Source organism: Vreelandella arcis (assembly GCF_900103865.1).
Lineage (GTDB): Bacteria > Pseudomonadota > Gammaproteobacteria > Pseudomonadales > Halomonadaceae > Vreelandella > Vreelandella arcis.
Genome location: NZ_FNII01000004.1, coordinates 170,040 through 283,321, shown reverse-complemented (window position 1 = coordinate 283,321; position 113,282 = coordinate 170,040). Strand labels below are relative to the sequence as shown.

Annotated in this window: 117 protein-coding genes, 4 tRNA genes and 1 riboswitch (2 of these 122 cut by a window edge); of the genes, 87 read left to right on the top strand and 34 right to left on the bottom strand. The window is 56.4% G+C overall.

The features are described from left to right. The 24 genes from fliS to BLR97_RS06505 all read left to right on the top strand — a co-directional run. A protein-coding gene (gene fliS, locus BLR97_RS06620; RefSeq protein WP_089703774.1) for a flagellar export chaperone FliS crosses the window boundary here: on the top strand, positions 1–35 show its 3' end. It extends 382 nt beyond the left edge of the window; the window shows 35 of its 417 coding nt (coding positions 383–417); the start codon falls outside the window, past its left edge; it ends in the stop codon at positions 33–35. Positions 36–42: 7 nt separating this feature from the next. Continuing rightward, complete coding sequence (fliT, locus tag BLR97_RS06615) at positions 43–444, top strand: flagellar protein FliT (protein WP_089703772.1); 402 nt, start codon at positions 43–45, stop codon at positions 442–444. After that, positions 441–1,742 carry a flagellar hook-length control protein FliK gene (gene fliK, locus BLR97_RS06610; protein WP_089703768.1) on the top strand — a complete coding sequence of 434 codons (1,302 nt, stop codon included), beginning with the start codon at positions 441–443 and terminating at the stop codon, positions 1,740–1,742. Before fliT ends, fliK begins: the two co-directional genes overlap by 4 nt. Further along, positions 1,729–2,019 (top strand): EscU/YscU/HrcU family type III secretion system export apparatus switch protein, encoded by a 291-nt coding sequence (locus tag BLR97_RS06605; RefSeq protein WP_089703763.1) that lies wholly within the window; start codon positions 1,729–1,731, stop codon positions 2,017–2,019. Before fliK ends, BLR97_RS06605 begins: the two co-directional genes overlap by 14 nt. Before the next feature lie 104 nt (positions 2,020–2,123). Next, positions 2,124–2,456: a flagellar transcriptional regulator FlhD gene (gene flhD, locus BLR97_RS06600; RefSeq protein ID WP_089703760.1), complete on the top strand. Its 333-nt coding sequence runs from the start codon at positions 2,124–2,126 to the stop codon at positions 2,454–2,456. Next, positions 2,453–2,995 (top strand): flagellar transcriptional regulator FlhC, encoded by a 543-nt coding sequence (gene flhC, locus BLR97_RS06595; RefSeq protein ID WP_089703757.1) that lies wholly within the window; start codon positions 2,453–2,455, stop codon positions 2,993–2,995. The genes flhD and flhC overlap by 4 nt, the downstream gene beginning before the upstream one ends. A 67-nt stretch (positions 2,996–3,062) precedes the next feature. Then, positions 3,063–3,932, top strand: a complete 870-nt coding sequence (gene motA, locus BLR97_RS06590; protein ID WP_089703754.1) for a flagellar motor stator protein MotA — start codon at positions 3,063–3,065, stop codon at positions 3,930–3,932. Further along, complete coding sequence (motB, locus tag BLR97_RS06585; protein WP_089703751.1) at positions 3,929–4,900, top strand: flagellar motor protein MotB; 972 nt, start codon at positions 3,929–3,931, stop codon at positions 4,898–4,900. The genes motA and motB overlap by 4 nt, the downstream gene beginning before the upstream one ends. 46 nt (positions 4,901–4,946) lie before the next feature. After that, positions 4,947–7,049 (top strand): chemotaxis protein CheA, encoded by a 2,103-nt coding sequence (gene cheA, locus BLR97_RS06580; protein ID WP_089703747.1) that lies wholly within the window; start codon positions 4,947–4,949, stop codon positions 7,047–7,049. After that, positions 7,046–7,543 carry a chemotaxis protein CheW gene (gene cheW, locus BLR97_RS06575; RefSeq protein WP_089703744.1) on the top strand — a complete coding sequence of 166 codons (498 nt, stop codon included), beginning with the start codon at positions 7,046–7,048 and terminating at the stop codon, positions 7,541–7,543. Before cheA ends, cheW begins: the two co-directional genes overlap by 4 nt. Before the next feature lie 127 nt (positions 7,544–7,670). Continuing rightward, complete coding sequence (locus BLR97_RS06570) at positions 7,671–8,948, top strand: methyl-accepting chemotaxis protein (protein ID WP_089703741.1); 1,278 nt, start codon at positions 7,671–7,673, stop codon at positions 8,946–8,948. A 218-nt stretch (positions 8,949–9,166) separates the two neighbouring features. Further along, positions 9,167–10,036, top strand: coding sequence for a CheR family methyltransferase (locus tag BLR97_RS06565; protein ID WP_089703737.1), 870 nt, complete (start codon positions 9,167–9,169; stop codon positions 10,034–10,036). Between the two features lie 84 nt (positions 10,037–10,120). Then, the gene (locus BLR97_RS06560; RefSeq protein ID WP_089703734.1) at positions 10,121–11,182 is read left to right on the top strand and encodes a protein-glutamate methylesterase/protein-glutamine glutaminase; all 1,062 of its coding nucleotides are present in this window, start codon (positions 10,121–10,123) and stop codon (positions 11,180–11,182) included. A 303-nt stretch (positions 11,183–11,485) separates the two neighbouring features. Continuing rightward, complete coding sequence (gene cheY / locus BLR97_RS06555; protein ID WP_089703731.1) at positions 11,486–11,875, top strand: chemotaxis response regulator CheY; 390 nt, start codon at positions 11,486–11,488, stop codon at positions 11,873–11,875. A gap of 42 nt (positions 11,876–11,917) precedes the next feature. Continuing rightward, positions 11,918–12,613 carry a protein phosphatase CheZ gene (cheZ, locus tag BLR97_RS06550; RefSeq protein WP_089703729.1) on the top strand — a complete coding sequence of 232 codons (696 nt, stop codon included), beginning with the start codon at positions 11,918–11,920 and terminating at the stop codon, positions 12,611–12,613. Between the two features lie 107 nt (positions 12,614–12,720). Further along, a complete protein-coding gene (gene flhB / locus BLR97_RS06545; protein WP_089703725.1) occupies positions 12,721–13,887 on the top strand; it encodes a flagellar biosynthesis protein FlhB in 1,167 nt (388 codons plus the stop codon). Next, positions 13,884–15,965, top strand: coding sequence for a flagellar biosynthesis protein FlhA (flhA, locus tag BLR97_RS06540; protein WP_089703721.1), 2,082 nt, complete (start codon positions 13,884–13,886; stop codon positions 15,963–15,965). The genes flhB and flhA overlap by 4 nt, the downstream gene beginning before the upstream one ends. Positions 15,966–16,008: 43 nt before the next feature. Then, entirely contained in the window at positions 16,009–18,174 is a 2,166-nt protein-coding gene (gene flhF / locus BLR97_RS06535; RefSeq protein ID WP_089703718.1) for a flagellar biosynthesis GTPase FlhF, read from the top strand. Next, positions 18,171–18,728, top strand: coding sequence for a hypothetical protein (locus BLR97_RS06530; protein WP_089703715.1), 558 nt, complete (start codon positions 18,171–18,173; stop codon positions 18,726–18,728). Before flhF ends, BLR97_RS06530 begins: the two co-directional genes overlap by 4 nt. A 65-nt stretch (positions 18,729–18,793) precedes the next feature. Further along, on the top strand, positions 18,794–19,201 hold the full coding sequence (locus BLR97_RS06525) for a flagellar protein FlhE (protein WP_089703711.1): 408 nt from the start codon (positions 18,794–18,796) through the stop codon (positions 19,199–19,201). Between the two features lie 27 nt (positions 19,202–19,228). Further along, the gene (locus tag BLR97_RS06520) at positions 19,229–19,930 is read left to right on the top strand and encodes an RNA polymerase sigma factor FliA (RefSeq protein WP_089703707.1); all 702 of its coding nucleotides are present in this window, start codon (positions 19,229–19,231) and stop codon (positions 19,928–19,930) included. 81 nt (positions 19,931–20,011) lie between these two features. Beyond that, complete coding sequence (locus BLR97_RS06515) at positions 20,012–20,833, top strand: motility protein A (protein ID WP_089703704.1); 822 nt, start codon at positions 20,012–20,014, stop codon at positions 20,831–20,833. Position 20,834: 1 nt separating this feature from the next. Continuing rightward, entirely contained in the window at positions 20,835–21,515 is a 681-nt protein-coding gene (locus tag BLR97_RS06510; protein ID WP_089703701.1) for an OmpA/MotB family protein, read from the top strand. 17 nt (positions 21,516–21,532) lie between these two features. Beyond that, a complete protein-coding gene (locus tag BLR97_RS06505) occupies positions 21,533–23,548 on the top strand; it encodes a sensor domain-containing diguanylate cyclase (RefSeq protein ID WP_089703696.1) in 2,016 nt (671 codons plus the stop codon). A gap of 17 nt (positions 23,549–23,565) precedes the next feature. Here BLR97_RS06505 and BLR97_RS06500 read toward each other — a convergent pair whose 3' ends face one another. Continuing rightward, positions 23,566–24,129, bottom strand: a complete 564-nt coding sequence (locus tag BLR97_RS06500; protein WP_089703921.1) for a hypothetical protein — start codon at positions 24,127–24,129, stop codon at positions 23,566–23,568. 205 nt (positions 24,130–24,334) lie between these two features. On the opposite strand from BLR97_RS06500, the gene BLR97_RS06495 reads away from it, so the two are divergent. Both BLR97_RS06495 and BLR97_RS06490 read left to right on the top strand, forming a co-directional pair. Further along, positions 24,335–27,577: an LAGLIDADG family homing endonuclease gene (locus BLR97_RS06495; RefSeq protein ID WP_089703693.1), complete on the top strand. Its 3,243-nt coding sequence runs from the start codon at positions 24,335–24,337 to the stop codon at positions 27,575–27,577. A gap of 47 nt (positions 27,578–27,624) precedes the next feature. Beyond that, positions 27,625–28,407, top strand: coding sequence for a ribonucleoside-diphosphate reductase (locus BLR97_RS06490; protein WP_089703689.1), 783 nt, complete (start codon positions 27,625–27,627; stop codon positions 28,405–28,407). A gap of 146 nt (positions 28,408–28,553) precedes the next feature. On the opposite strand, the gene BLR97_RS06485 is transcribed toward BLR97_RS06490, so the two are convergent. Both BLR97_RS06485 and uvrA read right to left on the bottom strand, forming a co-directional pair. After that, a complete protein-coding gene (locus BLR97_RS06485) occupies positions 28,554–29,297 on the bottom strand; it encodes a Crp/Fnr family transcriptional regulator (RefSeq protein ID WP_089703686.1) in 744 nt (247 codons plus the stop codon). A 165-nt stretch (positions 29,298–29,462) separates the two neighbouring features. Beyond that, on the bottom strand, positions 29,463–32,306 hold the full coding sequence (uvrA, locus tag BLR97_RS06480) for an excinuclease ABC subunit UvrA (RefSeq protein WP_089703918.1): 2,844 nt from the start codon (positions 32,304–32,306) through the stop codon (positions 29,463–29,465). 195 nt (positions 32,307–32,501) lie between these two features. Here uvrA and BLR97_RS06475 point away from each other — a divergent pair, with 195 nt between their 5' ends. The 4 genes from BLR97_RS06475 (at position 32,502) to BLR97_RS06460 (ending at position 36,199) form a co-directional block, all read left to right on the top strand. Continuing rightward, entirely contained in the window at positions 32,502–33,881 is a 1,380-nt protein-coding gene (locus tag BLR97_RS06475) for an MFS transporter (protein ID WP_089703683.1), read from the top strand. 64 nt (positions 33,882–33,945) lie between these two features. Continuing rightward, positions 33,946–34,521, top strand: coding sequence for a single-stranded DNA-binding protein (ssb, locus tag BLR97_RS06470; RefSeq protein WP_089703679.1), 576 nt, complete (start codon positions 33,946–33,948; stop codon positions 34,519–34,521). Positions 34,522–34,565: 44 nt separating this feature from the next. Next, entirely contained in the window at positions 34,566–35,456 is an 891-nt protein-coding gene (locus tag BLR97_RS06465; RefSeq protein ID WP_089703677.1) for a sugar nucleotide-binding protein, read from the top strand. Then, positions 35,453–36,199: a lysophospholipid acyltransferase family protein gene (locus BLR97_RS06460; RefSeq protein ID WP_089703674.1), complete on the top strand. Its 747-nt coding sequence runs from the start codon at positions 35,453–35,455 to the stop codon at positions 36,197–36,199. Before BLR97_RS06465 ends, BLR97_RS06460 begins: the two co-directional genes overlap by 4 nt. A gap of 71 nt (positions 36,200–36,270) precedes the next feature. On the opposite strand, the gene fabB is transcribed toward BLR97_RS06460, so the two are convergent. Together fabB and fabA are read right to left on the bottom strand one after the other, a co-directional pair. Then, the gene (fabB, locus tag BLR97_RS06455) at positions 36,271–37,488 is read right to left on the bottom strand and encodes a beta-ketoacyl-ACP synthase I (RefSeq protein ID WP_089703671.1); all 1,218 of its coding nucleotides are present in this window, start codon (positions 37,486–37,488) and stop codon (positions 36,271–36,273) included. A 12-nt stretch (positions 37,489–37,500) separates the two neighbouring features. Continuing rightward, entirely contained in the window at positions 37,501–38,016 is a 516-nt protein-coding gene (fabA, locus tag BLR97_RS06450; RefSeq protein ID WP_089703668.1) for a 3-hydroxyacyl-[acyl-carrier-protein] dehydratase FabA, read from the bottom strand. A 355-nt stretch (positions 38,017–38,371) separates the two neighbouring features. Between fabA and BLR97_RS06445 the strand changes: the two genes are divergently transcribed. Further along, positions 38,372–40,219 (top strand): putative bifunctional diguanylate cyclase/phosphodiesterase, encoded by a 1,848-nt coding sequence (locus BLR97_RS06445; RefSeq protein ID WP_089703665.1) that lies wholly within the window; start codon positions 38,372–38,374, stop codon positions 40,217–40,219. Here the strand turns inward: BLR97_RS06445 and BLR97_RS06440 are convergent. The 9 genes from BLR97_RS06440 to BLR97_RS06400 form a co-directional block, all read right to left on the bottom strand. Beyond that, positions 40,216–40,749 carry a DUF2878 domain-containing protein gene (locus BLR97_RS06440; RefSeq protein ID WP_089703663.1) on the bottom strand — a complete coding sequence of 178 codons (534 nt, stop codon included), beginning with the start codon at positions 40,747–40,749 and terminating at the stop codon, positions 40,216–40,218. The two genes, BLR97_RS06445 and BLR97_RS06440, sit on opposite strands and share 4 nt — an antisense overlap. Beyond that, on the bottom strand, positions 40,749–42,017 hold the full coding sequence (locus BLR97_RS06435; RefSeq protein WP_089703659.1) for an SAM-dependent methyltransferase: 1,269 nt from the start codon (positions 42,015–42,017) through the stop codon (positions 40,749–40,751). Before BLR97_RS06435 ends, BLR97_RS06440 begins: the two co-directional genes overlap by 1 nt. After that, the gene (locus BLR97_RS06430; protein ID WP_089703656.1) at positions 42,014–42,778 is read right to left on the bottom strand and encodes a DUF1365 domain-containing protein; all 765 of its coding nucleotides are present in this window, start codon (positions 42,776–42,778) and stop codon (positions 42,014–42,016) included. The genes BLR97_RS06435 and BLR97_RS06430 overlap by 4 nt, the downstream gene beginning before the upstream one ends. Continuing rightward, positions 42,775–44,124 carry an NAD(P)/FAD-dependent oxidoreductase gene (locus BLR97_RS06425; RefSeq protein ID WP_089703651.1) on the bottom strand — a complete coding sequence of 450 codons (1,350 nt, stop codon included), beginning with the start codon at positions 44,122–44,124 and terminating at the stop codon, positions 42,775–42,777. Before BLR97_RS06425 ends, BLR97_RS06430 begins: the two co-directional genes overlap by 4 nt. Continuing rightward, on the bottom strand, positions 44,121–44,906 hold the full coding sequence (locus BLR97_RS06420) for an SDR family NAD(P)-dependent oxidoreductase (protein ID WP_089703648.1): 786 nt from the start codon (positions 44,904–44,906) through the stop codon (positions 44,121–44,123). Before BLR97_RS06420 ends, BLR97_RS06425 begins: the two co-directional genes overlap by 4 nt. Positions 44,907–44,932: 26 nt before the next feature. Beyond that, the gene (locus BLR97_RS06415) at positions 44,933–45,364 is read right to left on the bottom strand and encodes a nuclear transport factor 2 family protein (RefSeq protein ID WP_089703645.1); all 432 of its coding nucleotides are present in this window, start codon (positions 45,362–45,364) and stop codon (positions 44,933–44,935) included. A 44-nt stretch (positions 45,365–45,408) separates the two neighbouring features. After that, on the bottom strand, positions 45,409–46,821 hold the full coding sequence (gene phrB, locus BLR97_RS06410; protein ID WP_089703642.1) for a deoxyribodipyrimidine photo-lyase: 1,413 nt from the start codon (positions 46,819–46,821) through the stop codon (positions 45,409–45,411). Between the two features lie 65 nt (positions 46,822–46,886). Further along, a complete protein-coding gene (locus BLR97_RS06405) occupies positions 46,887–47,807 on the bottom strand; it encodes a MerR family transcriptional regulator (protein WP_170832989.1) in 921 nt (306 codons plus the stop codon). Positions 47,808–48,010: 203 nt separating this feature from the next. Continuing rightward, positions 48,011–49,075 carry an NAD(P)/FAD-dependent oxidoreductase gene (locus tag BLR97_RS06400; protein WP_089703637.1) on the bottom strand — a complete coding sequence of 355 codons (1,065 nt, stop codon included), beginning with the start codon at positions 49,073–49,075 and terminating at the stop codon, positions 48,011–48,013. A gap of 157 nt (positions 49,076–49,232) precedes the next feature. On the opposite strand from BLR97_RS06400, the gene BLR97_RS06395 reads away from it, so the two are divergent. After that, positions 49,233–50,153, top strand: coding sequence for a TIGR01777 family oxidoreductase (locus BLR97_RS06395; RefSeq protein ID WP_089703634.1), 921 nt, complete (start codon positions 49,233–49,235; stop codon positions 50,151–50,153). Here the strand turns inward: BLR97_RS06395 and rapA are convergent. Further along, the gene (rapA, locus tag BLR97_RS06390) at positions 50,150–53,095 is read right to left on the bottom strand and encodes an RNA polymerase-associated protein RapA (protein ID WP_089703631.1); all 2,946 of its coding nucleotides are present in this window, start codon (positions 53,093–53,095) and stop codon (positions 50,150–50,152) included. The two genes, BLR97_RS06395 and rapA, sit on opposite strands and share 4 nt — an antisense overlap. A 113-nt stretch (positions 53,096–53,208) precedes the next feature. Beyond that, on the bottom strand, positions 53,209–54,012 hold the full coding sequence (locus BLR97_RS06385; protein ID WP_089703915.1) for a redoxin family protein: 804 nt from the start codon (positions 54,010–54,012) through the stop codon (positions 53,209–53,211). Between the two features lie 65 nt (positions 54,013–54,077). Here BLR97_RS06385 and BLR97_RS06380 point away from each other — a divergent pair, with 65 nt between their 5' ends. Then, complete coding sequence (locus tag BLR97_RS06380; RefSeq protein ID WP_089703628.1) at positions 54,078–54,314, top strand: hypothetical protein; 237 nt, start codon at positions 54,078–54,080, stop codon at positions 54,312–54,314. Positions 54,315–54,418: 104 nt separating this feature from the next. Continuing rightward, positions 54,419–55,630, top strand: a complete 1,212-nt coding sequence (locus tag BLR97_RS06375) for an ABC transporter substrate-binding protein (protein WP_089703626.1) — start codon at positions 54,419–54,421, stop codon at positions 55,628–55,630. Positions 55,631–55,695: 65 nt separating this feature from the next. Here the strand turns inward: BLR97_RS06375 and BLR97_RS06370 are convergent, their stop codons facing one another. The 5 genes from BLR97_RS06370 to typA form a co-directional block, all read right to left on the bottom strand. Next, the gene (locus BLR97_RS06370; RefSeq protein WP_089703624.1) at positions 55,696–57,006 is read right to left on the bottom strand and encodes a branched-chain amino acid ABC transporter permease; all 1,311 of its coding nucleotides are present in this window, start codon (positions 57,004–57,006) and stop codon (positions 55,696–55,698) included. Beyond that, on the bottom strand, positions 57,006–58,007 hold the full coding sequence (locus BLR97_RS06365) for a branched-chain amino acid ABC transporter permease (RefSeq protein WP_089703622.1): 1,002 nt from the start codon (positions 58,005–58,007) through the stop codon (positions 57,006–57,008). Before BLR97_RS06365 ends, BLR97_RS06370 begins: the two co-directional genes overlap by 1 nt. A gap of 16 nt (positions 58,008–58,023) precedes the next feature. Next, complete coding sequence (locus BLR97_RS06360; RefSeq protein ID WP_089703620.1) at positions 58,024–58,728, bottom strand: ABC transporter ATP-binding protein; 705 nt, start codon at positions 58,726–58,728, stop codon at positions 58,024–58,026. Positions 58,729–58,798: 70 nt separating this feature from the next. Then, the gene (locus tag BLR97_RS06355; protein ID WP_089703618.1) at positions 58,799–59,569 is read right to left on the bottom strand and encodes an ABC transporter ATP-binding protein; all 771 of its coding nucleotides are present in this window, start codon (positions 59,567–59,569) and stop codon (positions 58,799–58,801) included. Positions 59,570–59,877: 308 nt separating this feature from the next. After that, the gene (gene typA / locus BLR97_RS06350) at positions 59,878–61,704 is read right to left on the bottom strand and encodes a translational GTPase TypA (RefSeq protein ID WP_089703615.1); all 1,827 of its coding nucleotides are present in this window, start codon (positions 61,702–61,704) and stop codon (positions 59,878–59,880) included. Between the two features lie 174 nt (positions 61,705–61,878). On the opposite strand from typA, the gene BLR97_RS06345 reads away from it, so the two are divergent. The 48 genes from BLR97_RS06345 to BLR97_RS06110 all read left to right on the top strand — a co-directional run bounded on the left by BLR97_RS06345 (position 61,879) and on the right by BLR97_RS06110 (position 97,485). Next, positions 61,879–62,865 carry a biotin--[acetyl-CoA-carboxylase] ligase gene (locus tag BLR97_RS06345; protein ID WP_089703613.1) on the top strand — a complete coding sequence of 329 codons (987 nt, stop codon included), beginning with the start codon at positions 61,879–61,881 and terminating at the stop codon, positions 62,863–62,865. After that, positions 62,862–63,701, top strand: a complete 840-nt coding sequence (locus tag BLR97_RS06340) for a type III pantothenate kinase (protein WP_089703611.1) — start codon at positions 62,862–62,864, stop codon at positions 63,699–63,701. The genes BLR97_RS06345 and BLR97_RS06340 overlap by 4 nt, the downstream gene beginning before the upstream one ends. 150 nt (positions 63,702–63,851) lie before the next feature. Further along, positions 63,852–63,935, top strand: a tRNA-Tyr gene (locus BLR97_RS06335). 105 nt (positions 63,936–64,040) lie between these two features. Beyond that, a tRNA-Gly gene (locus BLR97_RS06330) sits at positions 64,041–64,114 on the top strand. A 10-nt stretch (positions 64,115–64,124) separates the two neighbouring features. Beyond that, a tRNA-Thr gene (locus BLR97_RS06325) sits at positions 64,125–64,199 on the top strand. A gap of 157 nt (positions 64,200–64,356) precedes the next feature. Continuing rightward, positions 64,357–64,432: transfer RNA gene (locus BLR97_RS06320), tRNA-Trp, on the top strand. A gap of 72 nt (positions 64,433–64,504) precedes the next feature. Then, complete coding sequence (secE, locus tag BLR97_RS06315; RefSeq protein WP_089703609.1) at positions 64,505–64,888, top strand: preprotein translocase subunit SecE; 384 nt, start codon at positions 64,505–64,507, stop codon at positions 64,886–64,888. Positions 64,889–64,896: 8 nt separating this feature from the next. Next, positions 64,897–65,430, top strand: a complete 534-nt coding sequence (gene nusG, locus BLR97_RS06310) for a transcription termination/antitermination protein NusG (RefSeq protein ID WP_089703607.1) — start codon at positions 64,897–64,899, stop codon at positions 65,428–65,430. Between the two features lie 134 nt (positions 65,431–65,564). After that, positions 65,565–65,996 (top strand): 50S ribosomal protein L11, encoded by a 432-nt coding sequence (gene rplK / locus BLR97_RS06305; RefSeq protein ID WP_089703605.1) that lies wholly within the window; start codon positions 65,565–65,567, stop codon positions 65,994–65,996. Positions 65,997–65,998: 2 nt separating this feature from the next. Continuing rightward, positions 65,999–66,691, top strand: a complete 693-nt coding sequence (rplA, locus tag BLR97_RS06300; protein WP_089703603.1) for a 50S ribosomal protein L1 — start codon at positions 65,999–66,001, stop codon at positions 66,689–66,691. 276 nt (positions 66,692–66,967) lie between these two features. Next, positions 66,968–67,468, top strand: a complete 501-nt coding sequence (rplJ, locus tag BLR97_RS06295; RefSeq protein ID WP_089703912.1) for a 50S ribosomal protein L10 — start codon at positions 66,968–66,970, stop codon at positions 67,466–67,468. A gap of 109 nt (positions 67,469–67,577) precedes the next feature. After that, the gene (gene rplL, locus BLR97_RS06290; RefSeq protein WP_089703601.1) at positions 67,578–67,949 is read left to right on the top strand and encodes a 50S ribosomal protein L7/L12; all 372 of its coding nucleotides are present in this window, start codon (positions 67,578–67,580) and stop codon (positions 67,947–67,949) included. A 253-nt stretch (positions 67,950–68,202) separates the two neighbouring features. Further along, complete coding sequence (gene rpoB / locus BLR97_RS06285) at positions 68,203–72,279, top strand: DNA-directed RNA polymerase subunit beta (protein ID WP_089703599.1); 4,077 nt, start codon at positions 68,203–68,205, stop codon at positions 72,277–72,279. A 10-nt stretch (positions 72,280–72,289) separates the two neighbouring features. Next, positions 72,290–76,504 carry a DNA-directed RNA polymerase subunit beta' gene (gene rpoC / locus BLR97_RS06280; RefSeq protein ID WP_089703597.1) on the top strand — a complete coding sequence of 1,405 codons (4,215 nt, stop codon included), beginning with the start codon at positions 72,290–72,292 and terminating at the stop codon, positions 76,502–76,504. A 162-nt stretch (positions 76,505–76,666) separates the two neighbouring features. Then, complete coding sequence (gene rpsL / locus BLR97_RS06275; protein WP_009098973.1) at positions 76,667–77,041, top strand: 30S ribosomal protein S12; 375 nt, start codon at positions 76,667–76,669, stop codon at positions 77,039–77,041. 151 nt (positions 77,042–77,192) lie between these two features. Next, on the top strand, positions 77,193–77,663 hold the full coding sequence (gene rpsG, locus BLR97_RS06270; protein ID WP_027337504.1) for a 30S ribosomal protein S7: 471 nt from the start codon (positions 77,193–77,195) through the stop codon (positions 77,661–77,663). 181 nt (positions 77,664–77,844) lie between these two features. Further along, a complete protein-coding gene (fusA, locus tag BLR97_RS06265) occupies positions 77,845–79,968 on the top strand; it encodes an elongation factor G (RefSeq protein WP_089703595.1) in 2,124 nt (707 codons plus the stop codon). Between the two features lie 29 nt (positions 79,969–79,997). Further along, on the top strand, positions 79,998–81,191 hold the full coding sequence (gene tuf / locus BLR97_RS06260) for an elongation factor Tu (RefSeq protein WP_089703593.1): 1,194 nt from the start codon (positions 79,998–80,000) through the stop codon (positions 81,189–81,191). 160 nt (positions 81,192–81,351) lie between these two features. Further along, a complete protein-coding gene (gene rpsJ, locus BLR97_RS06255) occupies positions 81,352–81,663 on the top strand; it encodes a 30S ribosomal protein S10 (RefSeq protein WP_009098983.1) in 312 nt (103 codons plus the stop codon). Between the two features lie 149 nt (positions 81,664–81,812). Then, positions 81,813–82,451 (top strand): 50S ribosomal protein L3, encoded by a 639-nt coding sequence (gene rplC / locus BLR97_RS06250; protein WP_089703591.1) that lies wholly within the window; start codon positions 81,813–81,815, stop codon positions 82,449–82,451. Between the two features lie 15 nt (positions 82,452–82,466). Next, on the top strand, positions 82,467–83,072 hold the full coding sequence (rplD, locus tag BLR97_RS06245) for a 50S ribosomal protein L4 (RefSeq protein ID WP_089703589.1): 606 nt from the start codon (positions 82,467–82,469) through the stop codon (positions 83,070–83,072). Next, the gene (gene rplW, locus BLR97_RS06240; RefSeq protein ID WP_089703587.1) at positions 83,069–83,365 is read left to right on the top strand and encodes a 50S ribosomal protein L23; all 297 of its coding nucleotides are present in this window, start codon (positions 83,069–83,071) and stop codon (positions 83,363–83,365) included. Before rplD ends, rplW begins: the two co-directional genes overlap by 4 nt. Before the next feature lie 17 nt (positions 83,366–83,382). Then, on the top strand, positions 83,383–84,210 hold the full coding sequence (gene rplB, locus BLR97_RS06235; RefSeq protein ID WP_089703584.1) for a 50S ribosomal protein L2: 828 nt from the start codon (positions 83,383–83,385) through the stop codon (positions 84,208–84,210). A gap of 22 nt (positions 84,211–84,232) precedes the next feature. Continuing rightward, positions 84,233–84,508 carry a 30S ribosomal protein S19 gene (gene rpsS, locus BLR97_RS06230; RefSeq protein ID WP_027337511.1) on the top strand — a complete coding sequence of 92 codons (276 nt, stop codon included), beginning with the start codon at positions 84,233–84,235 and terminating at the stop codon, positions 84,506–84,508. 18 nt (positions 84,509–84,526) lie between these two features. After that, complete coding sequence (rplV, locus tag BLR97_RS06225) at positions 84,527–84,859, top strand: 50S ribosomal protein L22 (protein ID WP_009098995.1); 333 nt, start codon at positions 84,527–84,529, stop codon at positions 84,857–84,859. 10 nt (positions 84,860–84,869) lie between these two features. Then, positions 84,870–85,571 (top strand): 30S ribosomal protein S3, encoded by a 702-nt coding sequence (rpsC, locus tag BLR97_RS06220; RefSeq protein ID WP_089703581.1) that lies wholly within the window; start codon positions 84,870–84,872, stop codon positions 85,569–85,571. Positions 85,572–85,586: 15 nt separating this feature from the next. Beyond that, positions 85,587–86,000, top strand: coding sequence for a 50S ribosomal protein L16 (gene rplP, locus BLR97_RS06215; protein WP_089703579.1), 414 nt, complete (start codon positions 85,587–85,589; stop codon positions 85,998–86,000). Continuing rightward, positions 86,000–86,191, top strand: coding sequence for a 50S ribosomal protein L29 (rpmC, locus tag BLR97_RS06210; protein WP_066318563.1), 192 nt, complete (start codon positions 86,000–86,002; stop codon positions 86,189–86,191). Before rplP ends, rpmC begins: the two co-directional genes overlap by 1 nt. A gap of 1 nt (position 86,192) precedes the next feature. Beyond that, on the top strand, positions 86,193–86,453 hold the full coding sequence (rpsQ, locus tag BLR97_RS06205; RefSeq protein ID WP_089703577.1) for a 30S ribosomal protein S17: 261 nt from the start codon (positions 86,193–86,195) through the stop codon (positions 86,451–86,453). 50 nt (positions 86,454–86,503) lie between these two features. Next, positions 86,504–86,875, top strand: coding sequence for a 50S ribosomal protein L14 (gene rplN / locus BLR97_RS06200; protein WP_089703575.1), 372 nt, complete (start codon positions 86,504–86,506; stop codon positions 86,873–86,875). A gap of 14 nt (positions 86,876–86,889) precedes the next feature. Beyond that, positions 86,890–87,204, top strand: a complete 315-nt coding sequence (gene rplX, locus BLR97_RS06195; RefSeq protein ID WP_007111996.1) for a 50S ribosomal protein L24 — start codon at positions 86,890–86,892, stop codon at positions 87,202–87,204. A gap of 18 nt (positions 87,205–87,222) precedes the next feature. After that, positions 87,223–87,762 (top strand): 50S ribosomal protein L5, encoded by a 540-nt coding sequence (gene rplE, locus BLR97_RS06190; RefSeq protein ID WP_085917617.1) that lies wholly within the window; start codon positions 87,223–87,225, stop codon positions 87,760–87,762. A gap of 10 nt (positions 87,763–87,772) precedes the next feature. Further along, positions 87,773–88,078, top strand: coding sequence for a 30S ribosomal protein S14 (gene rpsN / locus BLR97_RS06185; RefSeq protein WP_089703573.1), 306 nt, complete (start codon positions 87,773–87,775; stop codon positions 88,076–88,078). Between the two features lie 32 nt (positions 88,079–88,110). Beyond that, complete coding sequence (gene rpsH / locus BLR97_RS06180) at positions 88,111–88,503, top strand: 30S ribosomal protein S8 (protein ID WP_089703572.1); 393 nt, start codon at positions 88,111–88,113, stop codon at positions 88,501–88,503. 9 nt (positions 88,504–88,512) lie between these two features. Beyond that, positions 88,513–89,043: a 50S ribosomal protein L6 gene (gene rplF, locus BLR97_RS06175; protein WP_089703570.1), complete on the top strand. Its 531-nt coding sequence runs from the start codon at positions 88,513–88,515 to the stop codon at positions 89,041–89,043. A 9-nt stretch (positions 89,044–89,052) separates the two neighbouring features. Further along, positions 89,053–89,403 carry a 50S ribosomal protein L18 gene (gene rplR / locus BLR97_RS06170; protein WP_089703568.1) on the top strand — a complete coding sequence of 117 codons (351 nt, stop codon included), beginning with the start codon at positions 89,053–89,055 and terminating at the stop codon, positions 89,401–89,403. Between the two features lie 12 nt (positions 89,404–89,415). Next, positions 89,416–89,916, top strand: a complete 501-nt coding sequence (rpsE, locus tag BLR97_RS06165; RefSeq protein ID WP_089703566.1) for a 30S ribosomal protein S5 — start codon at positions 89,416–89,418, stop codon at positions 89,914–89,916. 6 nt (positions 89,917–89,922) lie between these two features. Further along, positions 89,923–90,105, top strand: coding sequence for a 50S ribosomal protein L30 (gene rpmD / locus BLR97_RS06160; RefSeq protein WP_027337522.1), 183 nt, complete (start codon positions 89,923–89,925; stop codon positions 90,103–90,105). 3 nt (positions 90,106–90,108) lie between these two features. Further along, on the top strand, positions 90,109–90,543 hold the full coding sequence (gene rplO / locus BLR97_RS06155) for a 50S ribosomal protein L15 (RefSeq protein WP_089703564.1): 435 nt from the start codon (positions 90,109–90,111) through the stop codon (positions 90,541–90,543). Next, positions 90,544–91,875 carry a preprotein translocase subunit SecY gene (secY, locus tag BLR97_RS06150; protein ID WP_089703562.1) on the top strand — a complete coding sequence of 444 codons (1,332 nt, stop codon included), beginning with the start codon at positions 90,544–90,546 and terminating at the stop codon, positions 91,873–91,875. A gap of 27 nt (positions 91,876–91,902) precedes the next feature. Next, positions 91,903–92,016, top strand: coding sequence for a 50S ribosomal protein L36 (gene rpmJ, locus BLR97_RS06145; RefSeq protein WP_009099023.1), 114 nt, complete (start codon positions 91,903–91,905; stop codon positions 92,014–92,016). A gap of 123 nt (positions 92,017–92,139) precedes the next feature. Beyond that, positions 92,140–92,496 carry a 30S ribosomal protein S13 gene (gene rpsM, locus BLR97_RS06140; RefSeq protein WP_089703560.1) on the top strand — a complete coding sequence of 119 codons (357 nt, stop codon included), beginning with the start codon at positions 92,140–92,142 and terminating at the stop codon, positions 92,494–92,496. Between the two features lie 39 nt (positions 92,497–92,535). Continuing rightward, entirely contained in the window at positions 92,536–92,922 is a 387-nt protein-coding gene (gene rpsK / locus BLR97_RS06135; RefSeq protein ID WP_089703558.1) for a 30S ribosomal protein S11, read from the top strand. Positions 92,923–92,934: 12 nt separating this feature from the next. Continuing rightward, entirely contained in the window at positions 92,935–93,555 is a 621-nt protein-coding gene (rpsD, locus tag BLR97_RS06130) for a 30S ribosomal protein S4 (RefSeq protein ID WP_089703556.1), read from the top strand. Positions 93,556–93,658: 103 nt separating this feature from the next. After that, positions 93,659–94,654, top strand: a complete 996-nt coding sequence (locus BLR97_RS06125; RefSeq protein WP_089703554.1) for a DNA-directed RNA polymerase subunit alpha — start codon at positions 93,659–93,661, stop codon at positions 94,652–94,654. Positions 94,655–94,693: 39 nt separating this feature from the next. Next, positions 94,694–95,080, top strand: coding sequence for a 50S ribosomal protein L17 (gene rplQ, locus BLR97_RS06120; RefSeq protein ID WP_089703552.1), 387 nt, complete (start codon positions 94,694–94,696; stop codon positions 95,078–95,080). Positions 95,081–95,238: 158 nt separating this feature from the next. Next, positions 95,239–96,546: a D-alanyl-D-alanine carboxypeptidase family protein gene (locus BLR97_RS06115; RefSeq protein ID WP_089703550.1), complete on the top strand. Its 1,308-nt coding sequence runs from the start codon at positions 95,239–95,241 to the stop codon at positions 96,544–96,546. A 63-nt stretch (positions 96,547–96,609) separates the two neighbouring features. After that, positions 96,610–97,485 (top strand): DMT family transporter, encoded by an 876-nt coding sequence (locus BLR97_RS06110; RefSeq protein WP_089703548.1) that lies wholly within the window; start codon positions 96,610–96,612, stop codon positions 97,483–97,485. Between the two features lie 10 nt (positions 97,486–97,495). On the opposite strand, the gene thiE is transcribed toward BLR97_RS06110, so the two are convergent. The 4 genes from thiE to BLR97_RS06090 all read right to left on the bottom strand — a co-directional run bounded on the left by thiE (position 97,496) and on the right by BLR97_RS06090 (position 99,911). Then, positions 97,496–98,116 (bottom strand): thiamine phosphate synthase, encoded by a 621-nt coding sequence (thiE, locus tag BLR97_RS06105; RefSeq protein WP_089703546.1) that lies wholly within the window; start codon positions 98,114–98,116, stop codon positions 97,496–97,498. After that, the gene (gene thiM, locus BLR97_RS06100; protein WP_089703544.1) at positions 98,106–98,915 is read right to left on the bottom strand and encodes a hydroxyethylthiazole kinase; all 810 of its coding nucleotides are present in this window, start codon (positions 98,913–98,915) and stop codon (positions 98,106–98,108) included. The genes thiE and thiM overlap by 11 nt, the downstream gene beginning before the upstream one ends. 25 nt (positions 98,916–98,940) lie before the next feature. Continuing rightward, positions 98,941–99,037: riboswitch (TPP riboswitch) on the bottom strand. A 46-nt stretch (positions 99,038–99,083) separates the two neighbouring features. Next, on the bottom strand, positions 99,084–99,428 hold the full coding sequence (locus tag BLR97_RS06095) for a hypothetical protein (protein ID WP_089703542.1): 345 nt from the start codon (positions 99,426–99,428) through the stop codon (positions 99,084–99,086). 108 nt (positions 99,429–99,536) lie between these two features. Beyond that, entirely contained in the window at positions 99,537–99,911 is a 375-nt protein-coding gene (locus BLR97_RS06090) for a DUF2237 family protein (protein WP_089703540.1), read from the bottom strand. Between the two features lie 164 nt (positions 99,912–100,075). Here BLR97_RS06090 and gloA point away from each other — a divergent pair, with 164 nt between their 5' ends. Together gloA and BLR97_RS06080 are read left to right on the top strand one after the other, a co-directional pair. Beyond that, a complete protein-coding gene (gloA, locus tag BLR97_RS06085; protein ID WP_089703539.1) occupies positions 100,076–100,609 on the top strand; it encodes a lactoylglutathione lyase in 534 nt (177 codons plus the stop codon). A 1-nt stretch (position 100,610) separates the two neighbouring features. After that, positions 100,611–100,973, top strand: coding sequence for a DUF6164 family protein (locus tag BLR97_RS06080; protein WP_089703537.1), 363 nt, complete (start codon positions 100,611–100,613; stop codon positions 100,971–100,973). Here BLR97_RS06080 and BLR97_RS06075 read toward each other — a convergent pair. Both BLR97_RS06075 and ampC read right to left on the bottom strand, forming a co-directional pair. After that, positions 100,965–101,645, bottom strand: a complete 681-nt coding sequence (locus BLR97_RS06075) for a cupin domain-containing protein (RefSeq protein ID WP_089703535.1) — start codon at positions 101,643–101,645, stop codon at positions 100,965–100,967. The genes BLR97_RS06080 and BLR97_RS06075 overlap by 9 nt on opposite strands. Positions 101,646–101,847: 202 nt before the next feature. Further along, positions 101,848–103,020, bottom strand: a complete 1,173-nt coding sequence (gene ampC / locus BLR97_RS06070; RefSeq protein WP_089703533.1) for a class C beta-lactamase — start codon at positions 103,018–103,020, stop codon at positions 101,848–101,850. Between the two features lie 149 nt (positions 103,021–103,169). Between ampC and BLR97_RS06065 the strand changes: the two genes are divergently transcribed. Beyond that, positions 103,170–104,045 carry a LysR family transcriptional regulator gene (locus BLR97_RS06065; RefSeq protein ID WP_089703532.1) on the top strand — a complete coding sequence of 292 codons (876 nt, stop codon included), beginning with the start codon at positions 103,170–103,172 and terminating at the stop codon, positions 104,043–104,045. Between the two features lie 40 nt (positions 104,046–104,085). Here BLR97_RS06065 and BLR97_RS06060 read toward each other — a convergent pair whose 3' ends face one another. Genes BLR97_RS06060 through BLR97_RS19705 form a run of 4 tightly spaced genes read right to left on the bottom strand, consistent with a single transcriptional unit; the run spans position 104,086 to position 106,926 of the window. Continuing rightward, positions 104,086–105,135 carry a metal ABC transporter solute-binding protein, Zn/Mn family gene (locus BLR97_RS06060; protein ID WP_089703530.1) on the bottom strand — a complete coding sequence of 350 codons (1,050 nt, stop codon included), beginning with the start codon at positions 105,133–105,135 and terminating at the stop codon, positions 104,086–104,088. 39 nt (positions 105,136–105,174) lie between these two features. Next, positions 105,175–106,062: a metal ABC transporter permease gene (locus BLR97_RS06055; RefSeq protein WP_089703527.1), complete on the bottom strand. Its 888-nt coding sequence runs from the start codon at positions 106,060–106,062 to the stop codon at positions 105,175–105,177. Next, positions 106,046–106,780 (bottom strand): metal ABC transporter ATP-binding protein, encoded by a 735-nt coding sequence (locus tag BLR97_RS06050; protein ID WP_089703525.1) that lies wholly within the window; start codon positions 106,778–106,780, stop codon positions 106,046–106,048. The genes BLR97_RS06055 and BLR97_RS06050 overlap by 17 nt, the downstream gene beginning before the upstream one ends. Beyond that, the gene (locus BLR97_RS19705) at positions 106,777–106,926 is read right to left on the bottom strand and encodes a hypothetical protein (RefSeq protein ID WP_170832988.1); all 150 of its coding nucleotides are present in this window, start codon (positions 106,924–106,926) and stop codon (positions 106,777–106,779) included. The genes BLR97_RS06050 and BLR97_RS19705 overlap by 4 nt, the downstream gene beginning before the upstream one ends. Positions 106,927–107,238: 312 nt before the next feature. Here BLR97_RS19705 and BLR97_RS06045 point away from each other — a divergent pair, with 312 nt between their 5' ends. Continuing rightward, on the top strand, positions 107,239–110,205 hold the full coding sequence (locus BLR97_RS06045) for a KAP family NTPase (RefSeq protein WP_089703523.1): 2,967 nt from the start codon (positions 107,239–107,241) through the stop codon (positions 110,203–110,205). A gap of 312 nt (positions 110,206–110,517) precedes the next feature. On the opposite strand, the gene BLR97_RS06040 is transcribed toward BLR97_RS06045, so the two are convergent. Together BLR97_RS06040 and BLR97_RS06035 are read right to left on the bottom strand one after the other, a co-directional pair. Beyond that, positions 110,518–110,820 (bottom strand): hypothetical protein, encoded by a 303-nt coding sequence (locus BLR97_RS06040; RefSeq protein WP_089703521.1) that lies wholly within the window; start codon positions 110,818–110,820, stop codon positions 110,518–110,520. 60 nt (positions 110,821–110,880) lie between these two features. Continuing rightward, positions 110,881–111,813 carry an alpha/beta hydrolase gene (locus BLR97_RS06035; protein WP_089703519.1) on the bottom strand — a complete coding sequence of 311 codons (933 nt, stop codon included), beginning with the start codon at positions 111,811–111,813 and terminating at the stop codon, positions 110,881–110,883. 117 nt (positions 111,814–111,930) lie between these two features. Between BLR97_RS06035 and BLR97_RS06030 the strand changes: the two genes are divergently transcribed. Further along, positions 111,931–112,965 carry an acyltransferase family protein gene (locus tag BLR97_RS06030; protein ID WP_089703517.1) on the top strand — a complete coding sequence of 345 codons (1,035 nt, stop codon included), beginning with the start codon at positions 111,931–111,933 and terminating at the stop codon, positions 112,963–112,965. Here BLR97_RS06030 and BLR97_RS06025 read toward each other — a convergent pair. Beyond that, positions 112,962–113,282: the 3' portion of a glycosyltransferase family protein gene (locus BLR97_RS06025; RefSeq protein ID WP_089703515.1), read on the bottom strand. It continues 255 nt past the right edge of the window; the window shows 321 of its 576 coding nt (coding positions 256–576); the start codon falls outside the window, past its right edge; it ends in the stop codon at positions 112,962–112,964. The genes BLR97_RS06030 and BLR97_RS06025 overlap by 4 nt on opposite strands.

Sequence of the window (113,282 nt, the reverse complement as noted above, 5' to 3'; positions counted from 1 at the left end):
CGTGGCGTGAAATTGGCCAACAGCAAACTGCATGAGGCAATAATGTCGGCTTCCACCACGGTGCATGATAGTGCCCAACAGACGCTCATTGATACTTACACGGCGCTGCTCGATAGCGTCACGTATATGCATCAATTGGCCGATAATGAACAATGGGCAGAGTTGATTGATCAGCGCACTCACTACGTGCTGCTGGTGGAAAAGCTGCGCGAGTTGGATACCTCCGTGACGCTTGATTCCTCTGCGCAGCAACATAAAGCGGAGCTATTGGAAGCGATCCTAGAGCAAGATGTGGAAATTCGCCGACAGTTGATCGCTCGCCGTGACGAGTTAGGGCGGTTGATCAATGTGACTCAGCGGCAGCGCAGTTTACATCGTGCCTATGCGCCTCAGCAGTCAATAGGTGGCATAGGCGATGACGAACAGACATCGAGGTCGTCGTGAGCACCATTAATCCCTTGATCGATACCTTGCTCCACCAGGTGTTGGGGCGGCGAGGCGAGGTGTCGAATCAACGATTAATGGATCAACCGGTCAAGCCCGTTGCGCCGGGCGAAGGCCCTCGCGCCTTGATGGGTGATGCACGACTAGATGGGCGTGACACTGCTTCCACGACGCTGCGTGATCTTAGAGGTCTACCGCCCCAGTTAGACGGTGGACGTTTACCCGCTCAGCGAGGCGATGCACCAACATTGCCACCGGGCTCAACCCAAACGCATTTCAGTCCGGCGGCACGCAGCATAGCCGATGTACTGCTGCGCTTTCCTGCCCCGCCGACCGTCATGCGTGCCGAGGCCCCGCTAATGAATAATGCGGAACCAGCGTCTTCAACGCAATTGGCGAGCCGGCTTGAGGCCAGCGTGCGGGATAGCGGGCTCTTTTACGAGGCGCACCTTAAGCGCTGGTTTCAAGGTGACGCTAGCCGCCAGCAGTTGTTAAGAGAGCCGCAAATGCAGGCTGGGCCGCGGGCTTCGGTGCCCACGCCCTTGGTCTCTACTGCGTTAGGCGCGGGCGTTGTCCCGCAGGCGGGCAGCAGCGGGTTCGGGATGATGTCCTCAAGTATGATGCCAAGCGGCACCGCGCCACTGCTTGTAGCGTCGCCGACTAACGCGGCCATTTTACCGAATACACCGTTGGTTCCCGCTGGCAGTGAGGCGGCGGCCGCACGCGCGCCGGTGGCTAATGCACAACCGTTTACGCCGCCACCGCCGGCGGGTTCAGCGTTACTCAGTGCCGCTGAGGTTTCCGCGAATGCTAAAGAGGCGCAGCAGGCAAATATCGACTCGCGTCTGGCCCGCGACGCACTGGATATTATGCCTAACCGGCAGCCCCGTGAAGTGGTGCATGAAAGCCTACAAAGCCTGGTGCGTCAGCAGTTGGAGATGCTCGTCACGCCGACGATTCGGTGGGAAGGCGATGTATGGGCCGGGATTTTTATGGCGTTGGCGATTAATTTGCCGACCCGTGAGCAGTCGCAGGAAGGCGGTGATGAGCAATCTGCGGCTGAGGACAGCTGGCAGTCTGACATGCAGCTTGAGGTGCCGGGGTTTGGTGCGTTTAGTGTATCGCTGCGGCTCTACCAGGGTGTCTTGAACGTTGACTTAACCGCCAGTGATGCACAAGTGCATCAGCGTTTGGAAGCGGGTTTGCCTTCGCTAGAGGCGCGTTTGGAGGCGTTAGACTTGCGCAAAGTGCAGGTGCGAGCGCGTTACGTCGAGGAGGTGTCGGATGTCATCGGATGAGTCGCGACGTCAGGCCGTTGCGCTGGCCTATCAGGATCATGACCGAGCGCCACGGGTCGTTGCCAAAGGCTACGGCGAGCTTGCCGAACGGATCATGGCCGAAGCACAGCGCCAAGGTATTTATGTGCATGATGCGCCAGAGTTGGTGGCGCTATTGATGCAGCTGGATTTAGATGCGGAAATTCCAGCCAATCTTTATCAAATAATTGCTGAACTATTAGTCTGGGTATTTGAGTTGTCGGAGACTGGACTGCATAAGCGTGAAAGCGCTGAGTAGCCAATATATACGTTGTATGTAACCATGAGTTTGGGTCGTTACAAAATCATTCATGGCGCTAGTACAACGGTAATAAAAGCGCCCGTGTCGTTTGATAGGACACTATGAGTCAAACCAGCTTTCTCGATGAAATACAGGAAATCAATTTAGCGTACTTGCTTCTCGCACAGCGCTTATTGAGCGAAGACCGCGAAGCCGGCATGTTCCGTCTGAAAGTCGATGGCCAAATGGCGGATCTGCTTGTATCGCTTAATGCGCGACAGTTGACGAAACTAGCGCGGACTAACCAGTTGATCTGTCGATTTGGGCAGGCCAGCGCTGAGCGCTTGCAGCAGGTGACGGATAACCCTCGCGATCAGGGGCTTGCAGGCTTGCATGCCTCGTTGCTACTGGCGGGAGAGGGGTACGAATCGATGCCGCCGGAGGATAGCACGTGAGTCAAAAAAGCTTAGTAGACGAAATGCATCAGGTGCAGCTGGCTATTGAGCTGATCGAACTGGGGGCAAGGCTTCAAGTGCTTGAAACTGAGACGGAGCTCAGTCGTACTCGTTTAATCAAGTTATACAAAGAAGTAAGAGGGATGTCGCCGCCGAAAGGTATGCTGCCTTTTTCGACCGATTGGTTTATTACTTGGCTGCCGAATATTCACTCTTCCTTATTTTACAACATATACATCAGCTTAATTAAAGAGGCTGGCTGCGAGCGGATTGACGCCTTCGTAAAAGCCTATCGGCTATATGGCGAGCAAATTGAAGTAGAAGACGTGGAGCCGGTATTAGGCCTGACTCGAGCGTGGACATTGGTGCGTTTTTTTGAGAGCGACTTGCTTCAACTGTCGTCTTGTACCCGTTGCGGTGGGCGCTTTGTGGCCCATGCGCACAGCCCTATGCATGACTATGTATGCGGCATTTGCCAGCCCCCCTCGCGGGCAGGCAAGACACGGCAGATGTGTAAACCGGCATCCAGTACGACATAACATCAAGACGTAACGGCGCACTGTTGGTTCCGTTACAGACCATTGAAATAGTGAAGGAACATTGCTTGTGCTGATCCTCTTAGGTTACATCGTTTTATTGCTTTCGGTATTCGGTGGCTACGTGCTTGCGGGCGGCAGCATGGGCCCTTTGTATCAGCCTCTTGAGCTATTGATGATCGGGGGGGCCGGTGTAGGGGCGTTTCTGGCGTCTAACAATGGCAAAGCGATCAAAGCCACCTTCAAAATTATGCCGAAGCTAAAGCGTACCAAAAAGTACAATAAAGCGATGTACATGGAGTTAATGGCGCTGCAGTACAAACTGCTTTCAAAAATTCGTCGTGAAGGCATGTTGGGCATCGAGCGGGATATTGATAACCCTGAGGAAAGTCCGCTGTTCCAAGAGCACCCGACAATATTGGCTGATCCACATATCATGAATTTCCTCACCGACTATTTGCGCTTGATGGTCAGTGGTGGCATGGAGCCCATGGAAATCGACGAGTTGATGCTGCATGAAATTGAGGCGTTTGAGCAGGAAGCTCATATCCCCATTGATGCGATTGCTAAAGTCGGCGATGCAATGCCCGCCTTTGGTATCGTGGCGGCGGTGATGGGGGTTGTGAAAGCGTTGACCTATGCCGATGGCGGTCCGGAGGTCATGGGTCAAATGATTGCCACCGCCTTGGTGGGCACTTTTGTGGGTATTTTGTTGGGTTATGGCTTTGTCAGCCCCGTAGCCAGCTACATTGAGCGTCAGGCGAAAGAAGCTGAAAAAATGCTTCAGTGCATGCGAATTACTTTGTTGGCGAGCCTGCATGGCTATGCACCGCAGCTGGCCGTGGAATTTGGTCGTAAAGCACTCCACAGCACTGAGCGTCCCACCTTCAACGAGCTGGAAGACTACGTACGCGACGCCAAAAAAGCGGGTAGTGCATGAGTGCAGCGGGAGATAAGCGCCCGATAATTATTCGGCGCAAAAAAGTTGTGCAAGCGCACCACGGTGGCGCATGGAAAATTGCCCTGGCGGATTTTATGACTGCCTTGATGGCATTGTTTCTGGTGCTTTGGATACTCAGCGTTTCCAGCGAAGAACAGCGCAAAGGTGTGGCCGAATACTTCAGTACACCGCTGGTGACGGCCATTACCGGCGGCGATCGTTCGGGTAGCACTAGCGCGATTCCCGGTGGAGGACCTGATCCAACGCACAGCGATGGCGAACGCGCCCGCATTGATTTGATGCAAGCGACCCGTCCAAGTATGCAAGAGCGTCGCTTTTTTATGGACGTGCAAGAACGCATCGAGCGGGCCATTGAGCTCGACCCTGAGCTACGCCAGCTGCGTTCTCAACTGCGGTTTGACTTGACCCGCGAGGGTCTGCGCATCCAGGTGCTGGATACCGAGCAGCGCCCTATGTTCGAGTTGGGCAGCAATCAGGTGGCTCCCTACATGCGTAATTTGTTGCGTACTATTGCTCCACTACTCAATGAGTTACCCAACGACCTGAGTATTGGCGGGCACACGGACAGTGTTCCCTATGCCGGTGGGTATCGGGGATATAGCAACTGGGAGTTGTCGAACGACCGGGCTAACGCCTCCCGGCAAGAGCTGGTGGCGGGGGGGCTTGACCCCGATCAACTGTTGCGCGTTTCCGGTTATGCAGACCGGGCGCAACTTCCAGATACTGAACCTGACGATCCGATTAACCGGCGTATCGAGCTGATTATCTTGTTACCTGAAATTGCTGAGGCCATCCGCAACCCGGTGGTGATGGAAACAGATATTTCCACGGTGCTTTCAGAGTCAGCGGAAGAGGGCAGCGAGGACGCAGCACCCGCACAAAACCCCGAGCAATCAATAGACTCAGAACAACCAGACTTAGAACAAGAGGCGACGAACGCCGAATAACACGGCGTTCGTGATAATACTTTTACGTGAAGGTAGGGAACGGTGCATGGATATAGCAGATTTTTTTGACACCTTTTTTGAAGAGGCTGAAGAGCTGCTTGCGGATATGGAGCAGCACTTACTAGAGCTTGACGTTGACGATCCTGACAGCGAACAGCTCAACGCTATTTTTCGTGCTGCGCACTCGATCAAAGGGGGCGCAGGCACCTTCGGCTTCACCGTGCTTCAAAAGACAACGCACATCCTTGAAAACCTACTGGATTACGCGCGTAAAGGGGAGCTGGCGCTAAGGGCTGACCTCGTTGATACATTTTTAGAGGCCAAAGATATCATGCACGATCAACTCAATGCCTACCGCAGCGAGGAAGAGCCCGATCAAGAGACGTACGAGCGGATCTGCCAGACGTTGCAACAAATTGCCCTGGAAGAGATTGGTCAGTCGCTAGAAGCACCGGCGGAAACGACGCCTCTTGCCAGCACCACGGCTCCCGCTGACGACACGCCCGCTGAGCAAGAGCCGGCGGTCAATGAGTCCGCGGGCCAATTAAAGGTGGCGCTAATAGATGTAGACGAGAAAGACCGTGTCTTGCTCGTCGAAGAACTTGAGCAGCTAGGCGATATCCAATCCCAGTCGGGAGACGATAAACGCTACGAAGTCATACTCAGCGGCAGCGTAAGCGCCGACGATATTGAAGCGGTTATGTGCTTTATTATCGAGCCCAATCAAATCGATATTCAGCCGGTTGCCTCTGGTGAGGCAAAGGTGGAAGCGCCGGTAAACGACACGCCTGCATCGCCGCCGCCAGCGGAGCCAAACGCATCGGCACCGCCCGCAGAACCAAAAGCTCAGGCACCCGCTAAAGCGGCTGCCGACGAGGGCGCGGCTAAGGGCAAGGCGAAGAAACCCGCCGCTGAGTCGTCGTCCATTCGTGTGTCGGTGGATAAGGTCGACCAAATTATTAACCTGGTCGGCGAGCTGATCATTACCCAGTCGATGCTCGATCAAACGGTAAGCGATTTGGATGACCAGTCGGTAGGCAATAGCTCGCTGCAAAACGGCATGAGCCTGTTACAGCGTAATGCCCGTGATCTGCAGGAATCGGTGATGTCAATTCGCATGATTCCCATGGAGTTTGTGTTTAGCCGCTTTCCCCGCGTGGTGCGCGATACCGCCGGCAAGCTAGGTAAAGAAATCGAACTTGTCACCGAAGGCAAATCTACCGAGCTGGATAAAAGCTTGGTGGAGCGGATCACCGACCCGTTAACCCACTTAGTGCGCAACAGTCTCGATCATGGCATCGAAATGCCCGATGTCCGCGAGTCGATTGGCAAACCGCGCACCGGTAAGTTGACCCTCGCTGCGCGCCATCAGGGCGGTAATATCCTGATTGAGGTGCGAGATGATGGGGCTGGGCTTGATCGTGATCGTTTGCTCGCCAAAGCCAAGGAAAATGGCCTGAACGTCTCCGATACCATGTCGGACGAAGATGTCTTTCAGCTAATCTTTGCGCCAGGTTTCTCGACCGCGAATGAAGTCACCGATGTATCCGGGCGTGGCGTAGGTATGGATGTGGTGAAACGTAACATCCAGGGCATGGGCGGGCGCGTTGAGATCCAGTCCAAGAAAGGCGAGGGGACGATCACCAGTATCGTGCTGCCGCTGACGCTGGCGATTTTGGACGGTATGTCGATCAAAGTGGGCGGTGAAACCTTTATTTTACCGCTCTCCACGGTGTTGGAGTCATTGCAGCCTAATAAAGACGACATGTATGCCATGGCGGGTGACGACGTGGTGCTGAAGGTGCGCGATGAATACCTGCCTGTGGTCGCCATTCACGAAGTGCTGGACGTCGAAAACGCGATTACCGACCCGACGAAAAGCATTGCGGTGATTGTGCAAGGCGAAGGACGCCGCTACGCCATGTTGGTGGACGAACTGATTGGCCAGCAGCAGGTAGTGGTTAAAAACCTGGAAGATAATTACCGCAAAGTGCCCGGCATCTCGGCGGCGACAATTCTCGGCGACGGCAGTGTGGCGCTGATTTTAGATATTTCCGGCTTGCATCGGCTAAGTCGGGCAAAAAAAGAGGCTGGTAAACCAGCCAATACGCAAACAATGTCTTTTTATAAGGAGTCTGAACCGTCATGAACCAAGCAAAAAATGGGGCGGTCCTCGCGACTGAAGCGGATAATAGTGAGTTTCTGGTGTTCTCTCTGGGTGAAGAAGAGTACGCCATTGATATTTTAAAAGTTCAGGAAATACGTGGTTACGAAAACGTTACGCGTATCGCCAACGCGCCTGACTTTATTAAAGGGGTGACCAATTTGCGCGGCGTGATCGTACCGATCGTCGACCTGCGCATTAAATTCCACCTCGAAAATGTTGAGTACGGCGGCCAAACCGTGGTCATTGTCGTCAACGTGGCCGATCGTGTCGTGGGCATCGTGGTGGATGGCGTATCTGACGTCATGACGCTGACACCCGATCAAATTAAGCCAGCGCCTGAGTTTGGCGTCACTCTCTCCTCCGACTTTTTAAGCGGGTTGGGCAGCCTGGAAGATCGCATGCTGGTCATCGTGGATATCGACAAGCTACTTACCAGTGAAGAAATGGCCCTGGTAGAAGGCGCGAGCCAACAGTAAAACGGATTTTCTGCAGCACAGGGATACGTGCATGATTATTAGGTCAGCGCCCGGGCCGCAAGGGAATGTGGTGACGAGTCGCTGATAGTGAGGAGGTCGGTGAGTGGCGCAGGTAATACGACAAGTAATGAATAATATGACCGTCCGGCTGAGTTGGGGGCTGGTGCTGGTGACGTTTACGGCCATGGTGTTGTTGGCGTGTGGCATTGGCCTTTACGCGCTACACCACGGAGCAGATATCGTTTTAAACAGTAGCGATGCGGCGTCGCAGCAGCAGGCCTTCACCGCGTTTGCCGCGCAAATACGCTGGATATTATTGGGCGTTGTGTTGGTCACCATTGCCACTGTGGTCATCGTGGTGTGGGGCGTGACTACCAATGTGCTGCGTCCACTGGATAACTTAGTGGGCTATTTTGAGCGCATGGCAAAGGGCGATCTAAGCCAGCGCATTACCGCCCCGGGTAAAAACGAAATTGGCCGTCTTTATGTGGCCATGGCGCACATGCAAGAGTCGCTATCGCACACCGTAGGCGTTGTGCGCACTAGCGGGACATCGATTTTTGAGCGTTCGCATCAGATTGCCAGCGGTAATAATGATTTATCATCGCGCACTGAGCAGCAGGCCTCTTCATTGGAGGAAACCGCCTCCAGTATGGAGCAGCTTGCCTCGACGGTAGGCCATAATGCCGATAACGCCCGCCAGGCTAGCCAGCTAGCGGGAGATGCTACTCTGACCGCGCGTCGTAGCGGTGAGGAGGTCGGCGAGATCGTTAATACGATGCAGGACATCAGCGCCAGCTCTCATCAGGTCGCCGATATCATTACTCTCATCGACAATATCGCCTTCCAGACGAATATCCTGGCGCTCAATGCCTCGGTAGAGGCTGCGCGGGCCGGCGAGCATGGCAGAGGTTTTGCCGTCGTCGCGCAGGAAGTCCGCAGCCTGGCGAGCCGCAGTGCCAATGCGGCAAAGGATATTCGTTCCCTGATTGATGCCTCGCTGAGCAAGGTCGATGTAGGGACTAAGCGGGTTAATCAGGCGGGTCAAACGATGCAGGATCTCGTCGCGGCCGTGCAGCGGGTTAGCGATATTATGGATGAAATCGCCGCTGCCTCCGAAGAGCAGAGCAACGGCATTGGTCAGGTTAACCAGGCCGTTGCGCAAATGGATCAAGTGGTTCAGCAAAATGCTGAGTTGGTGCAACAAGCGTCGCACAGTGCGAACGAATTGGAAAGTGAAGCGGGACGTTTACGCGAGGCTGTCGAGCGCTTTCGAGTTGCTGAGCCCCCCGTAAGTCCGCGAACCACTGCTCCCGCGGCTACACCATTGCCCACCCCATCAAAGCGTTCCACCACGCGAGCGCCGGTTAGCGCTGAAACAGCTGACGAATGGGAGGCGTTTTAAGCGTTAAAGGAAACGCTAAAAACGTTCAAGTAGGCGACGTACGGGCCGATAACTACCCTGTCGGGTAATAATCCGCGAGAGGCGCTGCCGTTGAAGTAAGAACGGCATGCCGCTCAATGCCCGCTATCGGTTGTTTCTCAAGACTCACCGTGTCGCGCAACCATCCCGTTGGCTGAATAGTAAGCGGGTTAAGGCTTTGTAGAGGAGTGGGAAATATTTTGACCGAGCAACATGAAAAAGTCGATATCGGCCAGTGGACGTCCAGCAGCCAAATTGAGCGCGACCTGGAACTGACCAATGCTGACTTTACCCGTATCCGCGAGCTGATCTACCAGCGTGCGGGCATTGTGCTGGCCGAACACAAGCGTGAGATGGTCTACAGCCGATTGGCGAAGCGGCTACGCCACCACGGCCTAACTCGGTTTAGTGATTACCTCTCGCGTCTTGAGCGTCAGCCGGATGCCAAAGAGTGGGAAGCGTTTACTAATGCGCTGACAACTAACCTCACTGCGTTTTTTCGTGAGGCCCACCATTTTCCGTTATTGGCAGACCACCTTAAGAATAAGCAGGAACCCGTATCGGTATGGTGTTCGGCGGCATCCACCGGCGAAGAACCTTATTCGATCGCTATGACGCTGCTCGAAACGCTCGGCAGTCGGGCTTCGCAGGCCAAAGTGGTGGCCACGGATATTGATACCGATGCGTTGGACAAAGCGCGTAAGGGGATTTATCCCCAAGAGCAAGTACGGAAATTGGAGGACGCGCGCATAAAACGTTTTTTCCAGAAGGGCACCGGCAACCACCTCGGTTTGGCCAGAGTGCGCCCGGAAGTGACGTCGCTGGTTGAGTTTATGCCCATGAACCTGCTCGCGCCGCAGTGGCCGGTCAAAGGGCCTTTTGACGTTATTTTTTGCCGTAACATTATGATTTATTTCGATAAAGAAACCCAAGCTAAAATACTGAAGCGCTTTGCTCCCCTGCTTAAGCCCGATGGACTTTTATTTGCCGGTCATTCGGAGAATTTTTCTTACATCAGCGATGTGTTCAAGCTGCGTGGGCAAACGGTTTATAACCTGGCAAACCGATAAATTATTGAACTGCCTTGGCGCAGCCTAGCGGATGACCTAACAAGGATTCGCGCGGCAGATGGCTTGACGGAAAGGAGGCGTGCTTTGAGTGCAGCCAAAATAAAAGTGTTATGTGTTGACGACTCGGCGCTAATCCGCGATCTGTTGACAGAAATTATTAATTCTCAGCCCGACATGGAAGTGGTGGCGGTGGCCCCTGACCCCATTGCCGCTCGTGACCTGATTAAACAGCATAATCCAGATGTGTTGACCCTTGATGTGGAAATGCCGCGCATGGACGGGCTGGATTTTCTGGAGCGCTTAATGCGCCTGCGCCCGATGCCAGTGCTAATGGTGTCGTCGCTGACCCAAAGCGGCTCGGAAATAACGCTGCGCGCCCTGGAGCTAGGCGCGTTGGACTTCGTTGCCAAGCCCAGTTTGGGTATCCGTAGCGGAATGATGGACTATTCCAACGAAATTGCTGAAAAGCTGCGTGCCGCCGCACGTTCGCGGCCACGTCAGGCGCGGCATAAAAACACCCCGCCGCCTGCCGAGCTCAAAGCGCCCATGGTGTCGAGTGAAAAGCTGATTATTATCGGGGCCTCAACCGGCGGAACCGAAGCAATCCGCGCAGTCCTTGAGCCACTGCCGGCCAACGCGCCAGCGATTTTGATCACCCAGCACATGCCGGGCGGGTTTACCCGTTCGTTTGCTGAACGGTTGGATCGACTATGCCGTATAAGCGTTAAAGAAGCCACCGACGGCGAGCGTGTGTTGCCCGGCCATGCCTATATTGCGCCGGGTGACCGGCACCTTACCCTGGCGCGCAGCGGGGCCAACTATGTGGCACGCCTCAACGATGGGCCACCGGTCAATCGCCACCGTCCTTCGGTGGACGTACTGTTTCATTCGGCCGCCGATCAGGCCGGTAAAAATGCTATTGGCGTGATTCTCACCGGAATGGGTAAAGACGGTGCCGCCGGGCTGCTTGAAATGCGCCAGGCTGGGTCGGCAACCATTGCCCAGGATGAACAAAGTTGTGTGGTTTTCGGTATGCCGCGCGAGGCGATTGCCATGGGCGGTGCCGCCGATGTCACGGCACTAGATGAAATACCTGCACGCTTAATGTCACTGATTGCCTCGTCTGGACGAGCGCAGCGGGTATAGAGACAATAATGGTTAGCTTTGACTGTAATGGATCAAGTCACCCAACAAAATCAGGCTACCGCTGTGGCTTCCTCATTAGAAGAGCACAAGCTAACCGACTTGAAGGCGTCGTGGCGGTGTTTAAGCTGGTGGGTATGCAGGTGGCTCATCAGCAAACGTAGCAGACATACGCAAGGCCTAAAGCGGTGGCCGCGCCAGCCGCGTAGGCATCATCAAATACGCCCAAACGTTCATTGCCATCGCCCAGCGAGCATGACGATTGGGAAGAATTTTAACTAGCCCCGACAGACAAGAGGATGACCCATGGCAGATAAGAATATGAGCTTTTTGGTGGTGGATGATTTCCCCACCATGCGTCGTATTGTACGTAGTTTGTTAAAAGAACTTGGTTTTACCAACGTTGAAGAAGCAGAAGACGGGCAAGATGCGTTAAACAAGCTGCGTGCCGGCAACTTCGAGTTTGTGGTCTCCGACTGGAACATGCCCAATTTGGACGGTCTGGAGATGCTCAAAGAACTCCGTCAAGATGACGCCCTTAAAGAGCTACCAGTGTTGATGGTCACGGCGGAAGCCAAGAAAGAAAACATCATTGCGGCGGCCCAAGCGGGCGCTAATGGCTACGTTGTGAAGCCGTTTACCGCCGCCACTCTTGAAGAAAAGCTCAATAAAATCTTCGAGAAAATGGGTAAGTAACACGGCGCGGCCTGCGGGCCGGGATTACAAGGAGAGAACATCATGAGCCAGAATGAGCAGTCCGGTTCTACTCAACTGTCCGATGAGGCCGCCGAAGATCTGATCCATCGCGTCGGTAAGCTGACACGCATGTTGAGAGAAAACATGCGCGAGCTGGGGTTGGATAAGGAAATTGAAAAAGCGGCGGAAGCGATACCCGATGCGCGTGATCGGTTGCACTACGTAGCGACGATGACCGAGCAAGCAGCGGATCGTTCGCTCAACGCGATTGATCGAGCCCAGCCGCTGCAGGATCAGCTTAGCGACCAGGCCGAGGCGTTGGATAAGCGCTGGTCCGATTGGTTTGAAGCGCCCCAGGAGCTGGATGAGGCCAAGGCGTTGGTCAAAGAGACACGCGGCTACCTAGGAAGCGTGCCGGAGATGACGGCGGCGACCAACAAAGAGCTGATGGAAATCATGATGGCGCAGGACTTCCAGGACCTCACCGGTCAGGTCATCAAAAAGATGATGGACGTCATTCGCGAGATCGAACACCAGCTAGTTCAGGTGCTCATCGACAACGTTCCTGGTGCCCACGCACGAGAAACGATGCAACGCAAGGCCGAGGATCAGTGGAAAAACGAGAATGCACGGCGTAACGAAGACCTTTTGAATGGGCCTCAAGTGAAGGACAATGCACCAGATATCGTGACCGGGCAGGATCAGGTTGACGATCTACTGGACGAATTGGGCTTCTAACGCACTGTGTGAACGTTTAATCGGGCTACACGATGTTCCGCTCAGCCGTCCTTAGGGGCGGCTGTTCACGTGTTTAGCCGCGATAAATTACCTGGCCGGATGACCGTATGGCAGAAGACGATAGCGACCAGGAAAAGACCGAAGACGCCACGCCCAGGCGAATGGAAAAGGCGCGTGAGGAAGGTCAGGTTCCCAGGTCTCGGGAATTGACCACCTTTCTGGTGCTTTTGGGCGGCGTTATTGGCTTGTGGAGCATGGGAAAAATGCTCTACAACCAGCTGGGTATCGTCATGGAGCAGGCGTTTTTATTTGAGCGCCGCGAAGCCATGGAAAACATGCCAATGCTCACCAATGCATTGGATCTTGGTCAGCGCACACTGTTTGCCATGATGCCGCTATTTTTGCTCTTGGCGGTAATCGCATTGGTGGCCCCTGGGTTGTTGGGCGGATTTCTGATTTCTGGGAAATCGATGCAGCCCAAGTTATCCAAGTTAAACCCTGTTGCCGGGGTCAAGCGCATCCTCTCTTCGCAGGCGCTGATTGAGTTAGCCAAAGCGATTGCCAAGTCGCTGCTGGTCGGCGGGGTAGCGGGGACGTTTTTATATTTCAATATAGGCAAGCTCATGTCGCTGATGGTCCAACCCGTTCACCAAGCGTTGGCCAGCGCGCTAACCATGGCCGCGCAAGCGGCGGGACTGATGGTCTTGGCGCTGATCGTGGTGATTTTGATTGATGTACCGTTCCAGCTTTGGAGCAATGCCAAAAAGCTGCGCATGAGTCAGGAAGAAGTAAAGCGCGAACACAAAGAATCGGAAGGCGATCCGCAGGTTAAAGCGCGCATTCGTCAACAGCAGCAAGCCATGGCGCGGGGCCGTATGATGAGCAAAGTCCCCGACGCGGACGTCATCATCACCAACCCGACCCACTACGCCGTCGCGCTGACGTACCAAGAAGGGCAGATGGGTGCCCCGCGTCTGGTGGCAAAAGGCGCCGATGCGGTGGCCGAACGTATCCGTGAAATTGGCAACGAAGCGCAGGTGCCGCGATTAGAGGCAGCACCGCTTGCCCGCGCGCTGTATCATCACGTCGATCTGGACGCTGAAATTCCGGCCGATCTGTATACTGCCGTAGCGGAAGTCATGGCCTGGGCATATCGTTTGAAAAATGTAGCGCAACAAGGAGGCGAAGTGCCCCCTACCCCCGATAATCTGCCGGTTCCACCGGAAATGGAAACCCCCGGACGCGGCACCGGTGGCGATGAGGCTCATACATGAAAGGCTTTAGCCAACTGATGAGTAAGCAGACCTGGGTGAGCGACGTTAAGGTACAGTTGCTCGCCGGGCCGCTACTGATCCTGATGATTTTGGGCATGATGATCGTGCCCCTGCCCCCGTTTGCGCTGGATTTGTTGTTCACCTTCAATATCGCTATGGCCATCATGGTGTTGATGGTCAGCATGTTTGCGCAAAAGCCTCTCGACTTTGCGGCTTTCCCCGCCGTGCTGCTGTTTACCACACTGCTGCGGCTATCGCTGAACGTCGCCTCCACCCGCGTGGTATTGATGGAAGGTCACCAGGGTGGCGCATCCGCCGGTAAGGTCATTGAGGCCTTCGGCGCGTTTCTAGTAGGCGGTAATTTTGCGGTTGGCTTGGTGGTCTTTTTGATCCTCGTGATCATCAACTTCATGGTCATTACCAAAGGCGCCGGCCGGATTGCCGAAGTGGGTGCTCGCTTCACGCTGGATGCTATGCCCGGTAAGCAGATGGCAATTGACGCCGACCTCAACGCGGGGCTAATCGCCGAGGAGGATGCCAAAGCTCGGCGTGCCGAAATCGCCCAGGAAGCCGATTTTTACGGGTCGATGGATGGTGCCAGTAAGTTTGTGCGTGGCGACGCGGTGGCAGGCCTGGTGATTATGGTGGTCAATATCATTGGCGGCCTGATGATTGGCATGCTGCAACACGATATGAGCTTCGGCGACGCCGGTCGCACCTATATGCTACTGGCGATTGGCGATGGTTTGGTCGCGCAAATACCCGCATTGGTTATCTCAACGGCCGCTGGTGTGACGGTATCACGGGTAAATACCGACCAGGATGTGGGTCAGCAGATGATCAGCCAGCTGTTCGTCAACCCACAGGTGATGATCTTGGCGGCGATGGTTATGGGGCTGTTAGGCATCGTGCCGGGCATGCCCAACATGGTTTTCTTGCTGTTTACCCTGCTGCTCGCCGGGCTGGCCTGGTACATTATGCGCCGCCAAGAGCAGGCGCTAGTCAAAGAGGAAATTTCTGCGGCGCCCCCGCCGATGCAGGAGGCACCCGAAGCCAGTTGGGAAGACGTTCAATTGGTCGATACGCTGGGCCTTGAAGTAGGCCATCGCTTGATTCCGTTGGTCGATTCCCGGCAAAAAGGCGAGCTGCTTGGCCGGATTAAAAGCGTGCGTAAAAAATTCGCCCAGGAGGTGGGGTTTTTACCGCCGGTTGTGCATATCCGCGATAACCTGGAGCTGTCGCCCAACGATTATGTTCTGTCGATGAAAGGCGCTGAAATCGGGCGCGCCGAGGCTTATCCGGGCAAATGGCTGGCCATTGACCCCGGGCAGGTGTCAGGCGATCTGCAGGGTACGCCAACGCAAGACCCGGCGTTCGGTCTGCCGGCGGTGTGGATCGATGCAAGTCAGCGAGAACACGCGCAGGTCTATGGCTACACGGTGGTTGATGCCAGTACCGTGATCGCCACGCACCTCAACCACCTGCTGCATCGTCACTCGCCGGAAATGTTGGGCCGCCAAGAAGTCCAAAAACTGCTGGATAAACTGGGCAGCGAACAAAAATCGCTGGTCGAAGAAGTTATACCCAAGGCTATTTCGCTGACCGTCCTGCAGCGAATCCTGCAAAATCTGCTGGATGAGGACGTGTCGATCCGCGATATGCGGACGATCCTCGACACGCTGGCGGAATACGCTGCCCAACAGCAAGACGCCAATGAGCTTACCGCGTTGGTGCGTGTGGCCCTTGGTCGGGCGATTACCCAGCAGTGGTTTGCCGGTCAAGACACCTTAAACGTGATGGGCCTGGATGCTCAGCTAGAGCAAGTGCTGGTTCAGGCGATGAACGGCAACGGCGCAATGGAGCCAGGGCTTGCCGAAACGTTGATGACCCAGGCCCAGGAGGCATTGGATCGACACGAGAGGAGCGGCGAGCCCCCGGTACTGGTGGTGCAGCATTCTCTGCGCGCCGTGCTGTCACGATTCCTGCGTCGCCGTTTGCGAAATATGGCAGTCTTATCGCAAGCTGAAATTCCCGACGACCGTACGCTGCGGGTGACTACCGTGGTTGGAGGACGCTAGGCATGCTAGCGCTGCTGATTTACTTACGGGCCGAGGGTAATACATGAGTGTTAGACGTTTCGTAGGTGCCAATAGCCGCGATGTGATGCGCCAGGTGCGTGAAGCGCTGGGTGACGACGCCTTGATCGTGGCGAACCGCCGTACTGAAGGCGGTGTGGAAATTCTCGCCATGGCCGATGAAGCCGTTGACCATTTTGAGCCCTCCCCGCCGCCGAGCGAACCTGTTGCCGCGCCCAAAGACCCGCTTGAATCAATGAGTGAGCGCTTACTGCGCGAGATGCAGGACATGCGCTCATTGCTTGCCTCTCAGCAAACCGATCGCAGTGCAGTCTCTGCCTCGACCGCCAGTGGGGTCGAGTATTGGCGACAACTGCTCTGCGGCGTAGGTTTCAGCGCCGAATTAGCTGACGATGTATTAACGGGGCTGCCAGGTGCCTTGGCAGAGCAAACGGCCGAAAACGAGCAGGCGTTAGCATGGTTGCGCGAGCGGCTGATGTCGCGATTACCCGTGCTTCAGGACGAAGAGCAGTTTTTTGATCAAACCGGCATTGTCGCGCTTGTTGGCCCAACGGGCGTGGGCAAGACGACCACCACCGCCAAGCTGGCGGCCCGTTTTGTAATGCGCCATGGCACCCGCCCGGTCGCCCTGGTGACCACCGACAGCTTCCGTATCGGTGCCCATGAGCAACTGCGTATTTACGCGCGCTTACTCGATATCCCGATGTACGCCTTAGACGCCGAACAACCTATCGATGATTTGTTGAGTCGCCTTCAAGGAAAGCAGTGGGTGATCATCGATACCGTGGGGATGAGTCAGCGCGACCAGCGAGTGATTGAGCAGATCGCGCATTTGCAGGGCGGTCGTTCCAAGGTCAGATTGGTGCTGCTGCTCAACGCCGCTAGCCAACCTGAAACCTTAGAAGAAGTGGTGTTACGCTATCGCCAAGCTGCTCGAGCGGCGGGTGCCGAACTGGATGACTGCATCATCACCAAACAAGATGAAGCGGGGCGGCTCGCGCCGATTCTCGACATTATTATGCGCCATGGCATGCGCGTTTTGTTTGGTTCCTACGGCCAGCAAGTGCCCGAAGATATGGCGGTGGCCGACCCCGCCGCGCTGGTTGATCAGGCGCTCAATACCGATGCGGCTAAATCTGGCACTGCACCGGCATCGACCGCCCCCATTAGCATGCCCCGTTGGTCGCGGGATGTGCTTGGCCAGGGGCGTCGCCTTTCATCATTGTTTGCGCGGCTACGCGAGCGGATGGTCGGCTTCGAGCGCCTGGAGGGCGTGTGGGACATCGCCAATTTGCCCAGCGTGCTTCAGGATCAGCGTCTAGACGAGCTACTGACAGGTTACCCACCCCCCCAGCGGATGCTGGGTATGGCCTGGTCGCCACGCCGTAATGAGCGTGGCTGTGACTGGGCGATGCCGGATATAGGGCTCGACGCAGAGGGTGCGTGGATGGCGCTGCCCTGGCTTCAACATCGCCAAGCAGCGGGCTGGCAGCCGCGGATGGCGACCTTTAGCGAGCGCGATGATGTCGCCGTCCATTTGTTACCGGCACTGCCCGACAGTGAGGCACTGACCTGGTTAGAGCGCCAATACCTGACCTGGGTCAGCCTGGCCCCCCCGGCACTTAGGGTACACTTGCACGGCGAACGCTATGCGCTGCGTCAGTTATTTGCCGAAAGTACGCTCAACCATCGCGTCAACGTGCGTTTTCGCGGCCAGCCGATGGCGCTGTGGACGGCCTATGCCGAAGTCAGTGATCAAGACGGTCGCTCGTTGTTGGCGTGGTACGGCGAGGTGCGCGACCCGGAAAGTGCCAAGGTGGTCACTCGCCGTTACTGGCTCACACCGGCTAGGCTGGGCAATGAAGTGCTGAGCCTGTTAGTGACCCAGCTGCAAAGCGAAGGGCTGGCAGCGCTGACGCGACGCGCCTGGCAGCAGTTAAAAGACGCTGATAGCGGCGACGTAAGCCCTGAAGTGCGTCTGCTAATGGCTAGTGGTATTGCCGCCGTGGCGGGACATCTCGACTGCGCCGACGATGAAGCCGCGGTGGCGCTGCACAGCGATGTATTGAACCTGTTAGGTAGCCGTCGTCGCCGACGCGATACGGCGCTGCTTGATGCGTTGGTGTATGCCTTCATGGCTCGAGATGCGATCCGTCAATTGGGCAGCGTTAACCGTGAGGGCTTGGTATGAGTGGACAAGACCAGGCCGCCGGACTACGCAAGTGGGCCGACCTGCAGCGCCAGCAGCGGGGCGATGAAGCGCCACCCGAGGCGACGGAGCCGCCCCGTCCGATGGCCTATCGGGAGCCAATAGTGCCAAGCGCGGCGGCCATGACGCCGCCTGTTACCCCGCCTACGCCTAAAACGCCGCTAATGGTCATTGGCCTGCCCGACAGCGGGCCGGTTCAGGTGCGCAAGGTTAGCGCGCGTCTTGGTCAGTGGGCCGCGCTAGGGCGGGCTTGGGCCAAAGATCCAGCCGATTGGGATATCCGCGTTGTGATGCCGGACGATCCTGAGCTCGCTTCGCTCAGCCAGGCGCATTCTCGCTGGGCCCTCTGGGTAAGCAGCGATGCCGATGCGTTCGGGCGCATGTACCATGTGTTAAAACAGCTTCACCAGCATAATGGGCCGCAGCGGTTACTGGCGCTCCACGAACCACACTTGCCCAGGCAGGGTCTGCTGGAAAATTTGCGCCAAGCGGCCAACCGCTATTTTGGGATAGAGCTTCTGTTGCTGGCCCGCTGAGCGAGGCTAACGCTGGTAAAGCGTCTAATAAACGGGGCTAATTCGCTCATGAAAAGGAACGAACCATGCTAGGCTGTTGGCGTTATATGATTGGAGTTTTGGTACTAGCACTGGCCAGTAGCTCGCTTGCCCACGGGGCTTCCAGCAGTTGGGTCACGCACGTGCCAGGGTTGACGGTGGCCATGAGTGATCGCGCCAGCCGTAGTGAAGCAGTTAGTCCTCCGGCTGGCGCTGCCGTGCCCGGCGCGGTCATTGAGCGAATCCAGTGGCAGTATCAGCACGCCCCAGGGGCACAGATAAATGCATGGTTGTGTCATTCTGAGCGCTGCGTCCCGTTATCGGGCATGCGCGGCGAAACCCGCGCTTTGTCGGGAGCACGTGCAACGATGCCGCTGCACTTTCAATTTGCGCTACGGCCAGGGCAGCGGCCCGTCAGGGTTAAAGGACTGCAAATGATTATAAATTACCAGTGAAGGGTGGTTTAGCCGCGAGGCAAGAGGATGTACACAGCACAAGGCAGGATCAAACAAAGCGACCTGATGAAAGAGTACATGCCACTGGTAAGACGTCAGGCCTTGACGCTTCAAGTCAGGTTGCCGGCCAGCATTGAGCTGGACGACTTAATCCAGGCAGGCATGATGGGGCTATTGGAGGCTTTAGGGCGCTTTGATGCTACTCAGGGCGCCACGTTCGCGACGTTTGCCAGTCAGCGCATCCGCGGTGCCATGGTAGACGAACTGCGTACCCGCGATTGGCTACCCCGCAGCGTGCGTCGTTCAGCCAGGGCTGTCGACGAGACTGTCAGGCGGTTAGAGCAATCGTTAGGGCGCGCTCCTGAAGAATCGGAAATCGCGGCAGCATTGGATATGCCGCTCGATGACTACCAGCAGTTGCTACACGATACCAACAGTGGCCAGTTACTGCCCTTTGAAGAACTCGTCGCCGACGGATCCGAACCGCATAGCCGTGAGGCGGGTAGTTCGCCGTTCGACCATTTGCTCGACGCCCAGCAGCGGGCGACTCTGGTGGAGGCGATAGATGCACTGCCCGAACGTGAAAGGCTGCTGATGGCACTTTATTACCAAGAAGAGCTGAACTTAAAAGAAGTGGGTGCAGTGCTGGGAGTCACCGAGTCGCGGGTTTCTCAATTGCATAGCCAAGCGGTTAGCCGCCTGCGCGCCAAGCTGAACGACCCTACGTAGCGGCCACTACCCATGCGGCGGCATCACCCTGCCATCCACACGGTGTTTAATGCCGCGTATTAATGCTTTAAGGAGCACGATATGAATCCATCGACGCTGATCGGTATATTCGCCAGCATTTTACTGCTGGTAAGCGTCTTGTTTTTCACCGCTGAGTCGCCGGGTAGCTTTCTCAATTTACCTGGGCTTGCCATCGTGGTCACTGGCACGCTGGCGGCCACCTTCATTAGCTATCCGCTCAAAGAAGTGCTCCGCGTGGTGCGCCTGGTAGGGCTTGTCTTTCGCCGCGAAAACACCTACGTGCGTGATGACATACAAGAGCTGGTGGACATGTCGCGGCTTTGGTTTAAAGGCGATGTAAGGGCCGTCGAGGCGGCCCTAGAACATACCCGCAACCCTTTTTTGCGTACCGGCATTCAGTTGGTGATTGCCAACACGAAAGAAGACGAAATTTTCGACATGCTGCGCTGGCGCATCGCGCGACTAAAGGCGCGTGAGCACGCCGAAGCGCAAATTTTTCGCACCATGGCGACCTACGCACCAGCATTTGGCATGATTGGTACGCTCGTGGGCCTGGTCAATATGTTGGAGGTCATGGATTCGGGTAATCTGGACGTGATTGGTCCGCGTATGGCGGTGGCGCTACTGACGACGTTTTATGGCATTTTGCTGGCCAACCTTGTGTTCAAGCCCATTGCGGTGAAGCTGGAGCGGCGTACCGAAGAGCGCTTGATCACCATGAACATGGTGCTGGAAGGCATTTCGCTCATAACCAAGCGGCGGTTGCCGTCGTTTATCGAGGAAACGCTGAATTCCTTTGTCGCCGATTACCACGACGAAATCCGGGAGCCGGACGTCAAGAAGCCACGCGTCTCAGCAAGCGCTGCCGCCAAAGGTGGCTAGCATGCTAGATAGTCACACGCGTCAAACATTAGAGCCCTCGCCGGTGATAAGCGGTGACGACGAAGGCTGGTTAACCAGTTACCTGGATGTGCTGACGCTGCTGATTACTCTGTTCGTGCTGTTGCTTTCGCTGGCACCGCCGGGAGGCAACGACACCGGGGCCGAGGGCAGCATTGCGGAGATGACGCCTAACGCCATTGAAAGCATGCCCTTGGCGTCGTTGGCGGCCGGTATCCAACCGCGTAATGCGGGTCTACAGCCACGCTTTGACGGCCTCAGCATCCCCGGAGTGGATGTCTCCCAGGGGCAGGAAGGCGTTACGCTGCGTATTAACGACAGCCTGTTATTTGATAGCGGGCGGGCAGAGCTCACCGCCCAAGGCCGCGATCTTGTCGCCAGCCTGGTGGATGTTCTCAACGCCTTTGACGGACAGGTGTCGGTCGAAGGGCATACCGATAACGTACCCATTGCGACAGCGCGCTTTCCGTCTAATTGGGAGTTGTCCTCGGCGCGGGCCATTGCGGTGGTGCGTCACCTAGAGAGCCAAGGGCTCAATGTTTCTCGTATGCGGGCCGTCGGCTATGCCGATACCCAACCCATGGAGACTAACGCAACGCCGCAGGGGCGAGCAGCTAACCGGCGCGTTGAACTGCTGCTCCGGCAGCCGTTAAGGGGTGAATAGATTGATTGAGGCCCCACGTGTCAACCAACGTGACGTTACAACCGTTTGGTGCGTTACTAGTATTGGATGCCGAGTGTCGGGAGCTCCAGGCGTATAGTGATAATGCGTTTTCGCTACTCACCCCGGCGCTTAATCCAAGCGGCGTTGCTTCCCCTGCGTGTCTTCTCGGCAAACGGCTTAGCCAGCGGGTACGCCTCGAGCTGAATGGGCACCAGCGGTTGCCTGGGCCGCTGGCGTTCACTCGTCACTGTCAGGGAAAAAGCGAGCGCTTCCAACTGTTTGCCTACCGCCATGCGGAGCACGTGATTGTCGAGGTTGAGCCACTCAATCCGCTGGGCAAACGACGCTTGATCGGTACAGTGAATGAACGGTTAATGCGCCTTGCCGAAGCCACCCACCAAGAAGACTTGCTGGAAATGCTGGTGAATGCCATTCAGGCGCTGACCGGCCATGATCGCGTCTCGGTATGCCATTTTGATAGCGACTGGCATGGACTCGTTGTGGCTGAAGCCATGGGGGGTAGCTTAGCGCCGTTACTCGGCCAACGCTTTCCCGCCAGTGATTTTCCAATTTCCTTGCGACGTAGCTACGAACGCCAGTCGGTCAGGTTAATCCAGGACGTTGAGGCAATGCCCGTGCCCCTAAAAGAGGCTAGCGGAGGCTATCCCTCTGCTGACGCGGCGATCCGCGAAAGTCTTTTGCGAGCCCCGGCCTCTTCGCGCCAGCGCTACCTGCAACGGATGGGTGTGCGCGGTTCGTTGAGTATTGCTATGCACGGAGATACCGGGCTGTGGGGGATTGTGGTTTGCCACTCGGCGGCGGCCCACCCTGTGCCACCGGCGGTGCGCGATGCGGTTCGCACGCTGGTGCATATGGCGACCCAGCGGCTGCTATTGCTGCGTGCCCGTCAGGAAGCGCGTTATTTGCAACGAGTGCAGGATAGTTTGGGATTGGCTGAGGCCATGCGTGACGAGCCACGCGGCCCCCATGCCCTATTAGCAGCCCAGGCTGAGACCTGGCTGGCGCTATTTCGTGCCCATGGCGTGATGCTATGGCTGCCAGATGCAGTCCACAGCGTCGGCCATACGCCTGCGGTGGGGGCTATTCATCAGCTGGTTGAACGGCTGAATACCGCCCACCCCCACCGAGGCCCCTGGTGTACCCGCGAGGTCAGTCAGGATCCCTTGACTGCCCAGCTCGACATGCCCCAGCAGAGCGGCGTGTTGGCTATTCCGCTGCCGATGAGTCGCCACCAGCGGGCGTGGCTGATGTTTTTTCGCCCTGAACAGACAGAAACGCTGTATTGGGCCATGCAACCGACGTCGATGCTAACGCCAACCTTATCCGCCAGTGACAGCCGTTCAACAGCCTGGCAGGAAGAAGTGGTAGGCAAAAGCGAAGCCTGGCAGCGCGTTGAGCGATTGGCCGCGATGGACTTGGGCGAAGATTTAACGCTGGCCATCGCCGCTTATGAAATCAGCACACTAAATCAGCACTTAGAGCAAGAGCGTAAGGCCCTCGCCGACGCCAATCAGCGCCTGGAGCAACTGGCCCACTTTGATCCGCTGACCCAGGTGTGGAACCGCTATCGCATTGAGCAGGCCATAGCGGCTGAGCTCGTTGCGGCGAAGCGCTACGGGACTTGCTTTGCCTTACTCTTGTTTGATATCGACGACTTTAAACAAATCAACGATACCTACGGCCACACGTTGGGCGATGATGTATTGGTGAGCATGGCCCGCCGAATTGAGGCGTCGTTACGCGGCTGTGACCATCTGGGTCGTTGGGGTGGAGAAGAGTTTATTGTGCTGGCGACACACTCTGAGTTATCCGCAGCCGTAGGGCTTGCTGAACGGCTGCGTGAGCTAGTGACGATGCTGAATGTCGATGGGCTGGATAAAACAGTGACCATAAGCGTTGGAGTAGCGGTGTGGCAGCCAGAGGATAGCGCTAAGACGATGGTGACGCGGGCCGACAGCGCGATGTATCAAGCCAAGCATGGCGGGCGTAACCGCGTTGAGGTGGCCCGCTGAGCGGCTATCGGATTGGTTTAGGAAGCGCGCCGGCATAAGGTCTGCATGCGTGCCAAGGCAGGGGCTGCCCCGTCAAGGCTAAAGGTCATGTACCAAGGCGCTTGCTCACCCTGGTCAAAGCCCAAAAAAAGCTGTTCGCCTTGCCCCATGTCGGCGATCAGCTGGTCGATGTCGTTAAGATAGAAATGGGCATAAAAGCCGTTGTCAGCGCGTTCGGTAATAAATTCGGCGACGCTGTGAATGCGCTCGCGCTCATCGACGCGAAGTCGCGCAGGCACCAAGTTAACCGTCCGGCTCTCACCTTGAGAGGCGTCCAGCTCAACGCGCATTTCCAGCCAGGGAAGGTCGCACACCCCCTGGGTGGCGTTTACGCTTAAGGTGGCATCCGAATAGCTGTGTGTCTCGACCGCGCGGAAATGCCGCTCATCTCCCAGCGTTAGCGACATCGACTGCCAATGGTCGTGGGTTTGGGCATCTTCGACGTTAAACGAGACGGCATGCGCCGACGGCAGTGACAGTACCAGCGCCGCGCCGAGCGTTGAGGAAGCCAGTGCGGTGTAAAAGCGAGACGTTAACAGCATAAAAAAGCCCATGAACCAGAAAACCTTAGCCTATCGTCTGATGGCCGTAAGCAAAAGACTAACGCGCTGATTTTTCTATATATGGTAGAAATGTTCAAAAAACACGGCTGATGTAGTGCAAACTCAAGCCTATACTTCGTTGGATTGCCCCGTATAATCGCTATGTCTAAGCGCTATATTCACCGCCGTGAAGGAGTTTCGCCCCATGAGTACTGCTACCCAGGCTATGTATACCTCTAACGACGTCCCGCTGCAGGAGCCCTCGCGGGAAATTTGGGACGCCAAATACCGTCTTAAGGATCGCCATAGTCAGCCGGTGGATCAGGATCTGGGCGCGACATTTGAACGCGTGGCGAAAGCGCTGGCTGCCGTGGAGGGGGACAAAGCCGACGAATGGCTGCCTAAGTTTCGCTGGGCGCTCGAGCACGGGGCGATTCCCGCCGGCCGGATTCTATCCAACGCTGGTGCTGAAGCGTATAAGCCCGCGGTGAGCCTGATTAACTGCACCGTGTCACGCACGATTCGTGACTCGATGCGCGATATTCTCGACTCGGTGGTCGATGCGGGTATGACGCTGAAATCCGGGGCTGGTATCGGCTACGACTTCTCGACGCTGCGTCACAAAGGGGCGTTCGTCTTCGGCGCTGGCGCGGGCACTAACGGCCCGCTGGCGTTTATGGATATCTACGACAAGATGTGCTTCACCGTCGCCTCTGCCGGTGGCCGCCGTGGTGCCCAGATGGGCACCTTTGATGTGGGGCATCCGGATGTGCGCGAGTTTATTCAGGCCAAGCGCGAAGCGGGTCGCCTGCGTCAGTTTAACCTGTCACTGCTGATCACCGATGAGTTTATGGAAGCGGTCAAGAACAATACCGACTGGCCGCTGGCTTTTCCGCTGCACCCCGGCGAGAAAGAGGATGTCAAAGCAGAAGACTTGATCTATCGCGACTGGCCGGTGGTTGAAGAGGGCTACACGGTAGATGCCGAAGGCCGCGTTGCCTGCCGCATTGTTGAGGTAATCAAAGCGCGGGAACTGTGGGACACCATCATGTCCTCTACCTACGACTACGCCGAGCCGGGCTTTATCCTGATCGACCAAGTTAACCGCATGAACAATAACTGGTTCTGCGAGGATATCCGCGCCACCAACCCTTGTGTGACAGCGGATACTTGGATTCATACGTCGAAGGGGCCGCGTCAGGTTTCGCAGCTTATTGGCCAGCCTTTTACGGCAATCATTGATGGCCAAGCGCATCAAAGTGGCCCTGATGGCTTCTTTTTAACAGCAAAAAAGCCTGTGATTCGACTGCAAACGGCTGAAGGCTATACGCTTAAGCTGACCCATGACCATCGGGTGCGCCGTGTATCAGCTTTTACTAGGTATCGCACAGAAACCGAGTGGTGTGCCGCAGGCGACCTGCAGGCTGGCGATCGCGTGCTACTCAATGATCATCGCGATGCTCCCGAGTGGGGGGGTAAACTTAATGAAGCACAAGGGTATCTTTTGGGACTGCTCGTCGGCGATGGCACGCTCAAAGCTGATAAAGCGGTTTTATCTGTGTGGCCGCAAGCGGCCATTGCTAACGGTAACGACAGCCTTTTCGGGAAGGGTGTTGGTTCCATAATGGCGTTAGCAGAGGAGGCAGCAGAGAGCCTTCCCCATCGTACGGATTTCGCAGGTTGGCAGAAAGTAAATGACCGTGGCGAATACCGTCTTTCAACCGCGGCGCTGCGAAACCTCGCGTTAGAGATGGACATGCAGCCCGGCAACAAGGCGATTACACCTAAGCTGGAACAGGCATCGTCGAATGGTTACATTGGCTTCTTGCGTGGCTTTTTTGATGCAGATGGATCAGTTCAAGGTAGTCAAGAAAAAGGTGTAAGTGTTCGCTTGGCTCAGTCCGATCTTCCTCGTCTTGAGGCTGTTCAGCGCATGCTGCAGCGCTTAGGGGTTATGGCCACGCTATATCAAGACAGGCGAAGTGCAGCAAAGCGACACCTTCCTGATGGTAAGGGGGGGCACCGTGCATATGAGACCTTGTCTCAACATGAATTAATGATCAGTGGCGACAACCTTCGGCGCTTTGCAGATATTATTGGTTTTGGCGATCATGATAAGCGGGCTCGGTTGAATACATTGCTGAGCAGTTATCAACGTGAGTTGAATCGTGAACGCTTTGTCGCTCGGGTGGTAGGGCATAAAGAAGTAGGTATTGAAGAGGTTTACGATGTCCAGGTGCCTGGGATCAATACATTCGACGCCAATGGTTTTCATGCACACAACTGTGGCGAACAGCCGCTACCCCCGGAAGGCGCGTGCCTGCTAGGCTCGGTCAATCTCACCAAGTTTGTTATTGAGCCATTCAGCGACAAACCGCGTTTTGACTGGGAGCGCTATCGCCAGGTGGTGGCGATTTTCACCCGCATGCTCGACAACGTGGTTGAGATTGCCGGTTTACCGCTACCCCAGCAGCAGCGTGAAATCGAGGCCAAGCGCCGCCATGGGATGGGGTTCTTGGGGCTGGGGTCAACGCTCACCATGCTTAAAATTCCCTACGGCTCGCAGGCGTCGCAGGCCTTTACTGAAGAGGTCAGCCGCCACCTGGCCGTTGAAGGCTGGAAGCAAGCACTAGTGCTTTCCCAGGAAAAAGGCATGGCGCCGGTGTTGGAAGAAGAACACGTGATCACGCCCAAGATGATGCGTGAACGCCCGCAGCTGGCTAAAGACGGCTACGAAGTCGGCGATAAGGTGCCGGGGCGTATTCTGCACGCCCGCTACAGCCAATACATGGCCAAAGTCGCCGAGCTGGAACCCGAACTGGTGGCACAGCTGGCTGAACACGGTGCACGCTTTACCCACCATAGTTCTATCGCGCCGACCGGCACGATTTCGCTGTCGATGGGCAACAACGCCTCTAACGGCATTGAGCCGTCGTTCTCGCACCGTTATTTCCGCAATATCATCCAGTCGGGCAAGAAGACCAAAGAGCAGGTCGAAGTTGTTTCCTTCGAGCTGGCGGCCTATCGTCACTTTATTGTCGCCGATGCGGTGGAGAGCGACCTTCCCGACTATTTCATCACCGCCGATGCGGTGACTCCCGAGCAGCATGTGGCGGTGCAGGCAGCGGCGCAGCAGTGGATCGATTCGGCGATTTCCAAAACGGTGAACGTGCCTACAGAGTTTGCCTTTGAGCAGTTTCAGGATCTGTACTTACAGGCTTATGAAAGCCGCTTGAAAGGCTGCACCACCTTCCGCTTCAATCCGGAAGCCTTCCAGGGCGTACTGGTGCGTGAGGATGATCTTAAAAACACCACCTACGTTTTTGAGCTGGAAAACGGTGAAACCCTCGAACTGACCGGCGATGAAACCGTCATTTACGACGGTGAAGAGCATAACGCGGCTAACCTGTTTGATGGCTTAAAAGAAGGCACTTACGGCAAATGGTAGTGGCGGGCTACGCCTTACTAACAACCGCCTGATTAGTGGAGAACACCATGGCTGTAGAAATTACCTCGAAAATTGTCGGCTATCGCATCAAGCAGCAAGAGCCGGCCGCGCCTATCCCGGAGCTTCCCGAAGAAGACCCGTTGACAGTGCGTATTCCGTCCCGCCCGGAAGGCACGCTAGAAGCTGTTTCAGAAAAGATTTCCTACGTGGGCGCGGAAGGCCGCAAAAAGGTCTATTTGCTAGTGTCCTTTATGCCGGTGGAAGGCGTGGTGAGCGGCAAGCGTGTCGTCATTGAGCGTCCTGTGGAGTTTTTCTTTCCCTCCGGGCAGCTTTCCAGCGAACACCAGTGGATCACCGCGACCATGCGCAGCCTGTCGCTGGCAGCGCGGGGTGGCTATGTCACCCAGGCGGTCGCCGACCTGCGCAAAGTCGCCTGGGATAAAGGCCTGGTACGCTGCGGTATGAATCGCTGGAACAAACCTATGTTCCACGATTCGGAGGTGGCGGCGATTGCCTGGTCGATCCAGCAGATTCTCTATCGCCGGGGCTTTTTGGATCAGGATGGCAATCAAGTACCGGTGGAAAACCTGGTGGCGCGGTACGCCCATCGTATGCAACACGGCCATGCGTGGCAGCCGCCCGCCGATGAAATGCCCGAAGAGACGACCAGCGGCGCGGCAACGCCCATCGTCCAAGATGACCCGCCAAAAGCGGCTCAGGGTAGTGGTCCGGCCGTGGTCGGCCACTGCCCTGAGTGCCGTGGCGAGTTGATCATGATGGATGGTTGCCCAACGTGCTACGCGGGCTGTGGCTGGTCGAAGTGCGGTTAGTAAGCGCTACTTTCGCCATCCATGGCGAAAGCCCCCCGCTACGGGTTGATGCTGACCTTGCGGAAAAATCTATTTAGATTGCTATCACTAACCTAGTGAGATTAGTCGTACGCGGCGTTTTTGATCTTACGGTGATCGTTTGCCGGTTAGGCGGAGGCATAGAGCAGTGGTCGCACGTTATCGGTGAGGTAGGCGGCATCAAATTCGCCTTCCACCGACAGCGCGTCCAGGTCGGGAATGGTGACGTTATGCCGGTCGCGGAACACAAGGCCATCCTCGCTTAGCGCGCTGAACGTGCGGCTGACGTGAACCGGGCTCAGGCCCAGAATGTCGGCGAGCTGTTCCTGAGAGAGCGGCAAACGAAAGTGGCCACTGATATCGTCGTTGGTTTGACGCAGCCGGAGATACATTTCGTGGAGAAAGTGGGCCATTTTTTGGCGCGCGCTGCGCCGCGCAATATTGACTAGCCGCTCTGTCAATAGGGCTTGCTGACGACTGCCGATGGCGAACATTACCGAGGTCAGCGTTAACGACTGGCGAAAGAGTTCGAGCATACGTCGGTGAGGGAAATGGCAGATAACGCCATCGTTGATCATGCGAACGTTCTCTAGCCGTTGGGCAAAGGCAAACTCGCGCAGGCCAATAATATCCCCAGGCAAAAAGACCTCCAGGATCTGGCGATCACCGTTTTCGAGGTGGCGATATGAGTACGCCCAACCGCTTCGCAAGGTGCAAAACTCGTTGGCGTTATCGCCCATTTGCCATAGGAGAGTGCCCGCTTTAACCTCTGAGGGAGACTCTTCTAGGTTGTTAAGTAGCTGTTTTTCGTCTTCATTGAGCGAGCAATAGTGGCTGAAGTGGCGAATAATGCAGCTTTTTTCGTGGCCCACGGCTGACGACCCCTAAGAATTATTGGCGCCTAAAATCGACGGTTCAATCGATAGTTACTATAAACGACGCGCAGTCAAAATGCGTAGTATCGCGAGATTCAAGTTTCGCAGCGCCGCGGTGGCTTGCGCAAGCGCTGCGATGGCAATCGCCATAGCTGGGGCATTTTAGGCGGACGCGCGTTGGTGGCGCGCGAGCAGCGGAGCTAAAAAACGTCCGGTATGCGAGGTATCCTGCTTGGCGATCTGTTCGGGTGTGCCCTCGGCGATAATGCGCCCGCCGCCTGAGCCGCCTTCCGGCCCCAGGTCGACAATCCAGTCGGCGGTTTTGATCACATCTAAATTGTGCTCGATCACCACAATGGTGTTGCCGTGATCGCGCAGGCGGTGGAGTACCGTCAGCAGCTGGCGGATATCCTCAAAGTGCAGACCGGTAGTGGGCTCATCCAGAATATACAGCGTTTTTCCGGTATCCCGCTTGGCAAGCTCGCGAGCCAGTTTAACCCGCTGGGCTTCGCCGCCGGACAGCGTCGTGGCGCTCTGGCCCAGGCGAATGTAGGACAGGCCGACGTCAAGCAGGGTTTGCAGGCGGCGGGCAATGGCGGGCACCGGGCTGAAGAATTCCAGCGCGTCCTCCACCGTCATGGACAGCACCTCATGAATGGTTTTGCCCTTATAGTGGATATCCAGCGTTTCGCGGTTGTAGCGCTTGCCTTTACACACGTCGCAGGGCACGTAGATATCCGGCAAGAAGTGCATTTCGACCTTGATCATGCCTTCGCCCTGGCATGCCTCACAGCGACCACCCTTGACGTTAAAACTGAAGCGGCCGGGCTTATAACCCCGCGAACGCGCTTCCTGGGTGCCGGCAAACAGCTCGCGAATCGGTGTGAAAATACCCGTATAGGTCGCCGGGTTGGAGCGCGGCGTCCGCCCAATCGGGCTTTGGTCGATATCGATGACTTTATCTAGCTGGTCGAGCCCTTCGATTTTTTGATACGGCGCTGGGGTTAGCGTGGTGGCGCGGTTTAATTCGCGGGCGGCGATGGGCATCAAGGTGCCGTTGATCAGCGTCGATTTGCCCGAACCGGAGACCCCGGTAACGGCGATAAACAGCCCCAGCGGGAGCGATAATGTCACGTCCTGGAGGTTGTTGCCGGTGGCTCCGCGCACGACCAATTGTTTTTCCGGGTTGCCGGGAATGCGGTAGGGCGGTACGGCGATTTCCCGGGTGCCCGACAGATACTGGCCGGTCAGCGAGTGGGGGTTGTCCATCACGTCTTGCGGTGTGCCCTGGGCGACAATTTCACCGCCGTGGACGCCGGCGCCAGGGCCGATATCCAGTACGTGGTCGGCGGCTCGAATGGCCTCTTCGTCGTGCTCGACCACAATCACGGTATTGCCCAAATCGCGAAGACGTTCCAGGGTCTTCAGCAGCCGGTCGTTGTCGCGCTGGTGCAGGCCGATCGACGGCTCATCCAGAATGTACATCACGCCGACTAAACCGGCACCGATTTGGCTGGCCAAACGAATACGCTGTGCCTCGCCGCCGGAAAGCGTGTCGGCGCTGCGCTCCAGGTTGAGATAATCCAAGCCGACATTGACCAAAAATTCCAGGCGGGCGTGGATCTCGTTGACGATTTTGTCGGCAATTTCGCCTTTACGGCCTGGCAGGCTCAGGTCGGCAAAGTAGTCCCAGGCCTCGCCAATCGGCAAATGCACCATGTCGGCAATGTTGCGGTCGTCGACGTAGACATGGCGCGATTCCTTACGCAACCGTGAGCCGCCACAGGTGGCGCAGGCCTGCACGGCGATATACTTGGACAGGTCGTCGCGAACCATGTTGGATTCGGTTTCTCGATAGCGACGCTGCATATTGGGCAGCACGCCTTCAAAGGCGTGCTCGCGGGTCACTTTGCGGCCGCGGTCGCCGACGTAGGCAAACGGAATCTGCTCGTCGCCACTGCCGTTTAAGATGATCTCCTGTTCGTGGCGGGCGAGCTCATTCCAGGGCGTTTCCAACTCAAAACGGTAGTGTTTGGCGAGTGCCTGAAGCTGGGTAAAGTAGTAAATGTTGCGCCGGTCCCAGCCTTTAATCACGCCTTCGGCAAGCGAGAGTTCAGGGTGGCTGATCAACTTGTCGGGGTCGAAGTACTGCTGGACGCCCAGCCCGTCGCAAGTCGGGCAGGCCCCGGCAGGGTTGTTAAACGAGAACATGCGCGGCTCAAGTTCCGCCAGGGAGTAACCGCACACCGGGCAGGCAAAGCGCGAGGAAAAGGCCAGGTCTTCCCGTTCGCCGTCCATGAAGTGGATCATGGCGGTGCCATCGGCGAGGTTCAGCGCGGTTTCAAACGATTCGGCGAGCCGTTGGGCGATGTCGTCGCGGACTTTAAAGCGGTCGACCACCACGCTGATGTCATGCTTTTTGCGCTTATCCAGCGGGGCGATATCGTCCAGCTCAAGCACCTGGCCGTCGATTAATGCTCGCACAAAGCCCTGGGCGCGAAGCTCGGCCAGCAACTGCAGATGCTCGCCTTTGCGGCCTTTAACCACCGGGGCCAGCAACATCAGCTTGGTGCCTTCGGCGAGGTTCATGACCTGGTCGACCATTTGCGAGATGGTTTGCGCTTCAAGATCTTCGCCGTGCTCAGGGCAACGCGGCGTGCCTGCTCGGGCAAACAGCAGGCGTAGGTAGTCGTATATTTCGGTAATGGTGCCCACGGTCGAGCGGGGGTTGTGCGAAGTAGACTTCTGCTCGATGGAAATGGCGGGCGACAGCCCTTCGATGTGATCCACATCGGGCTTTTCCATCATCGACAGAAACTGGCGCGCATAGGTAGAGAGCGATTCCACATAGCGCCGCTGCCCTTCGGCATACAGGGTGTCAAACGCCAGCGATGATTTGCCCGACCCGGATAGGCCGGTGATCACAATCAGCTTGTTACGGGGCAGCTCCACATCGATCTGCTTGAGGTTGTGGGTGCGCGCACCCCTGACCAGAATGCTGTCCATCAACACCTCGAATCGCGCGGCAAAAGCGTGATTATACGTTTGTCGGCCCCCTCCCGGCAAAACGGTTTCGGTCATCCGTGAACATTGTGGACGTTTCGCCGAATCATCCAACGCGCTAGAATGGGTAGCTATCTCTGCCTCTAGCAGGCATTTACCACCGACGGTCACCATCCCAAGGACCATTCCAAGGGCTTTATGCGCAAGGTTTCTGCACTGTTGTTGGCCTCTGAACGCCGTGCCATTAGTGGTTTGGCGGGTCTCTATGCATCTCGTATGTTAGGGCTTTTTATGGTGCTGCCCGTGTTGGCGCTGTATGCCGACACGCTGACAGGGTCGACGCCGCTGCTCATTGGCGTAGCACTGGGGGTCTATGGGCTCACCCAGGCCATTCTGCAAATTCCGTTTGGGTTATGGTCGGATCGCATTGGCCGCAAGCCGGTGATTGCCTTTGGACTAGTGTTGTTTGCCCTGGGTAGTATGGTGGCGGCCTCTGCCGATAGCATTGGGGCCATGATTGCCGGGCGCGCCCTGCAGGGTAGCGGTGCGGTGGCGGCGGCCATTATGGCGCTATTGGCAGATCAGACCCGCGAGCAGGTGCGCACCGCTGCCATGGCGACCATTGGCCTGTCGATTGGTGTGGCCTTTGCCTTGGCGATGGTGATTGGACCGTGGTTAGCTGCGTGGGCGGGGCTTGCCGGTGTGTTCTGGTTTACCGTGCTGCTGACCCTGCTGGGTTTGCTTGTGCTGTGGCAATGGGTGCCGCCAGCGCCACGTCGTCAGCGCCACCGCGATGTAAGTATGGACCGCCGGCAGTTGAAAAGCGTCATGGCACGCCCGGATCTTTGGCGTCTCGATACGTCGATTTTTGCCCTGCACTTTGTGCTGATGGCCATTTTTGTCGCCGTTCCTTATCGCTTGCTTGAGGCGGGTATCAGCGCCGCACATCACGGTTTGGCGTATCTGGCGATCATGGGGTTGTCGTTTGTCGCCATGTTGCCGCTGATGATCGTGGCCGAGAAGCGCCAGCGCATCGCGAGGCTTTGCGTACTGGCGATAGGGGCGATTGCGGTGAGTTTGGCGGGGTTAGGGCTGCCGGTATCCGAAGGCTATTGGCTATTTGTTTGGCTTTTTATCTTTTTCACCGGTTTTAATTTGTTAGAGGCAACACTTCCGTCCCTGCTCAGCAAGTTGGCTCCCGCCGGGGCGAAAGGCACCGCCATGGGCGTGTACTCAACCAGTCAATTCCTGGGCGCGTTTTTAGGCGGCACCCTGGGTGGCGTACTGGCCAGCTACGGCGGACTGGATGCGGTATTTCTCGGTTGTGCGCTGCTCGCCACCCTGTGGTGGGCGGCCATGCTGAAAATGCCATCGCCGCCGCCGCTGACCAGCGAAGTGGTGGCGCTGGACGACACCGAAGCCGATACTATGGACGTGCTGCTGGAGCGCCTGGCGAATGTGGCCGGTGTTGAAGATGTCTTGGTCGTACCCGAGGAGCGGCTAGCGTATTTGAAGGTCAATCGACAACAGCTTGATCAAACGGCGCTTGCTAAGCTGGTGACGCCCCTTAAACCGTAAGGGGCAACCAGGCGTCGTTGGGATGCTGTCGACGTTAATCGATATCAATTGAAAGGAGCGCCTTATGGCTCGTGGCATTAACAAGGTTATTTTAATCGGCAACCTCGGGCAGGATCCTGAGGTGCGCTTTACCCCCTCCGGCACTGCGGTGGCCAACCTCAATCTAGCGACCACCGACACCTGGACGGATCGTCAAAGCGGTCAACGTCAGGAGCGCACCGAGTGGCACCGGATTGTCCTGTTCAACAAAACCGCTGAGATTGCCCAGCAGTACCTGAAGAAGGGCTCCAAAGTTTACATTGAGGGGCGTCTGCAAACGCGTAAATGGCAGGATCAGAACGGTCAGGATCGTTACAGCACGGAAATCGTGGCTAACGATATGCAAATGTTGGATAGCCGCGGCGGAGACGCTCCACAGCAGGGCCAGTATGGGCAGTCGGCCCCCGCACAAAACGGTTACGGCCAGAACCAGCCGTCCGGCGGTATGCCGCCGCAGCAGGGCGGCGGGAACCCCCAGCAGGGTGGCGCTCAGCAGCAGCGTCCTGCGCAGCCGGCACCGCCACAAGGCCAGCAAAACAATCAATACGGCGCACCTGATCCCGGCAATTTCGATGATTTCGACGACGAGATCCCGTTTTAAGTAACGGACATTGACGCGAAAGAAGGTAAGGGAGACAGGCTGCCTTGAAGCTTTTGATACTGGATGCCGGGCACTGCTTAAGCTTGGCACTGGCACGTGAGGCGAACCGGCGCTCAGACACTGAGTTGGTGATTGAGCACGAGACTCAGTTGACCGCTGAGCGCCTGCAGTCGGTATCGCCGGATGCGGTGATTATTCCGCCGCTGGCCCACCCGTTGAACATGGCTCCCGCGGCCGTCATGGCACACGCCGACGCAGTCGAGGCGTGCCTAGTCGCTTGCCAGTCAGCCGACATAGCACTGGTATGGTGCGTGTCCGATCAGCTTTACGAAGACGGTTTCGACGTGCCCATCGATGAGCATGTCGTCCCGGCGCCCCGGGATGACTCCCTGCGTCGATTAGTGCGAACCGGCAATCGCATTCGCGCGGATTATGATCGCCATTTGATTGTGCGCCTTGGGCCGTTGTTTGCTCTTGAGGGCAGCCATGCGTGGCTGAATGAATTGCTAGACAGCTTGGTGATGGGCGAAAACGTTCGCGCCGCGGAGGATGTGATTTTTTGCCCTACCTCCGCCGATGCCGTGGCGCTTTCGTTGATTGGTATGCTCCAGCAGCAGTCCTGCGGGGCGGACGCGTGGGGGGCCTACCATTTGGCTGGAACCGAACCGGTCAGTGCCTTCACGTTCACGTCCATGGTGAGAACCCAACTGTCGACTCACCTGGAAGGGCGCGGCGAGCAGGTCACGCTGGGCGAGGTTCAAGCGTTAAAGCATCACCACGATGCCAAGCTACGGCGGGTGCTGAATTGCCGCCGGGTGCTTGATGTGTTTGGCGTTCATCAAAAACCGTGGCGGTTAGAAGTAGGCCGCATGCTCGATGCATGGTGTTTAACGCGGGATCAGCAGGGTGTCGACGACACAGGAGCGACATCTTGATACAAGTGGTGCGTAGCATCGTATTTTACGCGGGGTATTTTACTGCCCTATTGGCCATTGGCGTGCTGTTCTTACCCATAGCGCCGTTTTTACCTCTGGCAGGACGCTATCGACTGCTGAATTTATATAACCATTTCCTTATGTTTTGGTTTCGTATCGCTTGCGGCGTGCGGTATGACATTCAGGGGGCGCATAATCTGCCCGATGGGCCCTGCGTGATCCAGGCCAATCATCAGTGTGAATGGGAAACCGTTTTTCTACAGGTGATGAAACCGCCGGTATGTACCGTATTGAAGCGCGAACTGCTGCGCCTGCCTATCTTTGGCTGGGGCTTACGTTTGCTACGCCCCATCAGCCTCGACCGCTCTAAGCCAGCGCGAGCAATGAAGCAAGTCTTGACCCAAGGCGTAGAGCGACTAGGAACAGGCTTGTCGGTACTTATTTTTCCGGAAGGCACTCGAGTCGATCCAGGCGAGCGCAAGCGCTACAATAAAAGTGGCAGTGTCGTGGCGTGTCGCGCGGGGGTGCCGGTATTACCCGTTGCCCACAACGCGGGAGAGCGGTGGCCCGGGCGCCACTGGGTAAAACGCCCGGGGGTGCTACGGGTGCGCATTGGTAAACCAATTGAGACGGCCGGTCGCATGCCCGATGAAGTGCTTGTCGACGTTGAGGAGTGGATCGAGGCGCAGTTACAAGAAATTTCCGACGTGCCGCGGCCTACCTCTCGTCCTGCCTCTCGGTAACAACGCTACCACGCAAAAACGGCACCCTCGGGTGCCGTTTTGCCGTCATCATGTGTTTAGCCTTATCAGCGTTAGTCGTTATAACGCTGGAAGACTAAACACGCATTGGTACCGCCAAAGCCGAAGCTATTCGACAAGGCGCGTTCAATTGATACGTCATCGCGGCGTTCAGTGACAATATCGAAGCCATCGGCCTGCTCATCCAGGTCAGTGATATTCGCCGACGCAGCTACGAAGTTGTGTTGCATCATGAGCAGCGAATAGATCGCCTCCTGCACACCGGTAGCCCCCAGCGAGTGGCCGGTCAACGACTTGGTTGAACTCATCGCGGGCGTGGTATTGCCGAACACTTCGCGAATCGCTTTCAGCTCCGCCACGTCGCCCACCGGCGTTGAGGTGCCATGGGTGTTGATATAATCAATAGCGCCGTCGACGGTCGCCATGGCTTGACGCATGCAGCGTGTCGCGCCTTCGCCGGAAGGCGCGACCATGTCGTGGCCGTCAGAGGTCGCGCCGTAACCCACCAGTTCACCGTAAATCTTGGCGCCGCGCGCTTTGGCGTGCTCTAACTCTTCGAGTATCAACATGCCGCCACCGCCCGCGATGACAAAGCCGTCGCGGGCTTGGTCGTAGGGGCGAGAGGCTTTATCCGGTGTCTCGTTATAGTGGGTCGACAGTGCGCCCATGGCATCGAACAGGCAGGAAAGCGTCCAGTGTTCTTCCTCGCCGCCGCCGGCAAACACAACGTCTTGTTTACCTAGCTGAATTTGCTCCATCGCACTACCAATGCAGTGGGCCGATGTGGCACAGGCCGACGAAATTGAGTAGTTAACGCCTTTGATCTTAAACGGCGTCGCCAAGCAGGCCGACACGGTACTGCCCATCGTGCGGGTGACGCGGTAAGGGCCTACACGACGCAGGCCTTTTTCACGCATGACGTCCGCGGCTTCTACTTGGTTAGCACTGGAAGCACCGCCGGAGCCAGCGATCAGGCCGGTTCGCTCGTTGGATACCTGGTCATCGGGCAGGCCCGCATCCTCAATGGCTTGCGCCATGGCGATATATGCGTAGGCCGCCGCGTCCCCCATGAAGCGCAGTAACTTGCGGTCGATCAGCGCTTCGAGGTCAATATGAACGCTGCCCGCCACCTGGCTGCGGAAGCCACGCTCGGCGTATTCGTCTTTGAAGCGAATGCCGCTACGGCCACTTTTGAGCGCCTCAAGAACCTGTTGTTGGTCGTTGCCCAGGCAAGACACGATGCCAAGGCCGGTGACTACCACTCGTCGCATGGGAGCCTCCTGTTAAAAATTCGCAGTGGAGGTAAATAGGCCAACGCGCAGATCATTAGCCTGATAAATATCGCGACCGTCTACGCAGACGGTGCCGTCGGCCATACCTAGAATCAGCCGGCGTGTAATTATACGTTTCATATTAATGCGATAGGTAACTTTTTTAGCGTCAGGCAGAATTTGGCCACTGAATTTGACCTCGCTGCAACCCAGCGCACGGCCTCGACCAGGGTGGCCGAGCCAGCCCAGGTAGAAACCCACCAACTGCCACATGGCATCGAGTCCCAAGCAGCCCGGCATTACCGGATCGCCAGGAAAGTGGCAATCGAAAAACCACAGGTCGGGGATAATATCCAATTCGGCAATCAGCTCGCCTTTGTTGTGCTCGCCGCCTTCTTCGTGAATGTGCGTGATGCGATCAAGCATCAGCATGTTAGGAGCTGGCAGCTGGGCATTGCCGGGGCCAAAAAGTTCGCCGCGCGAGCAGGCCAGCAGTTCTTCGCGATCAAAGGAATGTTGCTTGGTCACTGAATCGTTCCGATTGTCAAAATGGTTGTTGGCCGCGTGCGGCACCTAAAGCCGAGGCATAGCGCCGATGCGTAACATCGAGCATGGCCCGCAAAGCCATGCCTAGTCTACTTCCCGAAACCGCTGAATGCACGTCACCAGCCTATTATCCGTTGGCATTACAGTTTTTTTTAAAGCAGCCGATTATATGACAAGGCGTAAAGTATAGGGTCGCTTGATTAGTTATTACACAATAAACGTTTTTTTGACGTAAGATTAACTGCCCAGTTAACCCCATAAGTGGGATGAGCAGGCTAGTTTAGTTCTTTTTTGGGAGCAGCTTTTAACCCGTTTTTATAGGATGTCGTCAATTAGTATGTGGCTTCCCGTTTCCCTGAATCGCCCACTGGTCTGGGCAGCGCTCGTTGCACTGCCCGCTTGCATCTGGATTCCCGACGCTATGCTGCGAATGGTGGCGGCGTCGTTGGTCGCGCTTGGGCTGTGGGATGCGTGGCGTCAAGTCCGCCAGCAGCGGCTTTGGATGCAACTGTCTAAAGATGCGATTGGTTTGGCCAATGATGCGATGGTCATAAGCAACGTAGATAACCGCGTGATAGCGGTGAACCCTGCCTTTACCCAAATCACTGGTTACGAAAGCCATGAAATGGTTGGTCGCAAGCTCGAAACGCTTGCCGCGCCAAGGCACGATAAAACCTTTTACCAGCACTACTGGAGCACGCTGAAAAGCACCGGGCGCTGGGAAGGCGAAATGTGGAATCGACGTAAGCACGGCGATGAATATCCCGAGTGGCTTAAAGTCCGCGCCGTGACCGATAAGCGCGGCAAGATTACGCATTTTATTAGTTTATTTACCGATATTTCGGCACAAAAGGCCCGTGAAGGTGACTTGCGGCGCATCGGTTATGAAGACCCGTTGACCGGGTTGCCGAACCGGCGTCGGCTGCACGACCTGATGGCATCGCGCCTTCGCCAATTGCGCGCGGGGGAAAGCCTGGACATCGCGCTGGTGGATATCGATGGGCTTAAATCGGTAAACGACAGCATGGGCGTTGAACAGGGCGACCGCTTGCTGGCCCGCTTTGCTCAGTGCCTTTCCAGCCACATGGCGGGCAATGTGGTGGGGCGTTTGGGGGGCGACGAGTTCATGGTGATTCGCACCACCACCTTTGATGACCACGATCAATGGATTACCAACCTGCGCGACCACATGAGTAGCCCGTTTGAAATTAACGAGCAGTCCCTGCGCTTGGGTTTAACGGTCGGCAGTTGCCGAGCACCGGAAGACGGGCAAGATTCGGGAGTGTTATTTCAGCGCCTGGAGTCGGCGTTGTATAACGCTAAGCGGCTGGGGCGCAACCAAAGCCTGCGCTTTCGCCCTGCATTGGATAAACAGGATAACCCACAGCTGGGCCTGGTGAGCGACTTACGCGCCGCCTTGGTATCGGGCGACCAGCTTGAACTGTATTTCCAGACCCAGCACCACCCCGCGACGGGAGACCTGGTGGGCATGGAGGCGTTGCTACGTTGGAAGCATCCACGGGATGGCATGATATCGCCTGGTGAGTTCATTCCCTTAGCCGAGCGCCACGGACTGATGGCGGAGCTAGGCAGTTGGGTGATTGAAAAAGCCTGCGCCCAGCAGGCGCATTGGGCCAATAGCGACATGCCGACGTTAACTATGTGGGTGAATATTTCGGCGCTGCAGCTTTTTCAGGGGGATCTTGAAACGCTGCTGGCCACCTGCCTGGAACGCTACCGGCTAACGCCTGCGCATATTGGCCTGGAGCTTACCGAGTCGGTTCTATTAGATGAGCGCGCCGGCGATATGGGGCCTCGCTTAAAGGCCCTGCAAGCCCAGGGCTACGCTATAGCGATTGATGACTTTGGTACCGGCTATTCGTCGTTGGGTTACTTAAAACGCTTACCGGTGGACAAGATCAAGCTCGACCGTGCGTTCATCCGGGAATTACCCGGCGACCAAGCCGACGCTGCGATTGTTAAAGCGGTACTCTCGATGGCGAAAGGACTTTCGCTTGACGTGATCGCCGAAGGCGTAGAAACAAAGGAGCAGTGTGACTTTTTGGTCAATGCTGGCTGCTATATTGTGCAGGGGTTTTATTTCTCTCGCCCGGTACCGGCGAGCGAACTAGAGCAGCGCTGGCTGCCCCAGCCACGGGCGGCCATGGCTAAAGCCGGGACTTAAGGCTGCGTGGCCGTTTCAGCGTGCCACTGCTGCCAGCGATGGAAATAACCGCTAATGCCCAGGCAAAGGAGTGCCCATATCAACGCCTGAGCGGGGAGCAGCCAGGGCGCTAAGCTGACGTCGGTCAGCATAGCCCCTGCAAAATACGACAAAGGCCCTCCCAACGCTCCAAAAACGGCCGCTAGCCAAGGCCGTTGCCATAGCCACGCGAGTGAGTGGTGCACCAGGGTGGCGAACAGCGGCCATAGCATCCACAGCCAAACGGGCAATAAACCGGCGATGCGCATTGGCTCGTCAAACATCAGCCCGCCTGCCAACTGCAAGCTACCGTCGATCGCCAGCCCCAACAGGGCAAAGGCCGCCACCAAGCGCCATTCCCGGGGTTTTCCTAGGTAGCGCAAATGCAGGGCGATCCAAGTACTGCCGGCTATTGCCGCTACCCAGGAACCGCCTATCACGCATAGCGTCCAGATGATTTCAAAGCCCAGGGCATTAACCAAGACGGCAACCAGACGGCGACGCGCTAGCATCACAGCGCCCCGGTTAGCGGAGTTGGCTTGGCGGCGGGTTTGGCTAACAGCAGATGGCAAGTACCGATAGAGCGTTCGAGGAACCCACCTTCGCAATAGCACAGGTAGTATCGCCACATCCGGATAAACTGTTCGTCGTAGCCCAGCGTATGAATATGCTCGAGTTGCGCCTCGAAACGATGCCGCCATTCGCGCAGGGTACGCGCGTAATGCTGGCCGATTTCATCGAGCGACACCATGTTCAGCGAGGTCTTGCGCATCAGGCTGCTGGCGATGGCGTGATGCGACGGCAGAAAGCCGCCCGGGAAGATGTATCGCTTGATAAAGTCCATATCGCGTTTGGCTTCTTCGAAGCGCTGGTCACGAATGGTAATCGCCTGGAGCATGGCCTGACCGTCATCGGTCAACAAGCTGTCGACTTTACTTAGATAGGTATCCAGGTATTGATGACCAACTGCCTCAATCATTTCGACGGAAATCAGCCGGTCAAAGCGGCCGGTGAGTTCGCGGTAGTCCTGTTTCAGCAGCGTAATCTGCGCTTCTAATCCTTCTTCCTGGATGCGCCGCGCGGTATAGGCGTGCTGTTCTTCGGAAATCGTCGTGGTGGTTACGCGGCAGCCGCGGGTCTTGGCCGCGTGAATCGCCAGTCCGCCCCAGCCCGTGCCAATTTCCAGCAAATGATGGCCGGGTTGTACGTCAAGCTTTTCCAGCATGATGTCCAGCTTATAGGTGGAGGCTTCTTCCAGGCTGGCGTCGGGGTAGGGGAACACCGCGCTTGAGTACATCCAGTGGTGCTTGTCGAGGAACGTGGCAAATAAGTCGTTGCCGATATCATAGTGCGCGGCAATGTTGCGCTTGGAACCGGACAGGCTATTGCGCTGAAAGCGATAAGCCCAGCTCATCAGCCAGCGCGTCACGCGGGCGCTGCCGTTCTCTAGCTCGCCGTTAACCTGGTCAAGATTAACGGCAAATAGCCGCACCAGAGCGACGAGGTCATCGGCATCCCAGTCACCGTCCATGAAAGATTCGGCGGCGCCCACGGTGCCGCCAAACGCCAAGCGCTTCCAGGCACGTGCGTGGCGGATAACCACGGTTGTGTGGAGATCACCGCCTTGGCCGAGATGGTGGCATTGGTTGCCTTCGATCAAAGTGATCCGGCCGCCGGTAAAGGTATCTAACTGAGCGATTAAACGCTTTTTCAGCCAGCGCGTCAGACGGCCCTGGGGTGCGGCTTGAATATTCGGCGGGGTGGAACGCAGGGTCGTCATTTCGAAGTCTCCTTGCGCTTAGGGTGTTGGTGGATAGGGACGCGCTTCAGCCACAGGCGCAGTGCTTCAAAATGAATCCCGGCGACCGTTTTAAGGCTTATCCACGGCTGGCGTGCAAGCGTGGCTAATAGCACTTTGGGAGTGGCTGGCGCGGCCTCAAGGGTCAGCGTGGCGCCGAAATGGCGCTGCCCGTCTTGCCAGTTTTCCATGTGCAGCAAGAGGTGGTCGTCCGGGGTGTTAAACCGCCAGCGATAGGTCATATCCATGGGATTAAAGGGTGATACATGCATGGCTTTGTCGAACGCTGCCTGGTGGGTGCGGCGGCTGGGATTAACGAGGCAGGCGTAGCAGGTGCGCTCCTTCCAGGGCATGTTGGTGACTTCGCCCAGCACCGCCGCTAGTTGGCCCTTGCGGTCGTAGGCGTAGTACATCGAGATGGGGTTGAACATGGCTCCCAGCGTGCGTAGCTGGGTGAGCACGCAGATGCGTCCTTCAGGGGCGCTGCCCAACTGGCGGGTTAATTCCTCTCGCACGGCGGTGACCAGCGGGCGGTCGGTAGGGCCGAGGTAATCCTCGCGGCGAAAGCGGGCCAGGGCACGCCCTCGCGCGCTGAAGCCCGGCACACGATCAAATAGCTCGGGTAGTTCGTCTAAATCCAACCAAGCCATCCACAGCTGGTAACGAAAAGTGTGCTCGATCGGTGTGAAGCGTCGGTGGCGTAAGGTACCGCGATAAATACGCGAGCGTGGCGTCGTGGTCATCCCGCATCGCTCCCCTGGTGGGCATCGAAGAGCTCCGCGGTCGGCAACGCCGTCGGGGTGGCCAGGGGGCTTTCCGCTTCATCGCAGCCTAGCGAGCGAGCAACACGTAGCGCGCTCCATACCCCGTCTTCGTGAAAGCCATTGCGCCAATAGGCACCGCAAAAGTGTGTGCGTCGGGCGGGCGATGAAATCTCATCGTGGCGCTGTTGAGCGGCTTGCCCCGCGAGAGTGAACTGCGGATGTGCGTAGGTGTAGCGACCTAGCACCTTGGCGGGATCGATGTTGTTTGAGTCGTTCAGCGTGACGCAAAAAGTGGTATCGGCGTCTAAACACTGCAGGATATTCATGTTGTAGGTGACCGATACCCGCTCTTGGCTGCCACGGCCATCAAGGCGGTAATTCCAACTGGCCCAGGCGCGTGGGCGGCGAGGCAGCAGCGCGGTATCGGTATGTAGCACCACCTCGTTATCCTGATAGGGCATCGCGCCGAGAACCTCGCTTTCAGCGGCCGTCGGGTCGCCAAGCATGGCCAGCGCCTGGTCGGCATGGCAGGCCAGCACTACATGATCAAAGCGCTGGGTGCCTTGAGCGGTGGTGAGCACTACCCCGGTAGCGTGGCGCTCAATACGAGTTACCGGCGTATTGAGGTGAATACGATCGGCGTAAGGCGCGGTTAACGGCGTAATATAGCTGCGCGAGCCGCCTATCAGGGTGTACCACTGGGGGCGGTGATTCACCGATAGCAAACCGTGATTGCGGAAGAAACGCACAAAAAACCTCAGCGGGAAGGCCCTCAGATCGCTGATGCTTGCCGACCAGATGGCAGCCCCCATCGGCAATAGGTAACGACGCTGGAATGCTTGGCTATAGCCATGGCGATCCAAGTATTCCCCGAGGGTCATATCGTCGGGCAGTTGATCGCTGTCTAAATCGCGGGTCGCCTGCTTATTAAACCGCATGATATCGCCCAGCAGACGATAAAATCCCGGATTCAGAAGGTTGCGCCGCTGGGCGAATAGCGACGTCAAGGTATGGCCGTTGTATTCAAAATCGACGCTGGTTTCATGCACCGAAAAACTCATTTCGGTGGCTTGGCTGGGCACACCAAGGGTATCCAGCAGACGCTGAAAATGCGGGTAGGTCCAATCGTTAAACACAATGAACCCGGTATCAATGGCGTAGGCGTTGTCCGCAACCTCAACATCCATGGTGGCGGTATGGCCGCCCAGCCGCTCATCTGCCTCAAATAGCGTGACTTCGTGTCGCGCTGAAAGATACCACCCTGCGGCCATGCCGCTGATGCCGCTGCCGATCACGGCAATCCGTTGACAAGCCTCCGTGCTCATGAGGAGACCTCTTGCGTGCGTGTCATCCGCAGGCCAACACGACGGCGTAAGGCGGGCGGCAAAATGCCCAGCAGCTTGACCATGTAAGTAAAGCGGCGTGGAAAGTGAATATCCAAATGGCCTTTCACCAAGCCGTTGATGATGGCATCGGCCGCAGTGTCCGCGCTGACCTGCATGGGCATGGGGAAGTCGTTGCGCTCGGTCAGCGGCGTTTTGACAAACCCTGGATGAATCAGGCTGACATCGATGCCCTCTTGATCAAGGTCAAGGCGTAGCGATTCTAAAAAGTAACTGACCGCAGCTTTTGATGCGCCATAGGCTTCAGCCCGTGGCAGCGGCAGGTAAGCTGACGCGCTGGAGGTGGCGGCCAGCCGCGCGGGCTTGCCTTCCTGGCGTGCCGCGCGGAGTAGGGGCAGCGCGGCTTCAACGCCATACAATGTGCCGAAAAGATTGGGCGCGAATACGCGCTCGACCAAGTCCATATCGAATTGCTGGGCGTTAAGGTATTCGCAGGTGCCGGCATTGAATAGGGCAAGGTCGAGGGCGCCTAGCTGTTCACCAATTTGCCGGCCTGCGGCGGCTACCGCTTGTCGGTCGCTCACATCAAGCGCCAACGGATAGGCGTTAGGATGACCATTGCATAGCGCATCTAATGCCGCTTGTTGACGAGCACTTACCACCACGTGGTGACCCTGGGCAATGAGTTTTTTGGCCAGCGCCTCGCCAATGCCCGAAGTCGCCCCGGTTAGCCAGATACGCTGGGGCGTTTTCCATATGCTCATCGTATCTCTCCCCTGCAAGGTGATGGTTAACCAAGGCGCTGCTTTAACCAACGAATGGCGCGGCCCATCAGTGGTAAGTGCTCATACAGCATGGCCCCGGCATCGAAGTAGTCGCGGTGTCGCAAGACGCGTCCGTCTTCAGCAAACGTCAATGCGCTGCAGCCTTCTACGTCAATCGAACGACCGCCGGCCAAGCGGGGATGTGCGAAAGTCATGGTCCAGGTGACAAAGGCCTGATTACCCTGTTGCTGTCGTGTGTGATAGACGAACTGACAGCGTTCAACGTTTTCGTACATCGCGGCAAAATAGGCTTCCAGCGCGCGTCGCCCTTCAACGTGATGCAGCGGATCGCTGAAAACAATATCTTCAGTATATACCTCGTATAGCTTTTCTGTACAGGTATTGTCTAGTTTATTAAAGAAGGCGCAAAAATCTTCCAGTGCCTTGCCCTGTGACATGACGACTCCTTTAAGCGGTTAGTTGGTAGCGGATGAACGAAGTGTCAGTTTGACAGTGCTTTGAAGGCCTCAAGCGCCCGCTGACGCGCTGCTTTGTGATCGACGATGGGAGCGGGGTAGTCAAGCTTGGTGAGCATATCGCGAGGCGGTGCATGGCGGGCTTTAGCCGGCAAAGCCGCAAGTTCGGGTAACCAATGGGCGATAAACTCACCGTCGGGGTCAAAGCGCGTCGACTGGGTGGTGGGATTAAAAATACGAAAATACGGCGCGGCGTCGGTGCCAGTCGAGGCAGCCCATTGCCAGCCGCCGTTGTTGGCGCAGAACTCCCCGTCCACCAAGTGGCGCAAAAAGAACGCCTCGCCCCAACGCCAGTCGATCAGCAGGTGCTTGCTTAAAAACATCGCGGTGACCATGCGCAGCCGGTTGTGCATCCAACCAGTGGTGACCAGCTGGCGCATTGCGGCATCGACAAGCGGGTAGCCCGTGCGGCCTTCACACCATGCTTGAAAACCGTCATGGTCATCACGCCAGGCAAGTTGCTGGGTGTGGGCCTGAAACGGCTGGTGGCGGCATACCTGGGGAAACCCGACAGCCACGTGTTGGTAAAACTCCCGCCAAATAAGCTCGCTTACCCAGGTGGTCAGGCCTTTATCGCCATCGGCTAGGTGGCCGTCGTTCTCGCCCATGACCGCCTGAAAACACTGGCGAGGCGATATCATTCCCAGCGCGAGGTAGGGCGAAAGCTCGCTGGTGCCGCGCACCTTGGGGAAGTCTCGCTGGGCGTTGTAGTGGCGTCCGCGAAAGCGTAAAAAACGCTCCAGACGATCACCGGCGGCTTGCTCGCCTGCGGGCCACTGTTGTTTATCAACCGGCGACTCATCGAATGAGGGCAGCGCAGGCAGCGGGTCGCTGTTGATGGCCAGCGGCGATTGCACGTCCGGCGTGTCTCGCAGCGCTAATTGTTCTGGCGTGATGTGCTTGTGCCAGGCGTTGGAAAACGGCGTGAAGACGCCGTAATAATCGCCCTTACCGGTTAATAGCGTACCTGGGGCAAAGGCCACGCCATCGTGATAGCCGTGGGCGGGTATCTCCGCCTGTTTAAATGCGTTGATGACTGCATGGTCACGGCGCTGCTCGTTTAGCGGGTATTCGACATTGAAGTGAAGCTGGTCAATGTGGTGCTCGCGGGCGATGTCCAGCAAGGTGGCCGGCGCTTCGCCAAAATGGTCGATATCGCGATGCAGTAGCGTAATGTTGAGGCCGTCTAGCGATTCCTTGACCGCCGCCACGCCGCGCGCCCAAAAGTCGATTTTATTGATGCCATGGCCATGGGCCTGCCACTGAGGAACCGTGCGGAGAAACACGGCGATCACCGGGCCTTTTGCCGCGGCGGCGGCGAGCGCGGTGTTATCGTGGATACGCAAGTCGTTGCGTAGCCAAACCAACTGTCGTGACATGGAGTCTCCTACAGGGCGATTAACCAGCGGGTAGCACCGCCGCAACGGCGGTGACAATTAGCGTGTCAAAGGACGCCCGATTCGCGTAGCAACGGACGTAAGCGGGCAATCGCTTGGGGTAAATCGTCGCCCAATATATGCACCGACGTATCGCGCAGCTCGCCGTCGCGAAGACGAGCCACTTCGCCGCATACGCCGATGGGCACGTTCAAGGACGCAGCAGCGTCGGGCAGTGCCTGGCGTATATAGGCGTCGGCTTCCCGTTGGCCGCTGGATAGCAGCACCATCGACGAATGCAGCCGCGCGACGGCTTGGGGGAGGTCTTCAAGCGGCAGCGAGTGATCCAAGAGCTGTACGCGGTAGCCTTGCTCGCTGGCCATTAGCGCCGCCATCAATACCCACAGCGGGCCCGGGTCATCGGGCATCACATTGAGCAGGATTAACGGACCGCGAGTAGCTTGGTTGGCGTAATGTAAGCGGATGCCGACCTGGCTGCGTAAAAACGCTTCAAAAGTGCGGCGGACAAGCTCATCGGGCTGAACCGCCCATTTGGCTTCCAGGGTTAACACAACGGGCTGCCATAGCTCGTTGATGGCGGCGCTCAACGGATAAAGTGCCAAACTTTGGTGATAAAAGGCTTCCAGTTTGGGCAGGTCGAGTGCCTCGATTATCGCCTGTAATTGCTGGCGCTGGCTTTCCCAATCGCCGGCGTTGGGGGCAGGGGCCTCAACGGTGTCGGGCTGGTCGAGCAGATCGGCCACTTGGCTAACGGGTACACCGCGATTAAGCCACTGCAAAATGCGCTCAATACGGGTGATGTCATCTTGGGCATACAGCCGGTGCCCTTTAGGGGTGCGCTGGGGACGAATTAAACCGTAACGTCGCTCCCAGGCGCGCAGGGTAACCGAATTCACACCCGTCAGGCGGGATACTTCCCGAATGGGATAAAGGGGGGTATCGGGTGGGTGGGTCGCCTTATTGCTCATGGGCGCCAGTGCCTCTTAGTTGTATGCGGAGCCATACCGCAAGGGCCTATCGTTGATTGCTGCGGCAGGCAATGTGGTTTGCTATCCATAGCAATTACCTAATATTTTATTAACTGATTCGTAATATTGAATGACTAACGCTCCTTTGTACAACTTGTTGCCCCAAGGTACAACCTTTGCATCCATCGCGTTAAGTACGCGAATCAGAGGCCCATCTGAACCGACCGATCTACTAGCGCCTGGGCTAATTGAGTGCCCGAGCACCACGCCGACTCCACGCGGCTGGCGGTGAAGCTATCGCCGCACATCGCCAGGCCGTTGTCATTGTATAGGTATAGACGCGTATCGGTGGCGCTTGGCTGGGCATAGCGCCATCGGTGCGCGCCGCAAGCAACGCGCTCAGGTAGCGCGGTGCCATCAGGATAAAGCGCGATGAAAGCCGCCCATAATGAATCGGCCACCGCCGACGGCGATTGCTTTAGGTGAGTTTCACTCCAGTCTAAGTGGGCGAGCAAACTCAGGCTTTCGGGCTGCTGTTCGCGCCCCGGTTTGGTCTGGTTACGCGACACTAAGCGCAGTGCGGTATGCTCAATGCGGGCCATTTGCCAGTCGTTTAGCCCACCCGGAGGTGCTGGCAGCGGGCCATCCAATATGGCCCACGCCGCCCAACAGCTGCGCTGGGCACGCGCGCGGCAAGCATCTGCCAGGATGGTATCCCAGGGGGCCACCAGCGGTAGCGTTTGCGGCGGCGGCGTGGTGAACACAACGTATTGATAGGGGCCGAATCGAGTACCATCCGCGTCGCTGAGCTGCCAACCGTTGGGTAGGCGTTGCAACGCATCAATGCGCGTCTCAAGCTGGAGTGAGGCATACGCGTGTGCCTGAAACGTGTCCGCTAAGTAACGGTTGATAGCGCTCATTCGCGGCACCCCGGTATAGCGGGCTTGTGTATCGTGATGCAGTTGCCAGCCGTTTGGGCTAGCCTGATAGCTAACGCTCGGCCAGCGGGCGACGAGCCCCCGTTCGACCCAGGTAGTCAGCGCGCGCTGAAAGGCCGGATCCCGCGCAGTAAAGGCTTGGGCGCCTAAGTCCAATTCAGCCTGGGCTAGACGCTTGGTTGACATTCGACCGCCTGGGCCGCGTGCTTTATCAAATAAACTAACCGCTATGCCCTTTGCCGCCAGCGCGTTGGCACAGGCAAGCCCGGCCATGCCGGCGCCGACAACCGCGATCTCAATGGGGGGCGTTTTGCGCTCAGTGGTGATCATGGTCGCGCCTCAAGACGTCTAGCCCAGCGTGAAGTGAAAGAATTCAGCGCATTTATGTACGTTTTATATTGTATGTAATAGTTTTGTATAAATATAGGTGGATTTAAACCATTACGAATAGCGTATCTTGTATGCCAATACCAAAGGGAGAAACACCATGCGGGTATTAGTGACCGGTGGCAGTGGTTTTGTGGGCCAACGGCTCTGCCCTGCGTTGATAGCGCAGGGGCATGAGGTGCAGGTGGTTTCCCGTACGCCCCACAAAGTTCGTGATCGTCTGCCCAGCGAGTGTGATATTCGTGACAGTGCCCAGGCATTTATCGACACCCCACCCGAGGCACTGATTAACCTGGCGGGCGAGTCGATTGCCGCCAAGCGCTGGAGTGACAGTCAGAAAACGGCGCTAATCCGCTCGCGGGTCGAGATGACCGAGCAGCTGGTATCGCTGTGCGAGCAGCTCGGCGAGAATGGTCAGCCGCTACCCAAGGTAGTAGTCAGCGGTTCAGCGATGGGCTACTACGGCGATCAAGGCGATCAGCGGGTCACCGAGGAAACCCAGCCCCACGATGAGTTTGCCCACCGGCTGTGTGCCCAGTGGGAGTCGGCCGCTAAGCCGATTGAGGCGATGGGCGTGCGCCTGGCGATTATCCGTATTGGGCTGGTGCTGGCGGCGGGGGGCGGCACACTGCAAAAGATGTTACCGCCGTTCAAGCTGGGGTTAGGTGGCCGCTTTGGCGATGGCCGACAGTTTATGCCCTGGATCCATCGCGATGATCTGGTCAATGCGATTATCTTTTTGCTCAACGACTCGTCCCTGTCGGGTGCATTTAACGGCAGCGCGCCGCATCCCGTGACCAACGCTGAATTCACCAAAACACTCGCCCAAAAGCTTCACCGCCCGGCGATATTTCCGGTGCCCGCCTGCGTATTGAAAGCGGGACTGGGGGAGATGTCTCAGCTACTGCTAACCGGCGCCGACATGCGTCCTGAACGCCTTGTTGAAGCCGGTTTTAGCTTTACCTATCCAACACTCGACAAAGCGCTCGAGGCGATTCTTGAGTCTAAACAGGACGCCTAGGCGTTTGGGTCAACGGTGATAATCACCCGTACGGCATCCAGCCGCAAGCGGGTGTTTTCAATGGCGTCGCTGAGCGCCTGGCGCTCGTTTTTCAGGGCGTCGAGTTCTTCGTTGCGCACCGACGGGTTGTGTTCCGCCAGGGCCGTTAAGCGGGCTAACTCCGCATCCAGCTGAGTGCGCATGCGCGCTTCGGCGGCTTCCACAATACTCGGCAGCTCACGATCCGCTTCGTTTTCCCCTTGGGTGAGCATCTCGCGAAGCTGGTCGTGCCGATTCTTGATCAAGTCACGCGCCAGGGATTTATTGACCTTTTGCAGGTTTTTGCCCAGGCCGGTAAACGAGATTTTACCGGTGAGGTTGGCGCCGGATTCATCCAGCAGCACGCGCACGGCGGTGGGCGGCAGGAAGCGGTTAAGGTGCAGCGTTTTGGGCGCAGGGCAATGGGTGCGGAACACCAGCTCGGCCATTAGCCGCCCGCCGGGAATCGCCGGGTGGCCTAATAACGCGAGAGCGGTATTACCCATGGTGCCGTCTAAAATGCGCCCCATCATTTCACGTAGCAGCGGGTGTTCCCAGGAAAGCCGCTGAACGTCATCCCGGGCGAGCGCTTGGTGGCGATCGTAGGTCGCTGAAAAGCCTTCCTCGCCTTTCACCAATCCCGGCAGGCCATCGAGCATGTGCTGGCCGGGCTGAAGATGCAGCAGGCCGTTGCCGATCTCTTGGCTATCCACGCCAAAAATATCCAGTGCGCGCTCTACATAGCGCGGTAGCGCGGTGTCGTCGTCCAGCTCGCGCACGGCCTCGATGACCTGCTGAGCCCGCGCCGGGCGGCAGGCGTTGAGCTCCAGCAGGCGGTTACGGCCTGCGTCCCGCTCGGCCAGTTTGGCGATAAACATCTCGCGGGTCTCGCTGATGATTTCGTCGAGCATGGTGTCATCCAGCAAGGCATCGGCCAGCGCATCGCCAAAGGCATCGAACAGGTCGCTGCCAATGCTGTGGGGCGCGCTGAACGCATCCATGCCTTCGTGATACCAACGCAGTAGCCGTTCGCCGGGGCTGCCGGTGAACGTGGGGACATGCATCTCGATGGCGTGACGTTGACCGATCCTGTCGAGGCGGCCAATGCGCTGCTCTAACTGGTCGGGATGCTGGGGCATATCGAACATCACCAAGTGGCGGCAGAACTGGAAGTTGCGCCCCTCGGAGCCGATTTCTGAGCACACCAGTACCTGGCAGCCGTCTTCCTCGTCGGCAAACGCTGCGGCGGCACGATCCCGCTCGACCAGCGATAAGCCTTCGTGGAACACCGGTGCCTGATAGCCACCCAGCACGCGCAGGCCTTCGGCCAGCCCTTCGGCGGTTTCGCGGTGGTGGGCAATCACCAACACCTTGTCGTTGGCAAAGCCGGTCTCGCTATCGTCGCTGAGCTTCTCCAGCAGCCAGGTGACCCGCGGGTCGATGTGAAACCAGGGTTCGCTGTTGAGCGGGTCGTCGCTGAGTTCGCGGTAGGCGGCATCCGGGTAGATCAACACATCTGGGTGATCCATGCCGGTTTCGATCAGCAGTTCGTCGAGGTAGTCGTCGTCGCGCTCTAAGCGGCGCAATATGCGTCGATAGGCGGGAGGCAAAGCCAGCGCGTTGAGATGCAGGCGCCGCTCGGGGAAGCCGCCCACGTGGCGGCGGCTATTGCGGAACATCACCCGCCCGGTGCCGTGGCGGTCGAGTAGGGCGTCGCGCAGTTGGGCGCGAGCCGCGTCTTGTTGCTCAGTGCTGGCTTCCGGGTTGCATAAAGTGGCGAGTAGCGCCTGGCTGTCGCGGTCGTCGGCGACGGCCTCAATATGTTCGCGGGCCTCGATATTCGCGGGCAAGGCGTCAAGTGCGTCAATGGCGCCGGCCACCGCACTATAGTGGCGTTCTTCGTCTTTGAAGCGGGCAATGTCGTGGTAGCGCTCAGGATCAAGCAGGCGCAGGCGGGCAAAGTGGCTTTCGATGCCCATTTGTTCGGGCGTGGCGGTCAACAGCAACAAGCCGGGGATATTGGCCGCTAGCTGCTCTACGCACTGATAGCCCGGGCCGCTGCCTTCGTTGCTCCAGTCCAAGTGGTGGGCTTCGTCAACAATCAGCAGGTCGAAGTGGCTGGCCTGCGCCTGGGCCTGGCGGTGGGCATTGGCGAATAGCCAGCCTTGGCTGGCCAATATCAGCTGGGCGCTTTCAAAGGGATTATCGCTGCCGTGGGCCTCGCTTTGCTGCTCGTCTAGCAGGCTTACGTTGAGCGAAAAACGCCGCAACAGCTCCACCAGCCACTGGTGGGTCAGGCTATCCGGCACCAGTATCAGCGCTCGTTCTACCCGACCCGCCACCAGCAGGCGGTGCAGAATCAGTCCGGCTTCAATGGTTTTGCCCAGCCCCACTTCGTCGGCGAGTAGGACACGCGGCGCATGGCGGCGGGCGACTTCATCGGCGATATACAGCTGGTGTGGAATCAAATCGATGCGTGGCCCGGCAAAGCCCAGCGCGCTGTGCTGTTCGATGCGCTGATGATGATGCAGAGTGCGAAAGCGCAGGTCGAACCAGTCGTTGCGGTCAACTTGACCGGTAAGCAATCGGTCGCGGGCCTGATCGAACTGCATGGTATCGGCAAGCTTGGTTTCGGGCAGTTCACGTCGCTGGCCCTGGTGATCTTCGCCAACGTAGGTAATCAGGTCGTCGGACATTTGACTGTCATCGACGATCATCTGCCAGCCATCGGCCGACACAACGCGGTCGCCACTGCCGAACATCACGCGGGTTAACGGGGCTTGGCGTGTGTTGTAGGTGCGGGTTTCCTGGCTGGCACTGAACAAAATGGTAACGCTGCGGGCGTCGCAGTTAAGCACTGTGCCGAGCCCAAGCTCGGCTTCGCCGTCGCTAATCCAGCGTTGGCCGGGGGAAAAATCGCTCATGATGCCTCGAGGAAGTCTGCAAAACGGGTCGTAAGCTGCCGACAATGGCGACCGGCAGCAATAGGGCGGGCGATTCTAACGTAAAGGCGCTGGGGGATTAAGGTGTATTGTCGTTAATCGTCCAACCATTGTTGCAATTGGGCGTGGGTCAGCTCGCCAACGTGGACATCCAGGGCGTTACCGTCGCCATCAAACAGCACGGTGGTGGGTAGCCCAGGCGCTTCCACTATCGACATGAGCATTTGCTTGGGGTCGCGTAGCGCGTAGCGAAAACGAAGCTGGTACTCGTCCAGATAACGCACGATGGGCAGCAGGTCTTCGCCTTGATTGGCGACCACGACACCCACCCCTTTACGCTGGTCGGCCTCGGCTAACAGCGGCATTTCGCGCAGGCAAGGCGGGCACCAGGTTGCCCAGAGGTTGACGATAATCCGGTCGTGGTCGTCAGCAAGCGACGGCAAATGAACCGGGTTGCCGTCAATGTCTTCGAGCGTTATGTCGGGCAGGCTCTTCACGCTGAGATCGCTGCCCAGCGGCGCCAGTGTTACCAGTACCAGCCACAGGCTAGAGGTTCCCACCAGCAGCGCCATGGCGCCACCCATGGCTATTAGCCGGGAGCGTAGCGACCAGAGCGTCCACACCAACCCCGCGGCCATGCCCCAAAGCCCGTGGTAGCCAGGCTGCCAGATTTTCAGCGCTGCCAGTGGGGCGACGCTGTAGCTGTCGATATGCAGCACCACATGGCCGAATCGGGCTGCCAGTAGCCAAACGACCACTAGGCCTAAAAACCAGCGTTGATGCTTGGCTGAGGGGAGGCTCAGCAAATACCGGGTACTGACCAGCAGCGCGATCGCGCAGGCAATGGCATAAAGGCGGGGCAGTGAAATCAATAGAGGGCCAAGGGTAATCGCGTTCATGGTTTTCCCGTTGAGCAGGTACACTGGCGCACCATACCATGGAGCCGGCCATCACGGAGACACCTATGCCCCACGTTGCTTTTGATAAACTTCGCGCGCTCGCTATTGGTTCGCAGGCAGTAGGTCTGGCGATCATCATCACGCTGGAAACCTATCTGCACGATGCAGCACGCCCCTGGCAGGGGGTCGTCTTTGCGGCGATGCTGTTATCAGCGTTGACGATTGCCCTGGTGCGGCTTTATCGGCGCAATTTATCGCGCAAGCGTTGGGCCGAGCGCGTCAAGGATGAAAACGAGACCTAGCGTTGGAAACCGTTGCTTGTATTTTTAGCGTTCCAGTTCCAGATTAATAGCAGACCCCAGCATCTTGATGGGGCGCTAAAATTCGACAGGGAGCGATTAATAAAATGATGAATAAGCGCATGATAGCCACGGCTGTGGCCGTCTCTTCCTTGGCATTGGCGGGTGCGGCCCAGGCTGAGGTCAAAGTGGGCTTTTTGGGTGGCTTTACCGGGGGGATTGAGAGTTTAACGCCGCCGATCTTTGATGGCGCACAGTTAGCGGTGCAGCAGATTAACGAGCAAGGTGGCATTCTCGACGGTCAAACGTTGGCAATGCCGTCGGGTGATACGACCTGCTCTGACGCATCGGCTGCTTCGAACTCGGCGGATCGTATGGTCAACACCGAGAATGTCACGGCTATTGTCGGGGCGCTATGCACCGGTGCGACTATCGCGGCGGCTAATAACGCGGCGATTCCTGGTGGTGTGGTGATGGTGTCGCCGGCGTCTACCGCACCAGCAGTAACCGAGCTTAACGATAACGACCTGGTGTTCCGTACCGTCCCGTCAGATGCTTTCCAGGGTGAAATGCTGGCCAAGCTGCTGATCGATAAAGGTATCGATGAAGTCGCCGTGACGTTTGTGAATAACGATTACGGTCAGGGGTTATCTGATGCGTTTGCCAACACTTTCAAAGCCGAGGGCGGCAGCGTAGTGGAAAGCTTGGCTCATGAAGATAACCGTGCCGACTACCGTTCGGAGCTGGGCATATTGTCGTCAACAGGGGTACAAACCTTGGTGGTGCTAGCCTACGCTGATACGTCGGGCCAAACCGTATTGCGCCAAGCAGCGGAAAGCGGCGTATTTACCCAGTACGTAGGGGCCGATGGCATGGTGGGTAATAGCCTCGTCGAAGCCGTGGGGGCCAATGTGTTAGACGGCATGATTGCGACCCGCCCAGGCAGCCCAGACCTGCCCGGCACCGCTATTTTCACTGAGGCCGCCGAAGCTAACGACGTTGATCCTGACGCTGTGTTTGCTGCTCAAGCTTACGATGCGGCGTTCTTGCTGGCGCTGGCTATCGAGCAAAACGGTAGCGCTGAGCGGGAAGGCTTGTCTGAAGCATTGCGCGCGGTGGCAAGCGAACCGGGCGAAGTCATTTTGCCGGGCGAGTGGGAAAAGGCCGTTGAGCTAATTGCCCAAGGTGAAGAGATTAACTACGAAGGGGCTTCAGGTCGCCATGAGTTTGACGACAACGGCGACGTACCCGGCACCGTCGTGGAAATGACCGTTGAAGATGGAGAATTTAAACAGGTAGGTGAGCTAGCGGAAGACTAAGTGCGAGGCGCTTAACCAAGACCTGCACCCGCCCCAGCCAAGCGCTGGGGCGGTTTTTTTGGGAGTTAATCGTGCTGTTTAATATGCTCTGGCAACAGCCCTTTGGGAGCGAAGCGCAATACCAGTGTGACGAGTATGCCAATCACCATCACTCTTGCCTGTAGCGCACGGCTGTCGATAGTGCTGGGGGCTTGCCAATCAAAAGCAAAGGCGCCGAAGGCCACCGCAAGATCCATTAAATATAGCGCCAACGGTTCCGACATAATCCAGATAATGTAGACCGCGACGGCGCCGAAGATGGTGCCGAGGTTGTTACCCGGCCCGCCCAGAATCACCATAACCAACACCAGAAAGGTATGGTTTAGCGGTAAGTAACCGTTAGGGTCGAACAAACTGTTGAAGCTGGCGAGTATTCCACCGCCGACGCCCATCAGAATGCAGCCCAGCACGAAAATCTCCAGGCGTCGCTTGTTGATGTCTTTGCCCATGGCGGCCGCCGATACTTCATTATCGCGAATGGCGCGGATCATACGCCCCCAGGGGGCATGGTAAGCGCGGTGAAGCAGGAAGAAAATCGCAGCAATAATCACCGCCGTCAGCGACAGGTATATCGCCCGCGAAAGGGTGAAGCCTAATGTTTCGGGGCCGGGCGTTGGCCAGGGTAGCGGCGAGACTGTGGCGGTGCCCCGGGTCAGCCAGTCGGAATTTTTCAAAAAGGCTTTGATGATCTCGGCGATACCCAGGGTGGCGATGGCGAGGTAATCGCTGCGCAAGCCCAGGCACACGTTGCCGATAAAATAGCCGACCACACCCGCTAAAGCTCCGCCGACGATCCAGCCTGTCCAGGGCGGCAAACCCAGCCCGCCAATAAAGCCGGCCTGGGACTCAATCTCAGCGGTAACGTCGCGCAACAGGCTGATGACCACCATGTACAGCACAATGGCTAGCACCACGGCAAACACGGTGCGGACTCGCTTGGGCACGCCCAGTCGGTTCAGCTTGGTTGCCGCCACCACCAACAGCGTCGCGCCGATCGCGTAAAGCAGCACTTTGCCTAGCTCAGCAGGTAGCTCACTGCCCCAAAACGCCTCGTTGACCGGCACGCTGAACAGCATGGCGCTCACGCCTCCCAGGGCAACGAACCCCATGACCCCGGCATTGAACTGACCTGCATAGCCCCATTGAATGGTTAGCCCCAAGGCTAGGATGGCGTAACACGCGGCCTCTACCAGCATGCGCGTGCTGTAGGCGGCGCCCATCATCGCGTATACACCCGCAATCGCAATCAGCAGCGCGCCAAATAGGCACAGCTCACGCAGCGGTAGACTCGATGTTTTAGGCGTTGCATCCTGCGGAGTGTAATTGTTATCAGCCATCAGATCACCTTACCTTTAAAGATGCCGGTAGGCCGCCAAATCAGGATGGCAACCAGTATGAAAAACGGCACCACAATTTTGTACTCGGTTCCTACGAAGGCCAAGTTGGACGGCAGCTCGAGCCATGTGGGTAAGCTGTCGCGGAAGGGGCGCAGGAAAACGCCCCAGTTAAACACCGCGAGGGTTTCGGCAAACGCGACCACGAAGCCGCCAGCAACTGCACCGAAGGGGTGGCCGACGCCGCCGACGATCGCCGCCGCAAAAATGGGCAGCAGCAGGAAAAAGCTCAGGTCGGGTTTGAAGGTCACATCCAGCGACAGCAAAGTGCCGGCAATGGCCGCAAGCCCACCGGCGATCACCCAGGTCACGGCAACAATGGTATTGGTGTTGATACCCGACGCTTGCGCCAGTTCAGGGTTGTCCGACATGGCCCGCATGGCTTTGCCGAGTCGCGAGCGGCTTAAAAACAGGTGCAGGGCAATCACCGCCACCAGCGTAATGGCGAACAAATAAATTTGCGGCTCGGTAATCACGATGGGGACGCGGACATTTTCAAACGGCAGCATGCGAAAAATCGCCTTGCGGTCGTCAACGTACAGGCCTTGGCCGCCGGTACCGGAAAACAAGCGAATCATCCCCTGCAGTATCAGCGTGACCCCCAAGGAGGCGATGACCATCACGATGGGCTTGACCCCGTGGGCGCGCAACGGCTTATAAAACGCTTTATCAATACCCACGGCGAGGCAGGCGGTTATCACCATGGCCACCGGCAGCATCACCAGCGCAGTGGGTACGCCGATGCTCATCCCGACGCTTGGAAACGCTGTGGTAAGAACCAACACCATAAACGCCCCGAAGGTCATGATGTCGGCGTGGGCAAAGTGGGCGAAGCGCATAATGCTGAAAACCAGCGTGACGCCGATCGCCCCAATGGCGTAGATGGCGCCGGTGACGCTACCGGCAATCACCACGTTGTTAATAAAGAAAACCAGTTCATTCACGTTAGTGTCCCCTGGGCTATCCGCCCAAAAAGCTTTTAGCTACGTCTGGATCGGCAAGGAGTGCCGCGCCAGTGTCGGTAAAGCGGTTTTGGCCTGCAGCGAGCACAAAGCCTTTATCGGCAATGGCAAGTGCTTGCTTAGCGTTTTGTTCTACCATCAAGATGCCGACACCCGCGGCGTTGATGTGCTTTACGCGGTCAAATATCTCGTTCATATATAACGGCGAAAGCCCGGCCGTTGGCTCGTCGAGCAGTAGTAGGCTTGGCTCTGCCATTAGCGCACGCCCCATGGCGACCATCTGGCGTTGACCACCCGACAGCTCTCCGGCTGGTTGATGGCGTTTTTCCTGCAAAGGCGGAAAGAACTCGTAGACCTGGCCCAGCATGCGCTTAACATTCTGCGGTTTTAGGAAGGCCCCCATTTCAAGATTTTCCTGAACCGTCAGGCTGGGAAAAACGTTTTTTTCTTGGGGTACAAAGCCCATACCGCGCTCGACGAGTTGGTTGGTTGGCAGGTTTTGAATCGGCGCGCCGTTGAGCAGAATATCACCCTGGTTGACATGCAGCAGGCCGAAGATCGCTTTAAGCAGGGTCGACTTACCCGCCCCGTTGGGGCCGACAATCACGCCTACTTCGTGTGCTTCCAGTGCCATGTTCACCCCGTTGAGGATGTTCATACTGCCATAGCCGCCATAGACGTCGCGTGCTTCAATTAAGGGCATGAGGAAAAGTCTCTGTTGTGTGGCTACGTGGATAAGCGTTGCGTTTATTGAAGCGTACAGCCCTCATGCGTCACGCTGCCCCGGCACCGAAATAGGCGTCAATGACGTCAGGGTTGTTCTGAATATCCTCGATATGGCCTTCCACCATCACCTGGCCCTGGGCGAGCACGATGACGGGGTCACAAAGCCGAGCAATCATGTCCATGTCGTGCTCGATGACCAAGAAGGTGTAGCCCATTTCGCGATTGAGGCGCTCGATGTTGCTGATCAGATCGCCAAGCAGGGTGCGGTTGACCCCGGCGGCGATTTCATCCAGTAGCACGATCTTGGCGTTGGTCATCATCGTACGGCCCAGCTCCAGAAGCTTCTTCTGCCCGCCGGAAAGGTTACCTGCTAGCTCGTTGCGCACATGGTGAAGGCCGATAAAGTCGATGACCTCCAGCGCCCGACGATGTACCTCGGCCTCTTCGCGACGCACCAAGCCAGGCTTGAGCCAGGCGGTGAATAAGTTTTCACCCGCCTGCTGGGGCGGCACCATCATCAAATTTTCCAGCGCGCTCATCTGGCTGAATTCATGGGCAATTTGAAAGGTGCGTAACAGCCCTTTATGAAAACGCTGGTCGGCGCTAAGCGCAGTAATGTCTTCGCCTTCGAGTAAGATGCGCCCGCTGTCGGGGCTTAATGCGCCGGCCATTAAATTAAATAGCGTCGACTTGCCCGCACCATTAGGGCCGATCATCCCGGTGATCGAGCCTTTTTCGACGCGGATTGAACAGTTGTCGATGACCTGCAGGCCACCAAAGGCTTTATTGACCTGCTGAACATCAATAAGCGGGGTCATCTGTTACCTCTCTGCTAGGTCAAGGCGGTAACCGCCTAGATGTCAGTCGCGGCGCCGCCGTGGGGGCGCCGCGCACCCGTCGGGCAGGCGTAAGAATACGTTAAGGATCCAAACGCTTGTGTGAATTGACCGATAATAGAGTAATCCCCCGTGCGGAGGATAGCGCTACTTTGCGCTACCTCTGAGGGGCTTTCCAGCGGATAACCGTTAAGGTTGCGTTGGGGGCGTAGCTTGGCAAACGCGCGTGTTTAGCGTGGCAGGGGGTGCTCAAGCATAAAAAAAGCCCGCATAAGCGGGCTTTATAGCGATTACTTTTTGTTGGAGCGCTTGCGCTCGTTTTCTTTGAGCAACTTCTTGCGTAGGCGTATATGGCTCGGCGTCACTTCGACTAACTCGTCGGAATCCAGGAACTCGATGGCTTGTTCCAGCGTAAAGTTAATCGGCGGCGTCAGTACGATGTTTTCATCGTTACCCGTTGAGCGCATGTTATCCAGCTTTTTACCCTTGGTCGGGTTAACCACCATGTCGTTAGCACGGTTGTTGATGCCGATCAGCATGCCTTCGTAGACTTCGGTGGCGTGATCGACGATCAGCTTGCCGCGCTCCTGAAGGGTGTAAAGCGCATAGGCCAGCGCCTTGCCGTCGACCATCGACACCATGACGCCATTACGCCGCTCGATAGAGGCGTCCGGCTTCAGCGGGCCGTAGTGGTCAAAGCGGCTGGTCAAAATGCCGGTACCCGACGTTAGGGTGAGGAACTGACCGCGGAAACCAATCAAGCCGCGCGCCGGAATGATAAAGTCCAAACGCACGCGGCCTTTACCGTCCGGGTTCATGTTGGTCATTTCGCCCTTGCGGTAACCTAGCTCTTCCATGATGGCGCCCTGGTGCTGCTCCTCGCAGTCGATGATGACCTCTTCGTAGGGCTCCTGCTGCTCGCCGTCGATTTCCCGGATGATCACTTCGGGGCGGCCAACCGCCAACTCAAAGCCTTCCCGACGCATGGATTCGATCAAGACTGACAGGTGCAGTTCACCACGTCCGGAAACTTTAAATTTCTCCGGCGTTTCGCCCTGCTCAACGCGCAGTGCCACGTTGTGAATCAGCTCTTGTTCCAGGCGGTCTTTAATATTCCGGCTGGTGACGAACTTGCCGTCTTTGCCGGCAAACGGCGAGTCGTTGACCTGGAACGTCATCGATACGGTGGGTTCGTCAACGGTCAGCGGCGGCAGTGCTTCGACGTTGTTTACATCGCAAAGCGTATCGGAGATCGCCAGGTCTTCAATGCCGGTGATGCAGATGATATCGCCCGCAGTGGCTTCGTCGGTTTGTACCCGGTCTAAGCCCATGTGGGTCATGACTTGGCCAATTTTACCTTTGCGGGTATGGCCTTCTTTGGACACGACAGCAATTTGCTGATTGGGCTTCACGCTGCCGCGGGAAATGCGGCCCAGGCCGATAACGCCCACGTAGCTGTTGTAGTCCAGCGCCGAGATCTGCATCTGGAAAGGGCCGTCGCTCTCGACCTTGGGGGCGTCAACGATATCGACAATAGACTGAAACATGGGCGACATGTCATCAGCCAGTTCGTCGGGGTCGGGGCCTGCTATGCCGTTGAGTGCCGAGCAATAAATGATTGGAAAATCAAGCTGCTCGTCAGACGCGCCCAGGTTATCAAACAGGTCAAAGATCTGGTCGATAACCCAGTCAGGCCGTGCGCCGGGGCGGTCAATTTTATTGACGACCACGATAGGTTTCAGGCCGCGGTCAAACGCCTTTTGTGTCACAAAGCGTGTTTGCGGCATGGGCCCGTCGACGGCGTCAACGAGCAGCAACACTGAATCCACCATGGACATAACGCGCTCGACTTCACCGCCGAAATCGGCGTGCCCTGGCGTGTCCACAATATTGATGTGGAAGTCAGTTCCATTGCCATCTTGCCATTTAATAGCCGTGTTTTTGGCCAGGATGGTGATGCCACGCTCCTTCTCCTGGTCATTAGAGTCCATAATCCGCTCTTGGCCTTCGGCCTTACGGTTGAGCGTTCCAGACTGGCTTAACAATTTATCGACCAAGGTGGTTTTCCCGTGGTCAACGTGGGCGATGATGGCAATGTTGCGAAGATTCTCGATCACGACGCGATCCTGCTAAAAAAATAGGGCAGCATTATAGGGCCTGCGTGCGGTCGACTACCAGCACTGTATTGTATAAGGACTAAGACAATCACCTTTGGTGGTCATTTTTGGATGAAGTTTTCGCGCCGACGGCGCATCCGGTAAGATAGGCGTTTTCCCAAATGGGGCAAAGACATGAGCATCGGCCACCTGATGCGGTTGCTAAGCGACGGCGAGGTTCATTCTGGTGAACAGCTGGGTGATGCGCTAGGCGTCTCGCGCGCGGCTGTATGGAAACAGTTAAAAAAATTAGAGGCCCTTGGCGTTGAGCTGGTGGCGGTGAAAGGGCGCGGCTATCGGCTTGCTCAGCCGTTGGAGCCGTTGGTCGGCGCAAGAGTCGTTGAGCGTCTACCGGCGTCAGCGCGTCATCACTTGTCACGTTTATTTGTTGAAGATCAGTTACCTTCGAGCAACGAGTACCTGCGTCGGCGGTTTGAGCAGGGCGCCGGCCACGGCGAGGTCTGCTTGGTTGAGCTGCAAACGGCGGGGCGCGGTCGGCGTGGTCGGGTATGGACGACGCCGTGGGGGCAGAGCTTGATGCTGTCAGTCGGCTGGCGTTTCGAATCGGGCGTGGCGGCGTTGGAGGGCTTGAGCCTGGCCGTCGGCGTGGTGCTGGCCCAAGTGCTCGAACAGCACGGTGCAGAGCCCGCGCTGAAATGGCCTAACGATATTTTGCTGCCTCAGCGGGACAGCGACGAGCTAGGTAAGCTGGCGGGTATCTTAGTGGAAGTTACCGGCGATGCGGCAGGTCCCTGCGAGGTCGTTATCGGCATGGGGATGAACCTGTTGTTGCCCGAGGCGATGCGCCGTGCCATTGAGCAGCCCGTCGCGGCGCTGTTTGATGCCAACCCCTCGCTTTCGCGTAACCAGTTAGCCGCCGATGTCGTTGCCGGACTGCTTACCATGCTGGCAGGTTTTGAACAGCAAGGGTTTGCCCCTTGGCGTGCCGCTTGGAATCAGCGTCATGCCTACGCTGATCAGCCAATCCAGGTGATTCAGGGAGACCAAGCTCGTGAAGCAGTGGCGGGTGAGGTCGATGACAGCGGTAACCTATGGGTGACCGAGTCGGGACAGCCAAGACGCTTGTCGGGCGGTGAAATCAGCGTACGTAGGCGTTTATGATTCTAGATTTAGATATTGGCAATACCTTGTCCAAGTGGCGGCTAAAAGACGCTGATAGCAGTGAGATACGCTCGCGGGGCGCCGTGTGGACGCGGGAGGAATGGCGTCCTGGGGCAGATATTCCGGATCTCGATGTTGTTGAGGCCGTGCGTATCTCCAGCGTAGCGCGCGCGGCGGTATTGGATGAAACCGTCGGATTATTGCGTCGCCGCGTGAACCACGTCCACGTTGCTCGCTCAACCGCCGAAGCACTGGGCGTCGTAAATGGCTATGAAGAGCCGGGGCGTTTAGGCGTTGACCGCTGGATGGGCGCGCTGGCGGGTTACCAGTTGGCCGGTGGCTGCTGTGCCGTGGATTGTGGCAGTGCGATTACCATCGACTTTGTGCTGCCTGGCGGGCAGCATCTCGGTGGTTTTATCGTGCCCGGGTTGCGTTTGATGAAAGAGAGCCTAAAGCTAGGCACGCGCAATGTGGCGATTGATCCAGAGAGCGAGGCGGACGCATTACTAGAGCCGGGGCGGCGGACGGTTGACGCGGTGAATCACGGTATCTACATGGCGGCGGTGAGCGCTATTAATCGCATTTATAGTGAAGTTTGCGATCAAGAGGGCGTCGCGTTGCCGATGTTGCTGACAGGCGGGGATGCGCGCGTGATCTCTCGAGGTGTGCAGGTTCTCCACGCGGTGTGGCCTGATATGGTGTACGGGGGGCTGGAAGCCCGCTTTCCGCTAACCTTGGCCGAGCGGGCGGGTAAAATGGCAGGTGCGCCCTGCGTGCCTGAGCCAGTGTCGCTGGAAAAAATACGAGCGGGCCTTGCATTCTCAATGTTGCTTTGACAAAATGCAGCGCGTTCCAAGGCAGGCGGATAGCAAGCAGTCGCGAGTTAAAGTGCTGTATGTTATTGAAGCCACTATGTTGTTAAGGCTATAGCGTAGCAATCGTGCTTGACACGGCCTTGGAGCCTGGCATAATGTGCCGCCTCAGATGGAGAGGTTCCCGAGTGGCCAAAGGGAGCAGACTGTAAATCTGCCGCGAAAGCTTCGAAGGTTCGAATCCTTCCCTCTCCACCAGATTAAAGCGATAATGGTTCGCGCCATTGTTGTTGAATGAAAAGCCGGAAGCGGGCGAAGTCAAGAGTAAGTGCGCGACGGGCTATCATTCTGAAAGCCGGTAAAGCGGGCGTAGTTCAATGGTAGAACCTCAGCCTTCCAAGCTGATGGTGCGGGTTCGATTCCCGCCGCCCGCTCCAGTTGTATTTAGCTCATGTAGCTCAGGGGTAGAGCACACCCTTGGTAAGGGTGAGGTCGACGGTTCAAATCCGTCCATGAGCTCCATTTTAAAAAAGCGAGCCAAGCTCGCTTTTTTTGTCGTTAGTGTTTGTGATGATGTGAGCGCTAGCGTTGGAAAGGGGTTGTCAGGTGGTGAATTGTTCGCTACTATGACGCCCGCTATTGCGTAGGCTATCGAATGTGTCTGCGTCGATGATGATACAGGCCAGTAGCTCAATTGGCAGAGCAGCGGTCTCCAAAACCGCAGGTTGGGGGTTCGATTCCCTCCTGGCCTGCCAGCCTTCCCCAGGTTGGTACGTATTTTAAAGAATTCCTTTGTCGCTCGCTGCACCCTAAGGAGTCTCGTTTTTATGAAGCCGAGTTCTGTAAAACATGGCGCTGAGGTGCAACAGACGCGCCATGACGGGCTCAAATGGGCAGCAGTCATTGCGTTGCTTGTCATCGCGGTTGTAGGTAACACCTATTTTGCCGATGTGGGCTTGATATATCGCGTGTTGGGCGTCGTGGTGTTGTGCGTTGCAGCGGCTTTGCTCGCGCTAACAACCTCGAAAGGCCGCGAATTAGTTGAGCTTGCAAGAAGCGCTAAGAAAGAGATTCAGCGCGTTGTATGGCCGACTCGGCCCGAAACCATTCAGACAACGGCGATTGTGCTAGTGGCCGTGCTGGTGGTCGGGTTGATGTTATGGTTGATTGACACTCTTCTTGGCTGGGCGATGTCCGGCGTTATTGGTTAGGAGCTTGCATGTCCAAACGTTGGTACGTCGTTCACGCCTATTCCGGCTTCGAAAAGCAGGTGATGCGTTCTTTGCTTGAGCGCGTCAAAATTTACGGCATGGAAGATCGCTTTGGTGAGATTCTGGTGCCGACCGAAGAAGTCGTTGAAATGCGTGACGGCAAGCGCCGCAAAAGCGAGCGCAAGTTCTATCCCGGCTACGTCTTAGTCGAGATGGAAATGGCCGACGAAACCTGGCACCTCGTTAATGAAACGCCCCGAGTGATGGGGTTTATTGGCGGCACCAAAGAAAAGCCTGCGCCCATTACGTCGCGTGAGGCGGATGCCATCCTGAGTCGTGTTAAAGACGGCGCCGACAAGCCGCGGCCTAAAACAGTGTTTGAGCCGGGTCAGTCAGTGCGTGTGGTGGATGGGCCTTTTGCCGATTTCAATGGCGTGGTCGAAGAAGTCAATTACGAAAAAAGCCGCCTGCAAGTCAGTGTGCTGATTTTTGGTCGCTCAACGCCTGTAGAGCTTGAGTTTGCGCAGGTGGAAAAAGAGTAGTCGGTAAAGAATAAGTCGTTGGTAAGAAAGTAGTCGAAACAAGTAGCTAATTATTCGTGTCGGGTGAACGTGTTGTTACCTGACGGAGAGACCGGGGAGCCGAAAGGCGTTACGACCCAACTGGAGTAAAAACGATGGCCAAGAAAGTACAGGCTTACATCAAACTGCAGGTTGCTGCAGGTAAAGCCAATCCAAGTCCACCCGTCGGCCCTGCGCTGGGTCAGCACGGCGTGAACATTATGGAATTCTGTAAGACGTTCAACGCCGAGACTCAAGATATTGAGCCGGGGTTGCCGACGCCTGTTGTAATTACGGTTTACTCTGACCGTAGCTTCACGTTTGTTACCAAAACGGCACCGGCTGCCGTGCTGCTTAAGAAAGCAGCGGGCATCAAGTCGGGTTCGGGTGAGCCGAACAGGCAGAAAGTCGGCACGGTAACGCGCGATCAGCTCGAAGAAATCGCCAAGACCAAAGAGCCTGACCTAACGGCGGCTGATATGGATGCAGCGGTTCGCACCATCGCGGGTAGTGCCCGTAGCATGGGCCTCAACGTGGAGGGTCTCTAATCATGGCGAAACTGACTAAGCGCGCGAAGCTGATTCGCGAAAAAGTCGACACCAAAAAAGCGTACTCAATTGACGAAGCCGTTGCTCTGCTCGCTGAGCTGTCTACGGTTAAGTTCAAAGAGTCTGTTGACGTGGCGATTAACCTGGGCGTTGACCCGCGTAAATCCGACCAAGTGGTGCGCGGTGCTACCGTTATGCCAAACGGTACTGGTAAAGACGTTCGTGTAGCCGTCTTTACGCAAGGTGCCAATGCCGATGCCGCTAAAGAAGCGGGTGCTGACATTGTTGGTATGGATGATCTGGCAGAGCAAGTGAAGAAAGGCGTCATGGACTTTGACGTTGTTATCGCATCGCCAGATGCCATGCGTGTCGTCGGTCAGCTGGGCCAGATTCTGGGTCCGCGTGGCCTGATGCCCAACCCGAAAGTTGGCACCGTGACGCCTGATGTGGCGACAGCGGTTAAAAATGCCAAAGCGGGCCAAGTGCGCTTCCGTACAGACAAGAATGGCATCATTCATACTACCCTTGGCAAGGTGGGTTTTGAAGCTAATGCAATTGAGGGCAACCTGGAAGCATTGGTGTCTGATTTGAGAAAGCTCAAGCCCAGCACGTCGAAAGGCATCTATTTTAAGAAAGTCACCCTGTCCACTACCATGGGCCCGGGCTTGACTATCGATCACTCTGCGTTTGTTTAAGCGAGAGATCGTCAGTTTTACGTAACAACCGAGCAATAACTTTGCGGTCCCTCGGTCATGCCGAGGCACCGTCAAAGACCGCAGGTGCCGTGCGGGTTGTAAAAGATACACGGCTTAATTGCTAAAAAGCGCCTGCGCAGATGGTGTGGCCGCCAGTTGGTTAGCAAGCTTTCTGGTGAGCACCATCCCCTAAGGCTTCCTGCTTAGCGGTATTGGCAGGAAGAGATGGTAACCACCGGAGCCTTTAATGGGTTCCGGCACGAAGGAGTGATCACTGTGCCACTAGCACTTGAAGGCAAGAAAGCGATTGTTGCCGAGGTCAGTGAAGCGGCCAAGGGCGCACTCTCCGTCGTAGTTGCCGATTCTCGCGGCGTACCGGTCAGCAAAATGACCAATCTGCGCAAGCAGGCGCGTGAGAATGGTGTAGAGCTGCGTGTTGTTCGTAACACGCTGGCTCGCCGCGCTCTCGAAGGCACCCAGTGGGAATGCCTGACCGAGAGCTTCGTTGGTCCGACTCTGTTGGCCTTCTCTACGGATCATCCGGGCGCTGCCGCTCGTTTGTTCAAAGAGTTTGCTAAAGATGACAAAGACTTCGAAGTAAAAGCGTTGGCCTACGAAGGCGAGTTTATTCCGGCTGCTGACATCGACCGTCTAGCAACCTTGCCGACTTACGACGAAGCAATCGCCAAGTTGATGTCGGTAATGAAAGAAGCTTCCGCTGGCAAGCTGGTTCGTACCCTGGCCGCCCTACGCGACCAGAAAGAAGAAGCCGCTTAAGCGCTTCTTTTGTGCAGCCTGCCATATATAAGCAGGGCGCTGCTTGAACCAAGCAATGAATCCTGAGTCATCGGTAGACCGAGGCTCCCGCAAAGTTAGGAATGAGACAATGGCACTGACCAAAGACGATATCATCAATGCTGTAGCCGACATGTCCGTCATGGAAGTTGTCGAGCTAATCGAAGCAATGGAAGAGAAATTCGGCGTAACCGCTGCGGCGGCCGTTGTGGCTGGCCCGGGTGGCGGTGAAGCGGCTGTTGAAGAAGAGCAGACCGAGTTTGACCTGGTGCTGACCTCTGCTGGTGACAAGAAAGTTAACGTCATCAAAGCAGTACGTGAAATCACCGGGCTTGGCCTGAAGGAAGCTAAGGGTGCCGTTGACGGCGCACCGGCGACCATTAAAGAAGCTATGTCTAAAGAAGACGCTGAAACAGCTAAAACCAAGCTGGAAGAAGCGGGCGCAAGCGTCGAGCTCAAGTAAGCCTTGTGCCGGTCGCTTTACGCGTTGCGTAAGCTTCCACGGCTGGCGGCGGGAACATCCCGCTGCCGGCCTTTTTCTGTTGTAGCTGAACGGTGAAGCAGAATTGTTGTAGAACGGTTATCGAAAGACTGTTATCGACCAAGATTTTCGACGGCGAGCTACCGAATTAGGAGCTTGCTGTTCGCGTCTGACACGCCCGCAGGGCAGATGGCCGCGCATCGGTCACCCATGGTGAACAAGCTGGGGAATACAGATGGCTTACTCATATACTGAGAAAAAACGCATCCGCAAGGATTTCGGCAAACTGCCACAAGTGATGGATGTGCCTTACTTGCTGGCCATCCAGCTTGATTCCTATTACGACTTTCTCCAGCAAGATCGTTCGCCTGAGGAGCGGCACGAGATCGGTCTGCACGCTGCATTCAAGTCCGTTTTTCCGATTGAGAGTTTCTCCGGTAACGCGGCGCTTGAGTATGTCAGCTACCGCTTCGGCACGCCGGCGTTCGATGTTAAGGAGTGCCAGCTGCGCGGTGTGACGTATTCCGCCCCGCTGCGCGTTAAGGTTCGCTTGATCATTTATGATCGCGATTCCTCTAATAAAGCAATTAAAGATATTAAAGAGCAAGAAGTCTACATGGGGGAGATCCCCCTGATGACCGAGAACGGTACCTTTGTCATCAACGGTACTGAGCGGGTAATTGTTTCCCAGCTCCACCGTTCGCCGGGTGTCTTCTTCGATCACGATAAAGGCAAGAGTCACTCTTCCGGTAAGCTGCTCTATTCAGCACGTGTCATTCCTTACCGTGGTTCTTGGTTGGACTTTGAGTTCGATCCCAAGGACAACGTCTTTGTGCGTATCGACCGTCGCCGTAAGCTACCGGCGTCTGTATTGATGCGTGCGCTGGGGATGAGTGCTGAAGAGATTCTCGAGGAATTCTTCGAAACCAGTATTTTCCACGTCGAAAAGTCAGGCTTTTCTGTGGAACTGGTGCCGTCGCGCCTACGCGGTGAAACAGCCACGTTCGAGATCAAAGGTAGTAACGGCGAGGTTATCGTTGAAGAAGGCCGCCGGATTACCCAAAAGCACATCCGTCAGCTTGAAAAAGCGGGCTTGGAACGCCTGGACGTGCCGATGGAATACCTGTTCGGCAAGACCTTGGCAAAAGACCAGATCGACACCAAAACCGGTGAACTGATCTGCCCGTGCAACACCGAGATCACCCCGGAAGTGCTTGAGCGAATGGCGCAGGGCGGTATCACGCGCATTGAAACGCTGTATACCAACGACCTGGACTGTGGCTCGTTTATATCCGACACGCTGAAACTCGATACCACTGGCTCGCAGTTGGAAGCGTTGGTCGAGATTTATCGCATGATGCGTCCCGGCGAGCCGCCCACCAAAGAAGCCGCTGAGACGCTGTTCCATAACTTGTTCTTCACCGAAGATCGCTACGACCTGTCGGGCGTTGGCCGGATGAAGTTCAACCGTCGTCTGCGTCATGAGGGCGATACCGGTTCGGGTGTACTGAACCGTAAAGACATCCTCGACGTGCTGCGCGAGCTGATCAATATCCGTAACGGCTTCGGTGACGTTGACGATATTGACCACTTGGGTAACCGCCGTATTCGCTGCGTTGGCGAAATGGCCGAAAACCAGTTCCGTGTCGGTCTGGTGCGTGTAGAGCGCGCCGTCAAAGAGCGTCTCTCCATGGCCGAAAGCGAAGGCCTGATGCCGCAAGACTTGATCAACGCCAAGCCGGTCGCGGCGGCGGTGAAAGAGTTCTTTGGCTCGAGCCAGCTTTCGCAGTTTATGGATCAGAACAACCCGCTGTCGGAAGTTACCCACAAGCGTCGTGTCTCGGCGCTCGGCCCAGGCGGTTTGACCCGTGAGCGTGCCGGCTTCGAAGTGCGCGACGTTCACGCCACGCACTACGGTCGCTTGTGCCCGATCGAAACGCCGGAAGGTCCGAACATCGGTCTGATCAACTCCCTGGCGACGTATAGTCATACCAACAGCTACGGTTTCCTGGAAACACCTTACCGTAAGGTAGTGAATCGTCAGTTGACCGACGACATCGTTCATCTCTCGGCGATTGAAGAGGGTGACTACGTTATCGCCCAGGCGTCGGCGGCGGTGGATGAGTCCAACAAGCTGAGCGATGACTTGGTTCAGGCACGCCATAAAGGTGAAACCACCTTTATGCGTCCGGAGCAGGTTACCCTGATGGACGTGTCACCCCGTCAGGTCGTGTCGGTAGCGGCCGCGCTGATTCCGTTCCTTGAGCACGATGACGCCAACCGTGCCCTGATGGGTTCCAACATGCAGCGTCAGGCGGTGCCCACGCTACGTGCTGAGAAGCCGCTGGTGGGTACCGGCATGGAGCGCTTTGTGGCGCGTGACTCGGGTGTTTGCGCCGTGGCACGTCGTGGCGGGGTGATCGACTCTGTTGATGCACGTCGCGTGGTTGTGCGGGTCAATGAAGATGAAATCATCGGCGGTGAAGCTGGGGTGGATATCTATAACCTGACCAAGTACACCCGCTCGAACCAAAACACCTGTATGAATCAGCGCCCCATTGTGCGGCCTGGCGATGATGTGGCACGCGGCGATATCCTCGCTGACGGCCCATCGGTGGATATGGGCGACTTGGCGCTGGGTCAGAACATGCGTATCGCGTTCATGCCCTGGAACGGTTACAACTTCGAAGACTCCATCCTGCTGTCCGAGCGAACGGTGCAAGAAGACCGTTTCACCTCGATCCATATTCAGGAGCTGACCAGTGTGTCCCGCGACACCAAGTTGGGTCCCGAAGAGATTACCGCTGATATTCCTAACGTCGGCGAGTCGGCGTTGGGTAAATTGGACGAAGCGGGCGTCGTCTATATCGGTGCCGAAGTCGGCCCGGGTGATATCCTGGTCGGTAAGGTAACCCCGAAAGGTGAAACCCAGCTGACGCCGGAAGAAAAGCTACTACGTGCTATCTTTGGTGAGAAAGCATCTGACGTTAAAGATACCTCGCTGCGTGCCCCCACGGGAATGAAAGGTACGGTTATCGACGTTCAGGTGTTTACTCGCGACGGCGTTGAAAAAGATTCCCGCGCCTTGGCCATTGAGCAAATGCAACTGGATGAGGTACGTAAGGATCTGCAGGAAACCTACCGTATCGCTGAGGACGCTACCTTTGAGCGTCTCAAGCGTACCCTGGAAGGCCAGGTGGTTAACGGCGGCCCTAACCTCAAGAAAGGCGACGTGCTGGACGAAGCGTACCTGGATGAGTTGCCGCGTCAGCAGTGGTTCAAGCTGCGCATGCAGGACGAGTCCTACAACGAGCTGTTGGCCCAGGCCGACGAGCAGTTGCAAAACCGTCGTAAAGAGATGGACGAGCGCTTCGAAGACAAGAAGCGCAAGCTGACCCAGGGCGATGACCTCGCGCCGGGCGTGCTCAAAATCGTCAAGGTATATATGGCCGTGAAGCGGCGCATCCAGCCGGGCGACAAGATGGCCGGGCGTCACGGTAACAAGGGCGTTATCTCGGCGATTATGCCCATTGAAGATATGCCGTTCGATGAGCAGGGCGAGCCGGTAGACGTGGTGCTTAACCCGCTGGGCGTACCATCGCGTATGAACGTGGGTCAGGTTTTGGAAACCCACTTGGGTATGGCCGCCCGTGGTTTAGGGGTCAAGATTGAAGCCATGCTACGTGATGCGCGTGAGCAACAGTTGGCCGAGATTCGAGACTTCCTGGGGCAGGTATACAACACGCCGGGTACTCGCGTTGAGGATATTGAGTCGCTCAGCGATGAAGAAGTCATTGCGCTGGCGAAGAACCTCAAAGCGGGCGTACCCATGGCAACACCGGTGTTTGACGGTGCTCAAGAACACGAAATCAAGCACTTGCTGAAGCTGGCGGATATTCCGGAGTCGGGTCAGATGCTTCTCTATGATGGTCGTAGCGGTGACGCCTTTGACCGTCCGGTGACCGTTGGCTACATGTACATGCTCAAGCTGAACCACTTGGTAGATGATAAGATGCACGCGCGTTCAACCGGCTCTTATTCGCTGGTGACCCAGCAGCCGCTGGGCGGTAAGGCTCAGTTCGGTGGTCAGCGTTTCGGTGAGATGGAAGTGTGGGCATTGGAAGCGTACGGCGCAGCCTACACGCTACAAGAGATGCTCACCGTCAAATCGGATGACGTCGAAGGCCGCACCAAGATGTACAAAAACATCGTCGATGGCGACCACACCATGCAGGCAGGCATGCCGGAGTCCTTCAATGTGCTGGTGAAGGAAATCCGCTCGCTGGGCATCGATATCGAGTTAGAGAGCTAGGAGCCGTCCCATGAAAGATTTGGTGAAAGTACTCAAATCGCAGTCTCAGTCCGAAGAGTTTGACGCGATCAAGATTACCCTGGCGTCGCCGGACATGATTCGCTCCTGGTCGTTTGGCGAGGTGAAGAAGCCCGAGACCATCAACTACCGTACCTTTAAGCCGGAACGCGATGGTCTGTTCTGCGCCAAGATTTTTGGCCCGGTAAAAGACTACGAGTGCTTGTGCGGCAAGTATAAGCGCATGAAGCACCGCGGTATTATCTGCGAAAAGTGTGGCGTCGAAGTGACCAAGGCCGCCGTGCGCCGTGAGCGTATGGGCCATATCGAACTGGCGTCGCCGGTGGCGCATATTTGGTTCTTGAAGTCGCTGCCGTCGCGTATCGGCATGTTCCTCGATATGACCCTGCGTGATATCGAGCGCGTGCTGTATTTCGAAAGCTTCGTGGTGATTGATCCCGGCATGACCACGCTGGAGCGTGGTCAGCTGCTCAACGACGAGCAGTACTTTGAAGCGCTGGAAGAATTCGGCGACGACTTCGATGCCCGCATGGGTGCCGAAGCCGTTCAAGAGCTGCTCAAAGACATCGATCTGGAAGAGGAGATTAACCATCTGCGCGAAGAGATTCCGCAGACGAACTCTGAAACCAAGATCAAGAAGTTATCCAAGCGTTTGAAACTGCTAGAAGCCTTCTACAACTCCGGTAACGCGCCGGCGTGGATGGTCATGGAAGTGCTGCCCGTGCTGCCGCCGGATCTGCGTCCGCTGGTACCGCTCGACGGCGGCCGTTTCGCGACTTCCGATCTTAACGACCTTTATCGTCGGGTGATCAACCGTAATAACCGCCTGAAGCGGCTACTGGATCTCAATGCGCCGGATATTATCGTGCGCAACGAGAAGCGTATGCTCCAGGAAGCGGTCGACGCGCTGCTGGATAACGGTCGTCGCGGCCGAGCGATTACCGGCACAAACAAGCGTCCGCTGAAATCGCTCGCCGACATGATTAAAGGCAAGCAGGGTCGTTTCCGTCAGAACCTGTTGGGTAAGCGCGTCGACTACTCGGGTCGTTCGGTGATTACCGTGGGCCCCACGTTGCGTCTGCACCAATGTGGTCTGCCTAAGAAAATGGCGCTGGAGCTGTTCAAGCCGTTCATCTACTCCAAGCTGCAGTCGTTGGGCTACGCCTCGACGATCAAAGCCGCCAAGAAGATGGTCGAGCGCGAACTGCCGGAAGTCTGGGACATCCTCGCCGATGTTATCCGCGAGCACCCGGTACTGTTGAACCGCGCGCCGACACTGCACCGTTTGGGTATTCAGGCGTTTGAGCCGCTGTTGATCGAAGGTAAAGCGATTCAACTGCACCCGCTGGTGTGTGCGGCCTACAACGCCGACTTTGACGGTGACCAGATGGCGGTACACGTACCGCTGACCCTGGAAGCTCAGCTTGAAGCCCGCGCGCTGATGATGGCCACCAACAACGTGCTGTCGCCGGCTAACGGCGAGCCGATCATCGTGCCGTCGCAAGACGTTGTTCTGGGTCTCTATTACATGACCCGCGAAAAGATCAACGCGAAAGGCGAAGGCATGATTTTCTCCGACCTCAACGAGGTCGAGCGCGCCTTCGGTACTCAGTCAGTCTCGCTACACGCCCGGGTTAAAGTACGCCTGGACGAAATTGACGTTGACGAAGAAAGCGGCGACCGCAGCTTCCATCGGCGTGTTTACGACACCACCGTGGGTCGTGCGCTACTGTTCCGTATTCTGCCGGAAGCCGTGCCGTTTTACCTGATTGATCAGCCGATGAAGAAGAAGGCGATCTCTAACCTGATCAACGAGGTTTACCGTCGCGCTGGCCTTAAGCCGACCGTTATCTTCGCTGACCAGCTGATGTACACCGGCTTCCGTCTGGCGACTTGGTCGGGTGCCTCTATCGGGGTCAACGATTTCGTTATCCCTGAATCCAAAACCGAGATCGTTGACGCGGCCGAAGCCGAAGTCAAAGAGATCGAAGACCAGTTCTCCTCGGGTCTAGTCACCGCGGGCGAGAAGTACAACAAGGTCATCGATATCTGGTCCAAGGCCAACGACAAAGTGGCCAAGGCGATGATGGCAGGTATCTCGAAAGAGACGGTTATCGATCGTGATGGTAATGAAGTTGAGCAGGATTCGTTCAACAGTGTCTTCATCATGGCCGACTCCGGTGCTCGTGGTTCTGCCGCCCAGATCCGCCAGCTTGCGGGTATGCGTGGCCTGATGGCCAAGCCGGATGGCTCGATCATCGAAACGCCGATCGTCGCCAACTTCCGGGAAGGTCTGAACGTACTGCAGTACTTCATCTCGACCCACGGGGCGCGTAAAGGTCTGGCCGATACCGCCCTGAAAACCGCCAACTCCGGTTACTTAACCCGTCGTTTGGTCGACGTGGCCCAGGACTTGGTGATTACCGAGACCGACTGTGGTACCGAAAACGGCCTGACCTTGCATCCGATTATCGAGGGTGGCGATATTATCGTACCGCTATCCCAGCGGGTATTGGGTCGTGTTGTTGCGATCGATGTTGTCGATCCGAGCACTGATGAAGTGCTTATCGCTAAGGGCACCTTGCTTGACGAAAAATGGTGTGCCGAGCTCGATACCATGGGCGTCGACGAGATTGTCGTGCGCTCAACCATCACCTGTGAAACGGCTCACGGTGTGTGTTCGTCTTGTTACGGTCGTGACCTTGCCCGTGGTCACCAAGTCAATATTGGTGAATCGGTCGGGGTTATTGCTGCTCAGTCGATCGGTGAGCCGGGTACCCAGCTGACCATGCGTACCTTCCACATTGGTGGTGCCGCGTCGCGTTCGTCTGCGGTGGATAGCGTACAGGTCAAGCACGGCGGGAAGGTTCGCCTGCACAACATCAAGCACGTTGAGCGCGCCGACGGCAAACTGGTTGTGGTCTCGCGTTCCAGTGCGTTGGCCGTTGCTGACGACCATGGTCGTGAGCGTGAGTACTACAAGCTGCCCTACGGTGCCGAACTTTCCGTACGTGACGGCGACGTGGTCGATGCCGGCGCTACGGTTGCTAAATGGGATCCGCACACGCACCCGATCGTTGCTGAAGTTGAAGGTAAGGCGCAGTTCCTCGACCTCGATGAAGGTGTCACCATGCACCGCACGGTCGACGAGATGACCGGCCTGTCGTCTATTGAGGTGATCGAGTCAGCGGCACGTCCGATGGCAGGACGCGACAAGCGCCCGATGGTCATGCTGCAGGATACCGCCGGTGAGTATGTGTCGGTATCGGGATCGAACACGCCGGTACAATACCTGCTGCCTGGTAAGTCGATTATTTCCGTCGAAAACGGATCGGCTATCGGTGTGGGTGAAGTGGTTGCGCGTATTCCGGTAGAAGCGTCGGGTAACAAAGACATTACCGGTGGTCTGCCGCGGGTAGCTGACTTGTTCGAGGCGCGTAAGCCAAAAGAGTCCGCCATCCTGGCCGAGATCAGCGGTGTGATCAGCTTTGGTAAAGAAACCAAAGGTAAGCGTCGCCTGACGATTACCCCGGAATCCGGTGACCCGTTTGAGGCATTGATCCCCAAATGGCGTCAGATCGCCGTGTTCGAGGGCGAGGCTGTCGAGAAAGGTGAAGTGATTTCCGATGGCCCGAGCAACCCCCACGATATCCTGCGTCTGCTGGGTGTCGAGGAACTGGCCAAGTACATCACTGCCGAAGTGCAGGATGTTTACCGCCTTCAGGGTGTCGGCATCAACGATAAGCACATCGAAGTGATCGTGCGTCAAATGCTGCGCAAGGTTGAGATTACCGATTCGGGTGATTCTGACTTTATCACCGGCGACCAGGCGGAACTGGTTCGGGTGCTAGAGCAAAACGTGCGCTTAGAGAAAGAAGAAAAATTCCCGGCCAAGTATCAACGCTTGTTGTTGGGTATTACCAAGGCCAGCTTGGCCACCGAATCGTTCATTTCAGCGGCGTCGTTCCAAGAAACAACGCGCGTATTGACCGAAGCAGCGGTGACCGGCAAGCGCGATTACTTGCGCGGCCTGAAAGAAAACGTCGTAGTGGGTCGTTTGATTCCGGCAGGTACCGGTTTGACTCACCACGCCGAGCGTCGTCGCAAACGCGAAGACGCCGAGCGCCTGTTCAATCCTTCGGCGACCGAAGTAGAGCAGGAGCTAGGGGCTCAGTTGACCGCACTGGATTCCGACGAAGAGCTCTAACATTACTATCTGAGCTTATGTCGCCATCGTCTTGCCGGTTAGTAACCGGCAAGACTTGACGGCGGCTAGGTTCAGCCTTTAGAATGCGCAGCCTTTAACAGTGGGGCGGGTGCGCCCGCCGCCATTGAAAGGCCAGGCAACCATTGGAGTCAGCTAAACACCATGGCAACGATTAATCAGCTAGTGCGCAAGCCGCGCAAGCGCCCCGTCACCAAGAGTGACGTGCCTGCGCTTCAGGCTTGTCCGCAAAAGCGCGGCGTATGTACGCGCGTTTACACCACTACCCCTAAGAAGCCCAACTCAGCTCTGCGTAAGGTTTGCCGCGTGCGCCTTACCAACGGCTTTGAAGTGTCTTCCTATATCGGTGGTGAAGGTCACAACCTCCAAGAGCACTCTGTTGTGCTGATTCGCGGCGGTCGTGTAAAGGATTTGCCGGGTGTGCGTTATCACACCGTTCGTGGCGCCCTTGACACCTCTGGCGTACAGAATCGTAAGCAGGGCCGTTCTAAGTACGGTACCAAGCGTCCGAAGTCATAAGTCGGCGTTTAACGGCGCTTTAGAAGCGACCGTACAAGATGGTTATCACGTATATGATGGTCTGATAAGAGTAAGGTCGGGTGGCGCCAAGCGGTAACGCTAAGTGTGAATCCCGAGTTTACCTGAAGGATCCTTAAATTGAGGGCTTATCATGCCTAGAAGAAGAGTTGTAGCGAAGCGCGAAATCCTGCCGGATCCCAAATTCGGAAGTGAGCGCCTAGCCAAGTTCATGAACCACCTGATGTTCAGCGGCAAAAAGTCCATAGCTGAGCGCATCGTGTATGGTGCGTTGGACAAGGTTGCCGAGCGTAGTAAAGAAGAGCCGCTGGAAATCTTCGACAAGGCGCTGGAAGCTATCCAGCCGATGGTCGAAGTGAAGTCGCGCCGCGTTGGTGGTGCGACTTATCAGGTGCCGGTTGAAGTTCGTCCGTCTCGCCGCCAAGCGCTCGCCATGCGCTGGCTGGTGGACGCGGCGCGTCGTCGCGGTGAGAAAACAATGGTTCAGCGTCTTGCAGGCGAAATGCTTGATGCCGCTGAAGGCAAAGGTTCTGCCGTTAAGAAGCGCGAAGACGTGCATCGCATGGCAGAAGCCAACAAGGCCTTCTCGCACTACCGTTTTTAAGATCAGCGTTTCTAAATTCGGCGTTTCTGAATTTGCGTTTTTTGCCTTGGTTGCGCTATCTCGACGTTCAAAGACGCTGGTTCGCAACATATCGCCGCTATCAAAAACGATAGCGGCGGTAGCGTAAGCAAATAACGCATCGCCAGAATCACGAGCATCGCCAACAAACGGGAGTTTCACCGTGGCTCGCAAGACACCACTAAATCGTTATCGCAATATCGGTATCGTTGCTCACGTTGACGCGGGTAAAACCACGACAACAGAGCGGGTACTGTTCTACACCGGTCTTTCCCACAAAGTGGGTGAGGTGCATGACGGTGCGGCGACCATGGACTGGATGGAGCAGGAGCAGGAGCGTGGTATTACTATCACCTCAGCTGCGACGACCTGTTTCTGGCAGGGCATGAGCAAGCAGTTCCCCGAGCACCGCATCAATATCATCGATACCCCCGGGCACGTTGACTTCACCATCGAAGTTGAACGTTCCTTGCGTGTACTCGATGGCGCCGTCGTTGTACTGTGCGGGTCTTCCGGCGTTCAGCCGCAGACCGAAACCGTATGGCGTCAGGCCAATAAGTACGAAGTGCCGCGTATGGTTTTCGTCAATAAGATGGACCGTACTGGTGCAGACTTCTTTATGGTCGTTGACCAGTTAAAAGAACGTCTCGGTGCTAATGCCGTACCGATCCAGATCAACTGGGGTACGGAAGAAAACTTTAAAGGCGTTATCGACCTGATTCAGATGAAAGCTATCCTGTGGGACGAGGATAACTTGGGTATGAATTATGATCTGGTCGATATTCCTGAAGAGCTGCAAGAAACAGCAGAAACCTACCGCGAGCAAATGATCGAAGCGGCAGCGGAAGGTTCCGACGAGCTGATGGAGAAGTATCTCGAAGGTGGTGAGTTGACTACCGAAGAGATCAAGGCGGGTCTGCGCGCACGCACGCTGGCTAACGAAATCGTCCTGATTACCTGCGGTTCGGCCTTCAAGAACAAGGGCGTTCAAGCGGTACTGGACTGCGTTATCGAGTACATGCCGTCACCCACCGAAGTTAAGGCGATTGAAGGCGAGCTTGACGACAAGGACGGCACCGTCGATACCCGTGAAGCGGACGACAATCAGCCGTTCGCCGCCCTGGCGTTCAAGATTGCCACCGACCCCTTCGTCGGTACCCTGACGTTTATCCGCGTCTACTCGGGCGTGTTGAACTCTGGTGACGGGGTGTACAACTCGGTCAAGAGCAAGAAAGAGCGTGTGGGTCGTATCGTTCAGATGCACTCCAACTCTCGCGAAGAGATCAAGGAAGTTCGTGCCGGCGATATCGCCGCTTGTATCGGTCTGAAAGATGTCACCACGGGCGATACCCTGTGCGATATCAATAACAAGATCGTGCTTGAGCGCATGGAATTCCCGGATCCGGTTATCTCGGTTGCCGTAGAGCCAAAATCTAAGGCTGACCAAGAGAAGATGGGCGTTGCGCTGGGCAAGCTTGCTCAGGAAGACCCCTCCTTCCAGGTCAAGACCGACGAAGAAACAGGCCAAACGATTATTTCGGGCATGGGTGAGCTTCACCTGGACATCCTCGTTGACCGCATGCGTCGCGAGTTTAAGGTGGAAGCGAACATCGGTAAGCCGCAAGTTGCCTACCGCGAGACCATCCGTGGCAGCGTCGAGCAAGAAGGTAAGTTCGTACGCCAGTCCGGTGGTCGTGGTCAGTACGGTCACGTTTTGCTGCGTATCGAGCCGCTAACGTACGAAGAGAAAGGTGAAGGGGATGACGAAATCTTCTTCAAGTTTAACTCTGAAATCGTGGGTGGTGTAGTTCCCAAGGAATACATCCCGGCGGTAGAGAAAGGGGCTTACGAGCAGCTGAAAAATGGCGTCATCGCGGGCTACCCGATGATTGATGTTAAAGTCACACTGTTCGATGGCTCTTACCATGACGTGGACTCCAACGAGACTGCGTTCAAGATTGCTTCTTCTATGGCAGTGAAAGAAGGTGCCAGGAAGGCCAAGGCCGTGCTGCTGGAGCCGGTGATGAAGGTCGAAGTCGTGACTCCCGAAGAGTTTATGGGTGACGTCATGGGCGACCTGAACCGTCGTCGCGGCCTGGTGCAGGGTATGGATGACTCTACTTCCGGTAAAGTTATCCGTGCAACGGTGCCGCTGGGTGAGATGTTCGGTTACGCAACCGATCTTCGCTCGCAAACCCAGGGCCGGGCGAGCTACTCTATGGAGTTCGCGAAGTACGATGAGGCGCCCTCCAGCGTCGTTGAAGCCGTCATCAACCAAAACGGTTAACCGTTAGCTAACGTAAAGAGGTTATAGCAGTGGCTAAGGAAAAATTTGAACGTTCCAAACCGCATATCAACGTCGGCACCATTGGTCACGTCGACCACGGCAAGACCACGCTGACAGCGGCCCTGACTCGTGTTTCCGCCGAAGTATTCGGCGGTGACTGGAGCGAGTTCGACGCCATCGACAATGCTCCGGAAGAGCGTGAGCGCGGTATTACTATCGCCACCTCGCACGTTGAGTATCAGTCTGAGACGCGTCACTACGCTCACGTCGACTGCCCGGGGCACGCTGACTACGTCAAGAACATGATCACCGGTGCTGCGCAGATGGACGGCGCAATCCTGGTATGTTCTGCCGCAGACGGCCCGATGCCGCAAACCCGCGAGCACATCCTGCTGTCTCGTCAGGTTGGCGTACCGTTCATCGTTGTGTTCCTGAACAAAGCGGACATGGTCGATGACGAAGAGCTGCTCGAGCTGGTAGAAATGGAAGTTCGCGAACTTCTAGACCAGTACGACTTCCCAGGTGACGACACGCCGATCATCACTGGTTCTGCGCTGATGGCGCTGAACGGTGAAGATGACAAGGGTATGGGTACAACCGCCGTTGCCAATCTGATCAAAGCGCTGGATGAGTACATCCCTGAGCCAGAGCGTGCTATCGACCAGCCGTTCCTGATGCCGATCGAGGACGTATTCTCTATCTCCGGCCGCGGTACTGTTGTAACCGGTCGTGTAGAGCGCGGTATCATCAAGGCAGGTGAAGAAGTCGAAATCGTCGGTATCAAAGATACCGTCAAGACCGTCGTTACCGGTGTTGAAATGTTCCGTAAGCTGCTCGACGAAGGTCGTGCAGGCGAGAACGTTGGCGCCCTGCTGCGTGGTACCAAGCGTGATGACGTTGAGCGTGGTCAGGTTCTGGCGAAAACCGGCACCATCACTCCGCACACCGTCTTCGAAGCAGAAGTCTACGTACTGTCCAAAGAAGAAGGCGGTCGTCACACGCCGTTCTTCAAGGGCTACCGTCCGCAGTTCTACTTCCGTACCACCGATGTCACCGGTACTTGTGAACTTCCGGAAGGCGTTGAAATGGTCATGCCGGGCGACAACGTTAAAATGGTTGTTACTCTGATCGCTCCGATCGCCATGGATGACGGCCTGCGCTTCGCTATTCGTGAAGGCGGCCGTACCGTCGGCGCGGGTGTTGTGGCCAAAATCATCAAGTAAGTATCTTGCTTGATTGATCAAGGGGGGCTCTTGCGAGCCCCCTTTTCTGCGCACCAATCGCAAATGTTTGACATGGGCTTTTGGCGTGCCTATAATGCGCATCCTTTGAATGCGTGGGTAGACGGCTCGCGCCGTCGACATCCATTGGAGTTTAGGGCAAATGCAGAACCAAAAGATTCGCATTCGGTTGAAAGCATTCGACCATCGCCTGATCGATCAGTCCACAGCGGAGATCGTTGAAACCGCTAAGCGTACTGGTGCTCAGGTTCGTGGTCCGATTCCGCTGCCGACCAACCGCGAGCGGTACACCATTCTGATCTCGCCGCACGTCAACAAAGATGCGCGTGACCAGTATGAGATTCGTACGCACAAGCGTGTGCTCGATATTGTTGAGCCGACTGAGAAAACTGTTGATGCGCTGATGAAGCTCGATCTCGCCGCCGGCGTAGACGTGCAAATCAAGCTCGACTAATCACACTAGACACTTGCGGCCCAGCGCTCATCGAACAAGCAGTGAGCAGCAGCCGCCGCGCCGTGAGGCGCTACACAACGTGCTAGTGGAATGCTCTGGAAAGGGCAGCCATAGCGGGTGATAGCCCCGTACACTATAGGAGACTGAGTATGACTATCGGTTTAGTCGGTACCAAGGCCGGGATGACCCGTGTCTTTACCGAAGATGGCGCGTCAGTGCCTGTGACCGTTATTGAAGTTGATCCTAACCGTGTTACACGCGTTAAATCTGTCGAGTCTGACGGTTACGCGGCGGTTCAGGTTACAACTGGCTCTCGTAAAGCCAAGCACCTCAGCAAAGCCCAAGCGGGTCAATTTGCTAAAGCAGGTGTTGAGGCTGGTCGTTCACTGATGGAGTTTCGTCTGGAAGATGGCGAAGAGGCTCCTGAAGTAGGCGGCGAACTCACCGTATCCCTCTTCGAAGCTGGTCAGATGATCGACGTGACCGGTACCTCCAAGGGTAAAGGCTTTCAGGGCGCCGTTAAGCGCTGGAATTTCCGTACCCAAGACATGACCCACGGCAACTCTCTGGCGCACCGCGCTCCAGGTTCTATCGGCATGTGTCAGACCCCGGGTCGCGTTTTCAAAGGCAAAAAGATGGCCGGTCAAATGGGCAATGTCCGTTGTACCGTGCAGAGCCTTGAAATCGTCCGTGTCGACGCCGAGCGCAACCTGCTGCTGATCAAGGGCGCCGTACCGGGTGCTACCGGTAGTGACGTTATCGTACGCAGCGCCGTGAAAGCTGGCTGAAGGGGATAATTACCAATGAATCTGAATCTTGCTGCAGGCGCGGGTACCGTTGAAGTAGCCGACGCCACCTTTGGCAAAGAATTCAACGAAGCGCTGGTTCACCAGGTCGTCACTGCCTATTTGGCTGGTGGTCGTCAAGGCACCCGCGCTCAAAAGAACCGTTCTGAAGTCCGTGGTGGTGGTAAAAAGCCCTGGCGTCAGAAAGGTACCGGTCGTGCACGTGCCGGTACTATCCGTTCACCGCTATGGCGTAGTGGTGGTGTCACCTTCGCGGCACGTCCGCAAGACTATACCCAGAAGGTGAACCGCAAGATGTACCGCGCAGCAATGCGTGCCATCTTGTCAGAGCTAGTACGTCAAGAGCGCCTGGTCGCGGTTGAAGAGTTCAACGTCGAAGCGCCGAAAACCAAGCAGGTCGCTGCCAAGCTGAAAGAGCTCAACCTTGAGAAAGTGTTGATCGTCACTGAAGACATTGACGAGAAGCTCTATTTGGCTGCACGCAACCTTCCTCATGTAGATGTGGTGGATGTTGCGGCCGCTGACCCGGTGAGCCTGGTTGCCTTTGATAAGGTCCTGGTCACCGTCTCCGCCCTGCGTAAATTCGAGGAGAAGCTGGCATGAACCAGGAACGCGTATTCAAGGTTCTGCTTGGACCGCACGTGACCGAGAAGGCCGCGATGGCTGCCGAGCGTAACCAGTACGTTTTTAAGGTAGCAAGCGATGCTACCAAGCCCGAGATCAAGAAAGCCGTTGAAGCATTGTTCGGCAAGAAGGTCAGTAACGTTCAAGCGCTGAACGTGAAGGGCAAAACAAAGCGTACTGCAAACGGCGTTGGCTTGCGTAAGGGTTACCGTAAAGCGTATGTGACCCTCGCTGCGGGTGAAACGCTCGAAGACTTCTCTGGCGCCGAATAAGGGCAGGAGTACGGATAATGGCAATCGTCAAGACCAAACCCACATCCGCCGGTCGTCGCCACGTCGTCAAGATCGTTGGTGAGGAACTGTACAAAGGCCGTGCTTATGCACCGCTTTTGGAAAAGCAGTCCAAGTCCGGTGGACGTAATAACTACGGTCGCATCACCACCCGCCACGTGGGCGGTGGTCACCGTCACCACTATCGGTTGATCGATTTCAAGCGCACCAAAGATGGCATTCCTGCCACCGTTGAGCGTCTGGAACACGACCCGAACCGCAGTGCGCACATTGCACTGCTGAAATACGCCGATGGCGAGCGTCGTTACATCATTGCACCGAAAGGTGTCAGCGCGGGTGCCGTGCTGGAATCTGGTGTTAACGCGCCCATCAAGAAAGGCAATGCCTTGCCGCTGCGCAATATCCCGTTGGGTTCTACCGTTCACGGTATTGAACTCAAGCCGGGTAAAGGCGCGCAGATTGCTCGCAGTGCCGGGACTAGCGCTCAGCTGGTCGCTCGTGAAGGTAACTACGCCACGCTGCGTCTTCGCTCCGGCGAAATGCGCAAAGTGTTGGCTGAGTGCCGTGCGACTTTGGGTGAAGTGAGCAACTCCGAGCACAGCCTGCGTCAACTTGGCAAGGCCGGTGCGAAGCGCTGGAGAGGTGTGCGTCCGACTGTTCGCGGTGTCGCAATGAACCCGGTGGATCACCCGCACGGTGGTGGCGAAGGCCGCACCAGCGGTGGTCGTAACCCGGTCACCCCATGGGGTGTGCCGACTAAGGGTTATAAGACTCGCAAGAACAAGCGCACCGACAAGCTTATCGTTCGTCGCCGCAAGGCCAAGTAACAGACATTAAGGGGTAACGGCTGTGCCACGTTCACTAAAGAAAGGTCCTTTCATTGACCTTCATCTTTTGAAGAAGGTCGAGGCTGCAGTGGAAAAGAACGACCGTAAACCGATCAAGACCTGGTCGCGTCGTTCGATGATCCTGCCAAATATGGTGGGGTTGACCATCGCAGTTCATAACGGTCGCCAACACGTCCCGGTGCACGTCTCCGAGGAAATGGTTGGCCACAAGCTAGGCGAATTCGCTGCCACTCGCACTTATCGCGGGCACGTAGCGGACAAGAAAGCCAAACGGTAAGCCAAAGAGGATTGAGAGATGGAAGTCACAGCTAAGCTGCGTGGCGCTCGTTTATCCGCCCAGAAGGCCCGTTTGGTGGCTGACCAGGTGCGCGGTAAACCTGTCGCCGAAGCACTCGACCTGCTGACCTTCTCACCGAAGAAGGCTGCCCAATTGGTCAAAAAAGTGCTTCAGTCCGCTATTGCAAACGCGGAAGAAAATAACGGCATGGATATTGACGAGCTGCGTGTCTCGACCATCTGCGTCGATGAGGGCATGACGCTCAAGCGTATCAAGCCGCGCGCCAAAGGGCGGGCGGATCGTATCTTGAAGCGCACCTGCCACATCACCGTCAAGGTAGCCGAGAAGTAGGAGTCGACCGATGGGTCAGAAAGTCAATCCAACAGGCATTCGACTGGGCATCGTCAAAGACCATGCTTCTGTCTGGTATGCCGAGCGCGGCGCCTATGCCGATAAGCTCAATAACGATCTCGAAGTGCGTAGCTTCCTGGAGCAGCGTCTTAAAAACGCCTCCGTTAGCCGCATTCACATCGAGCGTCCGGCGAACAACGCCCGCATCACCATTCACACTGCCCGTCCGGGTATCGTGATTGGTAAAAAAGGTGAAGATGTCGACCGTCTGCGTCGTGATCTCACCGAGATGATGGGTGTCCCTGTTCATGTGAACATCGAAGAAGTTCGCAAGCCGGAACTGGATGCCAAGCTAGTCGCTGCTAACGTAGCGGGCCAGCTCGAGCGTCGCGTGATGTTCCGTCGTGCTATGAAGCGCGCCGTGCAAAACGCAATGCGTCTTGGCGCTGGCGGCATCAAGATTCAGCTGTCAGGTCGTCTGGGTGGTGCTGAAATCGCACGTACCGAATGGTACCGCGAAGGTCGCGTTCCGCTGCACACGTTGCGTGCGGACATCGACTACGCCACTTACGAAGCTCACACCACCTACGGCGTTATCGGCGTCAAAGTGTGGATCTTCAAGGGTGAAATCCTCGGTGGTATCGAGGAAGTACGTGCCAAGGCTAAACAACAGCCTTCCGGCAACGCACCCAAGAAGAAAGGTTCCAGGTAAGGGGAGAGCGAGTCGATGTTACAGCCCAAGCGTTTGAAATTCCGCAAGATGCAGAAAGGCCGCAACCGTGGCCTAGCGCATCGCGGAAGCAAGATTAGCTTCGGGGAATATGGCCTGAAAGCTACCGGTCGCGGCCGCATTACTGCGCGCCAGATCGAAGCCGGTCGTCGTGCGATCACACGTCACGTTAAGCGTGGCGGTAAAATCTGGATCCGCGTCTTCCCTGATAAGCCGATCTCTAAAAAGCCGCTCGAAGTTCGTATGGGTAAAGGTAAAGGCTCCGTCGAGTACTGGGTCGCCCAGATCCAGCCGGGTCGGATCCTGTATGAGATCGAGGGTGTGTCGGAAGAGCTCGCTCGTGAAGCGTTTGAGCTTGCCGCACAGAAAATGCCCATATCCACCACCTTTGCGAAACGGACGGTGATGTGATGAAAGCCCAGGAAATTCGTGAAAAGTCCGCAGGAGAGCTCCATGAGCAGCTCCTCGAGCTACTCCGAGAGCAGTTCAACCTGCGCATGCAGAAGGCCACTGGCCAACTGAGCCAGACTCATCTGCTCAAGCAGGTCCGTCGGGATATTGCCCGTGTGAAGACTGTGCTCAACGAGAAGGCAGGTGATTGAGATGGCCGAAGAGAAAACAACGCGTACGCTCACCGGTAAAGTGGTGAGTGACAAGATGGACAAGTCCATCGTCGTTATGATCGAGCGTCGTGAGCGTCACCCGATCTACGGAAAATACGTTAAGCGCTCCACCAAGCTGCACGCCCATGATGAGGCGAACCAGGCGAAGGCAGGCGATACGGTTTCCATTCAGGAGTGCCGTCCGCTTTCCAAGTTGAAAGCCTGGACGCTCGTCGAGGTGGTCGAGCAGGCCAAGGGGTAATCCATGTGCCTGTTTAACCAGTGTAGTCAGATTAGGTTTGGAGAAAACCGATGATTCAGACTCAGACAATGCTGGATGTCGCCGACAACAGCGGAGCGCGCCGGGTGCAGTGCATCAAGGTGTTGGGCGGTTCACATCGCCGCTACGCTCGTATTGGTGACATCATCAAAGTAACGGTGAAGGAAGCCATTCCGCGTGGCAAGGTCAAAAAAGGCCAAGTCATGAAAGCGGTTGTGGTTCGGACCCGTAGTGGCGTCCGTCGTAGCGACGGTTCGCTGATCCGTTTCGATGGAAATGCGGCGGTTTTGTTGAATAACACCAACGAACAGCCAGTCGGTACTCGTATTTTCGGGCCGGTCACTCGTGAACTTCGTAACGAGAAGTTCATGAAGATCATTTCCTTAGCGCCTGAAGTGCTGTAAGGAGCGAGGCGGATATGCAAAAAATCAAACGTGACGATGAAGTCATCGTCATCGCCGGGAAGGATAAGGGCAAGCGTGGCACTGTTAAGCGGGTATTAGAAAACCGCTTCTTGGTGTCCGGTGTGAACATGATTAAACGTCACACCAAGCCAAATCCCATGGCGGGAAATCAGGGCGGTATCGTCGAGCGTGAGGCTCCGATTCACGCGTCCAACGTAGCCATCTTCAATTCGGAGACCGGTAAGGCGGATCGCGTCGGCTTCCAAGTGAAGGAAGACGGTACCAAGGTACGTATCTACAAGTCGACGCAGACGCAGATCGACGCCTAACGCGAGTCGGGTAGCACAATGGCGAACTTGAAAGAACGTTATCAAAACGAGGTAGTAGCTCAGCTCAAAGAGCAGTTTAGCTATGCCAACGTAATGCAGGTGCCGCGCATCACGAAAGTGACGCTTAATATGGGCATCGGCGACGCGGTCAGCGATAAAAAGCTGATCGATAATGCCATCGGTGATCTGGAGATGTTGTCCGGTCAAAAGCCGTTGGTGACCAAGGCACGTAAGTCCATCGCGGGCTTTAAGGTACGTGAAGGTTGGCCGATTGGTATCAAGGTGACCCTGCGCGCAGAGCGCATGTGGGACTTCTTGGACCGTTTGGTGAACATTGCGATTCCTCGCGTGCGTGACTTCCGCGGTCTTAACCCGAAGTCTTTCGACGGTCGTGGCAACTACTCCATGGGTGTGCGTGAGCAAATCATCTTCCCGGAGATCGAGTATGATAAAATCGATCGTATCCGGGGGTTGGATGTCACCATCACTACTACCGCCAACACCGACGAGGAAGGTCGCGCGCTTCTAACCGCGCTGAACTTCCCGTTCAAGAAATAAGGGTTGGATCATGGCAAAGAAAAGCATGGTAGAACGTGAGCTTAAGCGCACGAGGTTGGTCGAGAAATACGCGGCCAAGCGCGCTGAACTCAAGGCAATTATCATCGATGTGAACACTTCTGAGGAAGATCGCTTCGAGGCGACGCTTAAGCTGCAGCAACTGCCGCGCGACTCAAGCCCGGTACGTCAGCGTAACCGCTGCCGTATCACCGGTCGTCCGCACGGTTTTTACAACAAGTTCGGTCTAGGCCGTAACAAGCTGCGTGAAGCCGCCATGCGTGGCGACGTTCCCGGACTCAAAAAGTCCAGCTGGTAACGCCACGTAGAATCATCAGGAGCGCACATTAAATGAGCATGCAAGACACTCTGGCGGATATGTTTACCCGTATCCGCAATGCGCAGATGGCCACCAAGGAGACGGCAACCATGCCGTCCTCCAAGTTGAAAGTGGAAGTGGCCCGCGTGCTGAAAGAAGAGGGCTACATCACCGAATTCACGGTGACTGAAAGCACCAAGCCCGAACTAACCGTAACGCTCAAGTATTTTGAGGGTAAACCGGTTATCGACCATATCCAGCGGGTTTCCAAGCCGTCCCTGCGCCGTTACATGGGCAAGGACAACCTGCCTAAGGTCGCCGATGGCATGGGTATTGCGATTGTTACCACCTCTAATGGGGTGATGACCGATCGTGCTGCTCGCCAGGCGGGTGTTGGTGGCGAAGTCATCTGCACCGTATTCTAGGAGGCTGGAATGTCCCGCATAGCGAAATATCCGGTTAAAGTGCCTGCCGGCGTTGAGATTAAAATTGACGCTGACCAGCTGACCGCCAAAGGCGGCCAAGGCACGCTATCAATGACCATTAACCACGATGTGGTAGTGGCTCAAGAAGATGGCCAGCTGACCTTCGCCCCGAGCGAATCTGCCAAAAGCTGGGCAATGGCCGGTACAACCCGCGCCTTGGTTCAGAATCTGGTGACGGGCGTATCCGAGGGTTTTACAAGGACTCTCGAAATTGTTGGCGTCGGTTATCGTGCCCAAGTTAAGGGCCAGACGCTCAATCTTTCACTGGGCTTCTCGCACCCGGTCGACTACGAACTGCCGAAAGGTGTCTCAGCGGAAACGCCGAAGAACACCGTGATCGTGCTGAAAAGCGCGGACAAACAGCAGCTCGGCCAGTGCGCCGCGGAAATCCGCGCCTTCCGTCCCCCCGAGCCGTATAAAGGCAAGGGTGTCCGGTACGCCGACGAGCAGGTGCGTCGCAAAGAAGCCAAGAAGAAGTAAGGCAGGGTTATGAACGCGAAGAAAGAATCTCGTCTCCGTCGTGCCCGCCGCGCTCGCGCCAAGATCCGCGAGCTGGGCGTGTATCGCCTGTGCGTCAACCGTACCCCGCGTCACATCTATGCGCAGATTATCTCGCCGGATGGTGGCAAAGTGCTAGCCAGTGCTTCTACGCTGGACAAAGCACTGCGTGAGGGTGCGACTGGTAACTCAGAAGCGGCCACGAAAGTGGGCGAACTGATTGCCAAACGCGCTAAAGAAGCAGGCATCACCCAGGTGGCCTTCGATCGTGCTGGCTTTCGGTATCACGGTCGCGTCAAGGCGCTGGCCGACGCCGCGCGTGAAGGCGGCCTGGAATTCTAAAGGGTTTTTACGATGGCGAAGAACGAACAGCAAAGCGGTGATCTGCAGGAAAAACTCGTGCAGGTCAACCGCGTCGCCAAGGTGGTCAAAGGTGGTCGTATTTTCGGCTTCACCGCACTGACCGTCGTTGGTGATGGTAAAGGTCGTGTCGGTTTCGGTCGTGGTAAGGCGCGTGAAGTGCCTATCGCGATTCAGAAAGCGATGGATCAAGCTCGTCGCAACATGGTCAAGGTCAACCTATCAGGCCACACGCTGCAATACCCGGTTAAAGCCCGTCACGGTGCTTCCAAGGTATACATGCAGCCGGCGTCTGAAGGTACCGGCATCATCGCCGGTGGTGCTATGCGCTCTGTACTAGAGCTCGCTGGCGTCCATGACGTATTGGCCAAGTGTTACGGTTCCACCAACCCGGTTAATGTTGTACGCGCTACCGTAAACGGTCTCGCGTCCATGCAAGCACCGGAAGACGTGGCCGCCAAGCGCGGTCTGTCTGTCGAAGCGATCACGGGGTAAGACACCATGGCAGCAACGATCAAGGTTACCCAGATCCGCAGCACCATCGGCGTTTTGCCCAAGCACAAGGCTACGATGAGTGGTCTGGGTTTGCGTCGCATCGGTCATTCGGTTGAGCTGGAAGACACCCCTGCCGTACGCGGCATGATCCACAAGGTAAACTACCTTGTGCGCGTTGAGGGAGAGTAATCCATGAAACTCAATACCTTGAGCCCGGCAGCGGGCTCTAAACACGCTGAAAAGCGTGTTGGTCGTGGTATCGGCTCCGGTCTGGGTAAGACCGGCGGCCGTGGCCACAAAGGCCAGAAAGCACGCAGCGGTGGCAGCGTTAAGCCAGGTTTCGAAGGCGGTCAGATGCCGTTGCAGCGTCGTCTGCCGAAATATGGTTTTACCTCGGCTAAGTCGATGGTGTCTGAAGAAGTGCGCCTGGCGGAACTTGCCCAGGTAGCCGGTGACGAAGTCACTTTGGACACGCTAAAGCAAGCCAACGTGCTGAAGGATGCAACGCAAAACGCGAAAATCATCCTTTCTGGCGAACTGAAAAAAGCGGTTACCGTTCGCGGCATCAAGGTCACCAAAGGTGCCCGTGAAGCGATCGAAGCCGCTGGCGGCAAGGTAGAGGACTAAATGGCCAAGTCAGGAAACATGCCGGCGATGGGCAGCGGTCTGAGTGAACTGTGGGCGCGTTTGCGCTTCGTGCTCCTCGCCATCGTGGTGTACCGTATCGGTGCCCACATTCCCGTTCCCGGTATCAATCCTGACCAGCTTGCTGCCTTGTTTAGGGAGCAACAGGGCACCATTCTGGGCATGTTTAACATGTTCTCAGGTGGTGCTCTGGAGCGCATGAGCGTCCTCGCCTTGGGCATAATGCCGTATATCTCGGCGTCGATTATCATGCAGCTGATGACTGCGGTCTCCCCACATCTTGAACAACTCAAGAAAGAGGGCGAGGCCGGCCGCCGCAAGATTAGTCAGTACACCCGCTACGGCACGGTGTTACTGGCGTTTATTCAGGCTGTCGGTATGTCCGTCGGTTTGGCTAGCCAAGGTATCGCGTATACCGCTGACTTTAGCTTCTATTTTACTGCGGTGATTACGTTTGTATCCGGCGCGGTATTTATGATGTGGCTAGGTGAGCAGATTACCGAAAAAGGTATCGGCAACGGTATTTCGTTGCTGATCTTTGCCGGTATCGTGGCTGGGTTGCCCAGTGCAGTAGGTCAGGCGTTTGAACTGGCTCGCAATGAAGGGGCTTGGAACGTACTGCCGCTGTTAGCGCTTACCGTACTGGGTGTTGCCACCGTGGCCTTCGTGGTGTTCATTGAGCGTGGCCAACGCCGCCTCAAAGTGAATTATCCGCGTCGCCAGGTCGGCAACAAGATGTACGCAGGGCAAAGCAGCTACTTGCCGCTGAAAGTGAACATGGCTGGGGTTATTCCCGCTATCTTTGCTTCCAGTATCCTGCTCTTCCCGGCCTCTATTGGTCAGTGGGTAGGCGCAGGCGATGGCATGGAGTGGTTGCAGCGCGCCTCGCAGGCATTAGGCCCTGGTCAACCGCTTTACATCTTGCTTTTTGGTGCGGCAGTGGTATTCTTCTGCTTCTTTTACACAGCGCTGGTCTTCAATCCTAAGGATGTAGCTGACAATCTGAAAAAGTCAGGTGCCTTCCTGCCGGGTATTCGTCCGGGCGAGCAGACCGCTCGTTACATCGACAAGGTCATGACACGTCTGACCCTGTTCGGTGCCTTGTATATCACTGCGGTTTCCCTGATGCCCCAGTTCCTGATCGTAGCGTGGAACGTGCCGTTCTTCTTTGGCGGTACCTCGCTATTGATTGTGGTAGTGGTCATCATGGACTTCATGGCTCAGGTGCAATCGCATCTCATGTCGCATCAATATGACTCGGTGATGAAGAAGTCCAACCTGAAAGGCTACGGTAGTGGCGGCATCATGCGCTAACGCGCGCCGTCCGTATTGGAGAGAACGATGAAAGTTCGAGCTTCCGTAAAGAAAATGTGCCGTAACTGCAAGATCATTCGTCGCAATGGCGCTGTTCGCGTCATCTGCATCGAACCACGGCACAAGCAGCGCCAGGGTTAATTTCCTGGTCTGTATTAAGCGGGTGCCGGCATACCCCTTGCCTTCGGGCAGCTAAAGGGGGTATGCTGTTGCGCCTTTTAAAGATGATTAACGAGCAAGCCGCTCAAATTTCGGAGTAAGCTGATGGCCCGTATTGCAGGCGTCAATATCCCGGACAACAAGCATGCGGCGATCTCGCTGACCTATATCTTCGGGATTGGCCGTACTCGTGCAGAGCACATCTGTGCTGCTGCCGGTATTGCCATGAATGCCAAGATTCAGGACCTGTCTTCTGAAGAAGTCGACACCCTGCGTTCTGAAGTTGGTAAGTACACCGTAGAGGGCGACCTTCGTCGTGATGTCACGCTTAACATTAAGCGTCTCATGGACTTGGGTTGCTTCCGTGGTCTGCGTCATCGTCGTAGTCTTCCGCTGCGTGGTCAGCGGACTAAGACTAACGCGCGTACCCGTAAGGGCCCGCGTAAGCCGATCCGCAAATAACACGCACGTTCTGGCGTAAAGACAGGAATAGACATCAACATGGCTAACCCGCGTAGTAACCGTAAAAAGGTTAAAAAGCAGGTAGTGGATGCCATTGCGCATATCCATGCCTCTTTTAACAACACGATCGTGACGATCACAGACCGCCAGGGCAATGCTCTTTCATGGGCAACTGCCGGTGGTTCGGGTTTTCGTGGTTCTCGCAAGAGCACCCCGTTCGCTGCTCAAGTGGCAAGTGAACGTGCAGCAACTGCTGCAGCCGAGTATGGTGTGAAAAACGTCGACGTGCTGGTCAAAGGCCCAGGTCCCGGTCGTGAATCCGCCGTGCGCGCACTGAATGCCGCCGGCTTCCGCGTGCAAAGCATTATCGACGCGACGCCCATTCCCCATAATGGCTGCCGTCCGCCGAAGAAACGCCGCGTTTAAGGAGACAGATTCATGGCCCGTTATATTGGACCGAAGTGCAAATTGTCTCGTCGTGAAGGCACCGACCTCTTTTTGAAGAGTGGTGTGACTCCCTTCGAGAAAAAGTGTAAATCCGAGCAGATCCCGGGTGTACACGGCCAGCGTCGTCAGCGTCTTTCAGACTACGGCTTGCAGCTTCGCGAGAAGCAAAAAGTGCGTCGTATGTACGGCGTACTCGAAAAGCAGTTCCGTAACTACTACAAAGAAGCCGCTCGCCTGAAAGGCGCGACCGGTGAGGTATTGTTGCAGTTGCTCGAATCCCGACTGGATAACGTCGTCTACCGTATGGGCTTCGGCTCGACTCGCTCTGAAGCGCGTCAGCTGGTCAGCCACAAGGCGATTGCCGTGAACGGTCGCACCGTTAACGTGGCTTCCTACCAAGTGAAGCCGGGTGACGTTGTGTCCATTCGCGAGAAGGCGAAGAACCAGGTCCGCATCCAAACCGCGTTGTCTATTGCGGCCAACCGTGGTGATGTGGCGTGGATCGAAACCGACGCCAAGAAGATGGAAGGCACTTACAAGGCTCTGCCTGAACGCGGTGACCTGTCTGCCGACATCAACGAAAACCTGATCGTCGAGCTGTACTCCAAGTAAGCAGCGTTAACTAACTAGTCTCTGCTTCTTGAAGCCCGGGCGGTTCTCCGCCCGGATTCTCCTGAGTACAAAGTATCCGTTTGGCAGCCTGATAGGTGTTCATATGCAGCGTTCAGTGACAGAGTTTCTCCGTCCTCGTGACATCAAGGTCGAAGAAATCAGCGCACATCACGCCAAAATCGTTCTCGAACCGTTCGAGCGTGGTTTTGGTCACACCCTGGGGAATGCACTGCGCCGCATTCTGCTTTCGTCTATGCCCGGCTGTGCCGTGGTAGAGGCTGAAATTGCGGGTGTCGAGCACGAATATAGTGCCCTCGAAGGGGTGCAGGAAGATGTCATTGAAATCCTCCTGAACTTAAAAGATGTTGCGATCAAGATGCACAGCCGCGATGAGGCGGTGCTCTCGCTGAACAAGCAGGGCCCAGCCGTCGTCACCGCTGGCGACATTGCGCTTGATCATAGCGTCGAAATCGTCAACCCGGACCACGTCATTGCACACGTCAATGAAGGTGCCGAGCTGAAAATTCAGCTTAAGGTAGCGCAGGGTCGTGGTTACGAACCGGCTGACGTGCGTGGTTCTGATGAAGAATCCCGCGCTATTGGCCGCCTGCAGCTGGATGCCACCTTCAGCCCTGTCCGCCGTGTTTCCTACGCGGTCGAGGCTGCTCGTGTCGAGCAGCGTACCGACCTCGATAAGTTGATTATCGATCTGGAAACCGACGGTACCCTGGATCCGGAAGAGGCTATCCGTCGCAGTGCGACCATTCTGCAAGAGCAGCTGGCCGCCTTCGTCGACCTGGAAGCAGATAAAGAACAGGAAGTCGAAGAGGAAGAGGATCACGTTGATCCGATCCTATTGCGCCCCGTAGACGATCTTGAGTTGACCGTTCGCAGCGCGAACTGCCTAAAAGCCGAGAATATCTATTACATCGGTGATCTGATTCAGCGCACAGAAGTTGAGCTGTTGAAGACCCCGAATCTCGGCAAGAAATCCTTGAACGAAATTAAGGATGTATTGGCGGCGCGCGGCTTGTCCCTCGGCATGCGGTTGGAAAATTGGCCGCCGGCTAGCCTGAAGGACGACAAGGCCTCCGCGTGAGTGTCGACTCGAGTCCCAGTTTGGTAAGGAATCACAACCATGCGTCATCGTAAGAGTGGTCGTCATCTGAATCGTACCAGCTCGCATCGGCAGGCCATGTTCAAGAACATGTCTGTCTCGCTGGTCGAACATGAAGTTATTAAGACAACCCTGCCCAAAGCCAAGGAATTGCGTCGCGTTATCGAGCCGCTAATCACCTTGTCTAAGCAGGACAGCGTTGCCAACCGTCGTTTGGCGTTTGCCCGCACGCGCTCTAAAGAAGCCGTCGGCAAATTGTTCAACGAGTTGGGTCCGCGTTACGCCGAGCGTCCGGGCGGTTACGTCCGTATTCTCAAGTGCGGCTACCGCACCGGCGACAACGCGCCCATGGCGTTCGTTGAGCTTGTCGATCGTCCGGTGGTTGAAGAGGCGGCCGCAGAAGAGTAATCCGCTTCTGTTTCGCCCCGTCAACGCCAAAACCGACCCCTGTGGGTCGGTTTTTTTATGTCGCCGATTAGTCACTTCAGCGTATATACTCAAGCCGTTAGCCTGACACTGGGATCAATCAGGTCGCGTTGGTTTAAAATAAAACGAAGGGGGCGGATATGACAACAAAGCGATGGGGCCACAGCCGGCACAGATCGGTAGGCGCGCTGATTTTAGGCGTGCTGCTTATCGTGATAACACTGCCCCTTCAGGCCGACAATCCGCGCTATGCCGGGATGGTCGTCGATTTGGACGAAGGCGAAGTGCTTTATGCTGAAAACGAGGATGAGCGCCGCTATCCCGCCTCGTTGACCAAAATAATGACCCTTTATCTGACCTTTGAAGCCCTTGATGAGGGACGGTTAGCGCTAGATCAGCCGCTGCCGGTTTCCTCCCAAGCAGCGTCAATGCCGGCTTCCAAACTATGGTTATCGGCCGGTAGTTCGATACTCGTCGATGAGGCGATCCGCGCCTTAGTGGTGCGCTCAGCCAATGATGTGGCGGTGGTGATGGCTGAGGCCCTGGGCGGTAGTGAGCGGCGCTTTGCTCAGTTGATGACCCAAAAAGCCCGTGAGCTAGGCATGCGCAACACCATCTTTCGCAACGCCTCTGGGCTCCCCGACGACCGGCAGATTACCACGGCACGCGATATGGTGACGCTAGGGGTACGCGTTATGCAGGACTATCCCGATTATTATCATTATTTTTCGCTGCAAGAATTTACCTATCGCGGCACCAAGCACACCAGTCATAATCGCTTAGTGCGTAACTATCCCGGCGCGGATGGCTTAAAAACCGGCTTTATTCGCGCGTCAGGGTTTAATGTGATCACCACGGCTACCCGGGGTGATCGTCGTCTTATGGGCATCGTCATGGGCGGTTTTACCTGGCGCTCGCGCGATAAGCATATGGCTAACTTGTTGGATCGTAGCTTTGTTCGAGCGTCACTTCTCGACCAGCCCAATTGGCTTGCGGATGTTAACTTCGCCGCTGATTATATGGCGTTTCCGCCGACGGCTACGAGCACACCCCCCATGGAAGAAGCGCCTGTTGTGGCAACTTACACGCCTGAAACGGCGCCATTTGAGCGTGCTCAGCCAACACGAACCGAGCCGCCGCAGGTAGATCCGCTGCAAGCCTTTATCGAGCGTGAGCGGGCCATGGCCGCGCGCGCCACTGCCGCCGGGGGTTGGGGCATCCAGGTGGGGGCCTTTAGTCAAGAAGACAAAGCTCAGCGTTACGCCCGCCAGGCTGCCGCCTATTTACCCCGTGATGTAGCGGGGCAGGTAGCGGTAGATGCGCCGATTGGCCCAAGCCGCGTGTTTCGGGCTCGGCTTATGGCGTTGGAAGAGCAACAGGCTCGCCAAGCCTGCGACCAATTACGCTCCCGGGGGATGGACTGTTTAGTCGTTAATGCGAGCTTGTAAGGCGTTGAACTCATATCCCGCCGGCGATCTCGCCGGCGGTTTTTTTATGAAGCGGAGGTGGCGATGACTGCATCGTTCAAAGGCATTTTGTTTATGTGCCTGGGCGTGCTGTTTCTAGCGTTGGGTGACGCCGTCTCAAAGTGGCTGGGCGAAACCCATTCGCCGCTGCAGATTATCTTTTTTCGTGCGTTGGTGTCGCTGCCGCTGATTGCCCTGTTGGCGTATTTTTCCGGAGGGTTGCGTAAATTGCGCACTCGCCGACCTGGCGTGCACTTGCTGCGCGGGCTCATCTACACCGCGACCATGGTGTGCTTTGTGTTTGGCTTAACGCTGCTTCCACTGGCGGAGGCAACTGCCATCGCGTTTGTTGCACCACTTTTCGTCACGCTGCTGTCCGTCCCTTTGTTGGGAGAAAAAATAGATCCCCCGGTTTTGATTGCTTCATTAACCGGGTTTGTCGGTGTGCTGATCGTCGTACGCCCCGGGGGCGAAGCGTTCCAAGCGGGCGCGCTGGTATTGGTCGGCGCGGCGTTTTTCTATGCGCTGATGATGATAACCGCCCGCCGCTATGGCGGCCGCGAGCATTTATGGGCCATGGTGTTTTATATGACCACCGTGCCGTTGGTCGTCACCGGCATCAGTTTGCCGTGGGTGTGGCAGACCCCCCAGCCTTGGCATTGGCTGGGTTTTTTATTCTCTGGAATATTGGGCGTGGGCGCGACAGCCAGCATAACCATGGCGTTTCGTCACGCACCGGCGGCGATTGCCGCGCCCTTCGACTACACCGCCATGCTTTGGGCTGTGCTGTTGGGCTGGTGGATCTGGGGCGAATTGCCGGATATGTGGGTATGGGTAGGCAGCGCACTGATCATGGCAAGTGGCTTGGCGATTGCCTATCATGACCGTCGAACGACCCTAAAACGCCGCCCGACGGCGTAACACAGCCAAGTTATGCGTACGCGTATTGAAACTCGCGCGCCGCTTGCTCGGGATCCGGCTGCCCGCAAATAGCTGAAATAACGGCTATCCCCTGGGCCCCGGCGCGCCGTACCGCACTGACGTGGGTGGCATTGAGTCCGCCAATGGCCACGCTGGGCAACGGGCAGGCGTTTGCCAGGGAAGCAAGGCCACCGAAGCCAATCGGCTGGGCGTGATCCTGCTTGCTGGAAGTGGCGAAGATCGGGCCAATCCCCACGTAGTTAAGTTGGTCGGTGGGCGCGTCAAACATCTGATCCACGTTGTTAATCGACAGCCCCAATATGGCCTGCGGCCCCATTGCCGCCCGTGCTTGCTGAACTGCCGTATCACTTTGACCGATGTGTAGGCCATCCGCCTGGCTGGCAAGGGCGACCTTAAGCCGGTCGTTAATAATCAAGGGGACACCGCTGCCTGCCAGCAAGGCTTTCAAGCGGCGCGCTTGATCCGTCATCTGCGCATCGCTGGCCTGCTTATCGCGCAGCTGCACCATGCTCACGCCACCGCGAACCGCCTCGTAAACGGTACGTTCGAGGCCATAAGGTTGGCACAGCGTGGCATCGGTAACTAAATAAAGCGACAGATCAAGCGGCATGGGTCATCTCCCGTTGGGCAAAGTGGCTGAGCGCGTCGGGGGTAAGCTGATAAAGCGCGTCCAAAAAGGCAACGTAAAAACTCCCTGGCCCTGCGGCGATCTCACCGGCGTGGCGACCGGCCATGGCAAAACACGTCACGGCGGCGCTACTGGCGCGTAATGCATCGTCCTGGTTGGCGGCCACAAACGCCGCCAATAAGGCGCTAAGCCCGCAGCCTAACGTCGTGACCCGTGGCATCAGCGGGTGTCCGCCGTTAATTAGGTAACGTTGGTGGCCATCGGTGACTATGTCTTGCTCACCGGTCATGGCGACAATGCAGCGATGCTGCCCTGCGAGCGCCATGGCGGCGTCGAGTGCATCATCGGTAGCCGCGGTCGAATCCACTCCCCGGCCTGCGTGAGCCAGCCCATGGAGCGCGAGTACTTCAGAGGCGTTGGCGCGAATCACGCTGGGTTGGTAGGTCAATAAGTCGGCGCAGACCTGCCGGCGATAGTCGGTGGCCCCGACGGCGACAGGATCTAACACCCAGGGGGTGCCACGCTCATGTGCCGTGCGCGCGGCAATCAGCATGGCGTCTACCCAGTGCGGTGAAAGCGTGCCGATATTGATGGAAAGCGCGCCGGCCATCGCGGTGAATTCGGCGACTTCTTGTTGGGCATGCAACATGGCAGGCGACGCGCCAGTCGCCAGCAACAGGTTGGCGGTGCTGTTCATGGCCACAAAATTGGTGATGCAGTGAACCAACGGGGTGGTGTCGCGGACGGATGATAGGTAACTGCCCAGCGGGGGGTGCGTCATGGTTTCCTCCCAACGTGGGAGGTGGTGATGGCTCACCACGACTCCCTACGCCGGTATTAGCCGGTTCAGGTGATGAGGGTGCTTCTCAGCTCGTTAGGTTACGAGCGCCCCTGTCGTCACTACACTATCCGTGGCTTTTGCAACGCTGTAAAGCCCCGGAAGGGAGGTCTAGCGAAACGCGATGCGAGTGCCGTAGGTAAGCATTTCGTCAGGCGTCATAGCTTTACCTTCAACGCCGATCATTTCATCGCCACACTGGTCAGCAAACGTCAGTACGCCGTGTGTTAAGCCAAGTTCACCCAGCGTGTCGCGTATTTCCCCGGTGCCAAGGAAAGTGCTGACATGACCCTGGGCATCAGACAAGTCGGATACGCCATTGGCATGATGAAAACGCACTTTATAAATACCGTCCATGGATTCCACTTCCACAATCGGCGAGAAACCATTGCGTATTGCCTGGGATAGCTGCTTCAAGGTTATGTGATCGCCAAGAGCCATATCAATCGAGGTCATGACCTACTCCTGATGGAACCGCCTGCTTTGGACATGGATATTCTGTACAAAAGTGATAATAGAAGTGTAGAGCAGTTGCATAGAATATCCAGCCTGACCACCGGCACGCTAATGCACGGCATCCAACGCATGCTGGCGTAACGTCACCATCCCGATGATATCTAGGGTTTTCTGGTTAGTGCCCGATAAAATGACCGGGGGCGCCAAGCCTGCTTCCGCCGCTTCCAGCCAGCGTGAGGCACACAGGCACCAACGATCGCCGGGCTGCAACCCAGGAAAACCAAACTCAGGCCGCGGCGTCACCAGGTCATTGCCCTGGGCCAGCGAAAAGGCGAGGAATTCCTCGGTTAGCATGGCGCATACTGAGTGAACCCCGGCATCATCCGCGCCAACGCGGCAAAATCCGTCGCGGTAAAAGCCGGTTTTGGGCGCATGGCAGCACGGCGTGAGCGGTTCACCCAGTACATTGAGATCGCGGGCCATAAAGCCTCCTTCAGGTTTAGGGCTGGAATTTTTGTCGACTGCCCTCATGATGGAGCGACAGTCATCGTTGTACTTGGCTTATCAATGCAGGATTTATAAACACGCTTTTTATAAAGGTAGTATAGCCTTGTACACAGTATCCGAAACGTCAAAGGAGGTAGCGCATGTCATTTCAAGGTGAACAGCAACCCGGGGTAGTGCCGTCCCCTGAACAGACCCAAGGTTTTCGCCTAAACCACACCATGCTACGGGTTAAAGACCCCGCGCAAGCCTTGGCGTTTTATTCTCAGGTATTCGGCATGCAGGTGATGCGTCGGTTGGATTTCGAGGAAATGCAGTTCTCGCTTTACTTCCTGGCCAACCTGGAAGCCGACGACAACGTGCCTGAAGATACCCAAGCGCGCACCGCCTGGACGTTTAGCCAGAAGGGCCTGCTGGAACTTACCCACAATTGGGGGACGGAAAACCAGCAGGACTTTGCCTACCACGACGGCAATGCCGAGCCTCAGGGCTTTGGCCATATCTGCTTTAGCGTGCCCGATCTAGCCGCGGCGCAGGCATGGTTCGACGAGCACGACGTGACCTTCGTCAAGCGTGCTTACCAAGGCAAGATGAAAGATGTGATTTTCGTCAAAGACCCGGACGGCTACTGGATCGAAGTGATTCAAGCGGATCTGATGGCAGGAAAGGGCGATTAGCATGGCGCATCTGCTGTTCCGCCTGCGCCATGTAACCGAGGAAGAGGCCATGGAAGTCCGCCAGCTGCTAGAGGCCCATGGCATGGACACCTACGAGACACAGGCGGGCTTTTTTCGCCTGGGGGTGGATGCGATTTGGCTGCGTGACCCTAGTCAGTTGGAGGATGCCAAGGCGCTGCTGGCCGACTACCAAGCCGAGCGCCTGGCCCAGGCCAAGCAGGCGCATCAAGAGGCCATCGCGCGCGGCGAGGCCCCGACCCTATGGCAACGCTTCACCGCCCACCCCGTGCAAGTCACGCTGGTGGGCGTGGCCATCTTACTGCTTATCGCGTTAACGCTACTGCCGTTTCTGGCCTTAGGCTAAATCGGTTTGCGCAGGCGGTAAGTGGCCGCGCTTGAGATACAGCTGAACACCGGATGCCCCAGCGGTCAGCGTGAGCGCGACGCCGCTGGGGTAGCGGCACCAGCTTCCGGCGGCATACTGACCCTCGCCGTCGCTCAAATCGCCTTCTAAAACGTAAAACTCCAGCCCACCGGCCAGCTCGGGGTAGCGAATCGATTGGACTGCTTCCCAGCGCTCGAGGCTCACCCGTTCTTGCTTAAAGGTGTGCAGCATTTTGTAGCTAATGCCCGGTCGGCGATCCGGCTGCCAGGGCAAGCGATGGGCGGGAACGGCCAGTTGTAACTCATCGTTCGGGTCGAACTGATGCAGTTTGACCAGAATCAACGCACCCTCCTCGCCAATTTGCGGCGTATGACCCGTGCCGATTGGATTGCGCAGGTAGCTACCGGCCGCGTAACGGCCATGCTCATCGGCGAATACGCCTTCCAAGACTAAAATCTCTTCACCGCCGCCGTGGGTGTGCCGCTCAAACTTTGTGTTGGGGGCGTAGCGCACAAGGCTGGTAGCGCGAGCAACTTCATCACCAATCCGGTCAAACATCATGCGCTTTACCCCCGCGCTGGGGGAATCGACCCACTGATACTCTTCCGGGGTAACACAGGCAAAGTGGCTAAAATCGGCGTTTAGACGCATGGGAAAGGGCTCTTTGCGGTCAAGGTAAGTAACGGGAAGGGGTGTTAGCAGGTTGCTAGTCTCCATATCGACAGCAAAAAATGCAACTTTCGGTTGTTTGATCTTCGCTATATCGCCATAAAAAACACCCCAGCCATTGGATGAATGGCCAACGATTGGGGGGCAGTTCACGAAGGCGGCATCAGGTTGTCTGGCTGCTTGCTTAGGGCGCTTCAGTCAGCTCGGAAAGGATACGGTGTGCAGTTTCAATGCGCGCCTGGTTGGGGTAGTTGCGGTTAGCCAGCAGCACAATGCCGATTTGCTCGCTGGGTACAAAAGCCACATAGCCGCCAAAGCCGTTGGTAGCGCCGGTTTTGTTGTAGAGCGCTTCCTGCCTGGGGGCTAGTGGTGGGGTTAAGCGGTTGGCAGGGTTGGGCTGCAAAATCATCTCAAGCGAGTTGCCTGCCAGCAACTGATCGAGCGCCACCGGGTAGGCATAGCTTTCCCAGCCCAGCCCTTGGGTCATATTGCCGATCTCAAAGTACCCCCTGCGCGTGGCTGCCAAGGCTTGGCTTAGTGGCTCATTAAGCTCAGCACCACTCATATTGGCTTCTAGCAGCGTTAGTACGTCTGCGGCAGTCGATTTCAATCCGTAGGCCTGAGCATCCAGCATGCCTGGGTTTACCCGAATGGGTTCATCCTCTTTAGAGTAACCGTAGGCATAGTGCGCCTGCTGCGCTTCAGGCACCTGAAAGTAGCTATGCTCAAGCCCTAACGGGGCGAACAGCGTTTCCGCCATCAATGTCTCGAAGGGCTGATCAAGGCTTTGTGCGGCGAGATAACCGAACAGGCCCATGCTCGGGTTGGAGTAGAGCCGGTGGCTGCCAGGGGCGGATTCAGGCTGCCACTGGCGATAGTAGTCGATCATCGCCTCTTCGCTTTGAACTTCCTCTGGGAACTGCAGTGGAAGCTCACCCGCCGTGTAGGTGCCCAGTTCCAGCAGCGTAATCTCATCGAAGGCGCTGCCTTCAAGGGCTGGCAGGTAGCGACTGGCCGGATCGGAAAGCGAGAGCGCGCCGCTAGCCTGGGCATAGCCTGCCAATGTGGCGGTGAAGATCTTACTGATAGAGCCTAGCTCGAACAGCGTCTCATCGGTGACCGGGGTTCCCGCTTCTTGATTGGCGAGGCCATAATTAAAGTAGTGCTGCTGACCGTTGATGCTAAGCGCGATCGCCATGCCTGGAATACGATGCTCAGCCATTAAAGGCGCGATAGTGTCGTTCACCAGCGCCTCAATCTCTGCGCTGTCAGGCGCATTGGATGCCCAGGCAGTGCCGCTCATTAGGAGCGAAGCTGTCATGATAAGGCCGGAGTTTGCTGCTAACATCTTACGCATACCGAGATCCTGTTTTGATGAGTGTAGTAGGAAAGCTGGGTGGTACCACCAGCCACAGGGAGCGTGACAGTGGCTAACTTACGGCGCGCTGCGGCAATTCACAAACAGCGATATTTTGCATAAGCCATTAGAAAAATTTGGGGGTCAGCGTGGTGCATCCCTACCTGCCGTTGAAGGCGCTGCGCGCCTTTGAAGTGTCGGCCAGGCATTTAAGTTTTACCCGGGCATCAGAAGAGTTACACGTGACCCAGGCGGCGGTTAGCCACCAGGTTAAGCTGCTCGAAACGCAGTTGAAGGTACCGCTGTTCAAGCGTTTGCCTAGGGGGCTAATGCTTACTGAGGAGGGTGAGTTGCTGCTGCCGGTATTGAAGAGTTCCTTCGATCAAATATCCCACACACTCGAACGGGTGGGCGAGAGCAGCTATCGGGAAATATTACACGTCGGCGTTGTGGGTACGTTTGCCGTCGGCTGGCTGCTGCCGAGACTGGGAGATTTTCAGCAACAGTATCCGTTTGTCGATTTGCGCCTTTCCACCCATAACAACCGCGCGGATCTGGCTGGTGAAGGGCTGGACTTTGCTATCCGTTTTGGTACGGGCGCCTGGCACGGTACCGCGGCGCAGCCGCTACTACCGGCGTCACTCTCGGTAATGTGCATACCTGATATCGCCGCGCGGCTTAACACCCCGGCTGATGTATTGGGTGAAACCTGGCTGCGCTCTTATCGCGCCGATGAGTGGACAGAGTGGCTATTGGCGGCAGGGCTACCCCGCAGCTTTCCGATGACCAACAGTATTGTGTTTGACTCTTCCATCGCCATGGTGGAAGCAGCCCTACAAGGGGCAGGCGTGGCGCTGGCGCCACCGCTGATGTTCCCCCGCCAACTGAACAGCGGCGCGCTGGTACAGCCTTTCGACACCACTGTCAGTCTGGGAGGTTACTGGTTGACTCGCCTGCAGACACGCCCAGAAACCCACGCGATGGCGTCCTTCCGGGAGTGGCTGCTGACGGCAATTAATACCTGAGCAACGCTTTGGATCATAGAGACTTAGTGGCTAGATCCGCTTAGTGATCATGCCCGTGTCCGTCGTCATGCTCCTCATGACTTGGCTCTTTATGACCAGGCTCTGCTAGCGCATCGTGTAGCACCTGTGCATTGTGGCGCATCATGCCTAAGTAAGTGCTTGCTTCGCCTTCCGCGGCTAGTGCATCAGCGTAGAGCGTTCCAGCAATCGGTAAGCCAGTCTCTTCGGCAAGCTGGGTGATGATCGACTGGTTGGTCATGTTCTCGTGGAACAGCGCTTTCACGTTCTCTTTCTCAATCACATCCACGAGCGCGGCCATGCTGGCACCGCTAGGATCGGCTTCCGTCGAAAGCCCTACCGGAGAAAGGAAGTTCACTCCGTAAGCGCTTGAGAAGTAGCCAAAAGAATCGTGGCCGGTAATCACGCTGGTAGAGGCCGGAATCTCATCGATCAGCGAGCGAATCTCGGCGTCTACCTCGGCCATTTCCTGTAAGTACTGCTCCGCATTAGCGCGGTACGCGTCGGCGTTATCGGCATCCGCGGCCATTAACCCATCGCGGATATTGGCGATATACACCTCGGCTTGGTGCATATCCTGCCAGGCATGAGGGTCTTGATTGCCATGGTCATGACCCGCGTGCTCATCAGCATGATCGTCGTGGCCATGATCATCATGATCATGTTCTTCATGCCCATGCTCTGCGTGGTCATGTGCTGCATGTTCTTGCTCGTCATGCGCTGCGAAAGAGAGCGGCTCGATGCCATCGGTCGCGGTGACCATCGACCCGTTGTAGTCGCTGGCGCTAATCAAACGCTCCATCCAGCCTTCAAACCGCAGGCCGTTGAACACCACTAAATCCGCGTTGGCCAGTGAGCGTGCATCGCCGGGGCTGGGGGAAAAGACATGGGCATCGCCGTCGGCAGCGACCAGGGAGGTCACATCGACATGATCACCGCCCACGTTTTCCACCATATCCGCCAGGATAGAAAAACTGGTGACGACTTGAACGCGGTCATTCGCCATGGCAGCAGGCAGCGCCAGCAGGGCGGAAACGCCGACTAACCAGCGCGACGAAGAGGCAATAGCCATATAACACTCCTTGCGGTTAAACATAAACGATAAGACTCATTACCCTTGCTCTACTGCCAACGGCGTTGTTTTACGCCGCAGCTTGGCCGCCAAGCTGTGGTAGCGACCAAACAGGGCCGAAAAGAGATAACCGAACCCGGCCAGCAGAATAATGCTCGGGCCTGAGGGAATATCCAGATGGAACGAGAGCAGCAGGCCGCCGGTGCTCGCCACCATGGCCAGCACAATCGCAATGCCGATCAAACCCTCTAAGCGTTTGCTCCAAAAGCGCGCCGAGGTGGCGGGCAGCATCATCAAGCCCACCGCCATCAACGTGCCCAGGGTTTGAAAACCAGCCGTCAGGTTAAGCACCAACAGCCCCAAAAATACGCTGTGCACCCAGCCGCTGCGGCGGCTCTGGCCGCGTAAAAACAGCGGATCCAAACACTCCACCACCAAGGCGCGGAAGACCACCGCCAGGGTAAGCACGATCAGTGTGCTGATACCCGCGATCAGTAGCAGCGCGGTGGAGTTGATCGCCAAAATGGAGCCAAACAGGACGTGGGTAAGGTCAACGCTGCTGCCGCCAATTGAAATCAGCATGACACCCCCCGCCAGGGAGATAATAAAAAAGCTCGCCATGGCGGCGTCTTCACGTTGGCCGCCCATTTTGGACACCGCCCCCGCCAGCAGCGCGACCATTAAGCCAAACAGTACCCCGCCAATGCTCATCACCGGCAGCGAAAACCCCGCCAGCAGAAACCCCAGCGCGACGCCGGGTAAAATCGCATGCGCCATGGCATCACCAATCAGGCTCATACCGCGCAGCACCAAAAACACCCCTAGCGTGGGCGCCGCTAGCGAAAGCGCCAGCCCACCGACCACCGCGCGGCGCATAAAACCGTACTCGAACGGGCTGATAAACCACGTATTAAGCAGATCCAGCATGGCGCCCTCCTATGGTAAATGGCACCACCTGGGCGGGCGTCTGTTGATGGGTAAGCGCGCTGGGCGATACCCAGCGGCCGTGGCCACCGTTGAGCATTAGCACTTCGTCGGCCAGTTGGCGCAGATGATCCATGTCGTGCAGCACCACAATGATGGTGGCGCCCTCGTCAGCCATTTGGCGCAAAATGCGGATCAAAATATCCACCGTCTCGCTATCCACATTGGAAAACGGCTCGTCGAGCAGTAAAAGCTCGGCTTCCTGCATCAGCGTGCGGCCAATCAGCGCTCGCTGGCGCTGCCCGCCGGAAAGCTCGCCCAGCGGGCGGTGGGCTAAATGCGAAATGCCCAGCCGCGCCATAATCTCGCGACCTTTACGATAATGCGCCGCACAGTAGCCTTTAAACGCGCCGTGGCTCGGCCAGCTACCGGTCATCACCAGCTCCTCCACGCTCATCGGGAAGGTCAGGTCGAGCGCTAATTGCTGAGGCAGCCAAGCGCGACGCTCTCTAGGCACGGTACACACCACCTTGCCTTTGATTGGGCGCAACTCGCCCATGATGGCTTGAATCAGCGTGCTTTTACCCGCCCCATTGGCTCCCACTAGCGCCGTGATCGCTCCCGGCTGAAAATCGCCTTCTACATGCTCCAGCACCGCGCGGTGCCCCTGAGCCAAATGCAGGTCATGAAGTTGCAAGCGTGATAGTGAGCGCTGACTCATAATGCCCACCCGTTGGCCCACACCACCAGTAACCACAGCACTAACAGCGGTACTGAGACTGACAGCAGTCGCTTCACCGCCGACAGCGACATCAGCGAAAAATGGCAAGGCCCTTCCTTGTTGTGGCGATGCGAATGCTCACTCATTAAGCCGCCCTCGTGAATAATCAAATAGGTTATAACATAACAATTGGCGAGGCCAATAAATTTGCTGGGTATTTTACTCGCTCAGCAGCTTAGGGCAACGCTGAATGCGCAGTGACACGCTCAAATATGCCGCAGCGATCATCTTTAGGGTAAGCGTGTGGGGTCTGATGGTCATTGTTAATGAAGAATGATTAGATGGAGAAAACTAATAAGGAATGCTGCCATGGATGATTTTTCACCAAGCGGTCTTAACTGTGTATAAAATTTGACAATTATGAGAGTAGATCGCACCGGATTATGGAGAAGAAACCAATGACAGCTAACAAGTCAGCCATGAATATGCCCGAGTTACGGGTATTTGCTAAGCCGCTTGTCATTGGCTTCATAATTGCAGAGGTTTGGCGGGCCGCATTCTACCTCGGCTCTAACTTCACTCCGGCATTGTATGAAGTAGCTTCTTGGGTGAAAACTGGTGGGGTATTAGTCGTACTGCTGATATGTCTGATCTACATTTACAAACGCGGTGCATTTGCCGTCGCTGCTCGAATGGGCCACAGTCGTCGCCTCGACCTGCTGGCTGCAATGGGCGTTGGCATTTGGGCAAATGAGTTAGCCTCCCCCTGGCTAGCCAAGCCGCACGCAGCACTGCAGAATGCGGATCCCTATTGGGCTCCAGCGATCGTGCTCCTGTTATGCATTATGTTGTTGTCTCCACTGGTTCGGTATTATTGGCCGAGACCTAAAAGAACGATTCCACAGCAGCACTTCATTGCAGATGAGGAAGTTAAAGATAAGAGCGAGGATCTGCTTGAGAATGAGTCGCAGGCCAAGTCGTTCGCCGATGCTGTTCTCGAAAGTGGTGCACACCCAGGTCTTATCTTTGGAGTTGAAGGGCCATGGGGTGTTGGCAAGACGAGCTTTATTAACCTAGCTGAGCGTTACTGGGCGGAAGCAGAAGATAGAGTAATTGTTTGTCGGTTTGAGCCACTTCGTTACGCATCAGAGCCAGACCTTGCTGATCGCTTGATTCGTGACTTATCTGGTTCGATTCAACGTAAAGCCTTTGCTCCAGAGTTTCGACCGGCGGCATCACGGTACTCCCGGTTGATAAAGGGAAAGGCCGATGTTTCATTCCTGGGCTTCAAACTTTCCCTGCAACCTTCACAAGAGACTGTTGATGAACTGCTAGATGACATCAACGAAGTTCTTAAACGCATTGGTCGACGCGTGATTATTGTTATAGATGACCTTGATCGTTTGGATGCCAAGACTACGAACAATGTCTTGTTCGCAACGCGCCAGACTTTCAAGCTCTCGCAAGCTACCTATGTTTTAAGCTACGACACTGAGGTTCTTGCCGGAGGCCAGGAAGAAGGTTTAAGAGCACGAGAATTCCTCGAGAAGTTTGTGACAGTAAAGTTGAGCTTATTTGTCGATAGTTCGAGCATTCGAGATTTCCTTCGAAGGGATTGGCAACAAGCAGAAAACCACCTCGGCTCGATACCTCCCGACACGATGGTGAAACTTGGTACAGTACTCAACGAGTTGGCAGATATTCTTGACGGTGAGTTTGCGGCGAAGTACTTGCCACTAGTGGGTGATATGCGCAAGGTAAAGCGCTTCGTCAATGCCATGCTACTCATGCAGATTGAGAAAAGTGAACTAGGCCGGACGGATTTCAATAAGCGCGACCTCATCAACCTAATACTTTTACACCTGCACTATCCTGGGCTATTCAGGCGTATCTACGCTGAGGAGACGCAAGGGCGTATTGGTTCCTTCTCGGTGTATCACGAGTGGGGTGAAAGAAGGTTCAAGAACTCGCCAGAGCTTTCCACGTTGGTAGAGGCGCAACCAGACACCGCGAAGTTTCTTTTGAAGCAGCTTTTCGACGTCGATACTTTGCAGCTTGGTGATTCAAGTACTGTAGATGAGGCTGTTTGGGCATCGCGTGCCTGCTTTAATCAGGACTCATTTAGGAACCTTGAAGATTATCTTAAACTAATCGTCCGCTTTGCTACCCCAGAGCCACAGGAAACCTTCGTCTTGTACCAGAAGGCTGTGGAGCAAGTTCGAAAGGGGATTTCAATCGCTTCAGTCTTGAGATCGCCTGAGTTTCGATTGGAGCGAGGGGAGCATGCGCATGACCAATTCTGGAGAGTGCTCGTCAACCAGTCTAATAGCTTTACTCAAGCTGTCGCCGAAGGTGCTATCGACACTCTCATCGACTACCTACCTTGCTATTCTTCAATCACGAACTATGATCAAGGCTTGCGACAAAGGTCGATATATTCCCTGCTATTACTATTAGATCGTGCTGGTTGGGGGGGGGAACTAGGTCGTCGTCCTGCAAATACACCGGAGAATATCGAAGAGATCGCATGGCGGGTCTTCGGCGAACGTTCCTATCAGGGCAAAGGCTTGATTCAACGCCTTGCTAGTGCTGATCGCGGAGCCCTGGGCTGGAACGATCTCATGTTGTTCAGGCTCCAGTGCTCAGCAGATCGTCAAGGGCAACTGCACAACCTGCAATCAGCTCTCATCATCCATACGGATAAAAATGCAAAAACAACTGGTTTGGTCAGTGATCTCGCATTGATGGGAATGAGAAAACTGTCTCAGGAAGTATTCGCGCTATTCAAGCGAGCCTATATTGATCCGGAGCATAACTTTTTTGAAGAAGCAGGATCTATTACAGATGATGCGTTGCTCGGCGCAGATAAATCTTTACTTAGCCAGTCGGATTTAAAAAACAGTAATCAATTCCCGCAAAATGACAATTCTCTTGAGGAGCGTTTCTCCCGGGCCCGCACTAGCATCAAGACTTTTGTGATTTACCAACTTAGCAATTCGTTTCGGCCGCACGGGTCAGGTGTAGGCTGTGGGTATTATGACGAGCATGGGGATGCCGATGGCAATGGAGTAGCAAAGTTGATGAATGATTATGTGTTTGGCGTGTGCTTCAACCCTTCAATTAACGAGGATAATGTCTTTCACTTCCTCGATTATTGTCTGTCTAATTTGAATAATTCATTCTTTTTAAACGGAAGTGATGAGGGTTGCGTTGCGACAAAAGCCGGACTTTCAGGAGGGCTTGATTCTAAGGAAATGGGGGTTTATTGGAATCGGCACAAGGAGCTCATTCGTCAGTTGGCCCAGCAGGCTGAAGATAGAAATGTAGCCACATATAATTATACTGCTTCTTACAGCGAAGACCTAAAAGGAGTCTTCGATGTACTTGACGGATTGTCCAAAGAGATTTCGGAGTTAGATGTTTAGGCCGATTACTTGTCGAGAGTTTCGTTTTAGCAAAAATCATCCCCAAGATTAAGTTGATGTTTGAGCGTTCATATTATGGTTGATTTCCCCAGAGACGGGGCAGCTCAGGGCATTCTGCGTAAATTGACGCGCTAGTGTGTTGATTAGACAGCTGGATGTTGACGTGGGTTGCCTACCATGCAGATTAGAAGCCCATACTATACGTATAGTATGGGTATAAAGTGCTTGCTGCCGCCCAGGCAGCCTAGACACGCAACGGATTCAAAATCCACTGCGTGTCGGTTCAGTGGAACTCTTTCGTATTAAACAACCCTATTCCTCAGAACTAGGCTCCATGGCGCGCTTATCGTCGGGTAGGCGGACGGTGTCGCCTATCTGCAGTTTGTCGTGGCTGTCGAGGCGGTTGCCGTGTGAGTCGATGATGGCGACCACATCGCCAATGCTAACGGCGTCGTCATCGCGGTAGCTACGTACGTCGATACGCACCACGCAGCCTTTATACCGCGCAGAGAGAATATCGCCGGTGTTCGGGGTGGGGTCGAGGTTGGGGTCTTGGGCGTAATGTTGAATCACGCTGGCGCTGCCCGGGGCGTCCCATTCGATGTGTCGATGCATAGTAAATTCCTTGTTTTCGCTGCTTGGTTGATCCGTTTAAGCGGTTATTGCTGTGGCGTATTAGACGTTTTCAGCTGGTTTAGGTGGCTCCACGTATTGAAACATGAAGGTGAGCGCGGCGGGCAAACTGGCGCGCCAAACACGCCAGGTGTGGCCGCCTGGGTAAAGGTCTAGATTGACCGCGTGGGGTTGAATTCGCTCCATGGCCTGACGCAGTTGGCGGGCGTGAAACTCGGCGTCGAATTCATCTCGTCGACCCGCGCTAATATACAGCGGCACAGGCGGCACCTCGCTGCGTTCTACCGTGGGGCGTGGCGTCACTTTGAGGCGGTAATCTTCAAGGTGCGCGGTGTAGTTCAACTGCTCCCAAAGCTGGCGGTCAAACTCGCCCTGGTCGTTAAGGAATGACGGGTGGCGGTTAGCCGAAGAGTTGCTGGGCGGGTAGGGCGCGTAGCTAGCGGGGCTGAGGGCGGCCACCGCCGCGAAAAGGTCGGGGCGTTCGAGCGCAAAATTCAGTGCGCCAAAGCCGCCGGCGGAGAGTCCCCCAACGCCGCGCATCGAGCGCTCGGTGCCAACGCGATAGTGTTCTTCAACATGCGGCATAAGGTCATTGAAAAAGGCACTACGGGCTGGTTGGTTATGGCCGTCCACCCACCAACTGTGGCTGCCGGGCATGATAAATACGCTCGGCGGAATATGCCCCGCGCTAATCAGCCGGTCGGCGGTTTGCTGCAAATTACCCTTGGCGAGCCAATCGCGCTCGTTGCCGAACGAGCCATGTAACAGATAAACCACGGGGTAGACCGTGTCGCTATCGTCATCGTAGCCATCCGGCAAATATACCGTGTAAGGATAGGCCTGGCCCAAGGTGGGCGCGTCAAAATGGTGGCGTTCCACACTGCTGGCGAGGGCCGTTGTGCAGGTAGTCAATACGCCTGCGAATAAACCGAGTAGGCTGATAGCCCCAAGCCGCCAGAGGGGGCGTTTCATCATTAGCACCTCGTCTGCTGGGAATTATCGTCTATTGGTGCGGTCGGACAGCGCACGGCAAAGGATGTTCAGCGCGCTCATGCTCTAAGCGTAGCGCAATCGATTCGGACGGGAATCCTAATGCAGAAAGTGGAAGAGATCTTTTGGTTGAGAGCGTACGGCTGCATCGCCGTTTTTTTATTCCACTTATTGGATCGAGTGAATAACTATGTAGACAATCTGGTCACCGATTTTATGCGCATTCCGCTGGTGCTGGGGACGCCGATTTTCTTGTTTATCGCGGTGTTTGTGTTTGCCGTTCGTTACGATAAAGCGGTACCCGAGGGGTTTCTTGCTCAGCGCGTGAAGTACGTCATGCTGCCGTATTTCGTCTATGGATTTATCTATTCAACCGCACAGTGGGTGACGGCGTGGGCGGAGGGCGAGCCGGTCAATTTCTGGGCCAATGCGCTCCATTATTTTGTTTATGCAGGCTGGCACGGTTACTTCCTGATTATCGCCATGCAGTTTTACGTGGGCTATTGGTTGTTTACCCGCTGGCGCCTTTGGCGGCTCAACCCGGTGCCTTGGTTTTGGCTGGCCTGTTTGATCAGCATGAGCTACTGGGGAACGGCCTATTGGCTGGGGGTGGATCCGCCCGGTTATCTGTTATGGATAGCCCCACTTGGCTGGCTGTATCTGTTTTTTCTGGCGTTAGTGCTGGTGCGTTACTATCCCCTGGCACCGCAAGGCGTTAAAGCGCAGCGACCGAAATGGATGAAATACCTGGCCCACCCGGCCTGCCTGGGTGTTTTTATGGTGGGGATTTGTTTGGCAACGCTGGCAGGTTTACCAGAGTTCACCTCAAAAGAGGTGTGGGTGATCCCGTTCTTTGTACTCTTCACGCTTTGCGCGACACGGCAACTTAAAGGCTATGTCGCGCCAAATTGGGTGCGCCAAATCAATGTGTATTCGTTCAATATTTATTTGGCGCACCCGATGTTTTTCATTGTTACCGATTTACTGATTGCACCTTTAGCGCTGCCCATCTCGTTGTATGCCCTGATTCTTGCGGTGGTGAGCATGGTGGGCTGTATCCTATTAAGCAACGTGGTGAACATGTCTAGAGTCGGCGCCATGATGTTTGGGAAACAGCTGCACGTGGCTCTCCGTTAGGCAATGTGTCCCGGTATAGCGGTTGTGTCTTCAGGATTGAAGGTGTGGATGCGGGTGGGGCAGGCGTGCAAACGCTGCAAGAAGTCGTGTAGCGCGGCTTGGTCGAGCTCGGGGTCGAAGCCGCCCAGACGCTCCAGCCAGGTACGTCGCACCGCTATATAAGGTGGTGTGTGTAGTGCCGAGGATAAAAAGCGTTGCAGTAAGCGCGTTGGCAGGGTGGGTTCGCTCGACCCGAGCGCTACGGCATCCACCGCATAGCTATCCAGCAGCGGGAATAGCGCTTGCCATAAGGGCACCGGTAAGGACGTGGCGTGTAG

Coding starts and splice junctions, on each gene's coding strand:
- rpmJ (WP_009099023.1), top strand. CDS start 91,903: ATGAAAGTTCGAGCTTCCGTAAAGAAAATGTGCCGTAACTGCAAGATC.
- BLR97_RS06370 (WP_089703624.1), bottom strand. CDS start 57,006: ATGGCTGATAACAATTACACTCCGCAGGATGCAACGCCTAAAACATCG.
- BLR97_RS06490 (WP_089703689.1), top strand. CDS start 27,625: ATGGCTGTAGAAATTACCTCGAAAATTGTCGGCTATCGCATCAAGCAG.
- BLR97_RS06500 (WP_089703921.1), bottom strand. CDS start 24,129: ATGCTGTTAACGTCTCGCTTTTACACCGCACTGGCTTCCTCAACGCTC.
- rpsJ (WP_009098983.1), top strand. CDS start 81,352: ATGCAGAACCAAAAGATTCGCATTCGGTTGAAAGCATTCGACCATCGC.
- BLR97_RS06380 (WP_089703628.1), top strand. CDS start 54,078: ATGCCCCACGTTGCTTTTGATAAACTTCGCGCGCTCGCTATTGGTTCG.
- rplN (WP_089703575.1), top strand. CDS start 86,504: ATGATTCAGACTCAGACAATGCTGGATGTCGCCGACAACAGCGGAGCG.
- rplW (WP_089703587.1), top strand. CDS start 83,069: ATGAACCAGGAACGCGTATTCAAGGTTCTGCTTGGACCGCACGTGACC.
- BLR97_RS06510 (WP_089703701.1), top strand. CDS start 20,835: ATGCTAGATAGTCACACGCGTCAAACATTAGAGCCCTCGCCGGTGATA.
- BLR97_RS06115 (WP_089703550.1), top strand. CDS start 95,239: ATGACAACAAAGCGATGGGGCCACAGCCGGCACAGATCGGTAGGCGCG.
- rplA (WP_089703603.1), top strand. CDS start 65,999: ATGGCGAAACTGACTAAGCGCGCGAAGCTGATTCGCGAAAAAGTCGAC.
- rpsH (WP_089703572.1), top strand. CDS start 88,111: ATGAGCATGCAAGACACTCTGGCGGATATGTTTACCCGTATCCGCAAT.
- BLR97_RS06515 (WP_089703704.1), top strand. CDS start 20,012: ATGAATCCATCGACGCTGATCGGTATATTCGCCAGCATTTTACTGCTG.
- BLR97_RS06475 (WP_089703683.1), top strand. CDS start 32,502: ATGCGCAAGGTTTCTGCACTGTTGTTGGCCTCTGAACGCCGTGCCATT.
- flhF (WP_089703718.1), top strand. CDS start 16,009: ATGAGTGTTAGACGTTTCGTAGGTGCCAATAGCCGCGATGTGATGCGC.
- thiE (WP_089703546.1), bottom strand. CDS start 98,116: ATGCCGCTTGATCTGTCGCTTTATTTAGTTACCGATGCCACGCTGTGC.
- flhD (WP_089703760.1), top strand. CDS start 2,124: ATGAGTCAAACCAGCTTTCTCGATGAAATACAGGAAATCAATTTAGCG.
- gloA (WP_089703539.1), top strand. CDS start 100,076: ATGTCATTTCAAGGTGAACAGCAACCCGGGGTAGTGCCGTCCCCTGAA.
- cheY (WP_089703731.1), top strand. CDS start 11,486: ATGGCAGATAAGAATATGAGCTTTTTGGTGGTGGATGATTTCCCCACC.
- BLR97_RS06035 (WP_089703519.1), bottom strand. CDS start 111,813: ATGATGAAACGCCCCCTCTGGCGGCTTGGGGCTATCAGCCTACTCGGT.
- BLR97_RS06520 (WP_089703707.1), top strand. CDS start 19,229: ATGTACACAGCACAAGGCAGGATCAAACAAAGCGACCTGATGAAAGAG.
- BLR97_RS06050 (WP_089703525.1), bottom strand. CDS start 106,780: ATGAGTCAGCGCTCACTATCACGCTTGCAACTTCATGACCTGCATTTG.
- BLR97_RS06090 (WP_089703540.1), bottom strand. CDS start 99,911: ATGGCCCGCGATCTCAATGTACTGGGTGAACCGCTCACGCCGTGCTGC.
- BLR97_RS06340 (WP_089703611.1), top strand. CDS start 62,862: ATGATTCTAGATTTAGATATTGGCAATACCTTGTCCAAGTGGCGGCTA.
- BLR97_RS06055 (WP_089703527.1), bottom strand. CDS start 106,062: ATGCTGGATCTGCTTAATACGTGGTTTATCAGCCCGTTCGAGTACGGT.
- rplQ (WP_089703552.1), top strand. CDS start 94,694: ATGCGTCATCGTAAGAGTGGTCGTCATCTGAATCGTACCAGCTCGCAT.
- rpmC (WP_066318563.1), top strand. CDS start 86,000: ATGAAAGCCCAGGAAATTCGTGAAAAGTCCGCAGGAGAGCTCCATGAG.
- BLR97_RS06030 (WP_089703517.1), top strand. CDS start 111,931: ATGCAGAAAGTGGAAGAGATCTTTTGGTTGAGAGCGTACGGCTGCATC.
- BLR97_RS06435 (WP_089703659.1), bottom strand. CDS start 42,017: ATGACGACCCTGCGTTCCACCCCGCCGAATATTCAAGCCGCACCCCAG.
- phrB (WP_089703642.1), bottom strand. CDS start 46,821: ATGTCACGACAGTTGGTTTGGCTACGCAACGACTTGCGTATCCACGAT.
- rpsN (WP_089703573.1), top strand. CDS start 87,773: ATGGCAAAGAAAAGCATGGTAGAACGTGAGCTTAAGCGCACGAGGTTG.
- BLR97_RS06355 (WP_089703618.1), bottom strand. CDS start 59,569: ATGACCCCGCTTATTGATGTTCAGCAGGTCAATAAAGCCTTTGGTGGC.
- BLR97_RS06060 (WP_089703530.1), bottom strand. CDS start 105,135: ATGGCTATTGCCTCTTCGTCGCGCTGGTTAGTCGGCGTTTCCGCCCTG.
- rplR (WP_089703568.1), top strand. CDS start 89,053: ATGAACGCGAAGAAAGAATCTCGTCTCCGTCGTGCCCGCCGCGCTCGC.
- rplC (WP_089703591.1), top strand. CDS start 81,813: ATGACTATCGGTTTAGTCGGTACCAAGGCCGGGATGACCCGTGTCTTT.
- motB (WP_089703751.1), top strand. CDS start 3,929: ATGAGTGCAGCGGGAGATAAGCGCCCGATAATTATTCGGCGCAAAAAA.
- BLR97_RS06425 (WP_089703651.1), bottom strand. CDS start 44,124: ATGAGCACGGAGGCTTGTCAACGGATTGCCGTGATCGGCAGCGGCATC.
- rpsK (WP_089703558.1), top strand. CDS start 92,536: ATGGCTAACCCGCGTAGTAACCGTAAAAAGGTTAAAAAGCAGGTAGTG.
- BLR97_RS06345 (WP_089703613.1), top strand. CDS start 61,879: ATGAGCATCGGCCACCTGATGCGGTTGCTAAGCGACGGCGAGGTTCAT.
- fabB (WP_089703671.1), bottom strand. CDS start 37,488: ATGCGACGAGTGGTAGTCACCGGCCTTGGCATCGTGTCTTGCCTGGGC.
- rplX (WP_007111996.1), top strand. CDS start 86,890: ATGCAAAAAATCAAACGTGACGATGAAGTCATCGTCATCGCCGGGAAG.
- BLR97_RS06430 (WP_089703656.1), bottom strand. CDS start 42,778: ATGACCACGACGCCACGCTCGCGTATTTATCGCGGTACCTTACGCCAC.
- fliT (WP_089703772.1), top strand. CDS start 43: ATGTCGGCTTCCACCACGGTGCATGATAGTGCCCAACAGACGCTCATT.
- rpsG (WP_027337504.1), top strand. CDS start 77,193: ATGCCTAGAAGAAGAGTTGTAGCGAAGCGCGAAATCCTGCCGGATCCC.
- rplE (WP_085917617.1), top strand. CDS start 87,223: ATGGCGAACTTGAAAGAACGTTATCAAAACGAGGTAGTAGCTCAGCTC.
- BLR97_RS06415 (WP_089703645.1), bottom strand. CDS start 45,364: ATGTCACAGGGCAAGGCACTGGAAGATTTTTGCGCCTTCTTTAATAAA.
- BLR97_RS06420 (WP_089703648.1), bottom strand. CDS start 44,906: ATGAGCATATGGAAAACGCCCCAGCGTATCTGGCTAACCGGGGCGACT.
- flhA (WP_089703721.1), top strand. CDS start 13,884: ATGAAAGGCTTTAGCCAACTGATGAGTAAGCAGACCTGGGTGAGCGAC.
- BLR97_RS06495 (WP_089703693.1), top strand. CDS start 24,335: ATGAGTACTGCTACCCAGGCTATGTATACCTCTAACGACGTCCCGCTG.
- cheW (WP_089703744.1), top strand. CDS start 7,046: ATGAACCAAGCAAAAAATGGGGCGGTCCTCGCGACTGAAGCGGATAAT.
- secY (WP_089703562.1), top strand. CDS start 90,544: ATGGCCAAGTCAGGAAACATGCCGGCGATGGGCAGCGGTCTGAGTGAA.
- rpoB (WP_089703599.1), top strand. CDS start 68,203: ATGGCTTACTCATATACTGAGAAAAAACGCATCCGCAAGGATTTCGGC.
- BLR97_RS06080 (WP_089703537.1), top strand. CDS start 100,611: ATGGCGCATCTGCTGTTCCGCCTGCGCCATGTAACCGAGGAAGAGGCC.
- rplP (WP_089703579.1), top strand. CDS start 85,587: ATGTTACAGCCCAAGCGTTTGAAATTCCGCAAGATGCAGAAAGGCCGC.
- ssb (WP_089703679.1), top strand. CDS start 33,946: ATGGCTCGTGGCATTAACAAGGTTATTTTAATCGGCAACCTCGGGCAG.
- BLR97_RS06400 (WP_089703637.1), bottom strand. CDS start 49,075: ATGATCACCACTGAGCGCAAAACGCCCCCCATTGAGATCGCGGTTGTC.
- BLR97_RS06405 (WP_170832989.1), bottom strand. CDS start 47,807: ATGAGCAATAAGGCGACCCACCCACCCGATACCCCCCTTTATCCCATT.
- BLR97_RS06525 (WP_089703711.1), top strand. CDS start 18,794: ATGCTAGGCTGTTGGCGTTATATGATTGGAGTTTTGGTACTAGCACTG.
- BLR97_RS06440 (WP_089703663.1), bottom strand. CDS start 40,749: ATGCTAGCGCGTCGCCGTCTGGTTGCCGTCTTGGTTAATGCCCTGGGC.
- BLR97_RS06445 (WP_089703665.1), top strand. CDS start 38,372: ATGTGGCTTCCCGTTTCCCTGAATCGCCCACTGGTCTGGGCAGCGCTC.
- nusG (WP_089703607.1), top strand. CDS start 64,897: ATGTCCAAACGTTGGTACGTCGTTCACGCCTATTCCGGCTTCGAAAAG.
- BLR97_RS06110 (WP_089703548.1), top strand. CDS start 96,610: ATGACTGCATCGTTCAAAGGCATTTTGTTTATGTGCCTGGGCGTGCTG.
- BLR97_RS06395 (WP_089703634.1), top strand. CDS start 49,233: ATGCGGGTATTAGTGACCGGTGGCAGTGGTTTTGTGGGCCAACGGCTC.
- rplL (WP_089703601.1), top strand. CDS start 67,578: ATGGCACTGACCAAAGACGATATCATCAATGCTGTAGCCGACATGTCC.
- secE (WP_089703609.1), top strand. CDS start 64,505: ATGAAGCCGAGTTCTGTAAAACATGGCGCTGAGGTGCAACAGACGCGC.
- rpsE (WP_089703566.1), top strand. CDS start 89,416: ATGGCGAAGAACGAACAGCAAAGCGGTGATCTGCAGGAAAAACTCGTG.
- rpsC (WP_089703581.1), top strand. CDS start 84,870: ATGGGTCAGAAAGTCAATCCAACAGGCATTCGACTGGGCATCGTCAAA.
- uvrA (WP_089703918.1), bottom strand. CDS start 32,306: ATGGACAGCATTCTGGTCAGGGGTGCGCGCACCCACAACCTCAAGCAG.
- rplB (WP_089703584.1), top strand. CDS start 83,383: ATGGCAATCGTCAAGACCAAACCCACATCCGCCGGTCGTCGCCACGTC.
- rplO (WP_089703564.1), top strand. CDS start 90,109: ATGAAACTCAATACCTTGAGCCCGGCAGCGGGCTCTAAACACGCTGAA.
- BLR97_RS06045 (WP_089703523.1), top strand. CDS start 107,239: ATGACAGCTAACAAGTCAGCCATGAATATGCCCGAGTTACGGGTATTT.
- rpmD (WP_027337522.1), top strand. CDS start 89,923: ATGGCAGCAACGATCAAGGTTACCCAGATCCGCAGCACCATCGGCGTT.
- rpsQ (WP_089703577.1), top strand. CDS start 86,193: ATGGCCGAAGAGAAAACAACGCGTACGCTCACCGGTAAAGTGGTGAGT.
- rplK (WP_089703605.1), top strand. CDS start 65,565: ATGGCCAAGAAAGTACAGGCTTACATCAAACTGCAGGTTGCTGCAGGT.
- BLR97_RS06385 (WP_089703915.1), bottom strand. CDS start 54,012: ATGAACGCGATTACCCTTGGCCCTCTATTGATTTCACTGCCCCGCCTT.
- flhB (WP_089703725.1), top strand. CDS start 12,721: ATGGCAGAAGACGATAGCGACCAGGAAAAGACCGAAGACGCCACGCCC.
- BLR97_RS06530 (WP_089703715.1), top strand. CDS start 18,171: ATGAGTGGACAAGACCAGGCCGCCGGACTACGCAAGTGGGCCGACCTG.
- rplF (WP_089703570.1), top strand. CDS start 88,513: ATGTCCCGCATAGCGAAATATCCGGTTAAAGTGCCTGCCGGCGTTGAG.
- rpsM (WP_089703560.1), top strand. CDS start 92,140: ATGGCCCGTATTGCAGGCGTCAATATCCCGGACAACAAGCATGCGGCG.
- thiM (WP_089703544.1), bottom strand. CDS start 98,915: ATGACGCACCCCCCGCTGGGCAGTTACCTATCATCCGTCCGCGACACC.
- BLR97_RS06375 (WP_089703626.1), top strand. CDS start 54,419: ATGATGAATAAGCGCATGATAGCCACGGCTGTGGCCGTCTCTTCCTTG.
- cheA (WP_089703747.1), top strand. CDS start 4,947: ATGGATATAGCAGATTTTTTTGACACCTTTTTTGAAGAGGCTGAAGAG.
- rplD (WP_089703589.1), top strand. CDS start 82,467: ATGAATCTGAATCTTGCTGCAGGCGCGGGTACCGTTGAAGTAGCCGAC.
- BLR97_RS06095 (WP_089703542.1), bottom strand. CDS start 99,428: ATGACCTCGATTGATATGGCTCTTGGCGATCACATAACCTTGAAGCAG.
- BLR97_RS06360 (WP_089703620.1), bottom strand. CDS start 58,728: ATGCCCTTAATTGAAGCACGCGACGTCTATGGCGGCTATGGCAGTATG.
- BLR97_RS19705 (WP_170832988.1), bottom strand. CDS start 106,926: ATGAGTGAGCATTCGCATCGCCACAACAAGGAAGGGCCTTGCCATTTT.
- rapA (WP_089703631.1), bottom strand. CDS start 53,095: ATGAGCGATTTTTCCCCCGGCCAACGCTGGATTAGCGACGGCGAAGCC.
- cheZ (WP_089703729.1), top strand. CDS start 11,918: ATGAGCCAGAATGAGCAGTCCGGTTCTACTCAACTGTCCGATGAGGCC.
- BLR97_RS06125 (WP_089703554.1), top strand. CDS start 93,659: ATGCAGCGTTCAGTGACAGAGTTTCTCCGTCCTCGTGACATCAAGGTC.
- BLR97_RS06040 (WP_089703521.1), bottom strand. CDS start 110,820: ATGCATCGACACATCGAATGGGACGCCCCGGGCAGCGCCAGCGTGATT.
- BLR97_RS06075 (WP_089703535.1), bottom strand. CDS start 101,645: ATGCGTCTAAACGCCGATTTTAGCCACTTTGCCTGTGTTACCCCGGAA.
- rpoC (WP_089703597.1), top strand. CDS start 72,290: ATGAAAGATTTGGTGAAAGTACTCAAATCGCAGTCTCAGTCCGAAGAG.
- rpsD (WP_089703556.1), top strand. CDS start 92,935: ATGGCCCGTTATATTGGACCGAAGTGCAAATTGTCTCGTCGTGAAGGC.
- rpsL (WP_009098973.1), top strand. CDS start 76,667: ATGGCAACGATTAATCAGCTAGTGCGCAAGCCGCGCAAGCGCCCCGTC.
- rplV (WP_009098995.1), top strand. CDS start 84,527: ATGGAAGTCACAGCTAAGCTGCGTGGCGCTCGTTTATCCGCCCAGAAG.
- ampC (WP_089703533.1), bottom strand. CDS start 103,020: ATGCGTAAGATGTTAGCAGCAAACTCCGGCCTTATCATGACAGCTTCG.
- BLR97_RS06605 (WP_089703763.1), top strand. CDS start 1,729: ATGTCATCGGATGAGTCGCGACGTCAGGCCGTTGCGCTGGCCTATCAG.
- BLR97_RS06570 (WP_089703741.1), top strand. CDS start 7,671: ATGAATAATATGACCGTCCGGCTGAGTTGGGGGCTGGTGCTGGTGACG.